This window comes from Gracilimonas sp. B-17, from assembly GCF_056857935.1.
Genome location: NZ_JBSXOA010000012.1, coordinates 115,344 through 230,686 on the forward strand (window position 1 = coordinate 115,344; position 115,343 = coordinate 230,686).

Below are 115,343 nucleotides of genomic sequence, written 5' to 3' on the forward strand. Positions count from 1 at the left end.
TTAGGGCAGCTGCAAAAATACCGGCCACAATAAGTCCGACAATACCAATAGGTACAAAATTGAGTATGAAGTAAGGGAATATGTAATTGGTGTCGTTCACATCAGCCTGACGGATCTCTGCCTGCAGAGCAAGTTCTGCATTTCTGGCATCATTTAATTTGGCATCGTTCTCTACAAAAAGTTGCTTAGTGCTTTCACTTCGATCTTGAACGGCGTCAAATGCGGCCTCTTTTCTTGCAAGGTGAGCGACTTGATAATCCTTGAGTATCTTTTGTTCTGCCAGTTGTTGCTGTTCAGTTTGGGCAACAGGTTCAGTGCTTCTGAATGATGCGGGAGCTGAGTTAAAGATGAAGAATACATAGAGCATCACACCCAACAAAAGAATAAAAAATTGCATGGGAACCTTGGCATAGGCTGTAAGCAACAGTGACTTTCGGGCATTTTTAACCGAGTCGGTGGTGAGGTAGCGCTGAACCTGTGTCTGATCGGTTCCAAAATAGGAGGCCATCAGGAAGAAAGCAGCGATCACACCACTCCAGATATTATACTTTTCAGTGAGGTCAAAATTGAGGTCCAGAGCAGTCAGTTTATCGAGAGAACCGGCGAGGTACAAAGCTCCGTCAAAACCAACTTCCTCTGGCAAGTGATGCCAGATCAGGCCAAAGCAAAAGATCAATCCAAACATCATGACTATCATTTGTTTGACATCGGTATTGATCACTCCGGCGATACCGCCAACAGTTGTATATAAGGTCGCAATGATACCGATGATCAGAATAGTGATATTCAGTGGGAGTCCTAGCAAGAGTGATAAGACGTATGAGGGTGCAGCTATCACAACTCCTAAAGCCAAACCCCGGGATATCAAAAATAAACCGGATGTAGTAAGCCGGGTTTTCAATCCAAAACGTTCTTCCAGAACTTCATATGCTGTAAAATTCTGCATCTTGCTGAAGAATGGAACCAGGAACATACAAATGAAGATCATGGCAAAAGGAATTGCCAGATAGGTTTGTACAAACCTCATGTCTTCAACATAGGCAATACCGGTAGTTCCGATGAACGTAATAGCTGAGGCTTGTGTGGCCATGACAGACAGTCCGGCTGCCCACCAGGGCATGGATCTATTTGCAAGCAAATACCCCTCGATTGTAGAGGCATCTTTACCGCGTCGGGTTCCATCCCATATGGTATAACCCAGAAAGGCAATAAGTACTAACCAATCGATCCAGCTCATTTATGGTAAATTGAAAGTTGAGGTGAACCAAAAGAAAAGGAGTATGTATGTAATACCCAGTATGGCTACAACGGTATAATCCGTTCGCCATTCGGTATAAAAATTTTGGTCAGTATTTTTTTCTTCCATGCCAGATAATACTTATTGTGATCTTTTATTGAAAGTATTCGCTAATATTAACCTAAAAAAAAGACGAACGTCACAATGATGAAACATAAAGGAAAGTTCCTTGGCTTGATCGCCGGACTTGCTGCTTTTTTATTAACATTGTGGTTACCTACACCAGAGGGTCTGAGTGAAGCAGCATGGAAAACAGCTGCCATAACATTGCTGATGGGTTTTTGGTGGATAACCGAAGCCATACCAATATCCGCTACGGCACTGATCCCGATCGCTTTGTTTCCCATTCTTGATATAGTCTCAATTTCTGAAGCTACTACGCCTTACGCAAATCCACTTATATTTTTATTTATGGGTGGGTTTATTATTGCACTGGCCATGGAGCGATGGAATTTACACAACCGGATCGCACTTTCAATAATTAGTGTGGTTGGTATGAAACCCACTTCCATCATCATAGGTTTTATAATTGCCTCTGCGTTTCTGAGCCTTTGGGTGAGTAACACCGCTACCGCTATTATGATGCTCCCCATAGCTCTTTCTATACTGAATCTAAATGCCGGTGAAGGGAATGAAGACCCGACTAACTTTGAGATCGTTCTATTGCTGTGCATTGCCTATGCATGTAATATTGGAGGAATCGGAACCTTGATCGGAACTCCGCCAAATGCATTACTTGCCGGTTTTATGCTTGAGAACTATGGGTATGAGATCAGTTTTTTCAAATGGATGCAGATCGGATTACCGGTAGTATTGGTCAGTTTGCCACTCATGTACCTGGTTCTGACGAAATTAGTTTATCCGATCAATATAGATGTACTGCCGGGCGGGGCCGAACTGATAGCTGAGAAGATCAAGAGACTTGGCGGGATCTCAGAACAAGAAAAAAAAGTGGCCATTATATTTTCCTTAACGGCTTTATTATGGATGTTTCGTCCCTTGGTAAGTGAATTTATTCCGGGTTTGTCAGATGCCGGTATTGCTATAGGGGCTTCTGTGCTGTTATTTATATTTCCTGCTGGTGGGGATGAAAAACGGGGGTTGTTGGTTTGGGAGGATACCAAAAAGTTACCTTGGGGAGTACTGATACTATTTGGAGGAGGGTTGAGTATGGCATCAGCCATCAATGAAACGGGTTTGGCTACATGGATAGGTACCGGCATTGGGAGTTTCAGTACCTGGCCTGTTTGGGTGATCGTGATATTGGTTGTTACCCTAATTGTTTTTCTAACTGAAATGACAAGCAATACTGCATCCACCGCTGCTTTTTTGCCTATTCTTGCATCTGTTGCAATCGGGTTGGGAGAGAACCCACTTTTACTTGCCATACCAACGGCCATAGGTGCAAGCTGTGCATTTATGCTCCCGGTAGCTACCCCACCAAATGCTATTGTTTACGGAAGTAATAAGATAACGATTCCTCAAATGTCCAAAGCCGGACTTTGGTTGAATTTTTTACTTATAGGTCTGATCTCAATTGCAGCCCTCACGATCATAAGCTGGATCTTTGGCATCGAGATAGGGGTGTTACCTGACTGGGCAGGCTAAGGCTTATGAATTAAAGGGAGTCAATGATCCGAAAGCTTTCTTTACCGTAATAAAAAAGAAGATCGAGGATGCTGAGTCCTGCAATAAAATCATCATCACCTTGACTGTAAACCGGGTGCTTTTGAAGTGCCTGAACCTGATGGTCACTTAACCATTGATAATTTTTTGCATCATATTCCTGATAAAGTAAATCTACTTTTAAGTTGCTTGATAACACATCAGGATTGGGGTCAAATTCGGGAGTTTGGCTTGCTAAATGGTAATTAACATCAAATTCCATATATGTTTTAAGCCGGTCAAAAAACCAGGTGTTTAGGTTGATCAGCTTCTCAAATTCATGAAAATTCCGTATATCAGCTTCAAGTTCTTCCGCAAAAAAATCGAACCAGGTAGCATTGGAGTAGTTATGCAAAAGGGCATTCCAGAATGGCTCGATCCATTCTTCGGTGTGATCGATTCGCACCTCGCCGATAGCATTTTTTTTATCTTCGGTTCTGATGGGTATGTTGATCCACTGCAGTCCGTGTTCCCCCTTGATCGCTGCCCGGTGAGTCCGGCCTTTTCTTGACCACCTTTCGAGGTCGTTCCATATCACCTGATCCGCTTTAAGCATGGAGGCCAGATCATAGAGGTTTGGGGCAAATTGTGGTTGGATGAGCGCCAGCTTCAATGGCTTAAATTTAGCGGTTAAAATTTCTTATCTTTATAGGCTGAAAATAGAAGAATTCAACTAAACAAAATAACACATGTCAGTTCGCGTACGATTTGCGCCTTCACCTACCGGATTTCTACACATTGGCGGCCTCCGGACCGCACTTTATAACTACCTGTTTGCCCGTCATAATGATGGTACCTTTGTTCTCCGAATTGAGGATACCGATCAGTCCCGATATGTTGAGGGAGCTGAACAGGATATCATCGATTCCCTGGAATGGGCAGGAATGGAAATTGATGAAGGGCCCGGGAAAGGCGGTGAGCACGGACCATACCGACAAAGTGAGCGCAAGGATATTTATCACAAATACGCAGAACAATTGATAGAACAGGGTCAGGCATATTATGCATTTGACACCGTAGAAGAAATTGATGAGATGCGTGAACGACTGAAGGCGTCAGGGAACCCATCCCCGAAATATGATGCCATCACGCGTCAGTCCATGAAAAACAGCTTGACATTACCTCAGGATGAGGTTGAAAAGAGACTGGAAAATGGAGATGAGTATGTGGTTCGGTTGAAAGTGCCCCGCAAGGAGACGATCCGTTTTGAGGATGAGATCCGAGGGCATGTTTCCTTTGACACTGAAGGACTTGATGATCAGGTACTTCTCAAGTCAGACGGTATGCCAACCTATCACCTTGCAAATGTGGTAGACGACCATACCATGGAGATCACACACGTGATACGGGGTGAAGAGTGGTTGAGTAGTACCCCTAAGCACATTCTCTTGTATGATGCTTTCGGTTGGGAAGCACCTAAGATGGCGCACCTGCCACTGATCATGAGCCCAAGTGGCGGTAAGCTTTCTAAGCGTAAAGCTGAGAGTGAAGGCATTCCTGTCAATACCAAAGATTATATCTCCGGTAATTATGAACCGGATGCCCTGGTTAATTTTTTGGCCTATCTTGGATGGAGTCCGGGCGATGATTCTGAGATCCACACCATGGAAGAATTGTGTGATCTGTTCACACTGGATCGGGTATCGAAGGGAGGAGCTGTATTTAACTTCAAAAAGCTGATGTGGTACAATGAGAATTATATCCGTGAGCATTCTGTAGAAGAACTCAAACCACGGGTCGAAGCTCTGTTTCTTGGAAAAGGTTTTGACATCCCAAGCGATGAGTTTCTGAATACTGTGATCGAGTTATTACACGAGCGTGTATCAAAAGTGGATGAATTTGTAAGTATGGGATCCTTCTTCTTTGAAGCTCCTGAAGCCTACGATGAAAATGCACTGAAAAAGTGGAAAGATGATAGTCCGCAACTGGTACTTGCTTACAAAGCGAAGATCGAGCAACTATCGGATGATGAGTTTGAGGCGGTTACTTTAAAGGAGAAGCTTAAAGAAACCATTGAAGAGCACGATGTTGGTTTTGGAAAGTTGATGATGCCTTTGCGTATTGCTGTTTCCGGTCAGGGTTTCGGACCGGATCTGTTTCCGGCTCTAGAACTGATCGGCAAGGAAGAAGTGCTTGACAGGATAGATACAGCCCTTGAGCGTCTGTAATACGATAACTTGAGAACAAAATATAATTAAAAAGGCGAGCCGTATGGCTCGCCTTTTTTATATCATAAATATTCGAATGATGATGAAGAATCAGGGATTGTCAAAGTCATCTTCGGTAGATTCTTTTCCTTTAGCTTCAGCAAGAGTACGGATCTTGATTCCTGCATAAGCATAAAAGATCGTCATAAATGGACTGATCAGGTTAAAGAAGGCAAAGGGGAAATAAGCAAAGGTGGATACACCCAATACATTAGCGTGATATGCCCCACAAGTGTTCCATGGAACCAGCACTGATGTTACCGTACCTGAATCCTCCAGGGTACGACTCAGGTTTTCAGGAGCAAGTCCCTTTTCTTTATAGGTATCAGTGTACATTCGTCCCGGTACTACAATGGCCAGATACTGGTCAGAGGCCGTGACGTTAAAGAACACACAGGTTCCAACAGTTGAAGTTATCAATGAACCGGTTGAGTTAACCATAGATATCACGGCTTCAGCAATGCGTTTCAGCATCCCACTTGCCTCCATTACTCCACCAAAGATCATGGCGGATATGATCAGCCAAACGGTTCCAAGCATCCCATACATTCCACTTGAACTTAGCAGATCATCTACGATGGCATTACCAGTCACAATACTGATGTCACCGTAAAGAGCCATCATGACTCCGACATAACTTGATTCCCAGGAATGCTGTTCATAACCTGATACGGTATGTACTACATCAGGTTGAAAAATAAGGGCGAATAATCCGCCTAATAGTGCACCTGAAAGAATTGAAGGAATGGCAGGAATTTTTTTGATGATCAAAACAACAACGATGATGGGTACGATAAATAACCATCCATTAATATTGAATGCTCCATCGATGGCCATTAATATCTTGTCGGTATCCATGACCTGAGCATCTCCTCCATACATGAAACCAAGGATCAGGAAAAGGACCAGCGAAATTGAAATAGATGGCACGGTGGTATACGCCATATAGCGAATGTGAGTAAACAGATCAGTACCAACCATGGCAGGGGCTAAGTTTGTGGTGTCAGACAATGGCGACATCTTATCTCCAAAATATGACCCGGAAACAATGGCTCCGGCTACCATTCCGGGATTAAGACCTAGAGCAGTTCCAATACCTACTAATGCAATACCAACAGTAGCAGCGGTTGTCCAGGATGAACCGGTTGCAACAGCTACGATCGCACATACCACACAGGCAGCGAATAAGAAGATAGTAGGATTAAGGATCATAAGTCCATAGTAGATCATGGCCGGTACAATACCACTCAGTAGCCAGGTTCCAGCCAGAGAGCCTATCAGCAGCAGTATAATTATAGATGACATGGCGGAACTGATGCTTTTTACAATACCCGATCGAATTTCCCGCCAGTTAAAGCCTAACCGGAATGCGACTAAACTTGCAACAGCCGCTGAAAGCATTAAAATGATCTGGTTGGAACCATCCAGCGAGGCATCCCCAAAAATGCGCACGTTTATAAAAAGTGCTATGATCAGGAAAATGATAGGAACAAAAGCCTGAAATAGAGTAGGTTTAGAATATTTGTAGGTCATTTAGTTTGATTTGATCGAGTTAACAACATGAAAATTCAGCTGATGTTAGCAGGTCGCCTATTTAATGAATTATTCAGTAAAAGTTAAGCGGAGGCTAAAATTTTTACGAACCTGTCAAAATGAAAAGTGATTTTCAGAATCAATTTCAGTACTTCCGGGCTTAAATGTGTGCTCTGTAAAATCAACATTCCCGTTTTTATCAATAAGAAGAACCGTTGAGCACCGGGTTCCGTAATTTTCAGTTTTGATGAATATGGGGGAGATCGCCTTTTCAAGGTCTCTGGGAATTCCGGTCACAGGCAGGTTCTCATCTTCCGCTTTTGATCGATCCATCAGAAGTTCAAATAGCTCAACTTTATTTATTTCCTCTGAGCTTATCAGGTCTTCCATTTTTTTGTTGGCAGTATTTAGTTTTGGCCAGGAAGTATCAAGTAAAGCATTGCTGATTCCATGCACACCGGGTTCTATGGCAGTCATCCGCTTACTTTGATTTGAGAAATGGTAGAAATGGCCACTGTCCCAAAGCAACAGGTTGAAGCCATTATAATCCTGAGCACTGGAAGAGAGATGTTGCAAATATTCAATTGCTGAGTTGTCAGAAGTCAAATAGTTGATCACTAATTCTCCGCGTGAAGGAGGATCTTCTTTTACGATCGTGGGATCCCTGTAGTTAGTCAAGGCTCCCCATCTGCCATCTTTATGAATTCCAAGCCATGTGCCTCCGGCTTCCAGGTCTTTTCCGGCCAATATATCAGGATGACCTTCATCCGTCCAGAACTGAGCAGGTCGGGCTGGCCGGCCATAGAATTCATCTCTGTTGCCTGCCAGAATGAGCTCATATTTTGGATGCTTTTTGTAGGCAAATGTGATCAGGCACATATATTAGTGAGATTATCTTTCGTAATTTTAGATGAATCTAAGGATATTCTGTAACCTATTTTAATTTTTTCGTAGAGTAGTATATGCAAAAGGGCAAAAAAGACTTTAGGGACTTGTTGATAGTGATCATCGGTATCGCCGGTATGATCTGTTATTTCTACACCATTTCGGGAGTTCACCCCTTTAGAATAACGGAAATGGATCTTTCAAAAGCGGAGATACTATCCAAAGCTGATTCGGTTTTGCAAAGCTGGCAGTATCAGACTCAGTCATTTTATCCCGTTGCCACCTTTCAGTCAGAAGCCGGTTTTCTGGATTCCCTTCAAAAAAAGATCGGTAAAAAGGAACTTGATGAATACTTGCAGAATTCCAACACCATTCAGGACTTGCCGTTTTTTAGCTGGAGGATCAATGAAGTTTACAGTGAAGAGGTGGAAAATGAGGTTACACTTGACCTCAGTATTGATACCAAAGGCAATGTAACGGCTTTTTCAGCCAATCAATATCTGATCATCGAACAGCGGCCATTCAACAGGGTAGCTATACAGCACATCTATGAGAATGAAATAGATAACTATTCCCGCATACTGGAAGATTCGCTCATCACTGGGTTGCTAAATGTACAGCACTTAAATGGAATGTCTCAAAATGGATCGCGTTATCGGGTATTGCCGGAAGAACTTAGGATATTCAGTGACAGTCCCGAATCTGAATTGTATACAGAAAAATTGATCTGGAGACATGCCGATTTCTACTTATCACAGACTATATGGAGTAATTTTGAACTATCACGTGATTCCGTACGATTTGTTGATGAAGCAAATATCAGGTATGCACAAGCCTTTTTGAGTTTAACAGATCCTGTAACTGAAACATCAGCCTCATTGACAATGAAGTTATTGCCGGCAGGATCCTTAATGAGTCTGAACTATAGCCTGTCGCCGAAATTGAAACCTGCAAATGAAGAACTTTCGGACATCCTGGAATCCATGGCATTGTTTGTGATCCTGGTTTTTGTGATCTGGTTATTCTTCATCTTTTATATGCGGATTAAAGCTCGTGCCGTTGATACCCGCCCGGCTATGATAGTAGCAGTGCTTGCCGGTTTTGCAGTTCCGGGTTTCTGGATCCTTCAGTTTTTTAATTCCTTTGACTTTCTATGGCAGGTCATAGATGTAAGTCAAGTTCTTAATGGAATGCTTTTTGTCGGGGTGATGGGGGCCATCAGTGCGGTTGCATTCTTTGTCTTAACAGCGGTTAGTGATTCGATCACCAGACAATATTGGCCTGAGAAATTAAAAAGCTGGGACCTTATAAGAAGCGGTCTGTTCGTAAATAAACCGGTTGGGTGGGCCATAGTGAATGCGATCGGTATTGGTGGTTTACTTGCAGGTATTACCGGTTTATTCCTCAATCAGATACCATCTGCCTATGTTTCAGCGGGAGCAGGACTACTATCTGATCAATTTATTCTTCCCTCAGTAGCTAACCTGCTCGTTACTGTGATCACTGTACTCCTGGTTATCGTTTCGATCTACCTGATCATAGGAAATCAGATCAGAAGCCTGATCAATAAAGATTACGCCATACTTATTCTTAGTGCAGCCTTATTTGGCCTGGTGGATGTCCTGCCTTTCAATATTGAGCCGGACATCCTGAACCGTGGGATGAGAAGTGCAGTCGGTTTACTCTTAGGGTATTTTTATCTGCGTTATGATTTTCTGACTGTAGTGCTGGGTTTCTTTGTATACCTGAATTTTCTTTCCACAGCTAAAGGTTGGGTTATAAGTGATTCTCCAGACGCAAACACTTTTTATCTGTTTCTACTGGTACTTGCGTTTGCTGCAATAATGGGGATCTATTTTGTTGCAAAAGGAAGCGAAAGAAAAGAGTTGCCTGAATATGTACCCACTTATATAGAAGATCAGGCAAAGGAGCAAAGGGTAAAGCAAGAGCTTTCGATAGCCCGTGCCGTACAGCATACTTTTTTACCTTCTAAAATTCAGAGCATGCCCGGAATTGATATGGCAGGAATATGTATTCCGGCACAGGAAACCGGTGGGGACTATTATGACATGATCTCGCTGGGAGAACAAAGGGTTGCTATTGCCATAGGAGATGTAAGTGGTAAAGGGATCCGGGCTGCATTCTATATGACCTTCACTAAAGGGGTTCTACACAGTTTAAGCGCTTTGATCCTTTCTCCGGTTGAGTTATTGAACCAGCTAAATAGGCTATTCAACGAAAATGCCACCCGGGGTACTTTCATTTCTATGATCTACGGAATATTTGAGGCAAAAAAACGAACCTTTACCTTTGCCCGTGCAGGTCATAATCCTATGCTGTTGGTTAAAAATAATGGTTCTGCTGAATGGATAAAGCCCAGAGGATTGGGAATTGGAGTAGCAAAAGGAGATAATTTTATTGAATGTACTGAGGAGGCTGAATTAAAACTCAAAGAAGGGGATGTATTAATTCTTTATACTGATGGTATCACTGAAATGCTTGATGCCGGAGGGCGTTTTTACGGTGAAGACCGCCTCAGGGAACTGGTCAGGAATATTCGGAAGGGATCGTCAGAAGAGATCATGAAACGAATAGTCAGCGATGTAAATGAGTTCAAGGGATTGGCAAAACAACACGATGACATGACCCTCGTTATCATAAAAGCTGATGCATCCGCTAATCAATAGGTGATTTTTCCGTATCATTGGAAATTAAATCATCCAGATCAATTTTCAACAATTATTTAAACCTATGGGACTAAGTCAGTCTGTAGAGGATTACCTCAAAGCAGTTTACATATTACAGACAGAAGGAGACACTGCAACCACCACAAATATTGCTAACGCTCTTGATGTATCTTCGGCCTCGGTAACTAATATGTTGAAGAAGCTGGCTAAGATGAATTTGCTTGAATATCAGTCCTATAAGGGGGCTACATTGACAGAGTCCGGCAAAAAGATCGCGTTGGAGGTTGTCAGACATCATCGGCTTTTGGAGCTTTATTTACGGGATGTGATGGGGTATTCCTGGGATGAGGTGCATGATGAAGCAGAAAACCTGGAGCATCATATCTCAGAGCAATTTGAAGACCGTATTGCGGAACTCTTGAATCACCCTACTCACGACCCTCATGGGGATCCTATTCCAACCAAGGAGGGTGTAGTTCCTGATATGGCCAGACTTTCCATCACTAAAGCTGAGGAAAATACCAGCTACGTTGTAGGAAGGGTAAAAGACCAGGATCCTGAAAAGCTAAGATATCTGGAGAAAATTGGGATAATACCCGGGGTAAAAGTTGAGATCCTGGAAAAAGCACCATTCAATGGGCCTGTAAAGATAAGACTCGAAGGCGAAAATGAGCAGGTCGTTGGTCATTCAGTAGCCAGTGACGTATATCTGCTGGATGTCAGTTGAACTATTGTTCAGTCTAGGTAAGGCCTGACATCAATGCCGTTTTTCAGCATCTCATCTTTGAGATCTTTGATCTCCACTTCCTTGAAATGAAAGATACTTGCTGCCAGAACAGCATCAGCGTTTGCCTGCAGAACAGCATCTATACAATGCTGAATATTTCCGGCGCCACCGCTGGCTATAACAGGTATACGAACAATCTCATTAACTTTCTTCAATAGCTCAATGTCAAAGCCGGCTTTGGTCCCGTCTCTATCCATGCTGGTGAGTAAGATCTCACCGGCACCACGTTGTTCAACTTCCTGCATCCATTCTATGGCATCCAGACCGGTATCTTCAGTCCCACCTTTGATAAATACATTCCAGCTGTTACCGGTTTTTTTGGCATCAACGGCAGCTACTACAGCCTGAGCGCCAAAATTTCTTGAGGCTTCATTGATGAGATCAGGATTCTTAACGATACTGCTGTTCAGTGAAACTTTATCGGCTCCTGATTTCAGAAGTTCTTCAATCTCTTCGATCGTTTTAATGCCTCCGCCAACTGTAAATGGGATGTTGATCTCTGCTGCGATCTTCCTGACAAGTTCTTTGAGGGTTTTACGTTTTTCCAAAGTGGCAGTGATATCCAGAAAGACCAGTTCATCTGCACCTTCCTCACTATATCGCTTGGCGAGCTCAACGGGATCACCTGCATCACGCAGACCTTCAAAATTCACACCTTTTACTGTTCGCCCATTTTTGATATCCAGGCAGGGAATAATTCTTCTTGTAAGCATAGACTTCTTGATATTCTAAATAACCGCACAACATTAACTGAGTTTGTGCAGGATATTTACGAGGTATAATATAGAAAATTATCCCCTGCACTTTTTATTGAATCATGTAATTAAATTGATAAATAATTGAACGTAGCCTCAGGTATCAAAGGTTTATTTACTAAAAAGTAAAATAATGAAGTATAAAAGACTCCAGATAACGAAAGACCCAAAAATACTCGTTGATAAAATCATGGATTCAGAGGATTCATGGCTGATAATCCCGCCTTACTACAGAGATAAAAATCCGGAGATCGGGAAATATGAAGGTGAGGGTAAATTCGTAGGTTTATTTTCCAGTGGAACTACGGGAACGCCTAAATGCATATGGAATGCCTTCGATAACCTGATCAATAATGCATTAAACACTCGATCAGCATTTGAGATCGAACCAAGGCATAGATTGCTGATCCTCGCTTCACCGTGGCATGTGGCCGGACTTAGCTGGGCATTGATGGCTGAACATTATGATAATGAGTATCAATTTATAGCAACCCAAAAAGGGGATGAAAAGAAATGGTATGAGGCTATTCAGCAATTCAAACCCGATGTTCTGTTAACCGTGCCGGCTGTTTTGAATGGCTTATTGGATTTCAAATGGAATGTGCCCAAGATAGTTTTTGGAGGAACACCTTTAAAACCTATGGAACTGGTAGCTATTTCAGAAAGATGTGTGGATCTATTTCAGGGATATGGCCAAACAGAAGCAGGGGGATTGATCACAGTCTATAAATACAAAAACCTGCCGGATGTGATCAATGATGAGCATCGCTGTTGCGGGCGACCGATCAAGGGAGTAGATCTGAGATGTAACGGAACAATAAACAAACCCGAACCGATCTTAGTCCGGTCAAAAACAGCATACACAGACGATTTCTATGAGACCGGTGACCTGGGCTATAAAGATGAGGAAGGGAATCTATATATTCATAGCCGGACCAACAGACCAGTCAAAAGTAAATGATCATTTATTGAAATTAGCCATCTCTTCAAGTGAAATCCTGCCTTCGTAATAAGCCTTTCCAACGACAACGGCCTGAATATTGGCATCATTGAGTTTATTGAGATCATCTAATGAAGAAACACCTCCCGAAGCGATCAATCTAATGTCTGGGAAACTATGGTTAAGATCCTGATATAGATCAAAATTAGGTCCGGTAAGTGTGCCGTCTTTTGAAATATCGGTACAAAGAACTTCCTGAAGGCCATTGTCTATCATGCGGCTTAAAAAAGATTCCACGGATTCCTCAGCAGTTTCAAGCCAGCCGGAGTAAGCAATTTTACCATCTTTCAGGTCCATTCCAAGGATCATATTTTCAGAATATTTATCCAGGGACTTCAGCCAGTCTTTTTCATTTTTGATCGCCATTGAGCTGCAGATCACTTTTGAAAGCCCGGCGTCTAAAAGCATTTCCACATCTTCAAAACTACGGATCCCTCCACCGGTCTGTACTGAAATTCCAAGTTCTGAAATGATCTCTTTTATATATGGAAGGTTTACAAATTTTCCTTCTTTTGCACCATTCAAGTCGACTACATGAATATGGTCAAAACCGGCTTCTTTAAATTTAGTAGCCTGATTTAACGGGGATTTATCGTAAACAGTGACTTCTTCGTAAGAACCTTTGTGGAGGCGAACAGCCTGACCATTCAATAGGTCGATTGCAGGGATGGTTTGCATAATATTGTTTTTTTGATTCGCCCTAAAGTTATGGGTATGTATTTAGAGTTACCCAAAAAACATTGGATAATTGGGTCGGTATAGTGACCCTGATAAAATAACACCGGTTCAATTGTCTTTCTATTTTTGATTCCAGTGTATGGCCATAACCGGTTTAAGCGTCTTGTGATATCTAATTCAGGCGTACAACCAAACCTGGTTCAAGCGTCCCGCTTGGACCAGTGGGTAACTAATCAATCACACCAAATTAACCTCGCACAAGCCTGATGCTTGCGTTAGTGGATGTTTTTAGTTTGGGTTATTCAAAGAAGCAAGATTATTGTAAGTAAGTAATTTTTAAAAGCCCACTTCCACCTGAGTAATCTAAAGCACTACTGTAAAGCCAACTCTGAGGAGTTTTAGTTAGCCCTGCTTTAACAGGGTTGAAATGAATGTAATCTAACTTTTGCCTGGCAACTTTACGTGAAAATAATTCCTTCGGTTGATTGTGTTGCTGCCAAAGTTGCCAGTCCTTATTGTTACTGTTATTGGTTCCTGCCTGAATCATTTGCTGATATATGGATGAGATTTCAGGATCATAGAGTTTAGTAGACATTTCTCTTCTAATCTGACGAGATGTATAACTTTTAAAATCCCTCAGGATATTAGAAAGTGGTTCTTTTTGAGATCCCATTATCATATGAAGATGATTCGGCATGAAGCACCAACCATAGATCAGCAATCCTTTACGGTCTTGGCAATATTGTAAACTGCTCAAAAGTATATTTGTATGGCTGGATTGATTAAATATTTTCAGCCACTTAATTACAGTGCACGTAACAAAATATGGCTGATGGGGATTAAGTATCTTGTATTTTCTACTCATGGTACCTTTTTACATGTAAGAGCATGTTTAGCAATAATCCTTACAAAATTTATTAAACGCAGGATTATTGAATAGGAGGCGGGTTTGAGGAGAAAAAACGTTTCTATTTACAAAACCATTTAAATTGAGATTTCTACACGTTTATAGAGTCACGATGACTAGTGAAATCTCTTTGCGTCTACTTCTAAAGTTATCGTCACTACCTGGTTCTTACCACCTGGTTCAAGCGTCCCGCTTGGACCAGTGGGTAACTAATCAATTACCCTAAATTAACCTCGCACAAGCGGGACGCTTGCGCTAGAGGATTTTGGGTGGCGTGCCACAAACAGTGTTTTAAATCAAGTAATGGAAACATATTAGATTCACTTCATAGTCATTAAGAAAGGAACAATTCGTGGATCGCAGATGTTTGGTCGGAGCAACAAATAAAATAACATCTGGATGAAAACCGAATCACATATATCCCTGACCAAAGTAAATAAGAGTTATCAAGAGGGAGAAAAAGAACGTTTAGTTCTCAATGAGCTTGAATTGACCGTAAATGAAGGCCAAATGCTCGTTCTTTTGGGAAGGTCGGGTTCAGGAAAAAGCACCATGCTCAATCTGATAAGTGGCATTGACCGGCCGGATTCCGGGCAGATCAGTATAGGTGGAACGGATCTTGCCCAATTGAATGAAAAAGAACGTACTCTGTTCAGACGGAAGAATATTGGATTCGTTTTTCAATCATTTAACCTGATCTCTACACTTACCGCAGAGGAAAACGTTTTACTGCCTCTGAAATTAAAAGGTATAGAAGATGAAAGTCGGTTAGAGAAAGCAGGAAATTTTTTGAAAGCTGTGGGGTTGGGAGACAGGGGTAACAGTTATCCTGACCGATTGTCCGGAGGAGAACAGCAAAGGGTGGCAATTGCCAGGGCACTGGCCCATGAGCCGATGCTTATACTGGCCGATGAGCCAACGGGGAACCTGGATTATGAGACAGGGAAGAAGATCCTGGATATATTGAATAAACTTGTTAGAGATAATGGTAGAACGATCATTCTTGCCACCCACGATCGTGACATTTGTTCCATTGCCGATCGGGTGGTTGAACTGCAGGGTGGCAAGCTACATGATGTAACCGAATTTGAAGGTGCCTGATGAGTTTTAAAAACAAGGATCTGCTCTGGCTTTCCAGTTTTCGTTTTTTATTACAACATCCCTGGCATTTTGGTTTATCAATACTCGGTGTTGCGTTGGGAGTAGCAGTGGTAGTATCTATTGATCTTTCCAACAGCAGTGCAGAAAAAGCCTTTGAACTTTCAACAGAAGCCGTAACCGGGAAGGCAACTCATCAGATAAGAGGGGCTGCCGAAGATCTTGATGAATCCGTGTATCGTTCCATCAGGATCGATGTAAAGGTCAGACAGTCGTCACCTGTAGTGGAAGGATATGCCAGTGTTGATGGCTTGAACCGAACAATGCAGGTACTTGGGGTCGACCCAATAGCAGAAGCCCCGTTCAGGGATTTTGCCAGCCAGCAGGCCGGAATTGACCTGTCAGCATTTATAAGCGGTAAAAATACAGGGCTTATATCAGAAGCCACTGCCAATGAAATTGGGGTCCAGGCGGGGGATACATTGGTCGTTAGGGTAGGGGGAAATCCTTTTCAATTGGAGCTAATTGGCTTGATAGAAGTTGAAAACGATAGAAGCAGACAGGCATTGGAAAGTTTACTGTTGGTCGATATCAACACGGCTCAAAGGTTCTTTGGTATGGATGGAAAACTATCCAGGATCGATCTGATCCTGAATGAGGAAGGACAGGAAAGTCTAAAACAAAGAATAGAAACAGTGTTACCGGAAGGAGCTTCGATCATCAGGTCCGATTCCCGAACTGAGACAGTAGCACAAATGACTCGCGCCTTTGAGTTCAACCTGCAGGCACTCAGTATGCTGGCCTTGCTTGTTGGTATGTTTTTGATATACAATACCATGACCTTCTCAGTGGTTCAACGCAGACCACTTATCGGCAGAATGAGAGCTTTGGGTGTTTCAAAGAATGAAATACTATTTACGATACTTAAAGAAGCCTTATTCATAGGTGTTTTGGGAACAGTACTTGGAATTATTGCCGGGATCTTTCTTGCTCAGATATTGGTCCAGTTGGTGACCCAATCCATAAACGATCTGTATTATGTACTCTCGGTTCAGCAATTGTCTATAGGTCTGTTCTCAATATTAAAGGGCTTGGGGCTTGGACTAGGAGCCACCATGATAGCAGCCTACTGGCCGGCAAGAGAGGCTGCTAATGCAGAGGTCACAACTGTATTGAAGCGATCATCGAATGAATCTAAGATCTTGAACAGGATCAAACCGCTGGCTGGTATTGGGTTACTGGTCGGTGTTGCAGGAGTGCTGATGCTGTTCATACCACAAGGTGGTATTGCAGCCGGATACTCCTCTTTGTTGTTTATGATCGTCGGATTTTCACTCATGGTGCCGGGATTGATAGTTGGTATGGCAAAGCTATTTCGCCCACTATTCGGGGCAGTTAACGGTATGATAGGTAAAATGGCAGTCAGGGGAGTTGTAACAGAACTTAGCAGAACCTCGGTGGCAATTGCCGCATTGGTGGTAGCAGTTGCAGCGACCGTTGGAGTTGGGGTAATGGTGGATAGCTTCAGAACCACAGTCGTCTCCTGGCTGGAATCTCAGCTTCAGGCAGATGTTTATATTCAGCCGCCAAGTTCAGTGGCCAGAACCGCTGATTCAGAACTAGAACCTGAACTAATTGAAGTATTAAAAGCAACAGAAGGTGTTGAACGGGCAGGATCTGTAAGAAGTGTAGATGTCAGAACCAACTTTGGAACTGATAATTTGGTTGCTATCGATCACGGAGAGGCAGCTAAAGAAGCCTATCAGCTTAAATCTGGGGAGGACAATTTCTGGCAACGCTATGATTCAGAAGATCTGATCATGGTCTCTGAGGTATATGCGTATCGAAAAGGTGTAGGCTTGAACGATACACTGGTGATCAATACAGATTCAGGAGATGTGCCCTTCATCATAAAAGCCATAAACTTTGATTATGCGTCAGATATAGGTACGATCACAATGAACCGGAATATTTATGATCAATATTTCAATGATGACGCTATCTCAGGGTTGGCTCTTTATGCTAAGAGTGGTGTCGATGTTGATGAACTCGTAACAAAACTCAGAGAGCGAACAGATGGAATGCAGGATGTATTTATCAGATCGAATCGCGGACTGAGGGAGGCATCGATCGAAATATTTGACCGAACGTTTACAGTTACTGTCGTATTAAGATTGCTTGCAATAATCGTTGCATTTATGGGAGTACTCAGCGCATTGATGGCACTGCAGCTGGAAAGGTCAAGGGAACTGGCTGTGCTAAGGGCTAATGGTATGACCCCGGGACAGCTATGGAATTATGTGATCAGTCAAACCGGAGTCATGGGGATCATGGCCGGTATACTTTCTGTACCACTGGGCATTCTGATGGCTTATATCCTGGTTTATGTGATCAATTTGAGGTCCTTTGGCTGGACACTTCAGTTTATGATTTCTCCGGAAGTGCTACTGCAGGCTGTCGGACTCGCATTTATAGCTGCCCTGCTTGCGGGAATTTATCCATCCAGGAAAATGGCAGAAGCAAATCCGGCTGATGCACTCAGAAATGAATAAGGCATTTTAAACCAGTATGATATTATGAATAAAGTAATTTGGAGTTTAGTAGTGGCCCTCCTTATAACCCTGATCGGTTATGGGATCTGGAATGTCCAACAGGATGACAAAGAGATCCGAGCTTCCGTTTCTGTTGCTGAAGCTATGGGCGGAGGAAGCAGTGAAGGATATCTGAGAGCTACCGGTCCAAGAGAATTTATATTTCCTCAGGATCACGGTCCGCATCCGGGCTTCAGAACCGAATGGTGGTACTACACCGGAAATGTATTCACAGAAGAGGGCAGGCAGTTCGGATATCAATTTACCATATTCAGAAGCCAGATGACCCCACCCGATCCAAATGAGATAGATATGGCTTATAACGAGGATTGGAATACCAACCAGTTGTATCTCGGTCATTTTGCTATTGCAGATGTAGAGAATGAAGATCATGTTTTTGAGGAAAGGTATAGTCGTGGAGCAGCAGGATTGGCGGGTTCGCAGGCAGATCCACACAGGATCTGGCTAGAAGACTGGGAGATAAGCAGAATAGACACATATGCCGAGGACGATAGGAATTTTCCGGTTAACATCAGTGCGGAAATGGAAGATGGTTCATCATTGGATCTTAAAATTACCCCGGCGAAACCGTTGGTTCTACAAGGCGAAGATGGCTATGATCCAAAGGGACCTGAGGACGGAAATGCTTCCTATTATCTGGCCTTTACAAGAATGGATACGGAGGGCGTAATTACCAAGGATGGACAAAAATATAATGTTGAAGGGTACAGCTGGATGGACCATGAATGGAGTACTTCAGCCCTGGGAGAAGAGCAGGAAGGGTGGGACTGGTTCTCTATACAGTTATCCAATAATTATGAGATCATGTATTATCAGTTGAGGAACTCTGATGGGTCGGTAAGTCAGTTTACCAATGGTTCCATCATAGATCCTGATGGTAACAAAACTAATTTTAAACCGGGGGATGTTACCCTTGAAGTACTTGATACCTGGAAAAGCCCCCATAGTAATGCTGAGTACCCTTCACAATGGTCCCTGACCATTCCGGGTAATGGCATTGAACTGCAGTTATCAACAGTTTTTTCAGATCAGGAAATGGATGTTTCTGTGAGATATTATGAGGGAGTATTGAAAATAGATGGGATAATGAATGGAGAGGTGATCACCGGTAACGGTTTTATAGAAATGACCGGATATGGTGAAAATGAAGGTGAACAGGTCAGGTAAGACTCATTTGTCAGTATTGGAAAATGTTTTGGTTTGAAATACCATATTAAATTTTTGGAATTACATTGTATAGGTGGTCTAAAAAGGAGAACTTCAAACCCGCTAAAAAAAACTAAACGGTAAAATGGCTGATATAAAAACCATCACAGAGAAAGACTTTGAATTTTTAATTGAGCTGGAAGAACTCATCTATGATCGAAAAAAGGAAATGCCTGATGGCTCCTATACGACGTCCATGTTCAAAAAAGGTATTGACAAGATCGCTCAAAAAGTAGGAGAAGAAGCGGTTGAAACGGTGATCGCATCTAAGAATTCGAAAGACAAAGAGACCATAAATGAATCAGCTGACCTGATCTTTCACCTGATGCTGCTGTTGGCTGAAAAGGAAATACCACTGCATAAAGTCATAAAAAAGCTTCGAAAACGCCACTCTAAAGGGACTCATAAGCATATAGGTGAATAAATAGTGAACAGGCCTTGTGTTAAATTGGTTTAGAGGTTAAACAACATATAACTCATTTGAGAGTTCATAAATAACCATTAACCATATTTTAACAGCTCCTGCCTTCTTTGTATCTTTATGGTTTAAAGTGAGACGCACCCTTATCCTATTCAATTCATGAATAACATTCGAAATTTTTGCATCATTGCCCATATCGATCATGGGAAATCAACTCTGGCAGACCGTCTTCTGCAGAAAACCGGCGCTATAAGCGAACGGGATATGAAAGAGCAAATGCTGGACGATATGGACCTGGAGCGTGAGCGTGGTATTACTATCAAGAGTCATGCGATCCGTATGGATTATAAACGTCCAAATGGTGAAAAATATATTTTCAACCTGATAGATACACCGGGCCATGTTGATTTCGCCTATGAGGTTTCCCGCGCATTGAAAGCCTGTGAAGGAGCTATTTTGGTGGTTGATGCTGCTCAGGGAATTGAAGCGCAGACTATTTCAAACCTGTATCAGGCAATCGAACAAAATTTAGAGATCATTCCGGTTCTTAATAAGATCGATCTGCCGGGAGCTGACCCTGAGGGTATTGGTCAACAGATCGTAGACCTGATTGGGTGTGAATACGAAGACATTCTACATGTTTCCGGGAAAACCGGTGAGGGAGTGGATGAACTTCTTGAAGAGATCGTGGATAAAGTTCCAGGTCCTAAGAGGGAAGAGGATAAACCTTTGAGGGCACTTATCTTTGATTCAATATTTAACACTTATCGTGGATCTATCGCTTATGTAAGGGTTATGGAGGGAGTACTTAGAAAGGGGGACCTCTTTAAGTTCATGTCGAACCATCAAGAATATAATGCTGAAGAGATAGGGTATCTGAAAATGAAGCAAGAGCCTACCAAGGAGCTTCATGCCGGAGAGGTAGGGTATGTGATCGGAAGTGTGAAATCATTGCAGGATGTCCGTGTGGGTGATACCATCACGAAAGTAAATAATCCGGCCACTGAACCAATCCCTGGATATCAGGAAGCAAAGCCAATGGTTTTCAGTGGAATTTTTCCAACCAATGCAGATGACTTTGAGGATCTTCGGGCGGCTCTTGAAAAATTACAGCTGAATGATGCATCACTGACCTACGAACCGGAGACCTCAAAAGCTCTTGGTTTCGGATTCAGGGCAGGTTTTTTGGGCCTATTACACATGGAGATCGTTCAGGAACGACTGGATAGAGAGTTCGATATTGACATCATAACTACCGTACCGAACGTTCAGTACGAAGTGGAGCTGGTGGAAGGAGATCGTATACAGGTGGATAACCCGAGCCAGATGCCGGCCGTAGGTGATATTGAAGATATTTATGAGCCATACATCAAGGCAAGCATTATTACCCCGGCTGATTATATTGGTCCTGTAATGAAATTATGCCAGGATCGGCGGGGTATTTACGTGAATCAGTTATTCATGCAAAATAATCGCGTTGAAATTACGTATGAATTACCAATGGCAGAGGTCGTATTTGATTTCTACGATCGTCTCAAATCCGGAACCAGAGGTTATGCCTCACTGGATTACGAATTTATTGAATACCGAAAAGGTGATCTGGTCCGTTTAGATATCCTGTTGAACGGGGATCAAGTGGATGCCCTTTCGAGTATAACGCACAGAGACAAGGCTTACCACCTTGGGCGTAAAGTTTGTGCAAAATTAAAGGAACTTATTCCTCAGCAACAGTTTGAAGTAGCTGTACAGGCGGCGATCGGAAACAGGATCATTGCACGAGATACTGTCCGGGCAATGCGTAAAGACGTGACCGCTAAATGTTATGGCGGTGATATTTCTCGAAAAAGAAAACTTTTAGAGAAACAAAAGGCCGGTAAAAAACGAATGAAGCAAGTAGGAACTGTGGAAATTCCACAGGAAGCCTTTCTTGCTGTTCTATCTATGGACGAAGACGACAGGTAAAAACTATGCAGAACTTAATGAAACGCGTATTATTCTTTTTCATCATGATGGTCATGATCTCAACTGCTGCCCAGGCACAGTTTGAAGAACCGGTCATCAAGAAGGTAAGCAATGAAGATCGGGCTAAATTTCAGCAACAATTTTCAGACATCAAGTGGACAGGACAGGGATTTAACTTCAATGAACTGGACAGAATGCCTGCAATTGAGATCCGTGCAGTACTTCAAAGTGCTTACGGAGACCCAACCCAAACTGTAGAAGACATCATCGAAAAAGATGGCTACCTGAGGGATGGCAAATCCATTCAATTCGAATATTGGTTCATCATTGATGGATACATCCCCATGATGGTGCTGGACCTTGAAGGCCCCTTTGACAATGGTTTGGTTTATGTTGGAGCGAGCCGTTATGTAGATCTTATGCCACAGGTCAAGCGGACCCTTACAAAAGAACTCAGGGATGCATCTCCCAAAGAATATGTTGACTATTTTTATTCACCGGAAAGAAGCCAATGGTATAAGGTGTCGTATTTGGCAGGTGAATACAAGAAGGAAGAGATCAAGAAACCTTCACACATTAATACAAAATAAAGCAGAATTTGAAAGACGATAAGACTCCTGATAATCAGGATAGCAGCTCATACTGGCAAAAAAAGAAGGCTAAGGTAGAAGAAGAGAATAAGAAGGCGAAATCCTGGCTCAGGGAATGGCTGGATGCGATCCTTTTCGCATTTATTGCTGCAGCAATTCTTAGGGCATTTGTGTTTGGTTCATACAAGATACCTACTCCCTCTATGGAAAATACCCTGATGACCGGCGACTTGCTCATCGTATCAAATATCACTTACGGCCCCAGGACTCCAATGGCCTTGTGTATTCCTTTTATTCAGGGAGCTTGTGTTCCCGGTGTAAAACTTCCGTGGACTCGTTTGCCAGGTTTGAGAGATGTTGAGCGCAATGATATCTTTGTTTTTAATGTGCCCTGGGAAGTTAAACCGGTATCGCAAAAAACAAATTATATCAAGCGGGCCGTTGCAATACCCGGAGATACGATATCTATCAAAGACAAAGTATTATATATAAACGGGGAGCGTGAAAAAGATCATGAGGGAGTACAGAAACACTATGTACTCAGAATGGATGATCGTATTCGCCTGAGCAGTGCTAAAATGGAATCCGTTGGTGGAGAATTGATCGGCTACGACAACAATAACACTTATATAGTGAACATGACCGATCAGGTAGCCGAGCAGGTCAGTGGCTGGGCCGAGGTAGATACCATGTACCTGAATATCACGCCCGAAAATTCAGTTGACAGAAATTATACACAAAGTCAGGGAGAATTCTCCAAAGCTTTTAATAATCCTGATCAAATGAGCGAGATCGTAGTTCCATTTGAGGGACAAGAGATCCAGTTGAATGATCAGAACTGGTTTATTTACAAGGATATCATTGAGCGTTACGAACGAAATGACCTGAGAAGAGAGGGCGATACGATCATCATAAACGGAGAAGAAACGAACACCTATACCATTAAGCAGAATTACTACTTTGGGATGGGAGATAACCGGGATAACAGCATGGATTCTAGATTCTGGGGATTTGTCCCTGAAGATCACCTGATCGGAAAGGCGACCATTGTGTGGTTTTCCATCAGAAATTGGGTTCCCCAATTTGACCGGATATTTACAATGATTGACTAAGAAGGGACTTGGGTACAGGATTCAGTGTCGAGAACTGAATCCTGTATCCTGAGTACTTTTCACTTTCTTTTTTAAGCCTTAGCCATAGTTTTACCTTTTGGAGCCCCTTCCCGGATGGCCAACTGACCACACCCGGCATCTATATCATCCCCGCGACTTCGCCGAACGGTAGCCCTTACATCATTTTTGATGAGTTCCCGCATAAAATTATCGAGGCGTTCTTCACGAGCTCTTTTAAGCTCCACACCGGCAACGTTATTATACATGATGATGTTGACCTTGCTCGGCACCCATTTAACGATCCTGGCCAGATCCCGTGCATCCTGAGGACTATCATTGAAATCATCGAATAGCAGGTATTCGTAAGTGATAGGCTTTTCAGTCGCCCTGTGGTAGTATTTTACCGACTCTTCAAGACTTTCCAGATTCATGGAACTGTTGATAGGCATGATCTCGTCACGCTTAGCATCAGTAGCTGCATGAAGGGATATGGCGAGATTAAATTCTTCCTGATCATCTGCCAGTTTTTTGATCTGTTTGGTAAGACCCACTGTTGACACCGTAATTCGTTTAGGTGAAAGTTCAATACTCAATGGGTCAGAAATGATATGGGCTGAATTGACAATGGCCTTGTAATTATGGAGAGGTTCACCCATTCCCATGTAAACGATATTGGTGATCTTTTTACCATATTTTTCTTCGGCCAGATCATTTATATACTGAACCTGGTCCACGATCTCACCGTGCGTGAGGTTACGGAACAGTCCCATTTTTCCGGTGGCGCAAAAGGCACATCCAAAAACACATCCTACCTGAGAGGAAACACAAACGGTCAATCTTCGTGCGGCGCCATCCGCAAAGAAATCGGGAATGAGAACGGCTTCCACTTTATAGTCTTTTCCTTCATCCGTCAGTTGAAACAGAAACTTTATGGTGCCGTCCTGAGATTCCTGCTGTTGTACCGGTTTGATACGGTTGATCGTGGCGATCTCACGCAGTCTTTCTCTTAGATCCTTGGAAAGATTGGTCATATCCTCAAAATCAGAGACACCTTTTTGGTATAACCATTGGAAGATCTGATCTGAGCGAAAGCTCTGTAAGCCAAGCTCTGAACAAAAGTGATTCAGTTCGTCTTTGGTAAGGGCTTTAAGGTCGGTTTTTTGGGTCGTGTCAGTAATTGTCATAGACTCCAAAGATACGGATAAATCCCTCGAACTTCGAACTGATCAGCTAGAAAGCAAAGGGGTAGAAAATATAAGATCAGTCCCGGTTTTTACGTCTGTTTCGTTCATTTTCTTGCTGCCCGTGACGTTGCATGAATTCTTTGAAGCGTTCAGCCTGTTCATCATTAAGGATCTCCCGGATGTCCTGCATGTGCACATACAGAGACTCTTCGATCTCTGCATAGCCTCGTGTAAGCGATTTAACCAGGGAATCTCGCATTTCAGGGTCATGTTTTTCGTTCATAAGAACGTAATTTAAGTAGGAACGGCGGGTATTATCCAGGTCTCTTTTTATAGACCGGATCTCCCCAAAATGTTCGCGTCTTAGCGCATCCATCTTTTCAGACTGTTCTTCGGTCAGCCCTAACTCATTCTTTATGAAATGCTGCGAACTATTTCTGTCTCGGTCATTTTCACGATTCTTATGCCAATCACGGCCATCATTTTGATCCATCCAAACAGAGACTAAAATGATGGCATTCAGTACCACCATGATCACCAGTCCGGATAATGCCCATGTATATTTTTTCGATAATTCCATGTTATTCTTGCTCAAGGGTTTCGTAATACTCAATGTCCAGCACCTGGTAACTGGCAGTAAATTCCTCTGCCCAGTTTTCGGTAGGTGTGGCTGGCTCAGCAGTATCATTGGCCGGTTGAAATTGAATGAGTGAGATCAGGTTCAGTGATACCATGATCAGTACTGCTGCAACTGCCACTTTAAAGCCAAATTCGGTTTTATCGGAAAGTTGGTAATTATTCTCATTCCTACGGTCAAATTTTGCGGTAAGTCGGCTATAGAAGAACGCATCGGTCTTTGCCGGTTCAATGTTATCCAGCGACCTCAAGGTTTTATCCACTTCCTCATGTATGTTCATTTTCTTTTTCATGATCAATCTATTTCATTTTGATGATAGTAGGAATGAAGTTGTTTCTTCAGGTTTTCCTTGGCCCTATGGATCAAGGATTCAACGGCAGGGAGACTGATCTTCATAACATCAGCTACTTCCTGATAACTCAGTCCCTCAACCTTTTGAAGAGTGAAGGCTACTTTTTGTTTTTCAGTCAACTTATCAATTTCCGCAAACAGGACCCTGGCCCGTTCTTTATTTTCAAGTTCAACCCCGGGGTGCATGGATTCTGTTTCATCCACATTTTCATCCGGCTCGTTGAACATGGCATTCAATGCCTTAAAAAATCCCGATCGTTTTTTTCGTTTTCGGTACCGTATCAACTCCAGTGATTTAGTGACAGCTATTCGATAGATCCAGGTGGAAAGTGAGGAGTCTTCCCGGAAATCACTTATTGAATCAAAGACTTCAATAAAAACTTCTTGTGAAATATCTTCTGCATCGTGAGGGTTTCGTAAAAATCCCATACACGTATTATATACACGATCTTTATGATCATTTACCAATGTCCGAAAAGCTGATTCACTTCCCTGACTGAGTTGTTCTATAAGAGCCGATTCTTCGATTCTTTCGGTGGCTTTATAAGTTGTTTGAATTTTTATCAGTGGCATTATAAGAACCGAAAAGTATTAAAGAAATGCAGGGTATTAAAACCCTGCATTTCAGGAAAACTGTTAGAATGATCGTCCTCTTCTGTTATTTTTATTCATTCGCTGACCTTGTTGTTTAGGACCGCGCATTTGCTGCATGGTATCAAACTTTATGCGTTGTTCCTCAGTCAGTATTTCACGGATCTGCTGCTGATGCCCTGTTCTCATAGCCATCATCGCTGTTCTCAATTCACCTATTTCTTCAATTAGTGCATTCACTGCAGCCTCATCATAATCGGCAGAGGTTCTTAATGTACGCAATTGGGCATTTTTTTCCTGAATGTTATTTCTGAGAGGTATCATTCCTTTTTGCCCATTCAGGTGAATTTCTTCGACCTTGACTCTTTGTTCATCAGTCAGGTTCAGCTGGGTCATCATTCGTTGTTGATTTTGACCTTGTCTGTCAGCGCGATTCATCATTTGTCCCTGACAATCCCCTTTAGCCTGATCTTGCATTCTTCTGTTTTGCTGTTGGGCTGAGACGTCAATAGTCAGGCCGATCAATAAAGCTGATAAAACGGAAAATTTAATAATGTTTTTCATGGTGCTCTCCGCAACTAATTATTTGTTCGTTTAATTAGATGCCGGTTGTGCAATAAACCTTCGGGAAAAATGATCAGCAATCCTGAAGCGGATGATCACCCTTTAATTCTTTTCTCAGTGAGGGCCATTTTGGATAGAACCGGGTCATATAAGCATAAAACCGATCGTTGTGTAATCTTTCCAGAAGGTGTACCATTTCGTGGACCACTACATATTCCAAAAATTCAGGGCGTTTCTTAGCCAGTTCAAGATTCAACCAAATGCGTTGATCCCGAATATTACAAGTTCCCCAACGTGTTTTCATGCGCTTAACCCCAAATTCGTTCACCTTAACCCCCATCACAGGTTCCCATTTTGCGATCAGTTTTGGGATCATTTCTTTCATTTTAACACGGAGCCATTCGTTGAAAACCTGTTCTCTCTTGGATTGCTCAGTACCTGGCCTGATTTGAAGCATCAGTTTCCGTTCCTCTTTCAGGTATATTTTTGGGGCCTCTTCTTTGAATATGAGTTGCAGGGAGTGGGCCTTACCCCAAATATGAACGGTTTCACCGGTTTCAAAATTTGGTCTGGTTATGCTTCGTTGATCAGGAACCCGGTTCAGGTGTTTTCTGATCCATGAAATCCGACTTACGATAAATTTATGAACAGCAGATTCAGGGGCCCTTTTAGGAACCGATACCTTTACTTCCTTTTTAGAAGGATAAACCCTGAGATTCAAGTTCTTCACATTCTTACGGTGAACTTGTATCTCTAAACCGGAGATGGTAATCGTAGATCGGCTGTAGGTTTTATATCGAGGCATGAGCCAAGGTAGCCACTTTAATTCTGTCTATCAAAATCTTGGATTAACCACATTATTATAGATAGACCCAAAGTTGAATTCAAACCCAATAGAACCTCCATAGTTATAGGAGGTAGCCTGTTGTTTAAGGTTCAATAATCGTTCTTCCTCAGTCAATTCACCGGCAGCCAGGCTAATCTGATCATTTATAAGAGAGTATCGGCCTGAAAAGAATACTGATAATCCCTTAACAATTCGCATATTTACCCTGAATCCCATATTCAAACGATTTTTGCTCAGGTCGTGCATATAGGCACCGGCATCAGCCCAGCCATAAACGCCACCCCAGGGTTGGGTGAAGTCGGCCCGAAAGGTCAATTCATTTCTCCAGAGGAATTCTTTATCTACGTTCAGAATGGTTGTTTCTGTGTAGTTATAATGGGAACCAAGTATTCCATATCTCAGAGTGATCTCCCGTTGATTGAATTCTCTGTAAGGGAACAGGCTGTACTCGATAGATGGAGTGGCTCCTATACTTAGATCAATATTGTTTTGAGTGGAGGATCTGACGCGGGTATATCCGCCAACGGTCCAGTGATCTCCAAGACTCTTTGCGATCAATCCTGTGAAATTTTGATTTTCTGTAATAAAGATATCGGTGGTTGTAGTGCCATCCTCTTCTTCATTCTTGAAGGTACGGCGGTCATAATTCTGCCGATATGAAAAATCGATCTTCCAGTCGTTTGTGATACGCCGAGCATCGAAATTACCTCCCAACCAAAAGTTACCTCTTGATTGTTCCCCGCTGAAACGGGTACTAAGCCCCACCTCAAAGGTCCAGCTATTCCAGGGGTCATTGATCTCAAGTTCCTCATCTTCTTCAGAGATGGTTCCGGTAAAATCCACCTTCAGGTCAGAAAATACAGCCCTATCCCTGAGAAAGTGGATCAGACCTAGCTCAACATGATCTACCAGTCGGTTCCTCATCATATCATTTGTGTCAGATTGCGGGCTTATGAATACGATGGTATGATCCTCATCCGGAGAATGACCGGGGGCCATAAAATCGAGTGTGTGTTCCCAACCACCGCTGCCTGTCTGCTGTAGGGTTACCAGTAGGTGAACCTCAGCTACTTCCTGATCCCTCACAAAATTTACATAATTGATCTCAGACCTTATGAAACTACTGCTGCAGCCCCTACAATCAAGATAGACATTGATGGTCTGCCTGGATCTTTGGTTATTTTCTTGAGCTAAAGCTAAAGAAGGAATCAAGAATAGAAATAGAAAAAACAGCTGCCGAAGTAGTTTATATTTATTAGTCAATGATCTGTAGATGGAGAGTTTTAATATTTCTGCAAATATAAAAAAGGTGGCTATTAAGCTTTGCAAAAAAAGCTAAAATCAGGGCTCTATTTTTTCAGAAAGTTGAATGCATGATCGTTGTGGTCTTAACGTGTTGTTTCCCCAAATATTTTTTTCGTAAAAAAATCAAACCAATGCCTTGTTGACGTAAGAGTTCCTTTACTGCCCCAATAAAACCTGGAATGCACTCATCGCAAGTACGGCTATTGTGACCCAAAGCCCAACTTTTTTGGCCTCACATTTCTCAAGTGCTTCAGGGATCAGATCAGCAAAGACCATCCAGATCATGGCACCGGCAGCGAGTCCAAGTCCAAATGGCAGGTATTGTCTGAAAATTTCAACGAAAAGGAAGGCAGGTATAGCCATCAATGGTTGTGGTAAACTGGAAAAAATACTCCACCAAACAGCTTTAAGGGGGGATGTGCCCTTTGGAACCATTACCAGGCTGATCGCAAGACCTTCCGGAATATTGTGAATGGCAATAGCAATGGCTATAAAGATCCCAAACTCCATAGTGCTGGCAAACGAAACACCCACACTAATTCCCTCAGCAAATGAATGAACCGTCATGATCCCAAGAAACATAAGCATTCGCTTGCGTTTTCCGCCAATCAGATCTTCGACATCAACTTCACCGCGGTTTTCCATCCATTTGTGAGCAACCACCACAAGAATGACGCCGGCTGCCATACCACCAATGGTCATCCACTCACTGACCTTGTAACCTTCCATGATCAGGCTGAAACTTGCTGCAAGCATCAGCCCGGAAGCGGCAGCGTTTGACTTACCTAAAAGGGATGGAGAAATATCCTTAATGAAAAAGAAGGGGACAGCTCCGAGACCGGTTGTTATTGCTGTTAGAAGCGCATATAAAAAAACCTGTATAATAGGAGTAGTTAATAAGTCCGGGAACATGTAGATAAGTGTTTTTCAAGTGCGCCACGATGATAAAAATTATGATATTTATACACTAACTAAATAGTGTACACCACCTGACTTAGTATTTACAATAAAGGAATAGGTTTTTCGAGGCATGCAGGGAATATTTATGAATTCTTTAGTAATCTAAGGCCATTCAAAACCACTAAGAGAGTACTTCCCTCATGACCAATTACGCCAAGTGTAATGGGTAAATCGAACAGAAAAACGGAGCTTACCAGCATGGCAATAACTGCTAAACTGAAAACAATGTTTTGCCACACGACTGTTTTCGAACGCCTTGCTAAACGAATCATATATGGGAGTTTGGTAAGGTCATCTGACATCAGGACGACATCGGCTGTTTCTAAAGCAACATCGGTACCGGCCGCGCCCATAGCTATCCCCAAATGACTGGCAGCAAGTGCAGGTGCATCATTGACCCCATCGCCGACCATGGCAACCACTTTTTCTTGAGTTAACTTTTGGATGAGTTCCACCTTTTGGTCTGGTAGCAGCCCGGCATAAAATTTCGAGATATTTAGCTGCTCAGCTACGTTTTGTGCTACATTCTGTGAGTCTCCGGTAAGTATGGTGATATCATCAATACCCATTTCAGCAAGCTGAACTAAGGTAGAATAAGCCTGTTCTCTGATTTCATCTGCCAAAGCAATGGCACCGACCATTACACCATCCGTTGCTACATAGATCACTGTTTTCCCCTGGTCTCTTAAAGTTTCGACACGGCTCTGAAAGTCTTTCGGAAGATCAGGTAAAGTGTCTTCAAATAAATATCGATTTCCTAGCTTTAATAAAGTGCCATTTACTCTAGCTGAAATACCCTTACCTATGATCGCTTGCACACCTTCTGCTCTGGTCAGGCTAATCTCCCTGTTCTTTGCTTCATTGACAATAGCTTCAGCAAGGTGATGTTCAGAATGCTCTTCAGCTGATGCTGCAAGTCTAAGTAATTCATTTTCAGTTCCTGAAATAGGAATGATGTCGGTTACTGCCGGTTTGCCTTTTGTCAGAGTCCCTGTTTTATCAAAGGCAATAGCCTGAATTTTAGCGGCTTGTTCCAGGTATGCTCCCCCCTTGAATAGTATACCTGAACGTGCTGCATTTGCAATGGCAGATAGAATACTTGCCGGAGTAGAAATGATCAGTGCACAAGGTGAGGCAACCACCAGAATGGTCATGGCTCGATAAAAAACGGGATCAAAAGGTTGATCAAACACGTAATGGGGAATGATGATCAATGCAATGGTAAAGAGTATGACACTGATGGCATAATTTGATTCAAACTGGTCAAGAAATCTTTGTGTCTCTGCTTTCTTATTTTGAGCTTGCTCTACCATTTTAATGATCTTGGCCAAGGTGGTATCTCCAGCAAGCCGGGTCACCTGTATTTCAAGAATACCGTTTTCATTGAATGTAGCTGCAAACACCTCAGACCCTTCTTCTTTAAATACGGGGGCACTTTCACCGGTAATTGCAGATTGGTCAACAGTCCCTTTTCCTGATCTAATAGTGCCATCGATAGGAATTCGTTCGCCGGGTTTTACTACAATGATGTCGCCGATCTTTAGGTCTTCGACCAGTACTTTTTGTTCGGTGCCATCTGCACTTCTGACCAATGCTTCTGATGGCCGTAACTTCATTAGGGCCCGGATAGCGTTACGGCTTCGTCCCAGTGCAAAATGCTGTAAGGTATTACTGAGTGAGAACAGAAAGAGAAGCATGGCACCTTCCAGCCAATAATCGATAATAGCTGCACCGATAGCAGCCAATACCATCAGTACATCCACATTGAACTTACCTTTCATCAAAAACTGGATACTTTCAATCAGCCCAAAGTAACCGCCTGACAGGTATGCAGCTATATAAAAATAGCGAGCTGTATCAGCAGAAAACAGACCAAATAAGGATCCAAAAAAACCTATACCAAGTGTGAGGGTACAGATCAGGGTGAGGAATACCTCAGCCCGGTGTTCTCCTGACATTCCCTTGATATTATTAAGTATCGATCGATAAGTCATGCAGAGGAATAAAAGTTTTGAAAAATATATGAGCTCTTAACTTGATCACCTAACATTATTGTTAATTTAGAAGGGAATTAAATAAGAGCTTAAGTTATTTATTCTATTATTTGAGGGTGATAATAGAACTAAGTCAGTAAATGGTAATTAATGGTAAGTTTTGTGATCATCAAAGCATCCTTAAACTGCTATAAAACACCTGTTGAGATACTTGTTTTGAGTGGGATTCTTAATTGTCTTAAGTGAAAAGAAGATCTGTCGATAAGGAGTTTAAATGATCAAGGTAGATTCATAGCATGTTCACATAGATGTTATATTTACTTACGCATTTTTAGTTAAACATTAATTTTAAATAGTATATAAAAGTCATAGTAATGAAGATCATCAGATACGGATTTTTGGGTTTTATGCTGGTAATAACCGGTTTAATATCCACAGAAGTAACAGCTCAAAGCAATTCAGATAATACAGATCGTATTGAAGAGCTTAGAGATAAGCTAAAAGGAGAGACATTTAACCTGAGTACCATGATCCTAGTGCAGGGAGATTTTGCCTTTGATAAGGATGCTGCTGCGGGAACCAGAGGTTTCAATGTGCCACAGGCCCGTTTCAAATTAAATGGTAAACTGGACGGCGGGTTCAGCTATAAACTTTATGTTGACGTGGCTGACCAATTTACTCTTTTGGATGCAGAAATTGGGTACATGTTGAATGAGGATCATCAGGTAATAATAGGTGCTCAGAAACCCGGTTTTAGTAAGGAGTTTTTGACAGGACCTCAAAACATAGATTTCTACAGAAGAACATTTGCTGTAGTTGCACTGACGCAGGAACGGGATTTTGGTATTCGTTTTACAGGAGACCTGAGTGAAAATGTAAATTACAGTTTGGGAATGTTCAATGGAAATGGGCTGGCCAGAAACAATGATAACAATTTTTATTACGTAGGCCGTCTGGGATATATAACAGAGCTTGATGAAAATGGTGTTTTAGATGGTGGCCTGAATTTCTCATATGGCGAGTTGAGCAACAGTTCGATCGCAGGTGGAGTCTTACCTAATATTGATGGAGACCGGGTCACTTATGGTGCAGACCTTAGGTATGAGAGTGAAAGCCTGATATTGGCAACGGAAGTGTTAGGGGCAGACCTCGAATACACCGGGTTCCCTGAATCTGATAATGTTTTTGGGTTCCATCTAACCGGAGGTTACAAGATCGACCACAATTCCACCGTTTTAGCAAGGTATGAAACCCTCCAATCTGACCTGTTGGGAGCCGGGATCGATCAGGATCGTATTCTTATTGGTTATACCGGTGATCCAACCGCACAAACCCGATACAGAATTAACTACCTGCTGCCTGTCAATGATGGAGCCGAATTTAAGGATCATGGTATCGTTATGACGATGAGCTTAGATTTCTAAGATCAGATACCTCTACATATCATTTAAAATAAAAAGCCTCTTGATCCAAGAGGCTTTTTTAATGAAGATAGAATAGTGAAAATTAGTTTTCAGGCTGAGCCGGCTGTTTTTTCCAGTCCACAACTTTGATAAGTATATATATACCTATCAGGATCAGAGGGATACTTAGTAATTGCCCCATATTAAATGCCCAGTCTGCAGCAAAATTAGCTTGCGGGATCTTAGTGTATTCCAGGAAAAACCTGCCTGAGAATAGCAATATCAGGAATGTTCCGAATAATGAACCTTCAGGGGGTGCATTTTTATATTTTTTATAGATCCACCAAAGCACGGCAAAAACAGCAAGGCAAAGAACGGCTTCATACAGCATGGTTGGGTGGCGGGGTACCATTCCCAGAGGTCCCGGAAGGTTTGTAAAGATGACCCCCCAGGGCAGATCGGTCTCATGTCCGTATATCTCAGAATTGAAGAAGTTTCCGGTTCTGATGAAGGCACCGCCAATAGCTGTTGGAATAACAACCCGGTCGGCCAGCCACCAAAAGCTCATTTTCGGTGTTTTTTTGGCCAGATAATACATGGCTAAAACAATACCAATGGCTGCGCCATGGCTGGCCAGCCCGCCATTCCATACGGCAAGAACCTGATCCAGATTGCGGAGGTAATAAGATGGGTCATAAAAGATCACGTGGCCCAGGCGGGCACCTATCACAGTTCCCACAAGGATCCATGTGAGAATACTTTCCATCTCTTCAACTTTGCGTCCGGCATCTTTCCACAACCTTACGCCAAACATATATCCGGAAACGAAGGCACCGGCAAATAACAGACCATACCAGCGCGGAGCAATTGGCCCTAATGAAAAGATCTCGGGGTCAATTCCCCATGTTAGATTATCTATCAGTGCAAGTATCATAGGATATTTTGAATGGAAATTTATGACCTGAAAATAAGAAGCTGCGTATCATAAAAAAATTCATTTCAAAGATAGTCTAATTTGTTAAACTGTTAATCTCCGAAGCTTTCAGCTTCAGGAGTTTAGTAACAGAAGGCTCCGCCTTCACTCAGGACTAGTAGCTTACCTTGGATTACTTACAACACCTGCGACGATTAATTACAGGTATGTGGAGGTACAGCCTCCGGTTGCTTGTGCTTTGAAGCAGGATGCTTCAAAGATCCAATCAATATTGGTTTTGTTTGGGATTAAGGTTGATACAGGTAAAAAGATCCTTGACAGGAATATGTAAAATTCTAAATTAAAACCATGGGAGGGTACAAAATATATAATCAGCATCAAGCTCATTTCATTACTTATTCGGTTGTTGATTGGATCGATGTATTTGTAAGGCCAATCTATAAAGAAGTGGTGATAGACAGCTTAAGGTATTGTCAGAAGAATAAGGGGCTTAAAATCCATGGATGGTGCTTAATGACCAATCACATTCATTTAATAATTAGTGCTGAAGAAGGGGCAAGTTTATCGGGAATTCTAAGGGATATGAAACGACATACAGCAAAAACCATACTGGATGACTTACATAACAACAGGAAAGAAAGCAGAAGGAAATGGATGCTTTGGATGTTCAGGAATGCCGGTAAGTACAACAGGAACAATGAAAACTTTCAGTTCTGGCAGCATAATAATCACCCAATGGAAGTCAGAACTAAAAAGTTCTTTACCCAAAAAATGAACTACATCCACTTTAACCCGGTCAAAGAAGGATTATGTTATCGACCGCAGGATTATCCATACAGCAGTGCAAGGTGGTATATTGATAAGAAAGGCCTTATAGAAATTGATGAGCTATTGATTTAGAATCTCAATCCCTTCACACTCTCTTCACTGCAATCTCCCACAATCTCCGAAGCTTTCAGCTTCAGGAGTAAAGTACCGGAAGGCTTCGCCTTCCATTGGGGGCAACCGAGTGAGCATTAGAATGATATACTGAACTATTTTACTTCCTGCAAGTGGAGGCACAGCCTCCGGTTGCTTGTACTTTGAAGCAGGATGCTTCAAAGATGTTGTTAAGAAGAGAGTAAATGGAGTTAATAAAAAAGGGTGTTTTACCGAAAATTTAGCAGATTTTCGTCCCTCATTTATTTGTTCAAATGCCTATACTTGCCATACAGGTCAACAGTGAATTAACAGGTGTATTTTGCAACAAGATCGAAGATTTGTAAGACCAAGAAAACAGTTGGTTGAGCATTTAAAGAAAAAAGGGATCAAGGATCCCCGGGTATTGGCTGCTATTGGCAAAATACCGCGACATAAGCTTATTGATACAGCTCTCTATCCAAAAGCCTACTACGATACGGCATTACCGATAGGGATGGGGCAAACTATCTCTCAGCCCTTTACAGTAGCCGCTCAAACTGAATTATTGGCCATTGAGCCGGGAGACAAGGTCCTGGAGATCGGAACCGGATCGGGATATCAGTGTATGGTTCTTTGTGAAATGGGGGCTGATGTTTACAGCGTGGAAAGACATAAGGAATTATATCATCGGGCAAAGGAGTCACTTAAGGAATTTGGTTATAATGCCATGCTAAAAGTTGGAGACGGAACCCTTGGTTGGTCAACCTATGCGCCTTATGATGGTATTGTGGTTACAGCCGGCGCCCCTGTAGTACCGGACGACCTGGTTCAGCAACTTAATATCGGAGGACGGCTGGTGATTCCGGTTGGAGATGATGAAAAACAAATGATGCTTCGCATTACCCGGGTGGGGGAAAATGAATTTGAACGGGAAGAACTGGCCGATTTCAAGTTTGTACCGCTGATCGGTGAAAAAGGGTGGGGAGAATAAGCTTGTCTGATCAAAAAATTGACCGCCCCAAAGACTCAACAACTTTTAAAGAAGCACCCTATTTAGCCTTGAAAGGTTTTTTAATGGGATCTGCCGACATCGTTCCGGGGGTAAGCGGCGGAACCATGGCGTTGATCGTTGGCATTTATGAGCGTTTGCTCAATGCCATAAAAAGTGTGAACGGCAGATTCATCAAACTCTTCTTTACCTTTAAATGGAAGAAAGCTTTCAGTGAGATCCATTTATTGTTTCTGGTATTTTTATTTGCAGGGATCTTTGCCGCCCTTGGCTTTTTTACCAAAGTAGTGCCGCTGCAGGTGTATATGTTTACGCATCCTGAGATCGTGTTTGGGCTCTTCTTTGGCCTGATCCTGGGATCCATTTACATACTTATTAAAGCTCTTGAACGATTTACCAAAGCAGAAATTCTAGCACTGATCGCCGGGGTTCTGTTTGGAATCTGGATCGTATCACTGGTCCCTGCCGACACCCCTGAACACCCGGCTTTTGTATTTTTGAGTGGGGCTATAGCTATCTGTGCCATGATATTGCCTGGGATCTCCGGTTCTTATCTCTTATTGATCATGCGGAAATATGATTATCTGCTGTCACAGATCGGAATGCTGGGTGGTGTAGAAACTGTGGATGGCCTGATCGGCCTGCTTCCTTTTATACTCGGAGCTGTAGTAGGATTGGCCCTCTTCTCCCGTTTCCTTTCCTGGTTGCTTTCAAAATATCATCCCCAGACAATAGCGGTACTGATCGGATTTTTGATCGGTTCACTTTATGTGATATGGCCCTATCAACACAGGGAGTACGTGCAAAAAGTGAGTGTGTCTGATGTGGTGTATATGGATGATCCCATGGTTCAGGAGCTGAAGAATGATCCCCCAAACGTAAATCTGCCTGAATATAAAAGACTGGGGGAGGTCAAAAATGAGGAATCTACCTTTGATGAAATGAAGCAGGTTGAGATCGAAACGGTCAAAAACAAAATGATCAGATCTGAACCCTATATACCGGGTTGGATCGGTTCAAAAGAAAACGATCACCCGAATACCTGGGGAGGAGTGATAGGGATATTGGTCGGAATACTGATGGTTGGCGGACTGGAGCGGCTCAGAGATAAATAAACAAAAAACCAGGGTTGTAACATTGTATTGCTCTGATTTATTTTATAATTAGAATGTAGAAATCAATAATGGAGTCATAATGAATATTAAGCGAGTTTTAATACCTACCGACCTTTCAGAAAAATCGAACGCTGCCCTGGCATCAGCTGATCTGTTTATAGATTCCTTTGATTGTGAGGTTGACCTGATGCATGTGATTCCAATGTCAAAGTACCTGGGAGACAGTTTTGACAAGATCGGTGTGCCATTGAACATGAATAAGGATGTATACCCAAAACTGATCGAAAATCAGCGTAAGGAATTAAGTGCCTTTGCTAACAAGCACATCAAGAAAAAGGAGAACCGCGGTGAGTATATTGTCACAATAGACCGAAAGCCATCCGATTCCATTCTGAATCAAATTGAAAAAGGGAACTATGATCTCGTGATCATGAGCGCACGGGGCTCTCACTTTGCTGACTTTTTCCATGGGAGTGCCACTGACAAGGTCATAAGGCGATCAAAAACTCCTGTGTTGACCATGTCTGAGACCATGTTTTTTGATAAGATCAATAACATTGTAGTTCCCTGCGATTTCTCAGAACATTCGTTAGCAGCCATACCGCTTGCTTTTGACATGGCCCGAAAATTTGGCGCCAAGATCGAGCTACTGAATGTCATTGAAATGTATAGTCATGATATTCACGGAATTGAACCTACAACATTCGGTATTGATGAGAAGGCCGTTTATGCAGGTATAAAAAGCAGGCTCAGATCCTATTTCGAGGATATTGAAGATCATAACTTCAGTGTACTCGATGGGGATGAACTATATAAAGATACTCTTGTGTTGGTTGAAAACGGTAAGGAATCTTCTGTAGCGATGGATACTGTGGTACTGAAATCCATTGCCGCACATCATGAGATCGTGGATTACTCCAATGAAAATGCAGACCTTGTTATCATGAGTACCCACGGTCGTTCCGGATTGTCCCGTATGTTATTGGGATCCACGACTGAACAGGTCATACAGCACCTCAATAAGCCGCAGATCACCATCAAGCCGGACCTTAAAAAGTAAAGGGTACTTCTTCACTGAACCTTCACAGATTTTTGTTATGCTTTTATAACACATAATCAACATGGAGGTTGCTATGAAAGCTCGACATATTTTAGTACCAACTGATTTTTCCGAAGCTTCACTTGAAGCGATCAAGATGGCTGCTAAGTTTGTGGAGTGGTATGGCAGCACGATCGATCTGATCCACGTAATACCGCTTATCAGCTATTATGATGAAAGCATGCAGCACCTGGGAGTTCCTTTTGATATGGAAAAGGATATTTATCCCAAAGTGATGAAACAAACCAGTGAACAACTGCATGATCTCGCGGAGGAATACATCCCCAAAGAACATCGTGGACAGTTGATCAACCTGGTAGGCCGTAAGCCGGCACAGGTGATAGCTGAACAAGGCAACAAGAGTCAGTATGACCTCATTATAATGGCTAATACGGGGGGACATAAGACCGATGACGTCAGGAGTGGTTTGACCGAAAAAGTGATCCGTTATGCTGAGAAGCCGGTATTAAGTATTGATAAAGCATTTGATAAAAAATCGATCCATGAGATACTGGTGCCTGTTGATGGTTCTGATGAATCTGCGAAACCGCTGGTCGAGGCTTACGAACTGGCGAAGACATTTGGTGCAAAGATCGTATTGATGCACATCATTGAGCCATATACTTTGGGTATGGAGGTTATGCCAATGACCATTGAGGACGACAAGGCAGTGTATGAAACTCTGATCGAAAACATCAGTTACTACCTGAATGAACATCCTGACCTGAATCTAAGTATTAAAAGAAACGATGTAGATTTTGAGGACTATCTGGTTAAAGGGGATGAAGCCACAAAAGATGGTATCAAAGTGGTAAGCATCGTTAAGAAAGGGTTTTCAGCCCATTCTGAGATCACCGATTATGCTAATGAAGAATCCGATCTTGTGGTAATGAGCACTCATGGCCGAACCGGAATTGCTCGTGTACTGTTAGGTTCAACAACGGCTATAGTGGCTCAACATCTTGAAAAACCATTAATGACCTTAAGACCCGGTTAGCCTCCGGTTGATATAGAAGTAGAGGCCTGTGCATGGTAACATGCATGGGCTTTTTTTTGGCTCTTGATCACAGATCATTAGAATATTCTGTATGAATTTTTGGCGGGATTGTCATATGCTCCACTGAAGATAATGCCAGGTTAGCAAAGGGTATGAACAGGCCATATTTTTCAAAAGTAAAAATATGGTTTAAAGGGCATTGAAAATCAGCATTTAGGTTCGGTTTATGAAGGAGTTAACGACAGAAATTGTAATTCATGCAGATGTCAGTATTGTATGGAACACACTTATTAATTTAGATCAATATTCAGAATGGAATCCATTTATCACTCAGGCTTCCGGAAAGATAAAGGAAGGGGAACAGCTTAATATTCAGATCTCATTACCGGGCGATGAGCAATTCGAATTTGATCCAAAGGTCATCGAAGTAGATTATTTGCATAAGATCAGCTGGAGTGGGCGATTATGGGTGCCCGGACTTTTTAATGGCGAGCATATTTTTGAAATACATGTAAGGGGGAAGGAAACCTGTGTTTTCCGTCAAAGAGAGATATTCAGAGGTCTTTTGGTGCCATTTATCTGGAACCGTATTGGTTCTCCAGCCAGAGAAGGTTTCAATCAAATGAATCAGAAACTGAAAAAAAGAGCTGAAGCGATCGCCATTAAAACGAGAGCAGAAAGTGTAACCCGGTTTTACAATAACGGTGTATCCAGGGTCTCCTGAACAGATAAATTGCAGGACCGGATGAACTTTTTAAATGAATTCGAGTCAGCTCTGGAGTAGTTTGGAAAAGAATTAAACTTCGATTTATTAAAAATTAATGAGGGTCCTATGATTCTTTGGAATCTCAAATAAAACTCACCTTAGGTAAATTTATTCTTTATAGGAACATTATGGGCTTGAAGTTCTACTAATAAAATGAACTAACCATAATTTAACCCAGAGAATATGCTGAAGACAACATTTGGACTAATGTTCGTGGCTACTTTGCTGTTTACAGGATGTAGCAACTCAAACGAACAGCCTCAAACTGAAACAAACGAAGAGATACAGATAGTTACGGAATCGGATTCATTGACCAATGACCTTTCCTCAGCAAGTGATTCTGTTGAGCAAAAGGTGAATGATCTGGAATCCACACTGAATAATCTGAATAACTAACACTTTATAAAACACTTCAATTATGAAACGTTTAGCAAAGATGAGCACTTTGGTTACGGCACTTATTTTTTTAGTAAGCAGCTCCGTATCAGCTCAGAGCAGCAACAATGGAAATAAGGACAAAAAGAATAATAAAGAGAAGGTAGAACAAAAGGCTGATCGCCCCACCGACAGTCTTAATACCGGTAATGGTAAAATGCCCCAGGTTTCTGATAGCGCAAAGAAAGGAAAGGGCAAGGAAGGACAACAACCTGATAGTCTCAAAGATAAAAGAGGAAAACCGGATGGAGTAGGCCAGGGTAATGCCTTCGGAAAGAATAAAGGGGAGTTATCAGGACGTGAGTTCGGTCAGGCAAGAGCCGAAGCGGCCCGAAAACTTGATCTTGAAGTAGAACGGTTAGATCAGAGTCTGCAAAATGCCGAAGAATTATCTAAGCGAGCTAAAACAGATATAGAACTAGCTGAAGAAAGATTAGATGAAGATGGGCTCAGTGAAGAAGAAAAACAGACAAAGCAAGAACAGATCGAAAAAGCTAAGCAGCAATTATCTGAATTGGAACAAATGATCCAAAATCAGAAAGAAAAGATCAGCAATGCTCGTCAAAAGCTTGAAGAACTGAAAAATGGAATACCTTCTGTTGCAAATGATAGTACAGTTGTAGAAAATTCAGAAACAGAAGAAGAACGCGAAGAATGAAATATAAATACGGGTAATAAAAAAGGCCTGCATCTTACCGATGCAGGCCTTTTTAGTTTGAAATGTAAAGCTTAGTTCTGAGTTTCCGGCAGGGTAATGGTTCCAATATCATTGGTTTGACCAATAGTTACTTCCACTCCGGAAGTGTCTGAAGATTGATACATGTCATTGGTTGGATCAACAGAGATAGTGTAAGATCCTTCTTCAAGACCGATCAACTTAAAGGTACCATCAGTGGTATCTGCTTTGGTTGATGAAAGTGTATCTGAGTCTGCAATAGCGTAAATAAATGGTTCTGCGTCTACAGGCTCAACAGTCCCACCAATATTTCCGGTTATCGCCTCATTTGTAGCACTAATGACCGGCTTTAGAAGATACTCAACTCCGGATTGTCCTGTTCCTCGTTCAACAACGGATCGTGCAGCATCAAAATCGAGCAATAAGGTATACGTGATATCCGGTTGAATTTCGGCATTCACGTTTAATTTAATACCTGTTTGCTCACCGCTTGGCACAAACATATCATGTTCGGTACCATCAATAACCACACTATGTCCGGTACTGCTTAAAACGAGGCGGATCTGTTCATAGGTTCCTGCTTCCAGCTCTTCTGTTCCAAGAACTTCCATGGCTCCGTTAGTAAGCTCCAAAAGGTCATAGGATTGCTGTGGGCTGCTGATCTCGATCCAGCCTTCGTCAGTAACTCCATTGTTGACTTCAACTCTCTCGATGAAAACATTGACCTCTTCGTAATTAGCGGGAGCGTCATGAAGGGCAACCTCAAGTGTTCCCGTGCCAAGGTCCGTCACAGAGTTATTGTCACAGCCTACAAAGAATAATGTGAAACTTGTAATTAATGTAAATGACAGTGTTAATAGTTTATTCTTAAACATAATATTTGATTGATTATTCATTAATTTCATTTTCTTAAACATATGTTAGTATTCAATGTTCCATATAATTTAATTTCTAATTTTATAAGGAATTCAGGTGATCGATCGTCATACTTTATTAGTACTACACATGAAAAGGCACTTACCCCTAAAAGTCTTATATAATTAATTAAAGCCGGTTTTTCTTTTGTGTAAATCCATCCCGAATGTTCTAACACAATCATGTGATACCAGTTAGGTGAGAAGAGTCTTTAATTGAACCTGACTTTACACTAAAGAGGAATACATATGTATCAGGAAATTCGAAAGATATTGGCAATAGGTTTGGTTTTTGTGCTTGCTATTACCTTATCAGGGTGCGGGCAGGGCATGCTGCTTATTCAGGGAGAATATGGAAGTGTTGAAGTGCATAAAACGAAGGAGAGGTCACAAAGGGTGCGGAGTGAATCCTTTAAAAAAATACCACCCGGACATATGCCGCCTCCCGGATCATGCAGAATTTGGTTACCCAATACCCCACCGGGGAAACAACCGCCCCCCGGAAATTGTTATGAACTCTCCAGAATAGTTCCGCCCGGTGCATGGTTAATTGAAGGTTAAAGACTAATTTCCAAAAAAGATTAAAAAAATCTGTAAGGAATTGATCTGAGATTACTCTAACATAGCGTTGATCTCTCCCGGAAGTATTGATCTCCAAAAAAGAACATAGAGAGGATGAAGGTTAACAAGCACAATTTAGTTTCAGCTACCCCAAATAACTGTGCAAGTGTATGTCCTCTTTATGATTCTTTTTTTAAACAATTTGCCCCGATTGGGTTATTTATATACCTACTATATTAATTTTAGAAGATACTAATGGGGAGGAGTCAATCTAAAAACCTGACTTTCCAATACTTCAGAGACCTTTTTTATAAAATATGATCTGCCTGCCTTTCTGTAAATCCGATCATTAGAATATTTTGTAGGTAATTGATCTGGGTTCACTCTAACATAGTTCTGTGATCATTTGTAGTAGGTGATCAGATAAAAAGAACATAGAGGGGATAATGCTTAACACATTATTAATCCTGCTAATGAGGTAGGTAGCAGATATGTGTATCCTCTTTATGATTCTTTTTTATTTATATCCTGCCAAATAACCTCATTATAACATTTCCAAATAACAAAGAAATTTGGTTCATTGGTACTGAATCGTGAACGAATTTAGTACTGATATGAAAAAGGTTATTTGGGTTATAGGTTTAATTCTGCTTATTCCTGCTGTGGTTTTTTCTCAGAATACATTAGAAAAGATAGAACCCACTTTTGAGCAGGTACTCTCATTAAAAGGACCGGGTGCGGTTCAGATCTCACCGGATGGGAAACATGTACTCTACTCAGTCTCTTCAACGGAATGGTCAGAGAACCGATATGACTCAGAACTGTGGTTATCAAAAAATGGAGGCAAACCTTTTCCCTTGACTCATAACAGCAACGGTTCAAGCGGGAGTGGGACGTGGTCGGATGACGGTAAATGGATCCTGTTTACCCGTAATGTGGATGGAGACAATACCTTGTTTGTGATCTCACCGGATGGAGGAGAAGCCTTCCCATTATCCTATATTGATAAAAGTGTTCAAAGATTTGATCTTTCGCCTGATGGCAAGACCCTGGCATTTCTGTCACAGCAAGAAAAACCGGAAGACCGGAAGACCATGGAAGAACGCTTTGGGGAGTTTGCCGAGGATGAGACGGGTTACTTGCTCAACCGACTATATACGGTGGATTTCGATCCTGATTTTGGCAAAGATCACCAACAGCCCTGCCGGCAGGATACCACCTATACCATGTGCCCGGAAGCCCCAAAAGTCGTGGAACACCTGGAAGACGCTGAATTCACCATAACCGATATTTCATGGTCGCCGGCAGGAGACAAGATCGCGATCGATCATCAACCGGATCCAATTATCACCAGTTTTTTGGAAGCCGATATTGCTCTGTATGATCCTGATTCCAAGGAATTAGAAAGCGTCATTACGAATGCTTCTTTGGATGGATTTGACCTGTGGTCACCGGAAGGCAGCAAATTTATCTACACCAGTAATGTGGATAATGATAGCAGTAATTTCTATACCAACAGCAGATATTTTATACATGACCTGGCAAGCGGCGAATCCCGCGAAGTGGCTCAAGACTTTGATGAGAACCTGAGCATTTCTGCCTGGGTCGATGAGGGTATTTATGCAACTGCATGGCAAAAAACGAAGAAACCTGTCTACCATCTTGATCCACAAAATGGGAGGGTGCAGAAGTTAACCGACTCAAAGAGATTGGTATATGATCTTTCATTATCCAAAGATGGAACAAAATATGCTATAAGTGCCCGTGATGGGGATGAAGTGAACGAGGTTTACTTATCTGATATGAATGGAACACGCAGTGTGAAGCTGACTAATTTCAATGATCAGATCTCTGAATGGAAAACTACGGTGAGTGAAGTCATAAGCTGGACCAGCCGGGATGGAGCTGAGATCGAAGGGATATTGCATAAGCCCCAGGATTACGATCCCAATAGAAAATACCCGTTATTGGTGGCAATACACGGAGGTCCGACCGGGATTTCTCTGCCGTCCCCGGTTCCTGCCTACGTATATCCTATTGTACAATGGGTGAACAAAGGAGCGTTGGTGCTGCAACCGAATTACAGGGGATCAGCCGGATATGGAGAAGACTTTCGTTCACTCAATGTTAAAAACCTTGGTGTAGGGGACGCCTGGGATGTGCTTTCCGGGGTAGATCACCTGATTGAGCAAGAGGTTGTGGATTCCACTAAATTGGGATCCATGGGTTGGAGTCAGGGAGGCTATATATCTGCATTTCTGACCACCTGGTCGAATCGCTTTCAAGCCGTAAGTGTGGGAGCCGGGATCTCCAACTGGATGACCTACTACGTAAACACAGACATTCATCCGTTTACCCGTCAGTACCTGAAATCCACTCCATGGGAGGATCAGGAGATCTACGAGCGGACCTCACCTATGACCTACATCAATAACGCCACCACGCCAACCCTGATACAACACGGTGAGTTTGATCAGCGGGTTCCTACTCCTAATGCCTATGAACTCTATCAGGGTCTGCAGGATGTGGGAGTTGATTCAAAACTGATCATTTACAAGGGATTCGGTCACGGTATCACCAAACCCAAAGAAAGGCTGGCCGCCACCTGGCACAACTGGATGTGGTTCAATAAATACATCTGGGGTGAAGAGGTGGAGATGCCGTTGGACTGATGTTGCAGAACCGTATTATTGAGTCAAATGTATATTTATAGTAATAGTAACTCGTATTGATTTTAGATACGGATATAACTATATATCTAAAGCTATTCTAAGATATAAGAGGGGTAAAAAGGTACAACAATGTACACATCTGTTGTGAAGAGAGTACATCTATCAAATAAATAAAAGGAGAAAATTATGGGTAAAAAGATTCTGGCACTTGTTATAACTGTGTTCATACTTATTATGTCAGTAAGTGCTGTCAATGCACAGACCTATAACAGGAACGGTACCGTTACATACGATACAGGGTTTTATCTGAGATTTATTCCATGTGTTGGAGAGAATGGGGAAGGCGAGTATGTATATGCTGCAAATGCTACATTTAGGATGATCCAACAGGAAATGTCAACAGTCGGTGGAATGGGTCGGGGGTCATACATTGTCAAACCGGTAGGGGATTGGGATCTGATCGGTCAGTCAACCGGGCTGGAGTACAAGATCATAGGAATGCGACATTCTTCAGGAATGATAAATGATAAAGGATTGAATAAAAGTTTTTCATTTACAAGTACCTACAGAGTATTTTCTCCCGGAACAGGGCTTCGATATGACGCCAAAATAATTACAAGAATAATGGAAACGCCTTCAGGTAATTTTCAAGCTGAAGTATATCACAGTGATGTGACTTGTGGGAGTAATGATGGGTTAACATTTTGATCACCAAGGTTTGTGTGATCTTGATCTATAGCTAATGGTCAGCCCCGACAGGTACCACACAAAGTAAGGGATCCCGTTCTTTACAGAGTTCAACCAGTAATGAATATCGGTTCAAGTGTACGGCTTTGTTGAATTCATTCAGTTCTTTGACCATGCCCAGCAGCTGTAATGAAAGTTCAAAGCGGCCCAGCCAACGAAGGAGGTCTGCCTTATCCATGGCTTTTTGAGGATCACCTTCGTAAAGCCAGTTTGCAGCATTGTTACAATTTTCGATCATTTCAGGCACCCTGGGAACTTCGATTGTTTTGGATGGCCACTCTTCAGGTGGTATACAATAGATGCCATGATCTGATCTTTTTTCATTCTTCCGTTTGAGTTTATTCCGGAAACGATCGTTATACCGGCGCCAGGAGAGCATCCGGATATAGGTCTCCAGGTCAGGATCCCTTTCAGTTCGGTATTTCCACTGTTCGATGCCATCAAGGTATTGTCGCCACCCCGGCTCCTGCATGGGGTAGACTTTTTCCCAATGATCAGGGGGAATTTGATAGGGGTTCAGCTCTTCAATGATCTTCATTTTAGAAACCCTCTGAAAAGTATGGCAGTTGGGACAGTACCAGAAGGGAAGGTCATACTTTCGGGGCATCATAGGACTATCGATACGCCCATCGGTCCATTCCACTGACCCAAAGCTGTTTCCTGAAGAAAGTGTTTGGCGTATGACATGTTTATCACAACTCCGGCATTTAAGTAAGAATTGGCTTCCCTGTTGCATATCATAATCTATGAGAAATGCATTAAGATTGCTATAAGCACAGGAGGAAGTAGATCATAACGAGGATTCAAATTCTTCTAACTGTAATACTATCGAATCAATGGTTCCCTACGATCGGCTTCGATTTCTAAGTTACCCGGTAATGTATTCTCTAAGTCAGTTAGATCTATAAATAATGCTTACAAACGGGTTATACCGCAGTCTCATGAAGGTATAAATTACCTGTGAACAATAAGCTAAAAACGCCATAATAATGGATTAATGCTGGGGCTTTATATATAAGCTCATACACCTTTATATAATGACTTTCATCATGAGAATATTACTGCTTCTGATCATTCTAAGTCCGGTATTACTGGCAACCACCTGTGATGATACTTGCAAAACCGTTGAAGAGAGGTAATTCTTCAAAAGTTATTACAAAATGACAACTGGCAATTATCTTAAAATTTTATCCATCATGTGATTCGCTTGTTAGTATCTATTTTGATTTTGCCAAAACAACCTTGATTTACTTAGTGAAGGTATTAACTTATTTGAGCAATTTAGAAGCATTAACTTGCAATATAAAATTGATGTTATACGACCATCTTATGGGAATAACCACTCGAATATTAGGTCAATTATCACTACCTGTATTAATAAGTGGATCCTTTAGAACTTCCGTTGCTAGTTGAGAACACATGGTAGCGTTACACGGTAATACTTTATGTGCAATTTCGAAAGGTAGTTTAAGTAACTCAAAATAAATCATCTATAATATGCGTGTTGCTGCGATATATGACATACATGGGAACCTTCCGGCTTTAGAGGCTGTACTCGATGAAATCAAAATAGCTAATGTTGATTGCATCGTTGTTGGCGGTGATGTGGTTGCTGGTCCTATGCCCACAGAGACTTTATCTTTATTAATGGAAGTTAGTCTTCCTACACATTTTATTCATGGAAACTCAGAATCTGAACTTTTAAGACACTTAGCTGGTAAAAAACCACGAGGGCTTTCAGAGCGTGCAGATGAAGGGACCTTTTGGGTCTCAAAACAACTGAGTGATGACCATAAGCATTTTATATCGCAATGGAGTGCAACCTATGAACTAACGTTAGATGGGTATGGTAAAATTCTTTTTTGTCATGCTACACCTCACAGTGATATTAAGGTTTTTACTAAACTAACTCCTGACCGGAAATTAGTGGATCTCTTTGAGGGGCAAAACGCATCATTGGTTGTTTGTGGTCATACTCATATGCAATTTGAACGAAATATCAGAGGCCTTCGGGTAGTCAATGCCGGGAGTGTTGGAATGCCGTTTGGTCATACTGGGGCTGATTGGCTTCTAATAGATACTGATATTGAATTCAAACATACAGACTACGACATTTCTAAAGCTGCTGATAAGCTAAGACAATCTGACTATCCATTTGTAGAAGATTTTATAACAAACAATATATTTCACCCTCCATCCGAAGCAAAGGCACTCGAAATTCTCACTCAGTTGGAGTTAAAAACAGCTTCTAAATAAGTTTGTAGCTATATAAACATTACTTTAAATAGGGCTACTTTACAGTGTAGCTCTCAAAGCTTTAATAATTCCACAGACTAACCTGCACAATAGAGTTATAGTGCAATTACAACCTTGTCCAAAATCTTCCTATCACTTGGGTTCAGTAGATAATATTTAAACTTCTCCTTCATTCGACCATCTACTTGTATAATCTATACTTGTATCAGATCCGTAACTTTTCATACTTGGATTCCGTAGTTCAGTTAAAATGTAAATTGTAAGTAAAATCATAGATTTATGATGAAACTATTTTGGGCGGTAACACTCATTTTATTGAAGGCTAATTCATTAGTAGCTCAGACTAATAACACAAGCAAAATCCAAAAAGCACATCCCCAATGTACCTCACAATTTGAAAACAAATTAATTAACATCTACACAGAAAGAGCATTATTTGGCGATTTTATTTTTGCTGTAGTTGATGAAAATGGATTGGTTTATTCATTTGCTTTCAATAGAGAGATTTTAAAGGAAAATAAATCGTCTCTAAATAAAAATTCGCCCATTTATATTGCATCAAGTACAAAGTCATTCACTGGTACATTGCTCAAAATATTAGAACAGAAAAAGGTGCTCAACTTGAACAAATCCCTTCATGATTACCTTCCTCACCTAAATTACAGTGACAGTATAGATACACAAAAAATAACAATTGAAAACCTATTAAATCATACTCATGGCACATTTAGCACAAGTATGACATGGAAAACAGCCTTTCTGGGATATAGTGGTAAAAATGAAGAATTAATTAATGATTTAAACTCTGACTTCCTTTTTGATCCATCAGGTAAATTTCGATATTCAAATGTTGGGCCAATCATTGCCGGTATGGTTGTGGAAAACGTTACTGGAAGATCATGGAAAGATGAAATGAAGGACTATATTTTCACACCATTAAAAATGGAAAACACAAGTGCATATGTTAGCGATTATGAGTTAAAAGATATTCGCCCTTCATTTACTATTTCAAAAGACAAAGGAATCATTGAAAAGGGATTTTATAAAGAGGACGTCACGATGCACGCGTCAGGAGGGATAATTTCAACAGTCAATGATCTTTCAAAATGGTTAAGTGCAAATATTAGAGAAGACAGTATTTTGCTAAATAAAAAATATTGGTCAGAACTTCATTCTTCGACTACACCGCAAGACAAAGAATATTTTACTTATCATCGCACTGGCTACAGTTTAGGATGGGACATTGCTGAATATCAAAATGATAAGATTTTGACACGTTTCGGAGGTTTAGCAGGAATAAGTTTTCATATTTCATTTATGCCAGAGAAAAAAATTGGTGTTATTTCTTTCTCGAATGATAGCAGAGCTTATTTATTACCTCATTTAATGGCAAATTATGCGTACAACTTAATAAACGGATTACCTGCAGACAGTATCTTCAAGATTGAAAATTCAAAGTTTAACGATAGTTTTGAGCGTGAGAATGAAATCTCATACCCTAATGATTCAGATATTCTAACCGTAAGTAAAGACAACGATAAGATATTAGGTATATATCAAAATGGGGAAAATTGGCCGACCATTTACATTGACAAAAAAGAAAATTACTACATTTTTAATTGGGGCGTATTAAATGGCAAAATCTACGAAAAAGAAGGAAAGGGCTATTCCAGTAATTTGGGAGTTCTAACAAGAGATTTTGAAATAAAAAATGACTCTCTTTTGACAGGTTCGTTGATTTACAAAAAAGCGAAGGAATAAAAACTACACACAACATCGCGCATAAGCTATGGCTTGCGACTTACTAACTAACCTAGTTAATGCTGGGAAGAAGAACTTTTCTATAGTTCGGTCATTAGTTTCCAAAACCATAACAGGCACACATTAGGTTATAGCCGGAATCTGTTAAAATGTATTCTGCTTCAACTGAATTCTATAATAACAGTGTTTCTGTTTGGGCGATTCTCACTTGGTCTGTCCGTTTTGTTTACCCCTTTTTTATTCAGCCACTCTGCGGCTATAACCGTGCCTGAAGACCGATCTTGCAATATTTGGTTTATTTTACTCATTGATGGTAAAGTAATACTTTACTTAATTGCTGCAAATTAAGCCATCGTTAATTAATAAACTGAAAAGTTAGTTTACTAAATGATTCCAGTTTGTGTGACTACTTTAAAATTGCAAACGCACACAATGGAAGTATAAACCTACCCAATTTTGCACCAACAAAACCCTCCAATTTTAATCAGAAAAATTTGTTATTTCGGGGTGACAGATTCTGTCAGGGGTAAATGTTATGTTGCTTGTCCATAAGATTAAGGTGAGAGGTTACCATGAGTGCTATAATATATTTGATCGGAAGTACAGTGATGTTTTTTGCAGGGTTTTTTATCGGTTTTCAAAAAGGGGACGAAAACGGCCGTTCAAGTGGCTTTGATGTGGGAGTTAAAGCAACCCTAACCGAAATAGATCGCTATATGAAAGGGGGGCTGAGATCACCGCTTGATTGGGAAACAGCTCAGCAATTAATGAAAGAAAAGATGAGTAAGAATTAAGTTACAATTATCTATGAAAAAAGAGCCCGAAACCATTATAAAAAATACCTGCCGAACCCTAATGAGCCGGGGTATGAAGGGGTGTTATATTTACTGTACTGATAAGGAAACTGAAGAATATTTCCAGAGTATGGCTTGATCAAAGTGAAAGAAATTTCAAATGCCTTCTACACAAACCTGCGCCCGATGCCCATTTTGGTGGACCAGCACCCCCAGTATTTCGTAGTGTAAGACCTTCACCCGCATCTGCCCAATATAGGCCTGGTAGCCATGGCGGTAGGCGGCGTAGACTGCGTCTTCGTAATCATTGATCTCTAACTTAATATGTTGTCCGGGGTCGGGTTCAATGTAAGACTCTTCCATTTTTCTTAGAGTATAAGATGGAAGGGTGACAGGGTGCGTCATGATTTACGATAATAAAAAAGCCGCTTAAAGTGAATTTAAGCGGCTTGATATTATATAAGTGGGCCCGGAGGGACTTGAACCCCCGACCAATCGATTATGAGTCGACTGCTCTAACCAACTGAGCTACGGGCCCTTGTATGTTTAAAGCCAATGTCATTTTACTGATGACGCCAATTTTGGCTTTTTGTACCCAAGGTTGTACCCCAGATAACTTGCCAAAAACGATTGTACCTCTTGTTAAAAATAGGTTATCGGTTTATGTGTTCTTGTTAAAGACACCGGCTATCCTTTTCAGGTCGCTTACAAACTGTAAGCGCGCCAAAGATAAATATCTTAAAACTCAGAGTCGAATGTTTATGAGCCAAATTTTCAAATAAAACCAGATCTTTTGGTTCTAAGAAATGGCTTCCAAATTTTGCTTTTAAGGCTCTTGGTTAAATCTGTTGGAGTAAACCTATCCTACAATCTAAAGTGCAGCTAAACGAACGCAGATGAATAGTCCTAATTATTTCAAGGAAACAGTAACTATATACCACCTAATCCAGGGCGACTATTGATTAAAAAATGACCTCATATAGCAAAAGCCGGAAAAAGTGTATTTGTTATGTTTCAATGTTTCAAATACATAAAAAGTAACTCTACGTATACATATTCCCTGTTTTTCTTGAAACATTTTATGAAACATTCATGAAACAGGATGAAACATTGATACTTTTTGGTGAAACAGAAATGTTTCATTCTTGTTTCAAGGATAATGATCTATAAGTAATTGTTATTTAATGGCTAATCATTTTTAAAGAATCTACTATGAAACATGCATGTTTCAGGAAATGTTTCATAAAAATCGAGCTTTAAATATGAATAAAGATCGATTTTAGACTTTTGAAACATTTTTAAAGAAAAAGTTAAAGAAATCTGATTTTTTAAAAACTCTCAAAAACATTATCAACTTTATCACAAATTCAAAAAAGAACTGGAGGTGTATTTAAAAGTTCGTGGAATGAGACACCAAGCTGTAACTAATTTGGATTGAGAAAGGGTTTCATACGGCTGAAGCAAGCTATATGGCAGGACATTCAAGTCAGAAAGTGACTGAAAAATACAACCATTTGACTGTGAATAGACTTAAGGATAAAATGAAAGCTCTCTACTGGTTTATAAATTTATATGAGATGAAGTAGTCATGATGAAATCTGACAGTCTAGTTAGATTTCATCATGACTACTTCACATCAGAATATTCGAAATTTGTCTAATTATAGATTTTGTTTATCGAATTATGTTCCATCTTTCATGGATAAAATTAATTATATATACTTGAAGTGTGAAAATTACTCAAACATATCGCTTTATTGCATCGGTGCTCAGTCTGAGTATCCTGATTGGGGTTTCGGTTCCAACCGGACTTCATGCTATGTCAAATGAACTATGTGAAGAGTTGCAGGAAATGGGAATCCATATGCAGGCTCAAAGTGAACATGCTGAAGATTGCCCAATGACTGTTGAGTTTGCCGAAGTACCGGAACACCAACATCATACTGAAACCAACGAAGATCAAGATCAAGATCTTGGTATTGTTTGTGCCTGCTCTGTTGAGGAATTATCAGTTAAGACCGAAGCTCCTTTATTTCAAAAAGTGAAAGTCAAGGTTCTGGCTGTAGTCCAGATAATTGCGGAAGATCACACGAACCAATCTGAATCCGACTATCACGCTATTCAAACTTCGGATTCCTATTCACCACCTCCCATCTTTTTAGCCAACGAGTCCTTTCTGATTTAGGGACCGGTATATCATTTCTCCACTAAAGTCATTCCTGTAACGTCAGGAACCTTGATTCTTGTACTATCTATTGTAAAAAAAAGGCTTCAAGGTCTCAGATATCTATCGAGAGATGACCGCTTTTTTAATTGTACCGATTCATAAATAATAAACTCATGCTAAATAAAACCATCCGGTTTTTCCTGGAAAATAAGCTTGTTGCTGTACTATTCTTGCTAGTCTTAGTAGGCTGGGGGCTTGCAGTAGCTCCCTTTAATTGGAATCTTGACTTTCTTCCTCGGGATCGTGTTCCTGTGGATGCTATTCCCAACCTTGGGGAGAACCAACAGATCGTTTACACTGACTGGGAAGGACAATCACCTCAAGATATAGAAGACCAGGTTACCTATCCTTTGACCACTCAGTTACTGACTGTGCCTGGTATCAAAACCGTTCGAAGTAATTCCATGACAGGTCTTTCCATCATTTACATCATTTTCGAAGAAGACGTGGATTACTATTGGAGCCGCTCTCGCATCCTTGAAAAACTAAACTCGCTTCCTGCCGGCACTATCCCTCAAACTGCAAAGCCCGCCCTTGGTCCTGATGCTACCGGACTAGGACAGATATTTTGGTACACGCTGGAAGGCAGGGATCAAAGTGGAGAGCCAGCAGGTGGGTGGGACCCCCAGGAGTTACGGTCTATACAAGACTTTTATGTGAAATACGGACTATCAGGAGCTCAAGGTGTGGCAGAAGTCGCCTCCATTGGAGGGTACGTAAAAGAGTACCAGATCGACATCGACCCAAACAAACTAAAAACGTATGGGGTTACTCTGCCTGAAGTGATTGATGCGGTTCGGAAAACCAATGCCGAGACCGGTGCCCGAACTATTGAGATGAATAACGTGGAATATCTGGTTCGGGGAATTGGATATATAGAGAATCTGGAAGATTTGGAATCGGCAGTGGTTAAAGTAGTGGATAATACGCCCATTCGAATTCAGGACGTTGCCTTCGTAAGTATGGGGCCGGCTCCACGAAGAGGTGTACTGGATAAGGCTGGAGCAGAAGCCGTTGGTGGAGTAGTCGTAGCCCGGCAAGGTGCCAATCCCCAGCAGGTAATTGATAATATAAAAGCACAGATCAAAGAGATTTCTGCCGGTCTGCCTGTAAAAACCCTTGAAGACGGAACCGAATCTCAAGTCACCATTGTACCATTTTATGATCGCTCAACGCTGATCTCTGAAACCTTGGGGACGCTAGAAGAAGCCCTCACGCTTCAAATACTGATTACCATTATCGTGATCGTTATAATGGTACTGAATCTGCGAACTTCGGTGTTAATTTCTGCAATGCTCCCCATCGCTGTACTCATGACCTTCATTGCCATGAAGTATTTTGGTGTGGATGCTAACATTGTGGCCCTTTCCGGAATCGCTATTGCCATTGGTACCATTGTGGATATGGGAGTCATCCTTTCTGAGAATATGCTCCGGCATTTGGAAGAAATGGAGGGAGATGAATCACTTCTGGAAGTTATATACAATGCTACTGTTGAAGTAGCCGGGGCTGTATTGACGGCCATAACCACCACCATTGTGAGTTTTCTCCCGGTCTTTACGATGATCGCTGCCGAAGGCAAACTATTCAAACCATTGGCTTACACTAAAACCTTCGCGCTGATTGCTTCCATTATCATTACAATCACACTGATCCCACCCTTTGCCCATTGGTTCTTTGGGTTAAAGATCAACAATCGGAAATTGAAACTGAGCTGGAACGGTTTACTGGTGATCGGAGGATTCATTGCCATGTTGACTGTTTCAGGTTGGGGTGGTCTGTTGATCATGGGCTTCGGACTAATCAATGGCGTGGGATTCTTTTTAGGCGAAGAATATCACAAACGAATTCCAATTCTCAACAACGTACTTTCTGTAGTGGTAGTAACCTGGCTACTGACAGAATACTGGCTTCCTTTTGGGCCATCGGTCTCTTTTGCAGGTAATTTGTTTTTTATCGTTTTAGTGATCGCCCTTATTCTTGCCACCTTCTGGCTCATCATCAAATATTATCAACCCATTATTAGTTGGTGTCTGGATCATAAAAAGATTTTTCTAACCCTTCCATCCTTTTTCGTGATTTTTGGGGTGGTAATTTGGCTGGGCTTTGCAACTACCTTTGGATTTGTAGCCAAAAGCTTTAATACGGTCGGGGTTGATATAAGCGAAACATCCGTTTGGACTTCAGCGTCCGAAGCTTTTCCAGGACTGGGTGAAGAATTTATGCCCGCCCTGGATGAAGGAGCTTTCCTTTTAATGCCTACTACGATGCCTCACGCCGGTGTAGAAGAGGCAGAAGACGTGATGCGTAAAATAGACCTGTCTGTTAACTCCATACCGGAAGTTGAAATGGTTGTTGGAAAAATGGGCCGGGCTGAATCAGCTTTGGACCCGGCACCTATCTCCATGTTCGAAAATGTGATTCAATATAAATCGGAATACAAAACGGATGAAAATGGCCGACGGATGCGATTCGAGGTCAATGATTCAGGGGAGTTTGTAAGAGATGAAGATGGAGAACTGATTCCGGATGAAAACGGTGAGTATTTTCGCCAGTGGCGCGATCATATTCACTCCCCGGATGATATCTGGGATGAAATTGTAGCCGCCGCACGGATTCCCGGAACTACCTCGGCACCAAAACTTCAACCCATTGAAACACGATTGGTGATGCTGCAATCTGGCATGAGAGCCCCTATGGGTGTCAAAGTAAAGGGAAGTGATCTTCAAGAAATCGAAAATTTTGGTTTACAATTAGAAGATGTCCTGAAGAATGCTGAAGGCGTAAAAGCTTCATCGGTATTTGCGGAACGTATTGTTGGTAAACCCTATTTGGAAGTTCATTGGAACCGGGAACAGTTAGCCCGCTACGGGTTATCCGTTCAAGACGTGCAGCAATTTATGTCGATGGGTGTGGGTGGGATGGCAGTCTCAACCTCCGTTGAAGGGCGCGAGCGATACCCTATTCGTGTTCGTTTTGCCCGCGAGTTAAGAGATAACCCTGAGGCTTTAAATGAACTTTTGGTTCCCACCAAGACGGGTGTTCAAGTACCTCTTTCACAACTGGCTGAGATCAAATACCGCCAAGGACCACAAGCTATCAAAAGCGAAGATACGTTCCTGGTGGGTTATGTAATCTTCGATAAGTTAGATGGCTTTGCTGAAATTGAAGTGGTAGAAAATGCCAGACGTGCTATTGAAGAGAGTGTGAACTCCGGTAACATAGCGGTTCCCGCAGGTATCAATTTTGAATTCGCGGGCAACTATGAGAATCAGGTACGAGCTGAGAAACGGCTAAGCATTATTTTGCCTATTGCGCTGGTCATTATCTTCCTGATCATGTATTTCCAATTTCGGTCTGTGGCTACTACATCCATGATCTTCAGTAGCATTTTTGTGGCCTGGGCGGGGGGATTTCTACTTGTTTGGCTCTACGGTCAGGGATGGTTTCTGAATTTTGATCTATTTGGTCAAAATCTTCGGGATCTGTTTCAAATGGGAACCGTAAACTTAAGTGTGGCTGTGTGGGTGGGTTTCATCGCCTTATTTGGAATAGCGGCTGACGGAGGTGTAGTAATGGCAACCTATCTCGACCAATTGTTTGATCGCAAGAAGCCGAAGACATCGGCTGAATTACGAGAAGTGGTGATAGAGGCAAGTACACGCAGAATTCGTCCGACACTCATGACGACAGCTACCACCATCCTTGCTTTGTTACCCGTCCTAACATCCACTGGCAGAGGCTCGGATATTATGGTGCCTATGGCAATCCCGAGTGTAGGTGGCATGTTCCTGCAAATCATCACATTACTGGTTATACCGGTCCTTTATTACATGTGGAAAGAATTTAAAATGAAAAAAGAATTGTCATGAAAGAAGAAAATCGATTAAGGAACATTGAATATCCAATATTGAGCAGGATGGAAAGAAAGTCTTCAGCACTCTTTGCGAAACATCTGCACGCTCTGCTATTAATTGTATTACTTGGCATAATTGCACTGCCTTTTACCGTGCAAGCTCAAACTATTGCCGAATACCAACAACAAGCAGCTAAGAATAATCCCGAGTTGAAGGCTGAATATCAGCACTATCTATCAGCTCTTGAAGAAAGTCCTATTGTTGGTACTTTGCCCGATCCGGAAGTTGCTTTTGCCTATTTCATCAGTCCGATTGAAACCAGATTGGGACCACAACAAGCAAGGATTTCACTAACCCAAATGTTTCCCTGGTTTGGGAGCCTCTCAGATAAACGATCAATATCGGAATCGCAGGCTAAAGCACAATACGAAGTGTTTCAGGAGACCCGAAATCGACTGTTTTATCAAACCGAGAAAGCACTTATTGAACTTTATGAGTTGGACCAAAGCTTGGAGATTGCCAACGAAAACCTCGACATCCTAAACTCATTAGTGGAGATAAGTTTGAGCCGATATGAAACAGATCAGGCTTCGCAGGTGGATGTGTTACGGGCTCAAATCGAGCAAGAAGACCTGAAGACGCAAATTGCTTTGCTTGAAGACAATCGGAACGTGTTAATTCAAAAAGTGAATGAGCTTTTGAATGCTGAGCAAGAACGGGTGATCACCTTGCCGGATACGTTAATGCCTGAAATGAGTATAGAAAGCGAGCCGGAACTACTGAATAAATTGGTTCAACAAAACCCGGCATTAAATCGCCTTAGATACCAGAAGGACTCCGCCCATGAAATGAAAACGCTGGCAGCAAAAGACGGAAAGCCATCCTTTGGCGTAGGTCTGGATTATATCTTCACCGGAGAACGCTCAGATGTACCAACGCTAGCTGATAATGGTAAAGATGCCATCATGGCCAGAGCCAGTTTCAAAATTCCCCTGTTCCGAAATAAATACAATGCCAAGGTTCAACAAGCAGAGCTGAATATTCAATCAGTACAGTCGCAAATAACAGACAAAGAAAACAAGCTGGAAACAGATTTATCCTCTTCATTGAGGGACTATTATGATTCGCGGCGGCGGTTTGACTTGTATGACCAGAAGCAGATTCAACGGGTTAATCAGGCACTGAGCATTATGACACAGAACTATTCAACCGACAGTTCCAATTTTGAAGAAATTCTACGGATGCAGCGCAAGCTTTTGGGTTATCAACTCAACCGTATTCAGGCTTTGGTGGATATGCAGGTTTCATCGGCTTACATCGATTACCTGACGGGCAAACACAACATTAATCTACAATAAATAGACGTGTGATTTGAGCCATGAATAGTGAGAAAAACTAATCACTACTCTAATTTCACAACTCAATACTTACAACTATGAAAACAAAAAACATACTTATTTACTCTGGACTTATACTGGGTGGACTCTTACTCGGCTACCTCTTTTTCGGAGGGACTTCGGAACCACAAACACTTGAAGAGCATATATCAGAAACCCACACTGATGAGGAAGGCAATGTGGTTTATACGTGCAGTATGCACCCTCAGATAAGAGAAAGCGAGCCAGGAAATTGTCCAATTTGTGGCATGGAGTTAATTCCGGCCAATGATCTTGATGACAATGACTCAGAATCGCTCAACCCGAATGCTGTTACATTCTCGAAAGCCGCACTTGCGCTTGCTGAGGTTGAAACCACTCCGGTTAGAAAAGGAGTCCCAGTGGTTGAAACCCGGTTACCTGGCAAAGTGGCTGTAAATCAGAACTTGGTATCGAATGTGACGGCTCACTTCCCCGGTCGTGTTCGGGAGTTATATGTAGATTATACCGGTGATTACGTTCGTAAAGGGCAAAAACTGGTTTCTATTTATTCTTCGGAGTTAATTACGGCACAGAGTGAACTTTTGGAAACAGCCCGATTCAAAGAACAAAACCCTCGATTATATGAGTCTGCCCGGCGAAAGCTATTGCTTTGGGAATTTCCGGAAGAGACCATAAACCAGATTGAACAATCAGGAGAAGTGATGGAAGAGTTAGATTTTTTCTCACCAGTATCTGGCTATGTATCAGAGATCAATATCTCTCGGGAAGACCATATTCAGGAAGGTTCAATGCTATACCGGATCGCGAAGCTTTCTGAGGTATGGATTGAATTTGAGGCGTATGAATCGTCAGTCAATAATTTAAAAATCGGAGATAAAATTGATTTTACGGTGAGCTCCATTCCTGGGTATACCTATACCGGGGAAGTCAGCTTTATCCAGCCTTTTTTAAATGATAAATCTCGAACAGTAGAAATACGTATTACTGTGGATAATCCGAGAAATGAGATGAAACCCGGCATGTTTGCTGAAGGAGTTATTTCTTCTCAATCAGACCAAGAACAGCAACTTCTTGTCCCCCGAAGTGCCGTGCTATGGACCGGAGAAAGGTCCATTGTGTTTGTGGATGTTTCCACAGCTGAAACTCCTGCTTTTGAAGCAAGGGAAGTTGTATTAGGCAAAAGGGCTGGTAACGAATATGTAATTGAATCTGGACTGGAAGTTGGTGAGCGTGTGGTATCAAACGGCACATTTAAAGTGGACGCAGCCGCACAGCTTAGCGATAAACTCAGTATGATGAATAGAGAACCGGGCTCAGGAGCAAATCGTGGGGCACACGATCACGGTGCTATGGACATGAATAACGGTGATATGAATGAATCCACTATGGATACAACTGAAGATCATTCAAATCATGAAATGGTTAAAAGCCTTGAGGTAGTAGTACCCCAGTACTTGAAACTTCGGGAGGCACTGTCCAAAGATGATTTTGAAACGGCTAAAGAACATGTCCGAGTGTTCTCAACGGATACATTCAGTGATATTGAAGAGCTCAGAGCCGAGTTCAAATCCATTTCAGAAACGCTTATTTCACGAATTGAAGAAGAAGGATATGAAGGAGCACTGTTCAAGCAATATTGCCCTATGTACGGCGGAGGAAGTACCTGGATAAGTGACAAAGAAGATATTGAAAACCCCTTTTATGGATCTCAAATGCACAACTGCGGAGAAACAGTTGAGCAGATGAATTAATGTATAAATCAAAAACAGAGGTATCATGAAATTAGTAAAAGCATACATACGCCCCATGCTACTTGAAGAAGTGTATAAAGCGCTACGTTCTGAAGGCCATTGTTGCATAACGGTTTTCAGAGGAGAAGGAGCAGGTCAATATACCGATCCTGACTATGCCCATGGCTCTTTGCAATTCCCGGCGATGCACTCCAAAGTTGTGAAAATAGAAATAGCAGCGGTAGACGAAGATGTCAATTCTATTATTGAAATCATTCAACAAACTGCTTCAACAGGTTCGCGCGGAGATGGAATTATATTTGTCATGCCTATTGAGAATATGATTAGAATCAGGGATGGTGAGGAAGGACCTAAAGTAATAGAATAATAGGCTTACACTAAATAAACGGTAAGTATTAATCATCATTGTATAAGCTAACCCCTTAGATAAATGATATTTTAAGTAAAGCAAACATTAACAAAACCATAAGATTATGAGAAAGATAAAATCAATCGCTCTGTTACTGGCAATAAGTTTAGGTCTAACCGTAACCGCTGTGGCCCAGCAACAAAATATGGAGCAGAAAAAGCAGCAAATGATGACCATGATGCAGGACTCATCTATGCAATCCGTGATGATGGATCACATGATGAATAATCCTGAAATGCGAGCCAAGATGATGCAGAGAATGATGAAATCACAAAAGATGGATCATTCCAAAATGATGGAAAACATGAACTCCATGATGAACAATCCTGAAATGAAAGAACGCATGGAAAAGCATATGGAAATGATGCAATCTATGATGGATGGAGATATGGATCACGCTAGAATGATGAATATGATGGATAACTCATCCATGATGAATATGCATATGATGTGTATGCAAATGATGCAGGGAGGCATGATGGATTCGGGAATGAAAATGAAATCAGATTCTACCGATAATAAAGGTATGAACCATCATTAGTAAAATTAAATGGGGATGCACTTCAAAGTCATCCCCGAATTCTAAAACTTTAAATGATAGCACTATGCATGATTTTCAATTTTTTGGAGGTGGCTGGATGATGTTCTTCTGGTGGTTTTTACTCATTGCTTTGGTCATTGTTTTACTAAGGCCGTTATTCAAAACAAATCAACAAGAATCTGAAAGCGAAACGCCCCTTGAGATCCTTAAGCGAAGATATGCAAATGGGGAAATTGATCAAGAAGAATTCGAGAAGAGGAAAAAGGATCTGATGTGATCAAGTATTCAATAATACAATCATTATAGTTTCAAATTTATGAAAAGAAAACAATTTTTACACAGAGTAGGTCTTGGAACGGGTGCATTAGCCCTATCACCTTGGTTAACATCCTGCCTAACTTTTTCTGACGATGAGTTGCAGGGTTCTTTTAGAAACAGATTGCCTTTTCCGGGTCAAATAACCGATCCTTCGTTTAATTTATCTGCCTCTTCTGCAGAAATAGAGATACCAGAATCGTTAAGTCTGGCTGCTTTTCAATTTAATAACTCAGTTCCCGGTCCAACAATTCGCCATGTAAAGGGGCAGGAACTTAACATCCAGTTTACTAATAATATAGGTCAGGAAAGCATTATTCACTGGCATGGACTCATTGTTCCCCCCGAAATGGATGGACATCCCAAAGATGCAATATCAGGAGGAGCCTATGATTATGAATTCAGCCTGAATCAAAGAGCCGGCACCTATTGGTATCACCCTCATCCTCACAGAATAACTGGAGAACAGGTTTATCGCGGGTTAGCAGGTTTTTTTATTATTGAAGATGACGAAGAAAAAGCACTCAACTTACCGAGTGGTAACTACGAGATACCGCTCGTTATTCAGGATCGGAGAGTAAGTGACTCTGGGCAGATTATTTATAACCCGTCTATGCCCGAACGGATGATGACTGGGTTTTTGGGAGATACGATCTTAGTTAACGGAGCGCCATCTCCTTACCATGAAGTTGAGCCTGGTGTGTATCGCTTGAGAGTATTAAATGGCTCAAATGCCCGGATTTATAATGTAGCGTTTCAAGATGATCTTTCCTTTATGGTCATTGGCACCGATGGAGGCCTTCTACCGGAAGCTATTGAGACCAATGAATTATTAATGGCCCCAGGGGAAAGAGCAGACATACTGGTAGACTTCTCTGGATTGAAGAAAAATAGTATTCACCTTATCAGTAAACCATTTGATGTGCCTTCCGGCGGCGGTATGATGGGAATGCAAAACATGATGGGGAGCTCCGGCCCCGAACAAGGCACTGGTTTTGATCTTATGGAATTCAGGATTGATGGAGAATCTAAGCAAGAATCAGTGGACCTTCCCGGTCAGCTGTCTGAATCGACCTTTCCTGAAGCTTCATCTGCTGATCGTACCCGCCCCATTCGGTTGGACATGCAAATGATGAACGGCCATACCATTAATGGGCGTCAGTTTGAGATGGAGCGAGTCGATGAACGTGTAGAGCAAGGAAGTACTGAAATTTGGGAGTTTATCAATAACTCAAACGTACCTCACCCCATGCACGTGCATGCCGTTCAGTTTAAAGTTCTTGATAGAAGTGGAAACAGAGGATTAACGCCTACCGAAACAGGTTGGAAGGACACGGTACTTGTCATGCCCGGCGAGACTGTTAGGGTCATCATGAGTTTCAATGCGCCAAAAGGCCTGTACGTTTTTCACTGCCATAACCTGGAGCACGAAGACAACGGCATGATGGCTAACCTGGAGATTATATAACCTTTTGGACACAACAATTAATTTCTGAACTCAATTATTTAAAACTTTGGATAACTAATTATGGAATCTTTACTAACTCCTGAATGGGCTCCCAACATTCACCCACTGATCGTTCATTTTCCTATTGCGCTATTAGTGACGGCTGCATTGGCTAATTTTGTATCTCTTTTTTTTCAAGAAAAATGGTGGGATGAAACAAAGAGTACTATCCTTTATGTAGCAGGAGCACTTTTCGCCGGTGTCACCTATTACAGTGGCACCATTGCTGCAGATACGGTTTTTCTACCGGCTGAAGCACAATCGGTACTAAGTGAGCATTCTGACTGGGCGGAGTATCTTCTATGGTTCTTTGTAATATATGCTCTATTGAGAATCGCCTTTCATTGGTTTGATCTTTTTGAAAAGAAAGCCTTTAGAATCATTGCATTCATTACAGTACTTCCGGGATTATTTATGGTTTTTGAAACCGCGGAGTATGGCGGTAAAATGGTATATGGATATGGAGCCGGAACCGGTCAACTATTACAACAAGAAGAACCAGCTACATCTGAAGGCACCGACAGTACTGCAACGGTTCCATCCTCTTTTATCACTAAAGAAAATGGAGACTGGACCTGGGAGATCAACTCAAATTCAGTAAGTGACCTAATCACTAACTTTCACTGGGTGAACGGTTCTTTACAGGCATTAAAGCCAACTATCACTTCAAGTGGTAATCCGTTATTACAGCTTCAAGCTTCCGGGCAAGCGAATCTATTTGTTACCCATCAATCATACCAAAACATACAAGTTGATTACTACCTCAATCTGGATGATTTAGATGGAGAAATAGAACTCATTCATCACCTGCAGGATGCCGATAACTATGATTTTGTTTCACTGAATTCGGATGGGATTATTCGTCAAGGCAGAATCCAGAACGGGGAAACAACCATTTTCGAAGAAGGCACCTATGAAACCGAGGGTCTGTTATTTCTACGTGTAGTGGCAGATGAAACGCACTTTCGCGGATATATTAACAGAGAGATGAAAGTGCACGGCCACGGAGATGCTCCGAAAAGCGGAAGCGCAGGGCTAAAATTACAAGGCCAGGGATCAGTACTCGTATCTAAAATTGAAATGACGCAACTCTAAAAAACTATACCTATGAAACCATTTATAAAAATATTCGCACTTCTTGTGTTTTTATCAGGAACCGTGATGGCTCAAACAAACCAAAAAGAAACCAAGGTTTTAGAAGCACTTGACAACTTTAAAACCGCCATTGTTGACAACGATTCTGATGCCGCATCAAATGTAATGGCTGATGATGTCTTGATACTGGAAGGCAGCGGAATGGAAACGAAGAAAGAATATCTTTCCCATCACTTTCACTCTGATGGTAAATTTTTGAGTGCCATGGATCGTGAGATACTAACTCAAAAAATCAGCATTGAAGGAAATACAGCATGGGTCAGCACGGTTAGTTCCATGAAAGGAACGTATTCCGAAAGAGAAATAGACCTGACCTCTCTCGAACTTGCTGTATTAAAAAAAGAGGGTTCGGATTGGAAAATTACCGCTATTCACTGGTCATCCCGATAAGCAACAAACGATTTAACTAAACAGAGCAGAATATGAACCACGAACATCACAATCACGAAGACCATAACCACGATAAGGAACACAATCAGGATCACGGTGACCATGAAGGTCATTCTCATCACGAGCATCACAAAATGATGGTTCAGGACTTTAAATTTCGATTTTGGTGGGTGCTTGCACTCACGATTCCGATCATGGCCCTATCACCTATGATCCAGGATTTTCTGGGTGTGGACTGGCGATTCACCGGTGACAGCTGGATTTTAGCTGCGTTATCAACCGTCGTTTACTTCTTTGGCGGATGGCCATTTCTCACCGGTCTGATTGATGAGCTCAAGAAAAAGCAGCCGGGGATGATGACGCTCATCGGCCTTGCTATTTCTATCGCCTATCTCTATAGCACGGCTGTTGTCTTTGGCTTTGAAGGCGACCTGCTCTACTGGGAGCTTTCAACCCTGGTCGGAATCATGCTGCTGGGGCATTGGATAGAAATGCGTTCTGTGATGAGCGCCTCGTCAGCTTTGGAAGAGTTAGCTGCTTTGATACCGGGTGAAGCCCATCGTGTACATGAGGATGGATCAACGGAAGACATCCCTGTGGAAGAATTACAACAGGGTGACAAAGTCCTCATCAAGCCGGGAGAAAAAATTCCGGCAGATGGAATTGTGGTTAAAGGTGAGTCCAGTGTGAATGAAGCCATGCTTACCGGAGAATCCAAGCCGGTTAGTAAACAAAAAGATGATGAGGTAATTGGCGGTTCTGTAAATGAAAAAGGTTCTCTTACTATACAAATTTCTAAAACCGGGGATGATTCATTTTTATCTCAGGTTATTAGCCTGGTAAGAGAAGCACAGGAAAGTAAGTCTCGTACACAGGATTTAGCCAATCGGGCTGCTTTTTGGCTGACCATTGTTGCCATTACAGCCGGCCTGATAACCTTTGGAGCCTGGATCTTTTTTACTGGACAAAGCTTTGACTTTGCGATGAACCGAACCGTAGCGGTCATGGTGATTACCTGTCCACACGCGTTAGGTCTGGCCATTCCATTGGTGGTTTCCCGCTCAACCAGTATTGCTGCGACCAATGGATTTCTTATACGCAATCGGTCTGCTTTTGAGCAGGCAAGAAACTTGGATTCCATTATCTTCGATAAAACCGGTACGCTAACCGAAGGAACCTTTACGGTAACCAATATTCTGAATTTTGGGGATGATCACTCCGATGAAGAGATACTTAAATATGCAGCTTCGCTGGAGAAAAACTCTGAACATCCACTTGCAAAAGGAATCCTCGAAAAAGCCGGCGAAACCTGGGAGCCGGATGAGTTTAATTCCATTACCGGAAAGGGAATTGAAGGCAAGGTAAATGGAAAGTCGGTGAAAGTAGTAAGCCCCGGATATATTCGGGACCAGGAAATGGAATACCCAACAGCTGAAGTTGAAAAGGTATCATCCCAGGGAAAAACGGTGGTTTTTGTGATCATCGAAGATCAATTGACCGGAGCGATTGCTTTGGGGGATCAAATCCGAGAGTCGTCTAAGAATGCGATTGATGCGCTGCACAAAATGGGGATTGAGTGCATCATGCTGACGGGCGACAATCAACAAACGGCCGATTACGTGGCCGGGGAATTAGGCATTGATCAGGTGTTTGCTGAAGTGCTACCGGATGAAAAAGCCGATAAGGTGAAGGAGGTTCAGGGCCAAGGAAAACTTGTGGCCATGACTGGAGACGGCGTCAACGATGCGCCCGCACTTGCACAGGCTGATGTAGGCATTGCTATCGGGGCCGGTTCTGATGTAGCAGTTGAAACCGGTGATATCGTACTGGTAAAAGATAACCCTGAAGATGTCACTGCTCTCATCAAACTTTCCAAATCTACTTATCGCAAAATGGTTCAAAACCTGTGGTGGGCTTCCGGATATAATATCGGAGCCATTCCCCTTGCCGCAGGTGTCCTGTTTGCCTGGGGCATTATATTAAGTCCTGCAGTGGGAGCCATTCTGATGTCGCTAAGTACCGTCATTGTAGCTATCAATGCACGGTTATTGAAGCTCGAAAATTGAAGGATATAAAATGGAAACTAAGTTTTTCAAAAGATGGGTTCAAAACTGCGAATCTAACTTTAATATTTTCAGATCACTGAATAGTACATAAAACCAATAGAATAGAGGAGATACTATGGGAAAACTAAACATCAAGAAATTAGGAATAGCGGTTGGCGCAACAGGCGTGATTCTTTATCTGGGCTGTGCCTTGTTGATGATCGTGCTTGGCCAGCAAGGAACTATTTCCTTTTTTAACGCCCTCTTACACGGTTTTGATACGTCATCAATCATTCGAATGGATATTCCTTTGTGGGAATCACTACTTGGAATTATTCTGACCTTTATTATAGGCTGGATAACAGGGGCAATAGTCGCTGCCACGTATAATTATAGTCTTAACGATTCTGATAATTGAACGTGATTAGTGAGCCTACCAAAAAAGTTATTTTTTGGGCTTTTATCCTTAATACTATTTGGGAATTTGTTCAATGTGGCTTTCTATATGGCATGTGGGACTGGCCTTTTCTCAAGGCTACAGTTTGGATGTGGGGAGCTGTTTTAGGGGATATCATCATTGTATTAGGGCTATGGAGAGCCACCTCAATGCTGACTTCGTCCGTGCATCTGGAACCTCGTCTTGGTCGCAAAGGATATATTGTGCTTTTCGGCTTAAGCTTTGCAGCAAGTATTTTTCTTGAATGGGTTGCTATTTTTCTTAGCCTTTGGGAATATACATCTGCGATGCCAGAGCTAACTATTTTTTCTTATGAGGTTGGCTTATCGCCGATTGTTCAAATTACTGTTCTTCCCGCTCTGAGCATTTACCTTGCTTCAAAGCGAACTAAAATTTCACGTGTATAAAACATAAACAAGCTTCTAAAACTTATGGGCAATAACTACCTAAGGTTCAGTTTTTAAGTTTAACTGCAAAATTTGATATCTTTAAAACATAATTATGTAAGATGTTTTGTAGCTGATAGTCTATTATTAGTATTCACAAAATTTTAGCTTTGCTTAAAAAAATCCACAAAACAAAGATTTATAAAATCTCAGCACGACTTCTGCTGATCATATTTGCTATGCACGTGTTAAGTGTGCACAGTCTGGCAGAGTCATTGGTGTATTGTTTTGAAGATAATGGCGATGTAAATGTTGAATCAAAGGCAGAGCTTGGAATTTTCTTTAATAGTGAAGCCGAAGTCCACGAAAATGATGGTCATAATCACGAACAGGAAACGGTTTTTCACCAAGATAATGACCACCATCGGGATGTTCCTATTTCTTTACTCTGTGCCAAGGAAGACAAGCTAAATCGCTTTGACCAGCAAAAAACAGTCGCTGATCTTAAACGAGCTGTTTTTCAAAAAAGCGAAATCACTCCTGTCTCCCGTTCGGTTCAACAAACCATTTTCTTACCGCCGGTTATAGAAAATTCTATCACCACCAATCTACAGACCGTAGTACTTCTGAATTAGGCCATACAGCCCCTCCTATACCTAATTCACATTGAGAATGCCCTTCATATTCACAGGATCATAGTATCCAGTGCGCATTTCTCATAAATCTACAACAGCTAAAAAGCTGAATACTACATGTCAAAATATATCAAAACGATGCTGCTCATCGGCACGCTCGTGCTTGCTGCCGGTTGCGCCAGCGAACGAACGGTACTTCAAGCACCATCTGAAAGCACGCTTATAGAACATGAATCCGAGGACTATTCTTCTCAGATTCTAAACAGAAATTTAAACTCTTCGGCCAATTCGATTGCCATTGGCGACACGCTGAGCTATCGAACGGCACTGGCTAAAACGCTCCTCGAAAACCCCGGTCTGCAAAGTTATGCCTGGCAAGTTCGGGTTAAGGAAGCCGAGCGCATTCAAGCTGCTTTGTTGCCCAATCCGGAACTGGAAGCCGAAATGGAAAACTTTGGAGGAACCGGTCCTTTTGAAGGCTATGATTCCAGGGAAACCACGATAAGGCTCAGCCAAAAAGTTCTCTTAGGGGCTGATCGGATGAAACGGAAACGACTGGCCGGTTTAACCACTGAGCTCGCCGGGTGGGATTACGAAACCCAGCGTTTAAATACGCTCACCGGACTCACACAAGCTTATACGTCCGCTTTGGAAGCCCAACTGCAATGGGAGCAACAGAAAGAGTTATTAGATGTTGCCCGACAATTTTATGAAAGCGTGTCGGCGCAAGTCGAAGCCGGGAAAGTTTCAAAACTGGAGCAGACCAAAGCACAGGTAGAACTCTCTCGTGCACGCATAGATCTGGAAAACAGGCGCAATGCGATGCAATCCGCTTTTACCACACTGGCCTCATTTTGGGGAAGTGATCAGGTTTCGTTTATGGCACTGTCAGGCGAATTAGAGATGCCGGATTCTATTCCAGACTACCAATACGTGGCCGAATTTATAGAGCGGAACCCGGATGTAGCTCGCTGGACTACCGAGATTCAGCAACGGGAAGCTTCCCTTTCGTATGAGCGATCCAAAGCCATTCCTGATATAAAAATCAGCGGCGGGTATCGCTGGATGGAAGATCTTGGAGCCGAAGCTGCTTTAGTAGGTGTCTCCATACCTCTTCCATTTTTTGACCGGAACCAGGGGAATGTAAAGGCAGCTCGCTATGAGCTCAACCGTGCGGAAACGGTGCGGGAGTCTGCCAGGATTGAGGTGCAAAAAGCCCTTCAAAATAGCTATAACAAGTTACAAGCTGCTTTATATGAGGCCGAACAACTTCAAGCTGAAGTCTTGCCCGGAGCCCAAACGGCTTATAAAGCTGCCCAAGCCGGCTACCGGCAGGGCAAGTTTGATTTTCTGGAAGTACTGGATGCCCAGCGAACTTTATTTACCAGCCGGACCCGCTACGTACAAGCGCTGGCTGAACTGAACCGTGCCATCGCACAAGTTGAGCGACTAATCGGCACGCCTTTGAATGAAATTTCTACCAACTAATTATTTGAACCCCATGAAACAGAGACTAAAAACAATGAAGATCATTAACGTATTACTTCCGGTGTGGATGTTGCTTTTGAGTGGAGTCGTTATAAGCGGCTGTAGTTCTCAAAATGAATCCACTCCTCAAACAGAAAACCATGCCACTGCTGATGAACACGGTAGTGAAGAAACACAACATACAGAGGAAGAAGGTGAACATTCGGAGGAAGAGAGTGAAGGACCCGGTGAAGTTCACCTTTCTGAAGAGCAAATGGCTTCCCTCAATATAAATGTAGATACCCTGAAAGCCGGAAGTGCAAGCTCCGTAATTCAACGGCCTGCCAGTGTGATGTACGATATGGATCGCATTGCAAAAGTGGGTCCGCGTATTGAGGCCAAAGTGGTTAAAGTGCTTAAAGATTTGGGGGATTACGTGGAAGAAGGCGAGCCCATTGCACAAATGAGCAGCGTTGGACTTGGCAAGATCAAAGCCAATTACATTCGTCTCAGAGCGGCCATGAAGAAGGAGGAAGCCCACTTTAAGCGTGAGCAAAATTTGTATGAACAGGATATCTCCAGTCAGGCTGAGCTGTTGCAGGCCGAATTGGAATATGAACAAGCGAAAGCAGAGCTTGATGCCGCCTCTGAAGCGTTGCGTTTATACGGATTATCCCATAATGATATCCAAAATATTAAGGCCGGAAGTGAGATTCCGCTTTCTTATTTCTACCTGAGCAGTCCCTTGAGTGGTACCATTCAGGAGCGAGACCTTTCTCCCGGACAGACTATAAGCCCCAGTGAAACGCCGGTTCATGTAGCCGACTTGTCTAAGGTTTGGGTGATGATAGACGGATATGAGCAAGATATTCGCTATCTGGAAACCGGACAGGGTGTTGAGCTTTCCATACGAAGCACTCCTGGAACCACCTTTGAGGGAACGACCGACTGGATCTCGTACGAGCTGGAAAAAGAAACCCGAACCATGCCCGTACGTGCGCTTTTTGATAATCCTGAGGGACAGCTCCGTGCCGGTATGTTTGGTACCGCTCGCATCTACACCAATTCAAAGGAAACCGCTGCGCTCATTCCGGTGGGTGCTGTTCAGCAAATCGAAGGCACCGACCGTGTTTTTGTGCCTGGTGAAGAGCCCGGAAGTTTTCGTCCGGTAGCCGTAACCCTTGGAAATGAACGAGATGGTTTCGTGGAAGTGCTTTCCGGTTTAACACCTGGACAAGCAGCCGTAGTTTCCGGGGCTTTTGACCTGAAATCAGCTCTTACCGCCGCAACCCGGAGTGCAGATCATGGCCACTAATGCAGATCGGATCAACAAAATTATCACCCTGAATATTTGACTTATGCTTGAACAAATAATTGATAAAGTATTAAAGAACCGGCTAACCATCTTTATTTTGGTAGCCGCGGTAGCGCTCTATGGCTACTTTTCATTTCGGGATGTACCCATAGATTCCTTTCCCGACGTATCACCCACACTCGTGCAGGTGTTTACTTCCAGTCCGGGCCTTTCTCCGGTAGATGTGGAAACCCAGATCAGTTATCCCATTGAGATCTCCATGTATGGTTTACCGAAGCTGGACCGGGTGCAAAGCACCTCCATTTTCGGGCTTTCCAGAGTGAATATTTACTTTGAGGAAGGAACCGATATTTACTTTGCCCGGCGACTAGTCAACGAACGACTGTCGCAGGCCAAAAACGAGATACCGGACGGACTTGGTGAACCCCAACTTGGCCCTATCACCACCGGCCTTGGAACGGTGTTGATGTATGAGGTCAAGAATAAAGAAGGCTACGATCACTCCCTCATGGACATTCGAACTGCTCAGGACTGGATCGTAAAACCGCAGCTGCGAACAGTACCCGGCGTAACCGGCGTACTGTCGATTGGCGGTGATGTTCGTCAATTCCAGGTCAAAGCTGATATGAACGCGCTGGTTTCCCGCGGTCTTACCCTTGAAGATCTCGAAGGCGCACTCAATAAAAATAATCGTACAGTTGGAGCCTCTTTTCTGGAACGCGGAGGAGAAGAATACCTGGTGCGCGGTTATGGCTGGATTCAACCCGATTCTGCCGGGATCAACGACATCAGGAATGTGATTGTATCTAACGAAAACGGCACTCCGGTGTATGTGAAAGATGTAGCTGAAGTGGCATTTGGCTCGGAAATCAAGCGGGGAACACTGGTTGCCAACGGGGAAGAATCGGTGGGCGGTTTTGTGTTGAAACTCATCGGAACCAACACACAGGACTTGCTGGCCGAAATGGATAATAAAGTGGATGCCATTAATAGCGCCCTCCCCGAAGGGATGATCATGGAAACCTTTTATTCTCAAGGTGAACTCGTAGAAAAAGCCGTGGGTACAGTTACCAATGCCCTCTACATCGGAGCCATTCTGGTGCTCATCGTGCTGTACTTTTTTATGGGAGATATCCGATCCACGTTGATCATTATTTCCACGGTTCCCATCGCCTTTTTGATTGCTTTCATAGGGATGAAATGGCTGGGTATATCGGCCAACCTAATGAGTCTTGGTGGACTGGCAATAAGCATCGGGATGATTGGTGACAGCGCCACGGTAATTGTGGAAAACACGTACAGGCTGCTTGAGGAGCGAAAAGAAGGAAATGTGTCCCTAACACGGATTGTGAGTGAAGCCGCGCGTGAAGTCATTCGACCGGTCTTTTTCGCTACCAGCATTATCATCATTGTATTTCTGCCACTCTTCTCGCTTGAAGGTGTGGAAGGAAAGATGTTCAAACCGCTGGCTTATACCATTACCTTTGCGCTGTTCGGAGCCATCTTTTTAGCGCTGACGTACATTCCTATTATCTCCAGCTTCATCCTTCCCGAAAAAGGCATGGACAAGGAACCCTGGTTGGTACGTACGCTCAAAAAATGGAGTGAACCGTTGATCGAGAAGACCTCCAAATATCCTAAAATGGTATTTGGTGCCGCTCTTGTTCTCTTTGCCGGAAGCATGGCCATCTTTCCGTTTTTAGGAACCGAGTTTCAGCCCACTTTACGAGAAGGTACCTACGCCGTTCGTTCGGTATTACCACCGGGGGCCAATCTTCCAACCACTACCGAATACTCCAAGCGGCTTCAGGAATCGATGCTAACCTTTCCTGAAGTAGAGAGTGTGTATTCGCGTGTTGGTCGCGCCGAAGTGGGTGGAGATCCTGAGCCGGTGAACGTGGTCTTCAACGTGGTGAATTTGAAACCGTTGGACGCATGGGAATGGGGACGTGATTACGAAGAACTTCAGACCGCGATGGCAGAAAAACTATCCAAGGATCTACCCGGCGTTTCTTCCAATTTCTCCCAACCTATTCAGCTTCGTACTGATGAGCTGCTAAGCGGCGTTCGGGCCCAAGTGGTTGTGAGTTTATATGGCGATGACCTGGATGTGCTGGCTGAAAAAGCCGGTGAAATCCAGGCCATTGCTGAAGGTGTGGAAGGAGCTGTAGATGTCCGCGCCCAGCAACAAGGCGGCAAGCCGCAAATCCTGGTTCGTCCGGATCGTGAGCAGTTGGCCCGGCTGGGAATTAGCATGGATGACTTCCTTAACACCGTAGAAACCGGGATCGGTGGTTCGGTAGCCGGGCAAGTGTTCGAAGGCATCCGCCGCTTCGATATCTTCGTTCGCCTCCAGGAATCTCAGCGAGCTCACATTGATCAGGTTCGTGATCTGCCTATCCGCACAGCTAAAGGAGCATTGGTTCCGCTGTCACAAATAGCCGATGTGGAAGTCTTTACCGGACCAAAGCAGATCTCCCGAAATAAAGCCAGTCGCCGAACCTATGTGCAGCTTAACGTGCGAGGACGAGACATGGGAAGCGTAGTCAGTGAAATTCAGCAAAAGGTGGCTGAGCAGGTCGAACTACCGGCAGGATATTTCACCGAATACGGCGGACAGTTTGAAAATCAACAGCGGGCGATGGCGCGGTTGTATGTAGTGGTTCCCATTACGCTGGGACTCATTTTTTTCATGCTGTTTTCCACCTTCAGTAGCTGGAAATACGCTGTGCTCATCTTCCTGAATATACCCTTTGCCACTATCGGTGGTATTGTAGCGCTTTGGGTGTCCGGTCTCTACTTGTCCGTGCCGGCAGCCGTGGGTTTTATCGCCATCTTTGGTATCGCGGTACTCAATGGCGTGGTGCTGGTTTCCTACATCAACCAACTTCGGGAGGAAGGACTTGAAACCCACAAGGCAGTTGTTAAAGCCGCCTTGTTACGGCTACGCCCTGTACTCATGACGGCCTTAACCACCGGTCTCGGACTGATTCCGTTGCTACTGGCAAACGATATCGGCTCGAATGTGCAACGTCCTCTGGCAGCCGTGGTAGTTGGTGGTCTGGTAACATCGACTCTGCTTACACTGGTGGTATTACCCACTATCTACAAGTGGTTCGCTGAACCAGTAGAACACGTTGAACTGTAATTATAAATAGATACAAACCTTCAAGGTATTTGAAACCTTGGAGGTTTCATTAAAACCAACTTACTATGAAAGAGATTAAAGCATTTATTCGTACCAACATGATTGATTACGTTATTGATGGACTTGAAGCCTTAACTGAACCACCAGGTGTTACCTTGTCGGATGTACGGGGTTGGGGGCACGTTAAAGCCGAAGATAAAGCACGGCTCACCAACCGCATAAAACTGGAAACCGTTGTTCCCGATGAACGGGTTGCTGAAATTATTGATACGATCATCCAAAAAGGAAAAACGGGCAATTCGGGTGATGGCAAAATCTTTATATCCGAAGTAGATAAAGCTATAAGAATTCGAACTGGGGAAATCGACGATGAAGTGATTCGATAGGCTAAAATTACATCACTTTATACCCCGAGATTGCTGCCATTTGACCGTGGCAGTAGTCTTTAAACGATGAATAGCAAGTTTTAGAATGCACCGTTACAGCTATTTATGAATTGTATTGGGATGATCCCCAATTCAGTTCTTTTTTTAACTTAAACTTAATAACTATGGAAAAACTAACACTTGATATACCTGTAATACTACCTGACATCCCTGATCATAAGGATAAATGTGTAAGTCGGCTTATTGGAACTCTTGAAGGACGGGATGGAGTGGATCGGGTACATATTAAAACAGATGAAAGTAAAGAACCAAAACTCTGTATTCACTTTGATCCCGAAACGATATCACTTAAAAAAATAAAAACCCTTGCTCAACAGACCGGTGCGAAACTTCATGATATATTTGGGCACATGTTAGTGAAAGTGAACGGTATTCGTCATTCCAGACACGCCCGATCAATTACTCGGCAACTCAGAGATGTGGATGGAGTTGTAGATGCTTACGCGAGCGCCACAGGCTGGATCAGGCTGGAATATAAAAAGGGTGATATTAGCAGGGAGAAGCTTACGAAAATAATTAGAGAGACTGGGTTAGATATTGAGAAGTTTTCCGAAGAACTTCAGGACGTAAAAGAAAATAATGAGGAGACAAATGGTAAAGAGAAAAAACCGGAGACAGATCATGAGCACTCACATAAAGAAGAAGATTCGCACGACCACGATCACGGTGGCATCTTTGGCGAAAAAACCGAGCTGATCTTCTCGCTGATATGCGGTAGCTTGCTCGGCATAGGATTCGGCCTCTCCTATGTGAGCACGTTGCCCGGCTGGGTCTCGCTTGCACTATATGTGAGCTCCTACTTCTTTGGTGGATTCTACCTGGTGCAGGAAGCTTACACCGAAGTAAAAGCCGGAAATTTCGAGATTGATTTCCTGATGCTGGTTGCCGCGATTGGAGCTGCAATCCTTGGGGAGTGGGCTGAGGGGGCGCTTCTGCTTTTCTTGTTCAGCCTTGGACATTCCCTGGAACACTATGCTATGGGTCGGGCACGAGATGCCATCAAAGGGCTTTCTGACCTTGCGCCAAAAACCGCTCTGCGAAAAAAAGATGGAACCACCGAAGAGGTATCTGTTGAGGAGTTGCAGGTTGGAGATGTTATTGTGATCAAACCGAACAGTAAAATTTCCGCCGACGGGGTAGTTATCAATGGCGAGAGCAGCGTCAACCAGGCACCCATCACCGGCGAAAGCGTGCCCGTAGACAAGATGGAATATGACGATCCTGAATCCATCGATGAAGATGCAGATTCTATTGACGATAAGCACCGCGTGTTTGCCGGCACCATCAATGGAAATGGAAGTCTGGAGGTAAAGGTGACAAAACTTTCCAAAGATTCCACACTTTCTCGCCTGATCAAGCTGGTTAACGAAGCCGAAGCTCAGAAGTCGCCGACCCAACAGTTCACCGACAAATTTGAAAAATATTTTGTACCGTCCGTGTTAGTATTAGTGGTGATATTGAATTTTGCTTTTCTGGTTATAGATGAATCTTTTTCAGCAAGTTTTTATCGGGCCATGGCGGTTCTTGTGGCAGCAAGTCCCTGTGCACTGGCTATTTCTACGCCCAGCGCAGTGCTTAGCGGTGTAGGACGAGCCGCAAGAGGTGGAGTTCTGATAAAAGGCGGTCGCCCCCTTGAAAACCTTGGAATATTAAAGGCGTTAGCTTTTGATAAAACCGGAACCCTCACAGAAGGCGAGCCCAGACTTACTGATGTGATCACCTTTGGTGATACGGAGGAAAACGAGTTGTTAAAAGTAGCTGTAGCAGTAGAAAGTTTAAGTGATCACCCCCTCGCTGATGCCGTGGTGCGTGATGGAAAAGAGAAGTTAGGGGAAACTGATTTTCCCGAAGCCGAAGATCTTGAATCCATTACAGGGCGGGGAGTAAAAGCAACGATTAAAGATATAACAGTGTATATCGGGAATGCGGAGCTATTTGAAGAGGCCGATGGCATTAAACTCTCTGAAGACCTTAAACGAAGTGTAGAAGAATTGGAAGGAGAAGGGAAAACGACTATGATTGTTCGTCATGGTGATCGATATCTTGGTATGCTTGGGCTGATGGATACCCCACGAGAGGATGCCAAGGAGGTTATTCAAAAACTGCGGGACATGGGCTTGACACACCTGATCATGCTTACGGGCGACAATCAGCGGGTGGCCGATGCTGTTGCTAAAGAGATCGGTATCGACGACCCAAAAGGTAATTTACTGCCTGAAGACAAGGTGGAAGCTGTCAAAAAGCTTCGTGAAGAGGAAGGCGACGTAGCGATGGTAGGCGATGGCGTCAACGATGCTCCGGCCATGGCCAACAGCACAGTGGGCATTGCTATGGGAGCAGCCGGATCAGATGTGGCCCTTGAAACAGCCGATGTAGCTTTAATGGCCGACAAGATTTCCGTTCTTCCGTTTGCTATCGGACTGAGCCGCAAAACCAAATCGATCATCAAGCAGAACCTGTGGATCAGCCTGGGTATGGTGGCTCTGCTTGTGCCAGCTACGATTTTTGGCCTGAGCATGGGTTGGGCAGTCATCGGCCACGAAGGGTCAACAGTAGTTGTGGTATTTAATGCGTTGAGGTTGTTAGCTTACAAATCCTAACCTATTCAAAGATAAATTAGCTCGGCCAATATGTTGCACACTATAACTAAAGCAGTAAGCTTTTTCCTGATACTATTTATTGCAGCAACTTCTTCTGTAGACGCCGGGCAACCTAAACTTTCGCCGGAAGCTCAGGTCAGTCTCCTTACGACTTCTTCCGGTGCTGAATTGTACACTTTGTTTGGCCATACTGCCTTGCGCATTTACGACCCGGAAGCAGGTGTAGATCGCGCATATAATTATGGTACTTTTGATTTCAACGCTCCAGGGTTTTATTGGAAATTTGCCCTCGGCGATCTGCGATATTTTCTTTCGGTGAACAAGTTTGAGAATGCAAAAAAAGCATATTTGAATGACGGCCGCATTATTACTGAACAGCGATTAAATCTAACAGAGAATCAAACCAAACGCTTGTATGATTTTTTGGAGAATAACGCCCGGCCCGAAAATCGATATTATTCCTATGAGTTCTTCTATGATAACTGTACCACCCGGATCTATGAGGCTGTCAAGGCAGTAGCTGGGGATTCAATCCATTTTCAAGAGCCGCAAAATTCGGCAAAGAATAGTTTTCGGCAGTTTATTAATCCCTACGTGAAATCCGTTTCCTGGGTAAAATTTGGGATTAACTTGCTGTTGGGTACTCCCGCCGACCGCAACCCACCCGAGTCGGAAACGCTGTTCTTACCCGACCTGTTAAAAGAGGGATTTTCACACGCTCGGATACAGCAAGCTGATACAAGTCTTGCCTTGGTTTCAGAGCAGAGATTTTATGCTCCTCAGAAACGGTCTGTCATTAGTCCTGCGAGAGTAAGCCCCACTTTAAGCTTTTGGTTTTTGCTGATTACAAGCCTGCTTGCCGGGTTTTTCTATAGAACTAATCACACATTCTGGTTTTGGTTCGACCGTCTGTTATTCGGGATAATTGGGTTGATTGGAGTGTTGATCATTTTTTTGTGGTTTTTTTCTTCGTATCCCTCAACCAAATGGAATTGGAATATAGTGTGGTCTGCCCCGGCTTTGTCGGCCTTTATATTTTCTTTTATGGGCAGAAAACGACTTTCAGAAAATTATAAAGTGTTTTTGGTACTATATGCAGCTATTCTTCTGCTCTTTCTCCTAAGCTGGTCATTTATTCCTCAACAGATCCCCTCTGCAATTTTGCCTCTTCTTTTTTTGTTGGGATTTCGGAGTATTAAAAAGCAATCCGAATCAGTAAATCAGGAAATGGTCAATGTGTTATAGCTTGCCAATCTTTCACTTATTTAGAATTTTGGAAACGAAAGATAACTGCCCCGAACCCATATATTTATGTCAAAATTACCAAATATGAGTTTCAAAGATTTTAGTGGTAGTTTATCATAGAATTGATATGATTTATACCGGCGATTCGCCCTTTGTATAAATATTACTTGTACACATTAATCAACGAATATTATTTCAATAAAGATGACTATTCATGAAAAAAGATTGCAGAGCAGAGATATACAACCGACCGCTATGCGCATGCGGATTCTTCTTTTCATGGCTGAAACTAAGTCGGTAATAAGCCTATCAGATCTTGAAGAAAAGTTTACCCATGCAGATCGGACAACGCTTTATCGTACCTTAAAAACATTCTTAGAACATGGTTTGGTGCATCAAATAAACGATGCAAGTGGGATAACTAAATATGCCCTTTGTTCTGAAAACTGTACCTGTTCGTACCCGGATGATGTGCACGTTCATTTTTATTGTTTCTCCTGTGAACAAACATTTTGTTTTCCACATCTTGGCATTCCTAACTACGATCTGCCCGAAAATTTTACTCCATCCAACGGCAATTTTGTGATAACCGGGAGTTGTCCTTCCTGTTCTTCCTGATCTTTGCAATTGAGTTGCATTACAAATAATCCTTATCATCAGCATTCTACTTAATCACAATATTTCCCCTTAAAGAATTGTATTTTTTCAGAGCATACTTACGTAATCTGAATGTTGCGACAATCGCATCTTTTCTTTTTTCATGGGCAGGGTTTTTCTTTTTTCTACCCTTAAGTGTTTCTGTATTAGCAAGTACTCATGATGTTTCCTCTACCTACAACTTAGATAAAGGCTGTTTTGAAATTGTATTACAACATTCAGAAGAGACTAATTCTGAGTACAAAACAGTTGAAAAAAAGCACCATCAATTTCAAAATCAGTGCTGCTATGATGATGCACTGTTAAGAAATGAGTGCCCGGACTGTAAGTTTATGTTTCCAATCATTCCTTATTTGTTTGGGAACTATGGTGACCCTGTTGTTCAAATTACGTTACCTGTATATCTAAAAGACAATTTATCCCCTCCAATAACTCTTAAGGTTATTAAAGTCACGCAACTTCTGATTTAATACCTGCCTTTCTCTATTTAGCAGAAACAAATTCTGCCCCATCCATTTTTTTCAACGAGCTGTTTAACCTCTGGTCATTCTGTGGTTTCAGCCAAAGTATTTGAAAAAGATCGGCATCAAAGACTAATCTATATTCACACAGCTGTCAACATGATCAACAAAATTATTGCCTTTTCGATTAAGAACAAGTTTATCATCGGCTTGTTTATCCTGTCTCTAATAGGAGTAGGATTATATTCTATGATGACCATTAATCTAGGTTCGGTTCCTGATATTACAAATAATCAGGTACAGGTGATTACGGTATCGGAAAATCTATCTACCGAAGACATTGAACAATTTGTAACGTATCCCGTGGAGCTTGCCATGGGTAACCTGCCAGGAGTAACTGAAATCCGTTCGGTATCCCGATTCGGGTTATCCGTGGTTACCATCGTTTTCGAAGATGATATGGGTACCTATTTACCCCGGCAACTGGTACAGGAAAAACTCAGTGAACTGGGCGAAACGATCCCCGAGAATTTTGGAAGTCCATCCATGGGTCCCATTTCAAGTGGATTAGGCCAAATTTACGAGTACTCCATTCAGGTGGACCCTGCATATGAAGATGAATATACGCCTGATGAATTGCGCACAATACAAGATTGGATTATTAAGCGCCAAATGGTGCTCCTGGAGGGGGTTATAGAGGTCAACTCCTTCGGTGGAGGCATCAAACAATATGAAGTAGCCATAAGTCCTGATAAACTAAATGCAATGGGAGTTAGTATTTCAGAAGTATATGAGGCAATGTCCAGGAATAATGTAAATACCGGCGGGGCCTATATCGAGAAAAACAAGATGGCTAATTTTATTCGTGGCGAAGGATTGATACGCAGCCTTGAAGATATAGAAAACATTGTAGTCAAGAACGAAAACGGACTACCCATCCTAATCAGAGATGTAGCAGAAGAGGTTACCTTTGGAACTCAAATTCGTTATGGAGCTTTTACTCAGGATGGTGAGGAAGCAGTAGGTGGCATTATTATGATGCTGAAAGGCTCAAACCCGAATGCAACCATTCAAAACGTTCAGGATAGAATTGCTGAAATTCAAAAGTCACTGCCTGAAGGTTTAAAGATTGAGCCTTTCCTTGATCGAAGTGCTCTTATTGAACGAACCACCAGTACAGTTACCACAAACCTGGTGGAAGGTGCATTGATTGTAGTTTTCGTTTTGGTAATACTCTTAGGAAGTTTACGCGGAGGGTTAATAACCGCCTCACTTATTCCGCTTTCCCTTCTTTTTGCTTTTATAATGATGAAGGCCACCGGGGTGTGGGCCAATCTAATGAGCCTTGGAGCCATCGACTTCGGTATTATTGTTGATGGAGCCGTAATTATAGTGGAAGGCACGGTTCATGAAATTGAAAAAAGGGTGAAATCCGGAAAACGTGCTTTTAGTAAAACACAGATGAATGAAATTGCCTACAAGGCAAGCAGCACCATGATGAATGCTGCCTTCTTTGGACAGTTGATCATCCTTATTGTATTTGCCCCTATCCTGTTTCTGGAAGGAGTAGAAGGTAAGATGTTCCGTCCTATGGCATTCACCTTTGGGTTTGCTGTATTAGGTGCTATTATTTTATGTCTTACCTATGTACCAATGGTCTCGGCACTGTTTATGAAACCCTCACAAAATAGAAAGGGATGGTTTGCCCGGTTCGAGCGAGGCCTCGATCGGATCAGCAACAAACTTATATCCTTTATTCAGAAGGGCTACGATCCGGTTATCCAATGGTCGTTAAAGCGAAAACCTGTTGTGATTGTAGCTGCCATACTGCTTTTTGGCGGTGCGATGTTCACCTTTTCGAGAATGGGAGGTGAATTTATTCCACAACTGGATGAGGGAGATATTGCCATGCAAGCCCTATTCCGTCCGGGCAGTGGATTATCAGAGGCGATCGATCAATCCAAGAAAATTGAGACGACACTGCTGGAAGAATTTCCAGAGATAGAAACAGTAACAGCTCGAATTGGGGTAGCTGATATTCCCACTGATCCTATGCCCATGGACATTGCCGACATGTACATCATTCTGGACAAGAATAAAGAAAACTGGATCTCTGCCGAATCTAAAGAGGAGCTGATAGAAAAAATAAAGAGTAAACTCGATCAGACCATGATAGGTGTGAATTTCGTTTTTACCCAGCCGGTAGAGCTTAGGTTTAACGAACTTTTGGAAGGTGTACGAGAAGATATCGCCGTAAAGCTATACGGAGACGACATAGATGTATTGGCGGAGAAAGTTCAGGAAATGGCTCAAATTATTCAAACTATTCCAGGGGTGGGTGATGTGAGTCCCGAACGTACGGCTGGACTACCTCAAATGACCGTTAGGTATGACCGGCAAAAAGTGGCTCAATATGGACTGGATATCACGAAGCTCAATCAATACGTAAGTTCAGCTTTTGCCGGAGGTGTTGCTGGAGTTGTATTCGAAGGCGAAAGACGATTTGATCTTGTGATCCGCTTTGATGAAGCTCATCGTACTGGCATTGAGGATATTCGCAATCTGTATGTAGATCTGGAAAACGGTGCACAGGTGCCGGTTAAAGAAGTGGCGGATATCAGTTATCAGCCGGGGCCTATGCAGATCTCGCGAGATAACACCTTTCGCAGGAGCTATGTTGGTGTGAATACACGCGGGCGGGATGTGGAATCGGTGGTTTTGGATATTCAAGAAAAACTGGAGGCCGAATTGAATCTGCCGCCGGGTTATTACATTACTTATGGGGGTGAATTTGAGAATCTGCAACGGGCCAAGAACCGATTGGCTATTGTAGTGCCTATAGCCCTGTTTCTTATCTTTGTGCTACTGTACTTCGCACTAAAATCGTTCTCACAGTCGGTAATGATCTATCTGGCTATTCCCCTGGCTTCTATTGGAGGTGTCTTCTTCCTGGCTTTACGTGGAATGGACTTCAGTATTTCTGCCGGAGTTGGTTTCATTGTATTGTTCGGAGTGGCTGTGCTAAACGGCCTTGTGCTCGTCAGCCGGTTTAATTCATTAAAAATCGAAGGTGTTATGGATTTACAAGAACGAATTTTGACAGGTACCAAAGAGCGACTTCGCCCCATTTTATTGACCGCTACGGCGGCTATTATGGGTTTTCTTCCGATGGCGTTTTCAACAACAGCCGGTGCTGAAGTACAGCGGCCGCTGGCCACTGTTGTAATCGGCGGGTTGATTAGCGCCACGCTGCTTACGTTGGTCGTGCTGCCCATCCTTTATGCGTACATAGAAAAGCGTAAAATGAGAAAACACAAGCCGGGTAGTACTTCTATGGCCTCCGTTGTGTTGCTGATTATTGGTGGAAGCCTGCTGCTTTCTCCCGATTCTGTACAGGCTCAGGAACAGGTGCTGAATGATACCCTCCCGCAAATTGCGCTGGATCAGGCCGTTCAAAAAGCGATAGCAAATTATCCTTCTCTTGAGGCAGCCAGGCTTGGAATTGACAACAGGAAGGCTCTTCAAAAAACAGCCTGGGACTTTGGCGATACGAACCTCTTTACCGGAGGTGAAGAGTTCGGCAACGGTTCGGACGGTGTTACTACAAAATTTGGCATTCAGCAGCAGTTTGATCTGTTCGGTGTTTTACCAAGGCTAAATCATCGGAATGAACAAACAGAACTTGCCAGGCTGAACTATGAATTGTCTGAGTTAGAGCTCAGGCTCCGGGTAAAGCAGGACTGGTCAACGGTTTTCATCGCTAAACAACAATATGAGATCTATAATCGCCTGAACCAGCAATTCAGGGATATTGCTAGGGCTGCGGAAATAAAATTTGAAACGGAGGAAATTTCCCGGCTGGGATATCTTAATATCATGAATCAGGCCAACCAAATTACCATACAAACAGAACAAGCCTTCCGCGATTATGGGGCTGCTGTTCGAGCTTTTAACAAATGGTTTGAGGGGGACTCGTTATACACGGTTCAAAGTGTTTCAGCCGAACAGCTTGTTCAACCTTTACAGGTAGATTCTACATTCGACCATCCGCTGATTGCTTTATATCAACAAAAAATTGACGTGGCGGAAGCATCGATTAAAGAACAAAGAAGTCAGTTTTTACCAAGTTTTCAAGCCAGTTATGGCTGGCAGGAAATAGCTGGGCAAGGTGGCTTTAATTCCTATGAGATCGGGATCAGACTTCCGGTATTCTTCTGGTCTAAGGCCGGGAAAACTCAATCCGCCCGGATTGAACGAAATATTGCCCGTCAAAACCTAGACCAGGCTCAGAGAGAATTCAACAGTACCTATAACAGTATCCGGGAAAATTATCAGAAATGGTTGCGCTCGTGGGAATATTATCGACAGGAAGCACTCCCTCTTGCCAAAGAACAACAGCAAGGTGCCATCACCTCTTATGAAGAAGGAGCCATAGACTATGTGGCTTTCTTTCAAAGCATCAGAGATGCCATTCGCATTGAAATCGACTCATGGAATGCATTTGGCAATTATCTGAATAGCCATTTCCAATTAGAATACTACCTCAACAAAACTCAATAACAGATTTTAAATCAACAAAAAAATGAATAAATCTAATTTATATATAATTTTATTGGCTGTCCTTGCATCTGTTTTTACAGCCTGCGGCGAGATCAATAGCGATGAAAAAGAACAAGAAGCAACAGAACTTGCCGGTGTGGCTGAGGCAGAAGAAAACATGGTTCATCTGTCGGAACTGAAGTTCAACAGCCTTGGAATGAAACTGGATACTTTGTCCCTGCGCTTTCTCTCAGAGAGCGTAGAAGCAAATGGTCAGCTGGAAGTTCCCCCGCAGCATGAGGCAAGCGTAACTGCGGTTTTGGGAGGTAATATTGGTTCCATAGAAGTTATTGAGGGAGATCAGGTGTCAAAAAATCAGACTATTGCCTTCCTTTCCCATCCTAATTTAACCAAAGTCCAAACTGAATACGTACGGTTGTATCAGCGCATGTTGTATTTAGATCATGAATTTAAGCGACAAGCAAGGTTATATGATGAAAAGGTAGGCTCCGGCCAAACTTACCAACAAACTAAAGCCGAATACGAATCAGTTAAGGCGGAGGTCAAAGGTTATGAGGCTCAGCTGAATCAGCTTAACCTGGACGTTGAACAAATACAAGACGGCGATATTTATTCGTCGGTGCCGGTAGTAAGCCCTATTGATGGGTACATCGAAAAGGTTCAGATTCAAATCGGTCAGTACGTTGATCCCCAAACAATCATGTTTGAAATTGTGGATAACGAACATGTTCATGCCGATTTGATGGTCTTTGAAAAAGATGTGCACAAAGTTAAAAGGGGCCAATCCATCTCTTTTACTGTACAGTCAGTACCGGATCAAATACTTACAGCTACCATTTACTCTGTAGGCAAACAATTCGAACAAAATCCTAGGGCAGTGCATGTGCACGGCGAAATTGATCAGAAAGAAAACTTCCTGATTCCCGGGATGTATATCAACGGCACGATTCACACTTCAGAGACTAAAGCCTTTGCTTTGCCTGAGAATGCCATTGTTGAGGACGAGGGTAAAACCTACCTATTCACCGCAGAACAACAAGAGGAAAACGGAAATACCGAATGGTCTTTCACTCCGGTAGAAATTATGACCGGCATTGAGGAAGATGGTTGGGTTGAAGTGAAGTTGTTAGAACCATTGCCGGATGGAGCACGAGTAGCTTGGAACAATGCCTATTACCTGATCTCTGAAATGAAGAAAAGCCAGACTTCCGACGATGATTAACAAAAACTTTCCGGCAAAGCCATATTCATGTTTTTATGGCTTTGCCGGGGTTAATGCATAACACATAATATTATGAAAGAAATAAAAGCCTTTATAAAACCAAACAGAGTAGAAAATGTAGTTGCAGCACTCCAAGAAGCAGGACATGAAAGTGTTACGCTTTCCAAAGGAGAAGGTACCGGAGCATACAAACAGAAAGATGCGTCCCCATCGCTGGATTTTCACTTTACGGACAGTCCAGTCGTAAAATTAGAGCTGGTATGTCAATGCAAAGAATCCGATAACGTTGTTCAACTTATCTGCGCCAATGCCAAAACACCGGAACGCGGTGACGGCATCATTTACGTTACAGATATTCAAAAAGCGTTTAGGATTAAAACCTGTGAGCCTTTTGAGGGGTAAGGAACAGGTGATTCTTTGTCACAGTTAAGTTGAAGATGAAAATAATCCCATATATTCAACCATGAAAAAATCCACATTTAATATTCCACAAATGGACTGCTCAGCCGAAGAGCAAATGATTCGAATGAGGTTGGAAGAGTTTGAAGATATTAAATCTCTAAACTTTGATATCCCGAATCGTACATTAGAAGTGTATCACGAAAATAGGCTTAATGAGATTGAGAAAGCCCTTGACTCCCTGAGTTTGGGTTCTAAATTGAATTCAACAAAAGAGGCTCAAATGTCGCCTTTCGCTTCTGATGAGCAGCAACAAAAGAACATTCTATGGTGGGTTTTAGGGATCAACTTTCTCTTCTTTATCATTGAAATGACAGCCGGATGGATTATCAATTCTATGGGGCTGATTGCAGACTCACTAGATATGCTGGCAGATTCATCCGTATATGCGCTCAGCCTTTTTGCTGTTGGAGCAGCGGTAGCAAGAAAAAAGAAAGTAGCAAAAATTAGCGGCTATCTTCAGATGGGTCTGGCATCACTGGGATTTCTTGAAGTACTGCGGAGGTTTCTTGGAGTGGGTGAAATGCCCGACTTTCATTGGATGATCATTATTGCTTCAACGGCTCTTGTTGCAAATGTTTTTACCTTATGGCTTATCAATAAAGCGAAAAGCAAAGAAGCACACATGCAGGCAAGCACAATTTTTACCTCCAATGATATTATTGTAAATGGTGGTGTAATTTTGGCCGGAATTCTTGTTTATGTATTGAATAGCAGATGGCCGGATCTGCTCATCGGAGCTATTGTGTTTAGTTTTGTCATGAGAGGAGCAGTAAGAATTTTGAAACTCTCGAAATAAAAGATTATGAGACTAAATTAACGACAAAAGACGATGAAAAACCATCTTTTATCTTTTCGATCAATTTCGGCGTTCTCACGACAGGACTTCTGGAAATGAGCGGAGTATATTAGTATGAATTCGATTAACAGATATCAGTCACTTATTATAGCGCTGGCAGTCATTGCAGGTTTGCTGGCTGGGCAGGTGGAAACAGTGGCATCGGTTGCCGGATATGTGATCGTCCCTTTTTTAATGCTCATGCTATTTGGGCTATTTCTTAACATCCCGATCAACGATCTGCTGAAGAGCTTTTCCAATTTAAAATTCTTTTCAGCAAACCTGGCCATCAATTTTCTCTGGACACCCTTTTTTGCCTGGGTACTGGGCTACCTGTTTCTTCAGGATCACCTAAGCCTTTGGATAGGTTTTGTCATGTTGATGATAACCCCCCTGTACGGATTGGTACCTGATTTTTACCGGTATTGCAAAAGGAAATACGACGCTTAGTGCCTCTGTGCTTCCTCTGAACCTGATTTTACAGGTGATTTTATTACCCGTGTTTTTACTACTCTTTTTTGGTGCATCCGGTTCGGTGAACCCGGCATTTCTGTTTGAAAGTATCGGCCTTGTGTTGATCGTACCCTTTGTTGCAGCGCAAGTCACAAAATATCTGCTCCACAGGTTCAAGCAATCCGTATTTCTTGAAACCAAGCTGCTGCCTTTTTTTTAGCTATCTCAGGTACTATTTCTTGGGTTAGCGATCATGGCTATGTTTGCATCTCAGGGTGATTACCTTCTTCAAAACATCAAAACTGTTCTTATTCTGCTGATCCCCCTAATGATATTTTTCGCCATAAATTTCCTGGTGAGTCGCTTTACAAGTTATCTGCTCCATTTTGATTATGAAGATTCGGTCAGCTTAAACCTTACCACACTTGCAAGAAATTCACCCATTGCATTGGCGATAGCTCTTACAGCTTTTCCCGACAGTCCCCTGGTAGCACTGGCTTTAATCGTTGGGCCTTTGATAGAATTACCGGTGCTGGCTTTGATATCTCAATTATTACTGAAAATCAGAGATAGCAGAGTTTCGGAAATCACAAAATCATGAAAAATTCTTATTGACAAAAAATAAACCCCAACCAACATGTCACACGATCATTCACACGAACACGAGCATGGAAACATCAAACTCGCCTTTTTTCTCAATTTTGGATTCACCATTCTTGAATTTTTTGGAGGTATGTATGTAAACAGTGTGGCCATTATCTCCGATGCCCTGCACGATTTGGGAGATAGTCTATCCTTAGGACTCTCCTGGTTTTTGGATCATAAATCTAAAGAAGGAGCAAATTCATCCTTCACCTTTGGTTATACCCGGTTCTCGCTGCTTGGTGCTTTGATTAACAGCTTGGTACTGATCGCTGGATCTGTCTTTGTGATCAATGAAGCGGTTGCCAGAATTTTATCGCCGGAACATACCGATGCTCAGGGAATGCTTCTTTTTGCCATCGTGGGGGTGGCAGTGAATGGGTACGCTGCATGGAAGGTGAGTCATGGCAAAACCCTTAATGAACGAGTTATTTCCTGGCACCTGTTGGAAGATGTATTGGGTTGGGCCGCCGTTCTTGTAGTGTCTATTGTATTACTTTTCAAAGACATTCATTATTTAGATCCTGCACTGTCTCTCTTTATTACTGCCTATGTACTTTGGAATGTGGTAAAACGATTGAAGGAAACCCTACACATTTTCTTACAGGGAACTCCGGATGATATAAGCATTGATGAACTGCGAGAAAAATTCCTCGAGCAAGATATAGTGGCCGATACCAATCACCTGCACTTATGGTCGCTGGATGGAGAAAAGCATGTGTTTACTGCTCACCTCATTCTTAAAAATGTAGAAAGCTATTCAGACATTCTGGAAGCCAAAAAGAAAATTCGTGATATTCTTAAACCTTACAACTTCAGCCACAGCACGATTGAAGTGGAGCTGGATGAGGGAACTTCATCTTTGATTGAGTGAAACGGTTATTGATACTCTTTTAAACCGCACAGCAGCTCAATTTCTTCACGTCTTTGTCGAAAGTGAGAGCCGCAAGTTTAATTCCTTCAGAAAGGGTCAGATAGGGATGAAATTCTGACTTGAGCGACTGAATGGTTACCCCATGCCTCATAGCCAGAGCCAGTTCCATCAATAGTTCCGAGCCCTCCGGTGCCAAAATGCGAGCTCCAATCAAGTGGTCATTATCTTTGTTTCGGATTAACTTGATAAAACCACGTGTATCTCTCGCAGCAATGGATCGGGGTACATTATCCAGCGTAAGTTTAGTTGCTTGATAGTTAAGTCCCGCTTCTTCCGCTTGCTGTTCGTCCATACCCACTCCGGCCACCTGTGGATCAGTGAAAATAACCCATGGTAAGACTGAAAAATCGGCTTTTCCATGACTATCTCTCATCGCATTTTCAGCAGCGATTTTTCCTTCATAAGCAGCCGTATATACAAACTGCCGTTCGCCAAGTACATCGCCGGCGGCAAAGATGTTGGATGTATTGGTTCGCATGGTTTCATCCACTGGAATATAGCCGCGACCTTCGGTGTCAATCCCTGCGGATTCAAGATTCAGGTTCCCTGTATTTCCCTGCCTGCCGGTAGCGACCAATATCTGATCAGCTTCAAGTTTTTTTTCCTCTCCATTTACCGTAAAACGGATGCTTCTATTTTTATCTGTTTTCGTTACTTCCAGAATGTCTGTATTCGTCAAAATGGTTAATCCTTCCTCTTCCAAATATCCCGTTAAGGCTGTTGCAAGCTCTTTGGGTTGATCACTTAATACATGTTCTGATCGCTGTAATACAGTCACCTTGCTTCCAAGCCGACTAAAGAGTTGAGCATTTTCAAGAGCAATATATCCGCCGCCAAGTATGACGAGCTCTTCCGGAAGTTCCTCAAGTTCATAGGCCGACTCATTGGTCAGATATCCCGCTCCTTTCAGTCCTGGTATTTCAGGAATAAACGGGGAAGCTCCTGTGGCAATCAAAATGTTTTCGGCGGTATAGGTTGAATTATTTACCTGAACCTGATTTGTTTGAATTAACTTTCCGTACCCCTCAATAAGGGTGATGCTTGGATCATCCTTTATCACATTCACATATTTTTCCTGGCGAAGATCACGAACCATCTCCCGTTTTTGCTCAATCACTTTTTTGAAATCACTAATGGTTGCCGTGGTTTCAATCCCTTCAAATCTCGGATGGGAAGCATTGTGAAAGGCTTCTGCTGTTCGGATCAGTGTTTTGGAAGGCACGCACCCCACATTTACACAGGTTCCACCGGTTGGCAGACCTTTATTGATAATCAGTGCGGTTCCTCCCAATTCACTGGTTCGGATAGCCGCAGCAAAAGCAGCCGAACCGCCCCCGATAATAATCAACGAGTAACGGTGTTCACCAGACTGCTCTTTTCCGGTTTCGCCAACTACCTGATACTTACCCGTCTCATTTACGGCTTCAATCACTGAAGCTTTATCAAGGGTGGATTCATCAAATGATACCGTAGCCGTTCCGTTGGGGTAGCTTACATCCGCCTTCTGTATTCCGTTTAGTTTGGATAGATTATTTTCAATAGACACGGCGCAATGATCACACGTCATGCCCGCTATGTCCAGTTCCAGTTCTTTCATCCTATTATTCGTTTTCTTGCTCTTGTTGAAGGTTGGCTGTAAATCCGGTCTTATTGATCGCATCCTGAAGTTCTTTTTCCGTGAGCTTCGTTTTCAAATACGAAATAGTAGCCGTTCCGCTGTCGTAGGATACCTCGGACTCAACAATTCCATCCAGTTTACCCAACTCATTTTTTACACTGGCTTCACACCCAGCGCAGGTCATGCCCTCCACATTAAAGGTTACATGTTCTACATCTGCCTCGGAAACATATTGTACTTGAGTGGGTTGAGCGTCAGAGAAAAACCAATGAGAGTAGTTTGGAAAAGCCAACAAAAGTGCCGCCACTACGGTTACGATGCCAAGAAACGATTTAGACTGGGTGAAACGGGCTTCTTCAGGATCACATTCACAGTCGATCTCTTTTGAGGGCTTCAGTTTTTGGTACCATGCAAACCCAAGTAAAAGAACAGTCAACCCAATTAAATAAGGTCGAAATGGGTCCATGAATGAAAACGTAGAGGCGATACCACTTGTGCCTGCCAGAATAGCCAGCACCGGAGTGATGCAGCAAAGGGAGGCGATAAATGCAACTCCGAGTCCCGCACCCAGCCATTTGGTATCAGAATTATTTTTCTGTTGCTTGTTCATGCGGCTAATACCTCCATAATGGTATTGTTTTCAATTTGGTTGAAAAGTGGTTTCAAAAGATCGTCATAAGGTTTTTGCAGGGAATAGAAAATGAGCTTTCCCTCTCTTCTTGAATCTAAAAGTCCGGCGTCTTTCAATTTTCGCAGGTGTTGTGATACCGCCGGTACGGTCATATCTAAAATATCGCTCAAATCGCACGGGCATAAATCTTTCTCCGTGCTCAACAAGAACAGGATTTTCAGGCGTACATCATTTCCGGCCAGTTTCAATATGTCGGATAGTTTTAAGATGGATGATTCTACCGCATGGATAGAATCAATGCAGCGGTTGATCTGGTTCAGATCGGCTACATCTCGAATACAGGATTGTTTGCTCATAGGAATTATTATTTAAGTGATTGCTTAAATATATAGTCAATGAAACGTTTAAGCAAATGATTAAATGAGGAAGTAAGTTAGGTACATACCCGTGTCTAAGGGCGGTTACTTATAAAAAAATTCGGAATTATTGAGTGAGATTATAGTATCCAAAGGCGTGATCATATATTGAATAAAGGAAACGTTGTTTATAGCCATCATTGGCAGGAAGAAATTACATTGTCTTTGAGCACTGATTTTGTTAGCCTAAGCGCCAACCAAATTGTTTATCTATGACCATTCAGGAATACGTTGATCAGTTAAATCTAAGATATAAATCAGGCATTTCGAGGGAACACAGTTATCGGGGCGATTTGCAAACGTTGCTTGGGGAGCTGTTGCCGGATCTGCTTATAACCAATGAACCCTCACGAACAGATGTTGGAGCCCCCGACTATATCCTTACTAAAGGCAAAATTCCCGTTGGATACATTGAAGCCAAAGATATAGGCGATCCGGATCTTGAGGGTATGAAGAGGAATAAGGAGCAGTTTGAACGCTACAAAACCGGTCTTCCTAATCTGATCTTTACTGATTATCTCAATTTCCGTGTATATCGGGATGGAGAATTCCTGACATCCGTTGCTATTGCTGAAATCAAAGACGGTAGCATCGTTGGGTTGACTGAGAACTACAACGAGTTTGAAAACATCATCAAAGATTTTGGGACACATGTGGGGCAAACCATCCGCAGTGCCAATAAGCTGTCGAAGATGATGGCCGGTAAAGCCCGAATCCTCGCTGATGTTATTGAAAAAGCCCTGAATGCCGATGAACAAAAGCAGAAAAACAAAGTAAACGAGACGGCTAATAATACCCTGCGGGAACAACTTGCTGCATTTCAGAATGTGCTAATTCATGATATCAGCGCTAAGGAATTTGCAGATATCTATGCACAGACCATTGCTTACGGTATGTTTGCTGCTCGATTACACGATTCGACTTTAGATACCTTTGATCGACATGAGGCTGCTGCGCTTATTCCGAAAACCAATCCCTTTCTTCGTAAGCTTTTCCAATACATTGCTGGCTATGATCTGGATGATCGTATTGTATGGGTGGTAGATGGGTTAGCTGATATTTTCAGAGCTACTGATGTAGATGGTCTTCTCAAAAACTTTGGCAAGGCTACACAACAGCAAGACCCCATTATTCATTTTTATGAAACTTTCCTGGCTGAATATGATCCCAAGCTTCGAAAAAGCCGTGGAGTCTGGTACACACCGGAGCCGGTGGTAAACTTTATTGTCCGAGCGGTAGATGATATACTAAAAGACGAATTTGGCCTCAGAGACGGCTTGGCTGACACTTCCAAAACAAAAGTGAAGATAAAAGTGCCCACCCACGACAAACGTCACAAGGGTGGCATGGTGGAGGAGGAACGAGAAGTACATAAAGTACAGATTTTAGACCCGGCTGCTGGGACTGGAACATTCCTTGCTGAAGTGGTAAAGCAAATACATTCCAAGTTTGAAGGACAGCAAGGCATCTGGACTACCTACGTGGAAGAGCATCTTATTCCTCGCCTGAATGGATTTGAGATCTTAATGGCTAGTTATGCAATGGCACACCTAAAATTGGATTTACTGCTTCGAGAAACGGGTGTTGAGCCAAGTGGAAGTGAACGTTTCCGGGTTTATCTCACCAATTCTTTGGAAGAACACCATCCAGACACAGGAACCTTATTTGCCGGCTGGCTAAGTGAAGAAGCAAATGAAGCCAATCATATTAAGCGTGATACTCCAGTGATGGTAGTTTTGGGGAATCCGCCGTATTCGGTTAGTAGTACAAATAAAGGAAAGTGGATTGAGAAATTAATGAAGGATTATAAGCGCAACCTTAATGAAATAAATATTCAACCACTTTCAGATGACTATCTAAAATTTATAAGATTTGGACAGCATCTCATTGACAAGAATGGTGAAGGACTACTTGCTTACATATCAAACAATAGTTTTCTGGATGGACTGATACACAGAGAAATGAGGTCTACTTTAACGGACTCATTTGATAAGATTTACATTATTGATTTGCATGGGAATTCAAATCGCAAAGAAAAAGCTCCAGATGGAAGTAAAGACGTAAACGTTTTTGATATTCAGCAAGGCGTTTCAATAAACATTTTTATAAAAACTGGTGCTAAATTTAATGGGTCGATTAAACATTTAGATTTGTATGGGGACAGAAATAGAAAGTATGATTTATTAAGTAATACTCATCTAAAAGATATTGATTGGAATGAAATTGAGGTAAGAAGCCCTGAGAATTTTTTTATTCCAAGAGATTACAATTTACAAGAAGAATTCCACAAGGGATTTTCAATTGAATCATTATTCGTAAATAACTCAACTGGTATTACAACAGAGCGAGATGAAGTCTGCATACAGTTTTCAGATAATGAGATTAAAGAAGTAGTAAATGCATTAAAAAACCTTGACGAAGAATCTTTCAGAAATGAATACACTCCAAAAAAAGATGGAAGAGATTGGAAGGTCTCTTTTGCCAAAGATGACGTTCTTGAGAACAAAGGAGAATTTAAAGGACTACAATATCGCCCATTTGATTTTCGAAAAACCTATTACACAGGTAATAGCAAAGGCTTTATGGCATACCCGAGACATGAAACCAGTTCAAACATTATTAAAGAGAATGTAGCTTTAATATCGTCTCGTCAAACTAAAGAAGATTTTGGAATTCTTGTCACAAATAAATTGATAACACATAAGGTTTTAACTGCTTATGACAGAAGCTATTTATTTTCGTTGTATTCTTATCCTGATAACTCCACCCAACAAACCCTCGATGGTAAACCGGAACGCACGCCCAATTTAGACAAGAAGATCGTTCAGGAAATTTCGGAAAAGCTTGGACTGAATTTCACTCCGGAAAAAGAAGAAACCGAAGGCAGCATTGCTCCAATAGACCTGCTCGATTACATTTATGCGGTATTGTACTCTCCAAGCTACCGGGAGAAGTACAAAGAGTTTCTCAAGATCGACTTTCCAAGAGTACCTTACCCTGAAGATCCCGAGCTTTTCTGTCAACTCGTAGAACTTGGTGGAGAGCTGCGCCAAATTCACTTATTGGAGCATCCAGTTGTAGAAGAATTTATAACCACCTATCCCATTGCAGGAAGCAATGAAATATCCAACCGCCTTACAAAAACCGATCCCGGTTTTATACCGGAAGACGATGATGAAACCACCGGCAAAGTGTGGATCAACGAAGAGCAGTACTTTGGTAACGTGCCTACAAAAGCCTGGGAGTTCTACATTGGCGGCTACCAACCTGCTGAAAAGTGGCTCAAAGACCGTCGGGACCGTAAATTATCTATTGATGAAATTCGTCATTATCAAAAAATCATCGTCGCCCTTATGGAGACAGATAGGTTGATGCAGGAGATTGATGAAGTGTTGGAAGTTTAAAAGCTTTCCTGGAATTCTGCGGAGTTATATGAGTAAACTGGAATAAAACAGCATTTAATGCAGCTCGGTATTTAAAAAAAGACTCCCCAAAGGCGAAAATAGCTCAATTTTTTTAAACGAATCTCAAAAAGGCTCAATTAAACAGTAATTTATAAGTTTCAAATCACGAATTATTTCTAATATCCCTCACATCTTTCAAAGAAATTGACAGTAAGTATTAGTTAACGAAAGTTATTAGCCTAAATGTGGCCTAATTCAAGTGATTTGTTATAAGGAATCATTCAATAATGACTAGATACCGAAACCCGAATGTCTATTTCTTTCAAATAAATAAAGAAAAACCTATGCTAAGCTGCTAAACACTGCTAAGTTTTTTAAAAGATGGTCCGGTTTATATAAAAGAAGGGATATTGGTTTTAGCAAAGATTTAAAGAAAATGCTAAGAACTGCTAAAGTGTGCTAGAGATTTTAGCAGCTTTTAGCACCTGTTAGCAGACCTTAGCAGTTAGTTATTTGTAAATAAACGATGATTTAATGGGTGTTTTGATAGATTTTGGGTCAATCTTAGCAGTTTAGCAGAAAAAGCCCTGGATTTGTTTAAACTTTTTTGAATACTGACTATCCGAATCAATTTTTTCTAAAAACACTGGGGTTAACAGCTGATTATCTACTGTTTATTTCCATAAAAAGTAGGTAATCATAGCTATGAGTTAAGCAGAATAACTCGTTTCACTGAAGAAATAGTTGACTGTATCAATCTGAGTCGCTGGCTTCTTTTGCTCTTCCTTAGCTTCTTCAGCTTTTCGCTTTTCTATCTTATCCATTTTTCTTTTGAGGTTCTTTACCGAAAGGTGCGTGTACTTCTCGGTAACCTGCTGGCTGGAATGTCCGGCCATTAAGGAAGCCTCTGCAGTATGAAAACCATCCTCAATCCAGGTAGTGATGGCCTGATGTCTCATTCCGTGAAGGGTTCTGGTTGTAGGTACTCCGGCTAACTTCGCATAGCGCTTGAATTCGTAATACACCCGATCACCACGTACAGCTTTGCCTTTGGTTGGTCCTCCCTGATAGATAAATATGAAATCATCATTTTTTACAGAACCCCGAATTTTTAAATAATCTTCCAAATACCCACGAAGTTCTTTGCAAATTGGAATAAATCGCTCTTTTCTTCCTTTTGTCGGGCCCAGATAGATAAAGGTGAGTTCATCATCTACATATTCAAGATTTTGCCCTTTTAGTCCCGAGTATTGTAATTCAGGTGTATGACCAACTTCATGTTTACGCAATCCGGCATAGTAATAAAGAGCCAGAATAGGCTTAAACCAGTGCTGAACTTTTCTGGGGTCAAATTCCGGAAGTTTCTTTTTTCGCTCTAGTTCTTTGTCAAATTTTTCAAAAACCGACATGAGTTCTTCTTCAGAAATCATTTTTGGTCGAATACTGGATCGGACTTTGGGTAATTCTTCCCTTATCTGATCGATCAGATCTTTAGTCACAATCTTCCGTTTTTTTAAATAATACCACCAGGTTTTTAGATGTTTGAAATAAAATCCCATAGTGGCTGTTTTAATCTCTTTTCTGAGAATGACCCTTTCAAAATGCTTGAGGTGTATCCTGCGTGGATCAATTTTTTCAAGATCATTTAATTCCACAAAATATTCTAAAACTCTTTTATATGCAGCAATAGTCGCAGGTGATAAATGTTTCTTGGATTCATAAAACATATCTATCGCCTCACGAACCGTTCGGCAGTTGTAGGGATTCTCTACTTCCTTTAAAGCTGCAATTGGGTCAAAGCTGGGATGGAAAGGATCAATTTTGCCGAGACTCTCCAGGCGCTCCAGCTTAGAGATCATCTTGAGTGCTACATCCTTATGCCGGGTTTTAAGCGATTTAGTAATGGTTTGAGAAACGCCTTTTACGGAACTATGATATCGGACATAGTAATAGCGGTTTCGTTTCTTGAGATATGCCATGATAAGTCTCCAAAAATGTACCCCAAAACGAACCAAAATTGTGGGAATGGAAGGGAATAAAAGTGTTCCTTTTCGTTCCTTTTTGTTCGCTTACTAACTGTAAGAAAAGGGGCTTTTTTTTAACTTAAGAGGCACATTTTGGCGTTTTCAGTACTTTAAAAACACACAAGATAAGCTTCGTACTTTCCGCCTTATGAGTCGACTGCTCTAACCAACTGAGCTACGGGCCCTGATCTTTGTATCTCACACTAGTGAGGCGCCAAAGATAAAAATCTTATCCTTCAGATTCGAATATTATTAATCCAAAAGTTTAAGAACGTATTAAATTTTCCATTTGTTTACCTTGAGTGAAAGAAAAACTCAATCTTAAATCACGTCAAGACAATGGAATACAGATTTTTAGGACGATCCGGACTTAAAGTTTCAGCACTCTCTTTTGGGTCATGGGTCACCTTCGGAGAGCAGGTGGATACCGACCTGGCTTATAACCAGATGAAAACGGCGTACGATGCCGGGGTAAACTTTTTTGATAACGCCGAGGCCTATGAAGCCGGTAAGTCAGAAACGATCATGGGAGAGGTGATCCAAAAGGCCGGATGGAAACGATCGGACCTGGTTCTTTCAACCAAGATCTTCTGGGGCGGAGAAGGCCCGAATGATCGGGGACTTTCATTCAAGCACATCAAAGAGGGTACCGAAGCGGCTCTGCAAAGAATGCAAACCGATTATGTGGACCTGATCTTTTGCCACCGTCCGGATATCCATACCCCGATCGAGGAAACGGTGTGGGCCATGAATCAGGTGATCAATGAAGGGAAGGCTCTGTATTGGGGAACCAGTGAGTGGAGTGCTGATCAGATCCGTAAGGCCTATGATTTTGCCAAAGAAAACCATCTGCGACCGCCGCTGATGGAGCAGCCGGAGTACAATATGTTCCGCAGGGACAAGGTAGAAAAAGAATTCAGCGCCCTGTATGAAGATATTGGATTGGGTACGACGATCTGGAGTCCCCTGGCCAGTGGATTGCTCACCGGAAAGTACAATGATGGTATTCCTGAAGGATCCCGACTGGATCTGGAAAAATACAGCTGGTTGCGCAAGCAATTGCTTGAGACCGAAGAAGGAAAAGAGAAATTACGCAAGGTTGAGAAGCTGGCTAAAGTTTCTGATGACCTTGGGGTTCCCATGCCACAGCTCGCTCTGATCTGGTGCCTGAAGAATCCGAATGTAAGCACGGTGATCACCGGAGCTTCCAATGTGAAGCAGGTAGAGCAGAACATGAAGGCCATGGACCTGGTCGATAAGGTAGATGATGCGGCCATGGAAAGGATCGAAGAGATCCTGGATAACAAACCCGGTTCAGAAATGGACTGGCGGAGAGCTTAAGGTTTCATGACTGTACATAATGGGATCCTGCGCGAATGCTTTGAGCTTGCCGGGCAGGCAAAGAGGCGTGGTGATGGTCCGTTCGGCTCTGTCATTTTAGATGGAGAGGGTAAGACCATTGCCCGGGCCGGAAACACCACAGGTTCTGATGGCACGGTGGTTCACCATGCCGAGATCAATGCCATTAAACAGGCAGAGGTCGTTCGGGGTAAGGGAAGTCTTTCCGGGTGTGTCTTATACACCAGTGCGGAGCCGTGCCCGATGTGTGCGGCCGCCATTGCCTGGTCAGGCATTGATACCGTGATCTTCAGCGTTTCCATTGAAGCCCTGACGGAAGCGGGAATGGATCAGATCGATCTGAAATGCTCTGAGGTGTTTGATAAAACGGGCAGGGAGATCGCCTTGCATGGCCCTGTGATGGAAAAGGAAGGATTGCGCGTGTTTTCTTGATCTGCATGGTGCAGATAACTTCTATATTAAAAGTCATTCAGAGCGGAGCGATGAACCTTGCCATTACTTGCTAAATGTCTTTTCTATATCTGTACTACAATTTATTTACATATTGTTTTTTCAAAATCACATACAGATATATCAATATGTAAGGTTCATTCCTTCTCTTCGTTTAATGCCTTAAACCTTCTTTACTTTTGGCTTGACCCAAAAGTAACAAAAGGTCAAGGCGGGCGAAAAAAGAGCTAAAGCTGACTTCATTCCGCTAAAAGAAATCAATGCTCCTTTGCCGGGCTTGCCTTCAATCTAAGTACCTTGCTGTATGATTTCTTTCTTCACGCTTCACTCCGTCACCTTCTTAACGCTCTTTTTTCTAAGGCCGGGTATAGTAATGAACTGGTTCTAAAGTAATCCAAAGTCTTATCAGTCATTCAGAGCGGAGCGAAGGATCTTGCCTATTTAAGGAATGGTGTATGCATTGACAAAGATCGTGGCTACTATTTACATATTAGGAAATGCATAATGAGGGATCATTATAAGCAAGGTTCTTCTCCGCCAGCCGGCGGATCTGAAAGACGAAACTGAAGTAGGGTGTGGAATCCTTTGACATAAAAAAAGCCGTAATGAAGATCATTACGGCTTTTCTAATTCAGCTATGTTTAAGTGATCAATTGATCAATCTAAAGCTTTCATGTTAGCGACATGCTGCTTGAACTTGTTATACAGGTCGGTGTCGGTTCTTCCGTCCGGGTAGCAGATGTTTCCGCCAAACTCCCAGCACTTGGTGCCGTCGGCAACAAGCTGCCATAACAGGTTACCGTCAAGAGCGATAGTTTCTGCATGCTCATAGAAGGCATTGTACATCTGGTCAACGCGTTCGTCGCCCCAGCCCGGATAACCATATTCACCGATGATGAATGGCTTACCTACATTTTCAGCGATCTTCTGGTGATCATTCAACCAGGCTCGTTGTCCGGTGAGGAATGATTCATCTATAGTAGAGCCGAATCCATATTCAGTTGGATACCAGTGAGCATTACCGAAGTCGATCTCAGGGATCTGGGTATTCATGATGTAGCTGGTTCCCTCATTTGCTCTCAGCGTGTAGGTATTGCTGTAGTCTTCTGAAGTATATTCGGAAGGTGTACCATCATCAAAGCCTTCTTCACCGGTTGATATCAGGTGATTTGGGTCAATGGATTTGATGTACTGGGCAATATCCTGATACCAGTCGCGAAGGATGGCAGGATCCTGGCCTCTGTTACGGCCTTCGTTGATGATCTGCCATGCCATGATAGCCGGCTCATTCTTATACGCCACACCGGTTACGGTATTCACACGGTTTAGCAGCATATTGATATAATCCTTGTACCATTTCTGAGTTTGCTCGTTGTTCATGAAAAACTCCATGTTGGTAGATGGATCAGAAGCACCGGCCCAGGTATTGTACTGGCAGATCCCGCCGAGTTCATCCCAGAAGTTCACAAATGGCATGATGAAGCGAACACCATGCTCCTTACCTTTGGCGATCACACGATCGAGGTCCTGAAGGGCTTCTTCGCTATACACGCCGGGAGAGGTCTGAATAACGTTTTCGCTGGCATCGTTTTGACTGTATCCACAATCATACCCGTCGTAAAAGGCCCACATACGAACCACATTCACGCCGGTATTTTGAAATAGATCCATGGCTCGGTCAACCACGCCAGAGTTGATCTTCTCATAGTTTGGAAGATAATAGGCGTTGGTTCCTGCATAACGGAATGGCTGGCCGTCGAGGACGAAATTACCATTCTCAACCTGAACAAAGTCAGTATTATTTACAGGGGGTTCCACAGTCTCAGTCTTAGTATTGAAGCTGAAGGTTGAAGAACTGGCTGAGGTTCCTGCCGAAGAAAGGGCAGTAACTTGCCAGAAATATTCTGTGTTGTAATTCAATCCTGAGGCATCATAGCTTTGGTTCTGAACCGTTGTGTTGATGGCAGGATCTGAAAGATCGGATTGCGTTGAGACCACAAGGGTATACTCTGCAATATCACCACTGCCGGTCCATTCAAATAATGGGTTTATAGAAATGCCTGTTGCGGCATCGGCCGGTGAATTCAGTACAACTGAGATCTCTTCCTGTGGTGTGCCTTCCTCAAGGGTAAAGGTACGGGCTTCTGAGGCACCACCGGTTCCGCTATTTAAAACGGGAATAACTCTCCATCCATAAGCATTGCCGGTTGGCAGTTCTTTAATATTAATGGATGAGGCAGAAACCAGGGAGTCAACTACAAGATCACTGAAACTGGTGTCATCAGAGACCTGAAAATTATAGGTATCTGTTTCTTGCAGATCTTCCCAACTAAAATCGATGTCTGGTTCCTCAAAAACAGCTCCATCTTCAGGAGAGAGGAGGCTGGTAGTTACTACTGATGTTTCAGAATCACCTGTAGTGAAAGACCAGGTCTCTGACCATTCAGAATTTGGACCTCGGTCAACCGGATAAACTCTCCAGAAATATTGTTCATTCGGTGAGAGTTCCGGGGTCATAACGGATGTGCCTTCAACAGTACTGTCGAGGACAACAGATGAGAAGTCAGTGTTGGTGGCTAATTCAATTAAGTATTCTTTAGCACCTTTGATCTTTTTCCACTTGAGTTCGAGTTCTAAAGATTGCTCACTTGCATTATTAAGGGGTGTCATTAATTCAACGACAGCGGGTTCTTCATCAGGAGCTTCAGAATTTACGTTATCACACTGGGTAAATGTGAACATGAGAAGCATGCCAATAAAGATATATTGGATATATTTTATCATATCGGGGTAATTAGGATGATAGTTGTTTTTTTTAGAAGTCGGCCTGCTTGACTAAAATTAGATCAGGCGACATTTTAGAGTGATCATTGTTATAGGATGATCTGTTTGTTTACAATCAAGACGGATCAGCGTCTTTGTTCTGATTGTTGGCTAACAGGTTTTGTTATTACTTAATAGAGTAGGAGATAGGGTAATTTGTTTCGTTAAAAATATTAAAGCGTGAAAAGCGATGGTTTGCTGTATTCATATTAATAGGAAAATCAGCCATTTATCGGACGCTTTTAAAAACATTAGAATTTTTACAGAAATGAGAAAGGCAGAATCGGCTTTTAAAACTATTCAAGCCATGATGCGGAGAAGTTTTATAAGGATCAAACAGTTAAGGATAAACCGTATTTAAAGTAAAAAATGCACGCAGTTCTCCGCTCAGGCACAAAAGTGAAGCATGTGTGAGTATAGCGAACCCAAAAGCGCTTAGTTCTGAGCTTTACAATATCGCTATGAAAGTGGAGAAAAGCCCCTGACGGAGGCTGATGAAGTAATAAGGTCTGTCCTTAGAAAGGGAGGTCGTCGTCCAGGTCCTGATTGCCATCCAGTGTCAATCCCGGTGCGCTTGGAGGAGGATCTGCAATTTCACCGCCACCGGCGCCTTGTTCGATCTTCCAGGCTTTAACATCGGTATACCAATTCCCTTTATATTCTCGGCTTTGTATATCGATAAAAGCGGTGATCTCATCACCCTCATTGACTTTATTCTGATCGATATTGTCGCCCCATTGTGTGATGCAAACCTGCTTAGGGTATTTTCCCTTCGTTTCAAGGATGAAATCACGTTTTCGCCACGGACCGTTTTTTCCCTGACCTGATTGTTGTTCTAATATTTTGGTGACTTTTCCTGAGAGCTGAAGATCCATTGAACTTGATTGGTAATAAATTTTTTCGAGTCTTAAATATAGGCAACATAGCATTGAACTTCGAGCGAACTTACCACCGTATTAATTTTACTTGGAGGTTAAAGGAAGTAAATCCGGGGGTGCTTATCCGGTCAATAAAGATTTGAGATCACTTTTGAATCACAAAAATTGTATTTTTGGATATTCATAAATGTGAATTCAAAAACAGGCTCTAAGCAGTCGTAAGCGCAGATATTTTCCGAATATGAAGAGTTTCTTCACATAATCTTCACATTCGGGGAATACTTTCCTGACTCATGTGCCGGAAAATTTTTAAGAAGTAATTTATGAGGTTTAGTGCAATAGGAATTTCTCACTGGAAAAGTGAGGTCTCTATTCGTGAATTATTTTATTTGGACAATCACCGAAGGGAACTCCTTGACTTTCATACCAAGGATATACCCGGTGGTATCTTCATGCTGGACACCTGTAACCGCACTGAACTCTATGCTTTTTGTGATCCTGAAGTACTGATCTCAGCACTTTGCAAATCAACGAATACCGACCGTGAATTTTTTGAGAAGCATGGGTATATCCATGTTCAGGATGCAGCCTACGATCATCTGTATGAAGTAGGAACGGGACTTGATTCACAGGTTCTTGGGGATGTGCAGATCATTCAGCAGGTGAAGCAGGCGTACAAAAAAGCCAAGAAAAAAGGACTTTCCGGAGAATTTCATCAATTGATACAATCGGTTTTCCGAGCACACAAACGGAGCCGTACTGAAACCGACTTTGGAAGAGGTACGGCCTCCGTTGGCTTCGCGGCCACTCAGCTTGCTTTGGATCATTTCAAAGATCTGAGTCAGATCCGCATCCTGCTTATCGGGGCCGGCAAAATGGGCAAGGTTTCAGCGAAGAATCTTATCTCAAACGGAGCTGAACACATTTCAGTAGTGAACCGAACCATCGACCGTGCCAAGCAGCTGGCTTCATCATTCGATATCAAAGCCCATGCCTTTTCTGATCTCGAAGAAGAGATCTCCAAAGCAGATCTGGTGATCACTGCAACGGGGGCTAAGAATCCCATTCTGCACCCTGAACATTTTGAAGGCATCGGCCACCCCCAGCTGGTGTTGGATCTGAGTGTTCCCCGAAACGTGGATCCGAAGGTCAATGAACTTGAAAATGTGACCCTGATCGATATGGATTCCATTCATGATGCCAATCAGAAGGCTATCGAAAAACGCGAGAAAGCTATTCCGGAGATACGTCAGATCATTGATGAGGAGAAAGGCGATTTCATGACCAGGGTAAAACGCTCACGGTACCTGCTTCCCCGCATCAAAGAGATCGAACACAGGTTAAGCGATATCACTGACTCAGAACTTGACCGCGTGAAGCATAAGATGGATGAGGACTCATATTCCCAGATGGAAGAAGTGACCCGGCGCATCAAGAAAAAGATCATGGCTATACACATCGACCGAATTGATAAGGAATTCGAGAAGGTGCGGGATGAAGCTTAAGATAGGTACCCGAAAAAGTACACTCGCCCTCTGGCAGGCAAAAAAGGTTTCTGAAGAACTTAAGGCTTTGAACTTCGATTCTGAACTGGTGGAAATTGAATCGTTCGGAGATAAGGTTCAGGATATTCCCCTGAATAAACTGGGCGACAAAGGGGTTTTCACTAAAGCTCTTGATGAAGCATTGCTTAAAGGAGAAATTGATGTAGCGGTTCACTCTCTTAAGGATGTTCCAACTATCCTGCCTGAAGGATTGTCACTGGTTGCCGTCCTGGAAAGAGGTAACCCCATGGATGTGCTGGTACGGCCGGTTCAACCCGAAGAAAATGCAGGTAAACAGAGAATACTGGCAACAGGTAGCATCCGGCGAAAAGCGTTCTGGTTGAACCGATTTCCGGAGGACAGGGTGACCGGTTTGAGAGGCAATGTACCCACCCGGTTAAAGAAAGTGGATTCCAATAACTGGTACGGGGCTGTTTTTGCAGCTGCAGGCCTGGAAAGGATCGGATTGGGTGATCGGATCACAGACGTGCTCGATTGGATGATCCCGGCACCCTCACAAGGTATTGTGGGTATTGTATGTAAGGAGGGCAGTGAGACTGAATCGATTCTCAAAATGATCGATCATGAGGAAAGTCATCTATGCGGGGCTATAGAACGGGCTTTTTTAAGAGAACTTGAAGCCGGTTGTTCGAGCCCTGTTGGAGCCCATGCAAGAGTTGAAGACGGTATTATTTCGTTCAGCGGAGCCGTATTGTCATTGGATGGTAGTGAAAGACTGGATATCGAAAGGACGGTCTCTGCTGAGAAAGCTGAAGCAAAACTTGGAAAAGATTGGGCGAAGATCCTTAAAAAGGAAGGTGCAGAGAGACTATTAGAGCAGCCGGGTAAATAATGAGTAAAAAACCGCGTATACTGTTTACTACTCAGCTTTCAGAAGAAAAAAGAACCCTGCTGGAAGATGGTCGGCTGCTTATTGAAAGCGAGCCGTTCATTACGTTTGAGTACCTGATGCCTTCACTTTGGATGGATAAAGTGCCTGAAAATACTGATGCATGGATATTCACGAGTAAGAAAGCCGTAAAGGCTGTTTCGCCGAAGATCGATGAACTGAATAAGCCGGATCATATTTTTGCTGTGGGTTCAAAAACAGCAGAAAAGCTCGAAGAACTGGGTTTGAAGGTAACTTATCCGGAAGATTTTAATGCTTTTGCCCTGGCACGCATGATGCAGGATCTGGACCTCAAAAATGTGGTTCATTTCTGTGGAAATCTGAAAGCCGCTGATCTTGGTAAGTTATTGGGCGATCAGATCGAATTAACATCCGTGGAAGTTTATCATACTATCCTGACACATCATAAAATGAGTGATCTGGAGGATTTTGACGCAGTCGTTTTTATGAGCCCAAGTGCGGTTGAATCCTTTAGTGAACAAAACTCGGTGTCTGACGATCAAAAGGTATTTTGTATTGGCCCCACTACAGAGGAGGCGGTCAAAGATGTTGGGATCCTGGAAAGCATCATCCCCGAGTATTCGACCGTTGAATCGCTGATGGAATCTATTTCCCAATTCTACAACCTTCGCAGGGGTAATTCATGAATTACCCCTGCGAAGGTTGAGGTAAATACCCCTTACTACAAATTTTTTAATTAATATTGATCAATGTCATTTCCTGAATTAAAAAACAGATTACTACTCGATACACTGGAAGGTAAGGATACTGAACGCCCGCCCGTATGGATGATGCGTCAGGCCGGACGTTATCTCCCTGAATACATGGAGATCAAAAAGAAATACAGTTTTTTTGAGAGGGTAAAGACCCCGGAACTGGCCAGTGAGATCACCATTCAGCCTATTGATATCGTTGGAACCGATGCAGCCATTTTATTTTCTGATATCCTGGTTCTGATCGAATGTTTGGACGTGGAAGTTCAGCTCAAACCGGGATTTGGCCCATATTTACCGGATCCTATCCGAACGGTTGAACAAGTTGAAAACCTGAATATCATTCCTGCTGAGGAGCAACTCAGTTATGTGTATGATGCATTGTCACTTACACGTCATGAACTGGATGGGCGAGTGCCTCTGATCGGTTTTGCGGGTGCTCCCTGGACCCTATTTTGTTACCTGGTTGAAGGTCGGGGATCAAAGACATTTTCAACAGCGAAAGCTTTTTTATTCTCTCAGCCTGAGGCCGCTCATAAATTGCTGGAGGTGATGACCGACCAAACCATACAATATCTGCATCATCAGGTAAAAGCCGGAGCACAGGTTCTGCAGGTATTTGAATCCTGGGCAGCAGCGCTTGGTCCTGATGATTTTAAGAAATTTGCATTACCTCACCTTCAGCGTATTGCAAATGAGGATTATGGTGTGCCTTTGATCATGTTCTGTAAGGATGCTGAATGGAGCTATCCACTGTTTGCACACACCAATGTTACAGGCTTCGGTATTGGCTGGGGATGTACTCCGGAACATGCCCGTCAGTTTGCCGGCGATAAAGTGGTACAGGGGAATTTCGATCCTTCCAAGCTTTTGATGAGTCCTGAGAATATTGAATCGGAAGCGACTGAGATGTTAAAGCGGTTTGGCAAAGGAAATTACATTGCCAATTTAGGGCATGGTATCTTACCGGATGTTCCTGTTCAGAATGCAAAAAGGTTCGTGGATACCGTAAAGAATTTTAGATATTGAAACCATTTGGACCGGGAGGTCCGGTTAGGCGTTCCCAACCGGGTGGTTGGGAACGAGCATGAAGCGTGAGTGCTATTGTAGGGGCGAATCGAATTCGGCCGGTTGGACCATAATTCATTCACCGTAGGGGCAATTCATGAATTGCCCCTACGGTGAATAATAAATTTGATATGACAAATAGAAATCTCAGATCCATAAAACCACAATTCACACAATTTGTCTCTGATGTGCAGCAACACATCTGTGATGAACTGGAAGCTGTTGAGGGTACACAAACATTCCTGATCGAGGATTGGGAACGGGAAGGATTTGGAGGAGGCAGTACCCGCATCATAGCAGATGGTGAGGTGATCGAAAAGGGCGGGGTGAATGTCTCTACGGTTGGTGGCCCGCTGCCGGAATCCATGAGAGAGAAATTCGATGTGCCGGAATCCGAATTCTTTGCTACGGGAGTATCCCTGGTCATCCATCCCCGAAATCCTTTTGTGCCCACAGTTCATGCCAATTATAGATATTTTGAGCTTTACGACAAAGATTCCGGAGAATTACGCGATCAGTGGTTTGGCGGCGGGGCTGATATGACGCCCTACTATTTGTATCCGGAGGATGCCAAACATTTTCATCTGGTACACAAACAGGTTTGCGATAGGTTTGACCCGGATTATTACCCGACCTTCAAAGCGGAATGCGATGCCTATTTCTTTAACCATCACCGCGATGAAGCACGTGGGATCGGTGGATTATTCTTTGACTATCAACGGCCAAATGAAGACCGGTGTGCCGGGGATCTGTTTGCGTTCGCAAAGGCCTGTGGGTTTGCATTTACTGATGCCTATATTCCCATTCTTAAGAACCGAAAGGATATTGATTTCGGAGAGTCACACCGAAAGTGGCAGGAGATCCGCCGAGGACGTTACGTTGAATTTAATTTGATACATGACCGCGGTACATTGTTCGGATTGAAGACCAAAGGTCGAATCGAATCGATCCTGATGAGTCTGCCCCCACAAGTGCGATGGGTGTATGATCATCATCCTGAAGAAGGCAGCCCCGAGGCGGAATTGGTAGAACACCTGAAACCGATAGATTGGATCAATTATTAAATAAGTGAAAGGGGAAAAGTGAAAAGGCAAAAATTCATTTAGTACTTTTCACTTTTGCCTTTTCACTTTTCACAAACATGAAACTATGAAATACCCTACAACCCGTTTACGTCGAAATCGCCAGACTTCAGCAATACGTGAGATGGTACAGGAGAACCGATTGCATCCATCTGATTTCATTGCCCCGATATTTATTATGGAGGGTAAGGACCAAAAGGAAGAGATCCCGAGTATGCCGGGCTATTTCAGGTATTCTCTGGATATGCTGGGCGAGGAGCTGGAAGAACTGATCCAGGTTGGGATTCGATCGGTCTTATTGTTCGTAAAGGTGCCGGAATCCAAAAAGGATAATCAAGGTTCAGAAGCGATCAACGATAAAGGATTGATGCAGGAATCGGTTCGGTTCATAAAGGAAAATTACCTGGATCTGTATGTGATGACGGATGTGGCGATGGACCCGTATTCATCTTATGGACATGATGGAATCGTTGAAGACGGTGAGATCGTAAATGATCCATCGGTGGACGTGCTGGCAGAAATGGCTGTGAGTCATGCCAAAGCCGGAGCTGATATGGTGGCTCCATCTGATATGATGGATGGGCGCATTGGTGCCATGAGAAAAGCCATGGATGAAGCCGGCTTTGAAAATACAGGGATCATGGCCTACAGTGCTAAGTATGCGTCATCATTTTATGGCCCTTTCCGTGATGCTTTGGATTCCGCCCCGGGATTTGGTGATAAAAAAACTTACCAAATGGATCCGGCCAATATTGATGAAGCCCTTCGTGAAGTGGAGCTCGACATCAATGAGGGAGCAGATATCGTAATGGTAAAACCCGGTATGCCATATCTGGATGTGGTTCATGCCGTTAAGGAAAATTTCAATATTCCGGTCTCGGTATATAATGTCTCCGGTGAATATGCGATGATCAAAGCCGCCGCCGAAAAAGGCTGGCTAAATGAGGAAGAAGTTATGATGGAGTCTCTGCTGGCTTTCAAGCGTGCCGGCGCAGACCTGATCGCAACCTATTTTGCGAAGGACGCCGCGAAGTTGATAAAGGAGCAATAGTTTCAGTACCGTGGGGGCGAATCGCATTCGCCTATTTTTGGTTCCAACGCAGAGCGTAGGTACCAAAAGAAGATTTTTAAAGCATTTGTAAGATTTTAAGTCCATAAACTATTGGTTCTGACGCGGGCGTAGGAACCAGGTATAAGAAATAAATTTAGTCGATAAGCTATGACTCGAACCGGGAGTTCCGGAATAGTATTTCCAACCGGTTTGGTACGAGCTTAAATCCATCACCGTAGGGGCAATTCATGAATTGCCCCTACGGTGATGGACATCCGAGTTAGAATTCAAGGAATTATAATAATTGAGAAAATAAGAATATGAACAACCAAAACAGCAAAGACCTTTTCGAACGCGCATCAAAAGTCATTCCCGGCGGAGTGAATTCTCCTGTTCGGGCCTTTAACAGTGTAGGCGGAACGCCGATCTTCATCAAGAAGGCTAAGGGAGCCTACCTATGGGATGAGGATGGCAATAAATATATTGATTTCATCAGTTCCTGGGGGCCGATGTTATTAGGTCATGCCGAGCCGGATGTGGTCAAAGCTGTTCAGGAAACGGCAGCCAATTCTACCTCTTTTGGGGCCCCAACCCGTCTTGAAGTGGAAATGGCCGAACTGATCACGAGTTCAGTTCCCGGAGTGGATAAAGTGCGTATGGTGAATTCAGGAACCGAGGCAACCATGAGTGCCATTCGCGTAGCTAGAGGCTACACAGGCAAAAATAAGATCATCAAGTTCAAGGGAAATTATCATGGCCATGGCGATTCATTCCTGATCGAAGCCGGTAGCGGTGCTTTGACGATGGGGGAACCAAGCAGTCCGGGCGTGACGGAAGGAACAGCTAAAGATACGCTCAATGCCAGATACAACGACCTGGATTCTGTGAAAAAATTAGCGGAAGCCAATGCCGGTGATATTGCAGCTATCATACTGGAACCAATCGCCGGAAATATGGGATGTATTCCCCCGGTTGAAGGGTTTTTGCAAGGTTTGCGTGATCTATGTGATGAACATGAGATCGTGTTGATCTTTGATGAGGTCATGACCGGTTTTCGCGTGGACTTTCAGGGCGCACAAAAGGTATTCGGAGTAACTGCCGACTTGGTGACATATGGCAAGATCATCGGGGCAGGTCTGCCGGTAGGAGCATATGGTGGTAAAAAGGAGATCATGGAATATGTGGCGCCGACGGGACCGGTATATCAGGCCGGTACATTATCCGGAAATCCATTGGCGATGGCTGCAGGTTATACGCTTCTTAAAAAGCTGAAAGACAATCCGCAGGTATATGAAGAACTTGAGAAAAAATCATCGGTTCTGGCAAATGGTATCGGACAGATCCTCAGTGCGCATGATATTCCGCATTCGATAAACCGGGTAGGCTCTATGGTAGGGGTGTTTTATTGTGATGGGCCGGTGGAAACTTTCGATGATGCCAACAAAACTGATAAGGACCTTTTTGGCAAGATCTTTCATGGTATGTTGAAACGTGGGGTGCATTTACCTCCATCACCGTTCGAAGCATTCTTTCTAAGTAATGCATTGACCTCGGAGGATATAAGTAACACCTTAACCGCATTTGAAGAGACTATTAAAGAAGTCATTCAGTGACCGGACTTGGTATCTAAAAAAGGGTTGGGCTACAGGATTGTTCGAATGAGGTCATCGAGATAGATATTGGCTTCAAAGACTTTTTCTTTCCAGTCCGGGTCCAGTCTGTCAAGGATCTCGGCCTGAGCCCAGCCACTGTAGTAAAAGACCGTTTCACTGAAATTGAGATCACTTTGAAGCTGTTTGATCTCCCGGTTTCGATTCTTTGATCCGCCTTTATAATGATCGAAATCAGAATCGGCCGACATTTGCGATAGGGGTTCATAAAGTCCGGGATCGGAAGCCAGTACCCAGGACCTGATCTCGACGTATTTGGCAAGTCCTTCCAGCCATTCCCGTTCCTGCTCGTAGTTCGTTAATTTTGGATTTTTAAAAGAAGTCCTTCTTTGGTCTCTGATCTGCAACCATTCTCTGGTCAGTTCTCTGAATTTTTTTTCATCTGTTGTTTTCAGAATGTTGCTCAGCATCAATCTTTCCCTAAGCCAGGCTTCTCTGAAATCCGGATCTTTCCAGGGATAGGATTTCTCAAAGGTATTTGAAGCTTCAGCTGAGCGAACTCTGCCAAATGACTTTTCTGCCTGGAAAGCATGAAATGACTCGTGAATAACTGCCGATATATGCCAGTCGCTGTTGAACTTGCTTCTTATTAATGAGTATGGGAAAATAGGTTTTAAAAATGCCGGCAGGTCTGTTTTAATGAGTTGGGTCAGTTTGATCTCAGTCCATTCCTTGGTTGTCATGCTGGCAGCATAATAACTGCCTACCTGTACAGTAAATGCTTCTGGTATCAGATCAGATGATTGGATCGGTTGCCTGTAGTAGGAAATGGACGGGCCAGATCCAACGTAGGACCAGCGGGTCCCCATCTGCTTGCTAAAAGGGACTTTCTTCCAGCCGTCTTCCGGATCGGTCAATCCACTTAAAAAAACAAAGGCTTCATTATAAAGTATGATCGGGATCTTTTGATCACCGAAACCCGGCCAGATCTCATTACCGATCTCGGTACGCAAATGATCGATCTCCTGAATACGTGACAATTCTATTTGACTGAGAGTATCAATATGGGAGGAACTCACAGGAAATTTAAGATTTGTGATTGCAATACCGGACAAAAGAATGCCAAAGATGAGAAATCCCCAAATGGTTATCGTCTTAAATTTTGTGAGGCAGCCTTTTTTTGTTTTAGTCACTTTACCTCCTGTCCCATTTGTTTGTAAATGGAATAAGAGGATATTTTGTGAATAAATAATGAAAGGCTTAGATAAAACTGGTATGAACTAATTACTCACTCAAGTTGGTCTCACCTTTTATTTTCTCATATTCCTCATCATTAGGTTCCCAAAGCTCGATCTTCACTCCATCAGGATCCATGATCCACCCAAATTTTCCGTATTCAAATTCCTCGATCTCACCAATAACTTTAACACCTTCTTCCTTTAAGACCGCAAGCAACGCCTCAAGGTCATCAACCCTATAGTTGATCATGAATTCTTTGGTGCTGGGATCTGTGTATGATGTTTCAGTATCAAAGATACTCCAGGCAGTGTACCCTTTTTTATCGGGATCCGGAGCATGCCGCCATTCAAAAGTTCCACCATATTTGCCGTTTTCTATTCCCAGATGTTTTCTATACCATTCTCTGGTCTGCTTTGGATTTTTGCTCTTAAAAAAGATACCGCCTAAGCCTGTTACTCTTTTCATGACAATTCGAATTGGTTAATGATCATTTCAGTTTAATATAGTGAAGCTATAGAGATTCCTTAACTAGTTTATAAATCCTTCATTTAGTATAGGTATATAGAGGCACTCACTTACTCAATCAATGAACACATAACCCTCAAGACAATGGGAAATAAAATTTTGGACCTATCCAAACAAAACATCACAGTAGAAAATATAATCAGGAATCCGAATCCTGCAAGGTTTTACGAGGATGCCATTAAATTCGACTCCGGTTCAGCAATAAGTGATTCCGGTGCACTTGTAGTACGTTCAGGGAAAAGGACGGGACGCAGTCCGGCCGACAAAAGGGTCGTGGAATCGCCTGGGATCAAAGATGATATCTGGTGGGGTAAGATCAATATTCCATTAGATGAAAGAACTTTTAAGATCAATTATCAGCGTGCAACTGATTATCTGAATACACTTGACCGGCTTTATGTGATCGATGGATTTGCCGGATGGGATGAAAAGTATCGGCTTAAAGTCAGGATCATTGCAGAGCGCCCATATCATGGTTTATTCATGCATAATATGCTCATTCGTCCTACAAAAGAAGAACTAGAGAATTTCGGTGAGCCGGATTTTGTGATCTTTAATGCCGGTAAATTTCCGGCTAACAAATTTACGGAAGGGATGACTTCTGATGCTTCCGTGGACGTGAATTTTGATACCAATGAAATGGTGATACTCGGTACCGAATATGCCGGTGAAATGAAGAAGGGTATCTTCACCGTGATGCATTATCTGATGCCGAAGAAAAATGTATTATCCATGCACTGTTCGGCCAATGAAGGGGATACAGAAGATGATGTGGCCCTGTTCTTCGGTCTTTCAGGAACCGGTAAAACGACTTTGTCTGCGGATAAAAGCCGTAAACTGATCGGGGATGATGAACATTGCTGGAGTGACGACGGGGTCTTTAATATTGAAGGCGGATGCTATGCCAAAACCATAGACCTTTCTGCCGAGAAAGAACCTGAGATCTATAATGCCATCAAGTACGGAACCGTGCTCGAGAATGTGGGCTACGATCCGGATACGCGTAAGGTGGATTTCAAAGACGTTTCGATCACTCAAAATACACGAGCCTCTTACCCCATTGACTACATTGATAATGCCAAGATCCCATGTATAGCAGGTCATCCAAAGAATATCATCTTTCTGACCTATGATGCCTTTGGTGTACTTCCTCCGGTTAGTAAACTGAGCCCTGAACAAGCCATGTACCACTTTATCAGTGGTTATACTGCTAAAGTGGCCGGGACTGAAGTAGGAGTAACTGAACCTGAAGCCACATTCTCAGCCTGTTTTGGGGCTGCGTTCCTCACATGGCCACCGGCAAAATATGCTGAGATGCTGGCTGAAAAGATGCGTAAGCATAATGCTAAAGCATGGCTGGTCAATACCGGGTTAACCGGTGGACCTTACGGCATTGGTTCACGTATGGATCTGAAGAGCACACGAGCGATAATTCAGGCTATTCATGCGGGTAAACTGGATGAAGTGGAAACCGTCAAGGATGAGGTGTTTGGGTTTGATATACCGACATCTTGCCCGGAAGTATCAGCTGAGATCCTTCAGCCACGTAACACCTGGGATGACGGTAGTAAATATGATGCTCAGGCTAAGAAGCTGGGGCAACTTTTCGATAAGAACTTTGAAGCATATAAGGAAGACAGCAGCGATGAGATAATCAATGCTGGCCCTAAGTTCTGATTCGGTAAAGCAGGGTAATGGTAATAAAAAAAGGCGGATGTATGATCCGCCTTTTTTATGTCTTTAGGTTTTTCTGTAAGCGGTTAAATTAGTTCATTCGTTAGCTTCTACAACTTTTTCGTAGGCTGCTTTGACCTTAACACCGGCTATGGCTTCATTTACATTAAAGAGATGGTCTCCGATTTTTTCGAGGCGGTTCACATAATCCAGAAATACAAAACCAACCTGGTTTGAGTACGTTTTATTCTCCAGTTGTCCATAGTGGTATTCAAGCAATCTGTCGCGACATTTATTGATCCTGTTCTCAATATCCATGGCTTTGGCCAGGTCAGATTCGCCGTTATCCAATTCGAGTTCACTGCGGACATGTCGTATGGCTTCATGGATCAGGTCAAGCAATTCCTTTAGCTTCATCATATTCTCATCCGGAAGGTGAGTACCTTCATTTTCCATACGTTCGTATGTTTTAGACATCTGGTAATAGATGTCACCTACGCGCTCCAGGTCATTGATCATGCTGTGCATACCGCGAATACGCCTTGTGGCGTCTTCTGTCAGGTTATAGCTGGATATTTTGGTGAGGTATTCAGCGATCTCAAGTTCCAGGTTATCCGTTATCTCTTCGCGTTTTTTTAGTTTTTTCAGGAAGTGTTCCCGTCGGTTTTGTTTATTGAATAAAAGGCCTTCCATACTGTATTGCATTTTATCAATGAGTTTAGCGAACATCTCGATCTCTTTGTGAGCCTGAGTCATGGAAAGTTCTGGAGATGACATCATACCCGATGAAATATACTTGAGACGATATTCCTGATCCGTCTTAGTTTTGTCCTTTTGATATTTTTCCACAAAACGAACTATTCGGGGGACAAAGGCTACCATGGCTACTACGTTGATCACATTAAAGGCCGAATGAAACAGTGAAAGTGCCAGCGTAGCATTTCCTCTTCCGGCCTCATTGGTAATATTGAATACAGAACCGACTCCGGGAGAAAAATAGCTCATGATCTGGTCGATCATGCCGAGGAAGGGGTTTAAGAGGATAAGCATCCATATCACCCCAAATACATTGAACACAAAGTGAAACCGTGCAGCCCGTTTGGCATAAACATTTCCAACGATAGCAGCGATATTGGCTGTAACGGTGGTTCCAATATTCTCACCCAGGATCATGGCAGCAGCTATAGGAAAATCGATCCACCCTTGAAACAGCATTACCAGGGTTATCGCCGTTGAAGCTGATGAGGACTGGGTTATCAGGGTCAGAAGGGTACCCGCCAATACGAATAGAAGAATGGATAAGAACCCAAATTCGGTGAATTGATCCAGAAACATGAACATTTCAGGATTCTCCTGAATATTTGGCACTCCATTTTTTATAAAATCCAGGCCAATGAACAGGATACCAAAACCGATCATCGCTTCAGCCATATTTTTGAGTTTTTCGCGCCCAAAGAACATGAAAGGGAAGAAGATACCGATTAGCATGATAGCAATGGGGGTGATCTGCATCTTAAAGCCAAAGATAGATACCATCCAGGCGGTGACGGTGGTTCCGATATTTGCTCCCATGATCACCCCGGTCGATTCTACAAAGGTGATCAAACCGGCATTTACGAAACTAACCACCATAACAGTAGTGGTTGATGAAGATTGAGTAATGGTCGTTGTAGTAAAACCGGTGAGAATTCCCCTGAATCTTGTTGTGGTCATTCCCTTGAGGATCGCACGGAGTTTACTGCCGGCAACTTTCTGGAGGCCATCGCTGAATACCTTCATTCCATATATGAAAATACCAAGGGCTCCGATAAGCTGTAGCAGATCGAAAAAAGAATACGTCATGTACTGATCAATTATTTAAAAATGCACTTTTTTATGCCAAGCCAATATAATGGATTTATATGTACTTATGATAAAGAGGCCTTAGGGGATCAGCTCCAATGAGCGGGC

At 42.6% G+C, this 115,343-nt stretch carries 93 protein-coding genes, 1 tRNA gene and 2 pseudogenes (2 of these 96 cut by a window edge); 65 read left to right on the forward strand and 31 right to left on the reverse strand.

Going from position 1 to position 115,343, the window contains the following annotated elements:
- A protein-coding gene (locus AC13FX_RS09090) for a sodium:solute symporter family protein (protein WP_482880253.1) crosses the window boundary here: on the reverse strand, positions 1–1,237 show its 5' portion. 506 nt of this gene lie to the left of the window's left edge; only the first 1,237 of its 1,743 coding nucleotides appear in the window; the start codon lies at positions 1,235–1,237; its stop codon lies off the left edge, out of view.
- Between the two features lie 204 nt (positions 1,238–1,441).
- Here AC13FX_RS09090 and AC13FX_RS09095 point away from each other — a divergent pair, with 204 nt between their 5' ends.
- Positions 1,442–2,905, forward strand: a complete 1,464-nt coding sequence (locus AC13FX_RS09095; protein ID WP_482880254.1) for an SLC13 family permease — start codon at positions 1,442–1,444, stop codon at positions 2,903–2,905.
- Between the two features lie 10 nt (positions 2,906–2,915).
- On the opposite strand, the gene AC13FX_RS09100 is transcribed toward AC13FX_RS09095, so the two are convergent.
- Positions 2,916–3,575: a WbqC family protein gene (locus AC13FX_RS09100; RefSeq protein WP_482880255.1), complete on the reverse strand. Its 660-nt coding sequence runs from the start codon at positions 3,573–3,575 to the stop codon at positions 2,916–2,918.
- A 76-nt stretch (positions 3,576–3,651) separates the two neighbouring features.
- On the opposite strand from AC13FX_RS09100, the gene gltX reads away from it, so the two are divergent.
- On the forward strand, positions 3,652–5,130 hold the full coding sequence (gltX, locus tag AC13FX_RS09105) for a glutamate--tRNA ligase (protein WP_482880256.1): 1,479 nt from the start codon (positions 3,652–3,654) through the stop codon (positions 5,128–5,130).
- A gap of 90 nt (positions 5,131–5,220) precedes the next feature.
- On the opposite strand, the gene nhaC is transcribed toward gltX, so the two are convergent.
- Together nhaC and AC13FX_RS09115 are read right to left on the reverse strand one after the other, a co-directional pair.
- Entirely contained in the window at positions 5,221–6,702 is a 1,482-nt protein-coding gene (nhaC, locus tag AC13FX_RS09110; protein WP_482880257.1) for a Na+/H+ antiporter NhaC, read from the reverse strand.
- Between the two features lie 114 nt (positions 6,703–6,816).
- Complete coding sequence (locus AC13FX_RS09115; protein WP_482880258.1) at positions 6,817–7,581, reverse strand: NRDE family protein; 765 nt, start codon at positions 7,579–7,581, stop codon at positions 6,817–6,819.
- Positions 7,582–7,664: 83 nt separating this feature from the next.
- Between AC13FX_RS09115 and AC13FX_RS09120 the strand changes: the two genes are divergently transcribed.
- Positions 7,665–10,274 carry a PP2C family protein-serine/threonine phosphatase gene (locus AC13FX_RS09120; RefSeq protein ID WP_482880259.1) on the forward strand — a complete coding sequence of 870 codons (2,610 nt, stop codon included), beginning with the start codon at positions 7,665–7,667 and terminating at the stop codon, positions 10,272–10,274.
- A gap of 64 nt (positions 10,275–10,338) precedes the next feature.
- Positions 10,339–11,001, forward strand: coding sequence for a metal-dependent transcriptional regulator (locus AC13FX_RS09125; RefSeq protein ID WP_482880260.1), 663 nt, complete (start codon positions 10,339–10,341; stop codon positions 10,999–11,001).
- Between the two features lie 8 nt (positions 11,002–11,009).
- On the opposite strand, the gene hisF is transcribed toward AC13FX_RS09125, so the two are convergent.
- The gene (hisF, locus tag AC13FX_RS09130) at positions 11,010–11,774 is read right to left on the reverse strand and encodes an imidazole glycerol phosphate synthase subunit HisF (protein WP_482880261.1); all 765 of its coding nucleotides are present in this window, start codon (positions 11,772–11,774) and stop codon (positions 11,010–11,012) included.
- Between the two features lie 232 nt (positions 11,775–12,006).
- Here hisF and AC13FX_RS09135 point away from each other — a divergent pair, with 232 nt between their 5' ends.
- Positions 12,007–12,777, forward strand: coding sequence for an AMP-binding protein (locus tag AC13FX_RS09135; protein ID WP_482880262.1), 771 nt, complete (start codon positions 12,007–12,009; stop codon positions 12,775–12,777).
- On the opposite strand, the gene hisA is transcribed toward AC13FX_RS09135, so the two are convergent.
- Together hisA and AC13FX_RS09145 are read right to left on the reverse strand one after the other, a co-directional pair.
- Positions 12,778–13,494 (reverse strand): 1-(5-phosphoribosyl)-5-[(5-phosphoribosylamino)methylideneamino]imidazole-4-carboxamide isomerase, encoded by a 717-nt coding sequence (gene hisA, locus AC13FX_RS09140; RefSeq protein WP_482880263.1) that lies wholly within the window; start codon positions 13,492–13,494, stop codon positions 12,778–12,780.
- 316 nt (positions 13,495–13,810) lie between these two features.
- Complete coding sequence (locus AC13FX_RS09145; RefSeq protein ID WP_482880264.1) at positions 13,811–14,359, reverse strand: REP-associated tyrosine transposase; 549 nt, start codon at positions 14,357–14,359, stop codon at positions 13,811–13,813.
- Between the two features lie 441 nt (positions 14,360–14,800).
- Here AC13FX_RS09145 and AC13FX_RS09150 point away from each other — a divergent pair, with 441 nt between their 5' ends.
- The 7 genes from AC13FX_RS09150 (at position 14,801) to lepB (ending at position 23,402) form a co-directional block, all read left to right on the forward strand.
- Positions 14,801–15,502: an ABC transporter ATP-binding protein gene (locus tag AC13FX_RS09150; RefSeq protein WP_482880265.1), complete on the forward strand. Its 702-nt coding sequence runs from the start codon at positions 14,801–14,803 to the stop codon at positions 15,500–15,502.
- The gene (locus AC13FX_RS09155) at positions 15,502–18,051 is read left to right on the forward strand and encodes an FtsX-like permease family protein (protein WP_482880266.1); all 2,550 of its coding nucleotides are present in this window, start codon (positions 15,502–15,504) and stop codon (positions 18,049–18,051) included. The genes AC13FX_RS09150 and AC13FX_RS09155 overlap by 1 nt, the downstream gene beginning before the upstream one ends.
- Positions 18,052–18,075: 24 nt before the next feature.
- Positions 18,076–19,278 (forward strand): lipocalin-like domain-containing protein, encoded by a 1,203-nt coding sequence (locus tag AC13FX_RS09160; protein WP_482880267.1) that lies wholly within the window; start codon positions 18,076–18,078, stop codon positions 19,276–19,278.
- Positions 19,279–19,402: 124 nt separating this feature from the next.
- Complete coding sequence (gene hisE / locus AC13FX_RS09165) at positions 19,403–19,741, forward strand: phosphoribosyl-ATP diphosphatase (RefSeq protein ID WP_411323102.1); 339 nt, start codon at positions 19,403–19,405, stop codon at positions 19,739–19,741.
- Between the two features lie 156 nt (positions 19,742–19,897).
- Positions 19,898–21,700 carry a translation elongation factor 4 gene (gene lepA / locus AC13FX_RS09170; RefSeq protein ID WP_482880268.1) on the forward strand — a complete coding sequence of 601 codons (1,803 nt, stop codon included), beginning with the start codon at positions 19,898–19,900 and terminating at the stop codon, positions 21,698–21,700.
- Between the two features lie 17 nt (positions 21,701–21,717).
- The gene (locus AC13FX_RS09175; RefSeq protein WP_482880269.1) at positions 21,718–22,290 is read left to right on the forward strand and encodes a hypothetical protein; all 573 of its coding nucleotides are present in this window, start codon (positions 21,718–21,720) and stop codon (positions 22,288–22,290) included.
- 8 nt (positions 22,291–22,298) lie between these two features.
- A complete protein-coding gene (gene lepB, locus AC13FX_RS09180) occupies positions 22,299–23,402 on the forward strand; it encodes a signal peptidase I (RefSeq protein ID WP_482880270.1) in 1,104 nt (367 codons plus the stop codon).
- A gap of 71 nt (positions 23,403–23,473) precedes the next feature.
- Here lepB and rlmN read toward each other — a convergent pair whose 3' ends face one another.
- The 9 genes from rlmN to AC13FX_RS09225 all read right to left on the reverse strand — a co-directional run bounded on the left by rlmN (position 23,474) and on the right by AC13FX_RS09225 (position 31,799).
- On the reverse strand, positions 23,474–24,586 hold the full coding sequence (rlmN, locus tag AC13FX_RS09185; protein ID WP_482880271.1) for a dual-specificity RNA methyltransferase RlmN: 1,113 nt from the start codon (positions 24,584–24,586) through the stop codon (positions 23,474–23,476).
- Between the two features lie 76 nt (positions 24,587–24,662).
- Positions 24,663–25,166, reverse strand: coding sequence for a Spy/CpxP family protein refolding chaperone (locus tag AC13FX_RS09190; protein WP_482880272.1), 504 nt, complete (start codon positions 25,164–25,166; stop codon positions 24,663–24,665).
- A 1-nt stretch (position 25,167) separates the two neighbouring features.
- A complete protein-coding gene (locus AC13FX_RS09195) occupies positions 25,168–25,515 on the reverse strand; it encodes a hypothetical protein (protein ID WP_482880273.1) in 348 nt (115 codons plus the stop codon).
- Between the two features lie 2 nt (positions 25,516–25,517).
- A complete protein-coding gene (locus tag AC13FX_RS09200) occupies positions 25,518–26,147 on the reverse strand; it encodes an RNA polymerase sigma factor (RefSeq protein ID WP_482880274.1) in 630 nt (209 codons plus the stop codon).
- Between the two features lie 63 nt (positions 26,148–26,210).
- On the reverse strand, positions 26,211–26,729 hold the full coding sequence (locus AC13FX_RS09205; protein WP_482880275.1) for a Spy/CpxP family protein refolding chaperone: 519 nt from the start codon (positions 26,727–26,729) through the stop codon (positions 26,211–26,213).
- Between the two features lie 73 nt (positions 26,730–26,802).
- Positions 26,803–27,534, reverse strand: a complete 732-nt coding sequence (locus tag AC13FX_RS09210) for a M48 family metallopeptidase (RefSeq protein WP_482880276.1) — start codon at positions 27,532–27,534, stop codon at positions 26,803–26,805.
- A gap of 30 nt (positions 27,535–27,564) precedes the next feature.
- Positions 27,565–28,662, reverse strand: a complete 1,098-nt coding sequence (locus AC13FX_RS09215) for a hypothetical protein (RefSeq protein ID WP_482880277.1) — start codon at positions 28,660–28,662, stop codon at positions 27,565–27,567.
- 375 nt (positions 28,663–29,037) lie between these two features.
- Complete coding sequence (locus AC13FX_RS09220) at positions 29,038–29,793, reverse strand: ZIP family metal transporter (RefSeq protein ID WP_482880278.1); 756 nt, start codon at positions 29,791–29,793, stop codon at positions 29,038–29,040.
- 131 nt (positions 29,794–29,924) lie between these two features.
- A complete protein-coding gene (locus tag AC13FX_RS09225) occupies positions 29,925–31,799 on the reverse strand; it encodes a heavy metal translocating P-type ATPase (protein ID WP_482880279.1) in 1,875 nt (624 codons plus the stop codon).
- A 410-nt stretch (positions 31,800–32,209) separates the two neighbouring features.
- Between AC13FX_RS09225 and AC13FX_RS09230 the strand changes: the two genes are divergently transcribed.
- On the forward strand, positions 32,210–33,259 hold the full coding sequence (locus AC13FX_RS09230; RefSeq protein WP_482880280.1) for a porin: 1,050 nt from the start codon (positions 32,210–32,212) through the stop codon (positions 33,257–33,259).
- 82 nt (positions 33,260–33,341) lie between these two features.
- Here the strand turns inward: AC13FX_RS09230 and lgt are convergent, their stop codons facing one another.
- Complete coding sequence (lgt, locus tag AC13FX_RS09235; protein ID WP_482880281.1) at positions 33,342–34,172, reverse strand: prolipoprotein diacylglyceryl transferase; 831 nt, start codon at positions 34,170–34,172, stop codon at positions 33,342–33,344.
- Positions 34,173–34,520: 348 nt separating this feature from the next.
- Here lgt and AC13FX_RS09240 point away from each other — a divergent pair, with 348 nt between their 5' ends.
- The 8 genes from AC13FX_RS09240 to AC13FX_RS09275 all read left to right on the forward strand — a co-directional run bounded on the left by AC13FX_RS09240 (position 34,521) and on the right by AC13FX_RS09275 (position 41,151).
- Entirely contained in the window at positions 34,521–35,072 is a 552-nt protein-coding gene (locus AC13FX_RS09240) for an REP-associated tyrosine transposase (RefSeq protein WP_482880282.1), read from the forward strand.
- A gap of 340 nt (positions 35,073–35,412) precedes the next feature.
- The gene (locus AC13FX_RS09245) at positions 35,413–36,063 is read left to right on the forward strand and encodes a protein-L-isoaspartate(D-aspartate) O-methyltransferase (RefSeq protein ID WP_482880283.1); all 651 of its coding nucleotides are present in this window, start codon (positions 35,413–35,415) and stop codon (positions 36,061–36,063) included.
- Between the two features lie 2 nt (positions 36,064–36,065).
- Positions 36,066–37,196 (forward strand): DUF368 domain-containing protein, encoded by a 1,131-nt coding sequence (locus AC13FX_RS09250; protein ID WP_482880284.1) that lies wholly within the window; start codon positions 36,066–36,068, stop codon positions 37,194–37,196.
- Between the two features lie 79 nt (positions 37,197–37,275).
- Entirely contained in the window at positions 37,276–38,256 is a 981-nt protein-coding gene (locus AC13FX_RS09255) for a universal stress protein (protein ID WP_482880285.1), read from the forward strand.
- Between the two features lie 73 nt (positions 38,257–38,329).
- Positions 38,330–39,292 (forward strand): universal stress protein, encoded by a 963-nt coding sequence (locus AC13FX_RS09260; protein ID WP_482880286.1) that lies wholly within the window; start codon positions 38,330–38,332, stop codon positions 39,290–39,292.
- Between the two features lie 226 nt (positions 39,293–39,518).
- On the forward strand, positions 39,519–40,016 hold the full coding sequence (locus tag AC13FX_RS09265; RefSeq protein ID WP_482880287.1) for an SRPBCC family protein: 498 nt from the start codon (positions 39,519–39,521) through the stop codon (positions 40,014–40,016).
- Between the two features lie 225 nt (positions 40,017–40,241).
- Positions 40,242–40,454, forward strand: coding sequence for a hypothetical protein (locus AC13FX_RS09270; protein WP_482880288.1), 213 nt, complete (start codon positions 40,242–40,244; stop codon positions 40,452–40,454).
- 22 nt (positions 40,455–40,476) lie between these two features.
- Positions 40,477–41,151: a hypothetical protein gene (locus tag AC13FX_RS09275; protein WP_482880289.1), complete on the forward strand. Its 675-nt coding sequence runs from the start codon at positions 40,477–40,479 to the stop codon at positions 41,149–41,151.
- Positions 41,152–41,222: 71 nt separating this feature from the next.
- On the opposite strand, the gene AC13FX_RS09280 is transcribed toward AC13FX_RS09275, so the two are convergent.
- Positions 41,223–42,044 (reverse strand): DUF4382 domain-containing protein, encoded by an 822-nt coding sequence (locus AC13FX_RS09280; RefSeq protein ID WP_482880290.1) that lies wholly within the window; start codon positions 42,042–42,044, stop codon positions 41,223–41,225.
- A 1,214-nt stretch (positions 42,045–43,258) separates the two neighbouring features.
- Between AC13FX_RS09280 and AC13FX_RS09285 the strand changes: the two genes are divergently transcribed.
- Positions 43,259–45,316: a S9 family peptidase gene (locus tag AC13FX_RS09285; protein WP_482880291.1), complete on the forward strand. Its 2,058-nt coding sequence runs from the start codon at positions 43,259–43,261 to the stop codon at positions 45,314–45,316.
- Between the two features lie 186 nt (positions 45,317–45,502).
- A complete protein-coding gene (locus AC13FX_RS09290; protein ID WP_482880292.1) occupies positions 45,503–46,024 on the forward strand; it encodes a hypothetical protein in 522 nt (173 codons plus the stop codon).
- Positions 46,025–46,055: 31 nt separating this feature from the next.
- Here AC13FX_RS09290 and AC13FX_RS09295 read toward each other — a convergent pair whose 3' ends face one another.
- Positions 46,056–46,799: a hypothetical protein gene (locus tag AC13FX_RS09295; RefSeq protein WP_482880293.1), complete on the reverse strand. Its 744-nt coding sequence runs from the start codon at positions 46,797–46,799 to the stop codon at positions 46,056–46,058.
- Positions 46,800–47,560: 761 nt separating this feature from the next.
- On the opposite strand from AC13FX_RS09295, the gene AC13FX_RS09300 reads away from it, so the two are divergent.
- The 4 genes and pseudogenes from AC13FX_RS09300 to AC13FX_RS09315 form a co-directional block, all read left to right on the forward strand.
- The gene (locus AC13FX_RS09300) at positions 47,561–48,319 is read left to right on the forward strand and encodes a metallophosphoesterase family protein (protein WP_482880294.1); all 759 of its coding nucleotides are present in this window, start codon (positions 47,561–47,563) and stop codon (positions 48,317–48,319) included.
- Positions 48,320–48,598: 279 nt separating this feature from the next.
- Complete coding sequence (locus AC13FX_RS09305; protein WP_482880295.1) at positions 48,599–50,080, forward strand: serine hydrolase domain-containing protein; 1,482 nt, start codon at positions 48,599–48,601, stop codon at positions 50,078–50,080.
- A gap of 572 nt (positions 50,081–50,652) precedes the next feature.
- Positions 50,653–50,874, forward strand: coding sequence for a hypothetical protein (locus tag AC13FX_RS09310; protein ID WP_482880296.1), 222 nt, complete (start codon positions 50,653–50,655; stop codon positions 50,872–50,874).
- A 16-nt stretch (positions 50,875–50,890) separates the two neighbouring features.
- Positions 50,891–51,013: pseudogene (locus tag AC13FX_RS09315) on the forward strand (DNA/RNA helicase domain-containing protein); the annotation flags it as partial.
- A gap of 17 nt (positions 51,014–51,030) precedes the next feature.
- Here the strand turns inward: AC13FX_RS09315 and AC13FX_RS09320 are convergent.
- Both AC13FX_RS09320 and AC13FX_RS09325 read right to left on the reverse strand, forming a co-directional pair.
- Positions 51,031–51,279 (reverse strand): hypothetical protein, encoded by a 249-nt coding sequence (locus tag AC13FX_RS09320; RefSeq protein WP_482880297.1) that lies wholly within the window; start codon positions 51,277–51,279, stop codon positions 51,031–51,033.
- 59 nt (positions 51,280–51,338) lie between these two features.
- Positions 51,339–51,412: transfer RNA gene (locus AC13FX_RS09325), tRNA-Ile, on the reverse strand.
- A gap of 1,190 nt (positions 51,413–52,602) precedes the next feature.
- On the opposite strand from AC13FX_RS09325, the gene AC13FX_RS09330 reads away from it, so the two are divergent.
- From AC13FX_RS09330 to AC13FX_RS09460, 27 genes and pseudogenes are all read left to right on the forward strand, one after another.
- Positions 52,603–53,058 (forward strand): hypothetical protein, encoded by a 456-nt coding sequence (locus AC13FX_RS09330; protein ID WP_482880298.1) that lies wholly within the window; start codon positions 52,603–52,605, stop codon positions 53,056–53,058.
- Between the two features lie 155 nt (positions 53,059–53,213).
- Positions 53,214–56,972 carry an efflux RND transporter permease subunit gene (locus AC13FX_RS09335; RefSeq protein ID WP_482880299.1) on the forward strand — a complete coding sequence of 1,253 codons (3,759 nt, stop codon included), beginning with the start codon at positions 53,214–53,216 and terminating at the stop codon, positions 56,970–56,972.
- Positions 56,969–58,315 carry a TolC family protein gene (locus AC13FX_RS09340; RefSeq protein WP_103665342.1) on the forward strand — a complete coding sequence of 449 codons (1,347 nt, stop codon included), beginning with the start codon at positions 56,969–56,971 and terminating at the stop codon, positions 58,313–58,315. Before AC13FX_RS09335 ends, AC13FX_RS09340 begins: the two co-directional genes overlap by 4 nt.
- A 77-nt stretch (positions 58,316–58,392) precedes the next feature.
- Positions 58,393–60,087 carry an efflux RND transporter periplasmic adaptor subunit gene (locus AC13FX_RS09345; RefSeq protein ID WP_103665343.1) on the forward strand — a complete coding sequence of 565 codons (1,695 nt, stop codon included), beginning with the start codon at positions 58,393–58,395 and terminating at the stop codon, positions 60,085–60,087.
- Positions 60,088–60,112: 25 nt separating this feature from the next.
- Positions 60,113–60,454 (forward strand): P-II family nitrogen regulator, encoded by a 342-nt coding sequence (locus AC13FX_RS09350; protein ID WP_103665344.1) that lies wholly within the window; start codon positions 60,113–60,115, stop codon positions 60,452–60,454.
- A gap of 106 nt (positions 60,455–60,560) precedes the next feature.
- A complete protein-coding gene (locus AC13FX_RS09355; RefSeq protein WP_482880300.1) occupies positions 60,561–61,037 on the forward strand; it encodes a hypothetical protein in 477 nt (158 codons plus the stop codon).
- Between the two features lie 64 nt (positions 61,038–61,101).
- Positions 61,102–61,314 carry an SHOCT domain-containing protein gene (locus tag AC13FX_RS09360; protein WP_482880301.1) on the forward strand — a complete coding sequence of 71 codons (213 nt, stop codon included), beginning with the start codon at positions 61,102–61,104 and terminating at the stop codon, positions 61,312–61,314.
- Between the two features lie 39 nt (positions 61,315–61,353).
- Positions 61,354–62,820, forward strand: a complete 1,467-nt coding sequence (locus AC13FX_RS09365; RefSeq protein ID WP_482880302.1) for a multicopper oxidase family protein — start codon at positions 61,354–61,356, stop codon at positions 62,818–62,820.
- Between the two features lie 60 nt (positions 62,821–62,880).
- Positions 62,881–63,954, forward strand: coding sequence for a DUF2231 domain-containing protein (locus AC13FX_RS09370; RefSeq protein ID WP_482880303.1), 1,074 nt, complete (start codon positions 62,881–62,883; stop codon positions 63,952–63,954).
- A gap of 12 nt (positions 63,955–63,966) precedes the next feature.
- Positions 63,967–64,404: a YybH family protein gene (locus tag AC13FX_RS09375; RefSeq protein ID WP_482880304.1), complete on the forward strand. Its 438-nt coding sequence runs from the start codon at positions 63,967–63,969 to the stop codon at positions 64,402–64,404.
- 32 nt (positions 64,405–64,436) lie between these two features.
- A complete protein-coding gene (locus tag AC13FX_RS09380; protein ID WP_482880305.1) occupies positions 64,437–66,470 on the forward strand; it encodes a copper-translocating P-type ATPase in 2,034 nt (677 codons plus the stop codon).
- A 115-nt stretch (positions 66,471–66,585) separates the two neighbouring features.
- On the forward strand, positions 66,586–66,867 hold the full coding sequence (locus AC13FX_RS09385) for a DUF5676 family membrane protein (protein ID WP_482880306.1): 282 nt from the start codon (positions 66,586–66,588) through the stop codon (positions 66,865–66,867).
- Positions 66,864–67,313, forward strand: coding sequence for a hypothetical protein (locus AC13FX_RS09390; protein ID WP_103664475.1), 450 nt, complete (start codon positions 66,864–66,866; stop codon positions 67,311–67,313). The genes AC13FX_RS09385 and AC13FX_RS09390 overlap by 4 nt, the downstream gene beginning before the upstream one ends.
- 149 nt (positions 67,314–67,462) lie before the next feature.
- Entirely contained in the window at positions 67,463–67,927 is a 465-nt protein-coding gene (locus AC13FX_RS09395; RefSeq protein ID WP_103664474.1) for a hypothetical protein, read from the forward strand.
- Between the two features lie 138 nt (positions 67,928–68,065).
- Complete coding sequence (locus AC13FX_RS09400; RefSeq protein ID WP_482881663.1) at positions 68,066–69,415, forward strand: TolC family protein; 1,350 nt, start codon at positions 68,066–68,068, stop codon at positions 69,413–69,415.
- 34 nt (positions 69,416–69,449) lie between these two features.
- Complete coding sequence (locus tag AC13FX_RS09405; protein ID WP_103664472.1) at positions 69,450–70,709, forward strand: efflux RND transporter periplasmic adaptor subunit; 1,260 nt, start codon at positions 69,450–69,452, stop codon at positions 70,707–70,709.
- Between the two features lie 43 nt (positions 70,710–70,752).
- On the forward strand, positions 70,753–73,857 hold the full coding sequence (locus AC13FX_RS09410; protein WP_103664471.1) for an efflux RND transporter permease subunit: 3,105 nt from the start codon (positions 70,753–70,755) through the stop codon (positions 73,855–73,857).
- A gap of 65 nt (positions 73,858–73,922) precedes the next feature.
- Positions 73,923–74,243, forward strand: coding sequence for a P-II family nitrogen regulator (locus AC13FX_RS09415; RefSeq protein ID WP_103664470.1), 321 nt, complete (start codon positions 73,923–73,925; stop codon positions 74,241–74,243).
- Positions 74,244–74,407: 164 nt separating this feature from the next.
- Positions 74,408–76,903, forward strand: a complete 2,496-nt coding sequence (locus AC13FX_RS09420; protein ID WP_255135940.1) for a heavy metal translocating P-type ATPase — start codon at positions 74,408–74,410, stop codon at positions 76,901–76,903.
- A 30-nt stretch (positions 76,904–76,933) separates the two neighbouring features.
- Positions 76,934–78,148: a lipoprotein N-acyltransferase Lnb domain-containing protein gene (locus AC13FX_RS09425; RefSeq protein ID WP_103664468.1), complete on the forward strand. Its 1,215-nt coding sequence runs from the start codon at positions 76,934–76,936 to the stop codon at positions 78,146–78,148.
- Positions 78,149–78,403: 255 nt separating this feature from the next.
- Positions 78,404–78,766 carry a Fur family transcriptional regulator gene (locus AC13FX_RS09430; protein WP_366871105.1) on the forward strand — a complete coding sequence of 121 codons (363 nt, stop codon included), beginning with the start codon at positions 78,404–78,406 and terminating at the stop codon, positions 78,764–78,766.
- Positions 78,767–79,425: 659 nt separating this feature from the next.
- A complete protein-coding gene (locus tag AC13FX_RS09435; RefSeq protein WP_482880307.1) occupies positions 79,426–83,826 on the forward strand; it encodes a CusA/CzcA family heavy metal efflux RND transporter in 4,401 nt (1,466 codons plus the stop codon).
- A 22-nt stretch (positions 83,827–83,848) separates the two neighbouring features.
- Positions 83,849–85,048, forward strand: coding sequence for an efflux RND transporter periplasmic adaptor subunit (locus AC13FX_RS09440; RefSeq protein ID WP_103664465.1), 1,200 nt, complete (start codon positions 83,849–83,851; stop codon positions 85,046–85,048).
- Positions 85,049–85,120: 72 nt separating this feature from the next.
- Positions 85,121–85,450 carry a P-II family nitrogen regulator gene (locus tag AC13FX_RS09445; RefSeq protein WP_234573542.1) on the forward strand — a complete coding sequence of 110 codons (330 nt, stop codon included), beginning with the start codon at positions 85,121–85,123 and terminating at the stop codon, positions 85,448–85,450.
- 61 nt (positions 85,451–85,511) lie between these two features.
- Entirely contained in the window at positions 85,512–86,306 is a 795-nt protein-coding gene (locus AC13FX_RS09450) for a cation efflux transmembrane domain-containing protein (protein ID WP_482880308.1), read from the forward strand.
- A 114-nt stretch (positions 86,307–86,420) separates the two neighbouring features.
- A pseudogene (locus tag AC13FX_RS09455) lies at positions 86,421–87,399 on the forward strand (arsenic resistance protein).
- Between the two features lie 36 nt (positions 87,400–87,435).
- Positions 87,436–88,314: a cation diffusion facilitator family transporter gene (locus tag AC13FX_RS09460; RefSeq protein WP_020403975.1), complete on the forward strand. Its 879-nt coding sequence runs from the start codon at positions 87,436–87,438 to the stop codon at positions 88,312–88,314.
- A gap of 19 nt (positions 88,315–88,333) precedes the next feature.
- Here the strand turns inward: AC13FX_RS09460 and merA are convergent, their stop codons facing one another.
- The 3 genes from merA to AC13FX_RS09475 are packed head-to-tail and all read right to left on the reverse strand — an operon-like array spanning position 88,334 to position 90,979.
- Positions 88,334–90,034 carry a mercury(II) reductase gene (gene merA / locus AC13FX_RS09465; RefSeq protein WP_482880309.1) on the reverse strand — a complete coding sequence of 567 codons (1,701 nt, stop codon included), beginning with the start codon at positions 90,032–90,034 and terminating at the stop codon, positions 88,334–88,336.
- On the reverse strand, positions 89,976–90,602 hold the full coding sequence (merTP, locus tag AC13FX_RS09470) for a mercuric transport protein MerTP (RefSeq protein WP_198597274.1): 627 nt from the start codon (positions 90,600–90,602) through the stop codon (positions 89,976–89,978). The genes merA and merTP overlap by 59 nt, the downstream gene beginning before the upstream one ends.
- The gene (locus tag AC13FX_RS09475; RefSeq protein ID WP_020403978.1) at positions 90,599–90,979 is read right to left on the reverse strand and encodes an ArsR/SmtB family transcription factor; all 381 of its coding nucleotides are present in this window, start codon (positions 90,977–90,979) and stop codon (positions 90,599–90,601) included. Before AC13FX_RS09475 ends, merTP begins: the two co-directional genes overlap by 4 nt.
- A 272-nt stretch (positions 90,980–91,251) precedes the next feature.
- Here AC13FX_RS09475 and AC13FX_RS09480 point away from each other — a divergent pair, with 272 nt between their 5' ends.
- A complete protein-coding gene (locus AC13FX_RS09480; protein WP_482880310.1) occupies positions 91,252–94,443 on the forward strand; it encodes a type ISP restriction/modification enzyme in 3,192 nt (1,063 codons plus the stop codon).
- Positions 94,444–95,153: 710 nt separating this feature from the next.
- Here AC13FX_RS09480 and AC13FX_RS09485 read toward each other — a convergent pair.
- On the reverse strand, positions 95,154–96,422 hold the full coding sequence (locus AC13FX_RS09485) for a tyrosine-type recombinase/integrase (RefSeq protein WP_482880311.1): 1,269 nt from the start codon (positions 96,420–96,422) through the stop codon (positions 95,154–95,156).
- Positions 96,423–96,806: 384 nt separating this feature from the next.
- Between AC13FX_RS09485 and AC13FX_RS09490 the strand changes: the two genes are divergently transcribed.
- Both AC13FX_RS09490 and AC13FX_RS09495 read left to right on the forward strand, forming a co-directional pair.
- Complete coding sequence (locus AC13FX_RS09490) at positions 96,807–97,808, forward strand: potassium channel beta subunit family protein (RefSeq protein WP_482880312.1); 1,002 nt, start codon at positions 96,807–96,809, stop codon at positions 97,806–97,808.
- 6 nt (positions 97,809–97,814) lie between these two features.
- Positions 97,815–98,258 (forward strand): nucleoside deaminase, encoded by a 444-nt coding sequence (locus AC13FX_RS09495; protein WP_482880313.1) that lies wholly within the window; start codon positions 97,815–97,817, stop codon positions 98,256–98,258.
- 675 nt (positions 98,259–98,933) lie between these two features.
- Here the strand turns inward: AC13FX_RS09495 and AC13FX_RS09500 are convergent.
- Both AC13FX_RS09500 and AC13FX_RS09505 read right to left on the reverse strand, forming a co-directional pair.
- A complete protein-coding gene (locus tag AC13FX_RS09500) occupies positions 98,934–101,060 on the reverse strand; it encodes a cellulase family glycosylhydrolase (RefSeq protein WP_482880314.1) in 2,127 nt (708 codons plus the stop codon).
- Between the two features lie 554 nt (positions 101,061–101,614).
- Complete coding sequence (locus AC13FX_RS09505; protein WP_482880315.1) at positions 101,615–101,974, reverse strand: DUF3127 domain-containing protein; 360 nt, start codon at positions 101,972–101,974, stop codon at positions 101,615–101,617.
- 326 nt (positions 101,975–102,300) lie between these two features.
- Between AC13FX_RS09505 and hemA the strand changes: the two genes are divergently transcribed.
- The 7 genes from hemA (at position 102,301) to hemL (ending at position 109,958) form a co-directional block, all read left to right on the forward strand.
- A complete protein-coding gene (hemA, locus tag AC13FX_RS09510; RefSeq protein WP_482880316.1) occupies positions 102,301–103,482 on the forward strand; it encodes a glutamyl-tRNA reductase in 1,182 nt (393 codons plus the stop codon).
- A complete protein-coding gene (gene hemC / locus AC13FX_RS09515; RefSeq protein WP_482880317.1) occupies positions 103,472–104,374 on the forward strand; it encodes a hydroxymethylbilane synthase in 903 nt (300 codons plus the stop codon). The genes hemA and hemC overlap by 11 nt, the downstream gene beginning before the upstream one ends.
- Positions 104,374–105,078, forward strand: a complete 705-nt coding sequence (locus AC13FX_RS09520; protein ID WP_482880318.1) for a uroporphyrinogen-III synthase — start codon at positions 104,374–104,376, stop codon at positions 105,076–105,078. The genes hemC and AC13FX_RS09520 overlap by 1 nt, the downstream gene beginning before the upstream one ends.
- 63 nt (positions 105,079–105,141) lie before the next feature.
- Positions 105,142–106,173, forward strand: coding sequence for a uroporphyrinogen decarboxylase (hemE, locus tag AC13FX_RS09525; RefSeq protein ID WP_482880319.1), 1,032 nt, complete (start codon positions 105,142–105,144; stop codon positions 106,171–106,173).
- Positions 106,174–106,343: 170 nt separating this feature from the next.
- Entirely contained in the window at positions 106,344–107,276 is a 933-nt protein-coding gene (gene hemF, locus AC13FX_RS09530) for an oxygen-dependent coproporphyrinogen oxidase (RefSeq protein ID WP_482880320.1), read from the forward strand.
- Between the two features lie 85 nt (positions 107,277–107,361).
- Entirely contained in the window at positions 107,362–108,345 is a 984-nt protein-coding gene (gene hemB / locus AC13FX_RS09535) for a porphobilinogen synthase (RefSeq protein WP_482880321.1), read from the forward strand.
- Positions 108,346–108,665: 320 nt separating this feature from the next.
- Entirely contained in the window at positions 108,666–109,958 is a 1,293-nt protein-coding gene (gene hemL / locus AC13FX_RS09540) for a glutamate-1-semialdehyde 2,1-aminomutase (protein WP_482880322.1), read from the forward strand.
- Positions 109,959–109,987: 29 nt separating this feature from the next.
- On the opposite strand, the gene AC13FX_RS09545 is transcribed toward hemL, so the two are convergent.
- On the reverse strand, positions 109,988–111,148 hold the full coding sequence (locus tag AC13FX_RS09545; RefSeq protein WP_482880323.1) for a hypothetical protein: 1,161 nt from the start codon (positions 111,146–111,148) through the stop codon (positions 109,988–109,990).
- Positions 111,149–111,239: 91 nt separating this feature from the next.
- A complete protein-coding gene (locus AC13FX_RS09550) occupies positions 111,240–111,659 on the reverse strand; it encodes a VOC family protein (protein ID WP_482880324.1) in 420 nt (139 codons plus the stop codon).
- Between the two features lie 144 nt (positions 111,660–111,803).
- On the opposite strand from AC13FX_RS09550, the gene pckA reads away from it, so the two are divergent.
- The gene (pckA, locus tag AC13FX_RS09555; protein WP_482880325.1) at positions 111,804–113,396 is read left to right on the forward strand and encodes a phosphoenolpyruvate carboxykinase (ATP); all 1,593 of its coding nucleotides are present in this window, start codon (positions 111,804–111,806) and stop codon (positions 113,394–113,396) included.
- Positions 113,397–113,489: 93 nt separating this feature from the next.
- Here pckA and AC13FX_RS09560 read toward each other — a convergent pair whose 3' ends face one another.
- Together AC13FX_RS09560 and AC13FX_RS09565 are read right to left on the reverse strand one after the other, a co-directional pair.
- On the reverse strand, positions 113,490–115,235 hold the full coding sequence (locus AC13FX_RS09560) for a Na/Pi cotransporter family protein (protein ID WP_482880326.1): 1,746 nt from the start codon (positions 115,233–115,235) through the stop codon (positions 113,490–113,492).
- An 81-nt stretch (positions 115,236–115,316) separates the two neighbouring features.
- Positions 115,317–115,343: the 3' end of a response regulator transcription factor gene (locus AC13FX_RS09565; protein WP_482880327.1), read on the reverse strand. The gene runs 315 nt beyond the window's last position; the window shows 27 of its 342 coding nt (coding positions 316–342); the start codon falls outside the window, past its right edge; it ends in the stop codon at positions 115,317–115,319.

Excerpts from the sequence above, each read along its gene's own strand:
- AC13FX_RS09095 (WP_482880254.1), top strand. The coding sequence starts at position 1,442 with ATGATGAAACATAAAGGAAAGTTCCTTGGCTTGATCGCCGGACTTGCT.
- gltX (WP_482880256.1), top strand. The coding sequence starts at position 3,652 with ATGTCAGTTCGCGTACGATTTGCGCCTTCACCTACCGGATTTCTACAC.
- nhaC (WP_482880257.1), bottom strand. The coding sequence starts at position 6,702 with ATGACCTACAAATATTCTAAACCTACTCTATTTCAGGCTTTTGTTCCT.
- AC13FX_RS09115 (WP_482880258.1), bottom strand. The coding sequence starts at position 7,581 with ATGTGCCTGATCACATTTGCCTACAAAAAGCATCCAAAATATGAGCTC.
- AC13FX_RS09120 (WP_482880259.1), top strand. The coding sequence starts at position 7,665 with ATGCAAAAGGGCAAAAAAGACTTTAGGGACTTGTTGATAGTGATCATC.
- AC13FX_RS09125 (WP_482880260.1), top strand. The coding sequence starts at position 10,339 with ATGGGACTAAGTCAGTCTGTAGAGGATTACCTCAAAGCAGTTTACATA.
- hisF (WP_482880261.1), bottom strand. The coding sequence starts at position 11,774 with ATGCTTACAAGAAGAATTATTCCCTGCCTGGATATCAAAAATGGGCGA.
- AC13FX_RS09135 (WP_482880262.1), top strand. The coding sequence starts at position 12,007 with ATGGATTCAGAGGATTCATGGCTGATAATCCCGCCTTACTACAGAGAT.
- hisA (WP_482880263.1), bottom strand. The coding sequence starts at position 13,494 with ATGCAAACCATCCCTGCAATCGACCTATTGAATGGTCAGGCTGTTCGC.
- AC13FX_RS09145 (WP_482880264.1), bottom strand. The coding sequence starts at position 14,359 with ATGAGTAGAAAATACAAGATACTTAATCCCCATCAGCCATATTTTGTT.
- AC13FX_RS09150 (WP_482880265.1), top strand. The coding sequence starts at position 14,801 with ATGAAAACCGAATCACATATATCCCTGACCAAAGTAAATAAGAGTTAT.
- AC13FX_RS09155 (WP_482880266.1), top strand. The coding sequence starts at position 15,502 with ATGAGTTTTAAAAACAAGGATCTGCTCTGGCTTTCCAGTTTTCGTTTT.
- AC13FX_RS09160 (WP_482880267.1), top strand. The coding sequence starts at position 18,076 with ATGAATAAAGTAATTTGGAGTTTAGTAGTGGCCCTCCTTATAACCCTG.
- hisE (WP_411323102.1), top strand. The coding sequence starts at position 19,403 with ATGGCTGATATAAAAACCATCACAGAGAAAGACTTTGAATTTTTAATT.
- lepA (WP_482880268.1), top strand. The coding sequence starts at position 19,898 with ATGAATAACATTCGAAATTTTTGCATCATTGCCCATATCGATCATGGG.
- AC13FX_RS09175 (WP_482880269.1), top strand. The coding sequence starts at position 21,718 with ATGAAACGCGTATTATTCTTTTTCATCATGATGGTCATGATCTCAACT.
- rlmN (WP_482880271.1), bottom strand. The coding sequence starts at position 24,586 with ATGACAATTACTGACACGACCCAAAAAACCGACCTTAAAGCCCTTACC.
- AC13FX_RS09190 (WP_482880272.1), bottom strand. The coding sequence starts at position 25,166 with ATGGAATTATCGAAAAAATATACATGGGCATTATCCGGACTGGTGATC.
- AC13FX_RS09195 (WP_482880273.1), bottom strand. The coding sequence starts at position 25,515 with ATGAAAAAGAAAATGAACATACATGAGGAAGTGGATAAAACCTTGAGG.
- AC13FX_RS09200 (WP_482880274.1), bottom strand. The coding sequence starts at position 26,147 with ATGCCACTGATAAAAATTCAAACAACTTATAAAGCCACCGAAAGAATC.
- AC13FX_RS09205 (WP_482880275.1), bottom strand. The coding sequence starts at position 26,729 with ATGAAAAACATTATTAAATTTTCCGTTTTATCAGCTTTATTGATCGGC.
- AC13FX_RS09210 (WP_482880276.1), bottom strand. The coding sequence starts at position 27,534 with ATGCCTCGATATAAAACCTACAGCCGATCTACGATTACCATCTCCGGT.
- AC13FX_RS09220 (WP_482880278.1), bottom strand. The coding sequence starts at position 29,793 with ATGTTCCCGGACTTATTAACTACTCCTATTATACAGGTTTTTTTATAT.
- AC13FX_RS09225 (WP_482880279.1), bottom strand. The coding sequence starts at position 31,799 with ATGTCAGGAGAACACCGGGCTGAGGTATTCCTCACCCTGATCTGTACC.
- AC13FX_RS09230 (WP_482880280.1), top strand. The coding sequence starts at position 32,210 with ATGAAGATCATCAGATACGGATTTTTGGGTTTTATGCTGGTAATAACC.
- lgt (WP_482880281.1), bottom strand. The coding sequence starts at position 34,172 with ATGATACTTGCACTGATAGATAATCTAACATGGGGAATTGACCCCGAG.
- AC13FX_RS09240 (WP_482880282.1), top strand. The coding sequence starts at position 34,521 with ATGGGAGGGTACAAAATATATAATCAGCATCAAGCTCATTTCATTACT.
- AC13FX_RS09255 (WP_482880285.1), top strand. The coding sequence starts at position 37,276 with ATGAATATTAAGCGAGTTTTAATACCTACCGACCTTTCAGAAAAATCG.
- AC13FX_RS09260 (WP_482880286.1), top strand. The coding sequence starts at position 38,330 with ATGAAAGCTCGACATATTTTAGTACCAACTGATTTTTCCGAAGCTTCA.
- AC13FX_RS09265 (WP_482880287.1), top strand. The coding sequence starts at position 39,519 with ATGAAGGAGTTAACGACAGAAATTGTAATTCATGCAGATGTCAGTATT.
- AC13FX_RS09270 (WP_482880288.1), top strand. The coding sequence starts at position 40,242 with ATGCTGAAGACAACATTTGGACTAATGTTCGTGGCTACTTTGCTGTTT.
- AC13FX_RS09275 (WP_482880289.1), top strand. The coding sequence starts at position 40,477 with ATGAAACGTTTAGCAAAGATGAGCACTTTGGTTACGGCACTTATTTTT.
- AC13FX_RS09280 (WP_482880290.1), bottom strand. The coding sequence starts at position 42,044 with ATGTTTAAGAATAAACTATTAACACTGTCATTTACATTAATTACAAGT.
- AC13FX_RS09285 (WP_482880291.1), top strand. The coding sequence starts at position 43,259 with ATGAAAAAGGTTATTTGGGTTATAGGTTTAATTCTGCTTATTCCTGCT.
- AC13FX_RS09290 (WP_482880292.1), top strand. The coding sequence starts at position 45,503 with ATGGGTAAAAAGATTCTGGCACTTGTTATAACTGTGTTCATACTTATT.
- AC13FX_RS09295 (WP_482880293.1), bottom strand. The coding sequence starts at position 46,799 with ATGCAACAGGGAAGCCAATTCTTACTTAAATGCCGGAGTTGTGATAAA.
- AC13FX_RS09300 (WP_482880294.1), top strand. The coding sequence starts at position 47,561 with ATGCGTGTTGCTGCGATATATGACATACATGGGAACCTTCCGGCTTTA.
- AC13FX_RS09305 (WP_482880295.1), top strand. The coding sequence starts at position 48,599 with ATGATGAAACTATTTTGGGCGGTAACACTCATTTTATTGAAGGCTAAT.
- AC13FX_RS09310 (WP_482880296.1), top strand. The coding sequence starts at position 50,653 with ATGAGTGCTATAATATATTTGATCGGAAGTACAGTGATGTTTTTTGCA.
- AC13FX_RS09320 (WP_482880297.1), bottom strand. The coding sequence starts at position 51,279 with ATGACGCACCCTGTCACCCTTCCATCTTATACTCTAAGAAAAATGGAA.
- AC13FX_RS09335 (WP_482880299.1), top strand. The coding sequence starts at position 53,214 with ATGCTAAATAAAACCATCCGGTTTTTCCTGGAAAATAAGCTTGTTGCT.
- AC13FX_RS09340 (WP_103665342.1), top strand. The coding sequence starts at position 56,969 with ATGAAAGAAGAAAATCGATTAAGGAACATTGAATATCCAATATTGAGC.
- AC13FX_RS09345 (WP_103665343.1), top strand. The coding sequence starts at position 58,393 with ATGAAAACAAAAAACATACTTATTTACTCTGGACTTATACTGGGTGGA.
- AC13FX_RS09350 (WP_103665344.1), top strand. The coding sequence starts at position 60,113 with ATGAAATTAGTAAAAGCATACATACGCCCCATGCTACTTGAAGAAGTG.
- AC13FX_RS09355 (WP_482880300.1), top strand. The coding sequence starts at position 60,561 with ATGAGAAAGATAAAATCAATCGCTCTGTTACTGGCAATAAGTTTAGGT.
- AC13FX_RS09360 (WP_482880301.1), top strand. The coding sequence starts at position 61,102 with ATGCATGATTTTCAATTTTTTGGAGGTGGCTGGATGATGTTCTTCTGG.
- AC13FX_RS09365 (WP_482880302.1), top strand. The coding sequence starts at position 61,354 with ATGAAAAGAAAACAATTTTTACACAGAGTAGGTCTTGGAACGGGTGCA.
- AC13FX_RS09370 (WP_482880303.1), top strand. The coding sequence starts at position 62,881 with ATGGAATCTTTACTAACTCCTGAATGGGCTCCCAACATTCACCCACTG.
- AC13FX_RS09375 (WP_482880304.1), top strand. The coding sequence starts at position 63,967 with ATGAAACCATTTATAAAAATATTCGCACTTCTTGTGTTTTTATCAGGA.
- AC13FX_RS09380 (WP_482880305.1), top strand. The coding sequence starts at position 64,437 with ATGAACCACGAACATCACAATCACGAAGACCATAACCACGATAAGGAA.
- AC13FX_RS09385 (WP_482880306.1), top strand. The coding sequence starts at position 66,586 with ATGGGAAAACTAAACATCAAGAAATTAGGAATAGCGGTTGGCGCAACA.
- AC13FX_RS09400 (WP_482881663.1), top strand. The coding sequence starts at position 68,066 with ATGCTGCTCATCGGCACGCTCGTGCTTGCTGCCGGTTGCGCCAGCGAA.
- AC13FX_RS09405 (WP_103664472.1), top strand. The coding sequence starts at position 69,450 with ATGAAGATCATTAACGTATTACTTCCGGTGTGGATGTTGCTTTTGAGT.
- AC13FX_RS09410 (WP_103664471.1), top strand. The coding sequence starts at position 70,753 with ATGCTTGAACAAATAATTGATAAAGTATTAAAGAACCGGCTAACCATC.
- AC13FX_RS09415 (WP_103664470.1), top strand. The coding sequence starts at position 73,923 with ATGAAAGAGATTAAAGCATTTATTCGTACCAACATGATTGATTACGTT.
- AC13FX_RS09420 (WP_255135940.1), top strand. The coding sequence starts at position 74,408 with ATGGAAAAACTAACACTTGATATACCTGTAATACTACCTGACATCCCT.
- AC13FX_RS09425 (WP_103664468.1), top strand. The coding sequence starts at position 76,934 with ATGTTGCACACTATAACTAAAGCAGTAAGCTTTTTCCTGATACTATTT.
- AC13FX_RS09430 (WP_366871105.1), top strand. The coding sequence starts at position 78,404 with ATGCGCATGCGGATTCTTCTTTTCATGGCTGAAACTAAGTCGGTAATA.
- AC13FX_RS09435 (WP_482880307.1), top strand. The coding sequence starts at position 79,426 with ATGATCAACAAAATTATTGCCTTTTCGATTAAGAACAAGTTTATCATC.
- AC13FX_RS09440 (WP_103664465.1), top strand. The coding sequence starts at position 83,849 with ATGAATAAATCTAATTTATATATAATTTTATTGGCTGTCCTTGCATCT.
- AC13FX_RS09445 (WP_234573542.1), top strand. The coding sequence starts at position 85,121 with ATGAAAGAAATAAAAGCCTTTATAAAACCAAACAGAGTAGAAAATGTA.
- AC13FX_RS09450 (WP_482880308.1), top strand. The coding sequence starts at position 85,512 with ATGAAAAAATCCACATTTAATATTCCACAAATGGACTGCTCAGCCGAA.
- AC13FX_RS09460 (WP_020403975.1), top strand. The coding sequence starts at position 87,436 with ATGTCACACGATCATTCACACGAACACGAGCATGGAAACATCAAACTC.
- merA (WP_482880309.1), bottom strand. The coding sequence starts at position 90,034 with ATGCGATCAATAAGACCGGATTTACAGCCAACCTTCAACAAGAGCAAG.
- merTP (WP_198597274.1), bottom strand. The coding sequence starts at position 90,602 with ATGAACAAGCAACAGAAAAATAATTCTGATACCAAATGGCTGGGTGCG.
- AC13FX_RS09475 (WP_020403978.1), bottom strand. The coding sequence starts at position 90,979 with ATGAGCAAACAATCCTGTATTCGAGATGTAGCCGATCTGAACCAGATC.
- AC13FX_RS09480 (WP_482880310.1), top strand. The coding sequence starts at position 91,252 with ATGACCATTCAGGAATACGTTGATCAGTTAAATCTAAGATATAAATCA.
- AC13FX_RS09485 (WP_482880311.1), bottom strand. The coding sequence starts at position 96,422 with ATGGCATATCTCAAGAAACGAAACCGCTATTACTATGTCCGATATCAT.
- AC13FX_RS09490 (WP_482880312.1), top strand. The coding sequence starts at position 96,807 with ATGGAATACAGATTTTTAGGACGATCCGGACTTAAAGTTTCAGCACTC.
- AC13FX_RS09495 (WP_482880313.1), top strand. The coding sequence starts at position 97,815 with ATGACTGTACATAATGGGATCCTGCGCGAATGCTTTGAGCTTGCCGGG.
- AC13FX_RS09500 (WP_482880314.1), bottom strand. The coding sequence starts at position 101,060 with ATGATAAAATATATCCAATATATCTTTATTGGCATGCTTCTCATGTTC.
- AC13FX_RS09505 (WP_482880315.1), bottom strand. The coding sequence starts at position 101,974 with ATGGATCTTCAGCTCTCAGGAAAAGTCACCAAAATATTAGAACAACAA.
- hemA (WP_482880316.1), top strand. The coding sequence starts at position 102,301 with ATGAGGTTTAGTGCAATAGGAATTTCTCACTGGAAAAGTGAGGTCTCT.
- hemC (WP_482880317.1), top strand. The coding sequence starts at position 103,472 with ATGAAGCTTAAGATAGGTACCCGAAAAAGTACACTCGCCCTCTGGCAG.
- AC13FX_RS09520 (WP_482880318.1), top strand. The coding sequence starts at position 104,374 with ATGAGTAAAAAACCGCGTATACTGTTTACTACTCAGCTTTCAGAAGAA.
- hemE (WP_482880319.1), top strand. The coding sequence starts at position 105,142 with ATGTCATTTCCTGAATTAAAAAACAGATTACTACTCGATACACTGGAA.
- hemF (WP_482880320.1), top strand. The coding sequence starts at position 106,344 with ATGACAAATAGAAATCTCAGATCCATAAAACCACAATTCACACAATTT.
- hemB (WP_482880321.1), top strand. The coding sequence starts at position 107,362 with ATGAAATACCCTACAACCCGTTTACGTCGAAATCGCCAGACTTCAGCA.
- hemL (WP_482880322.1), top strand. The coding sequence starts at position 108,666 with ATGAACAACCAAAACAGCAAAGACCTTTTCGAACGCGCATCAAAAGTC.
- AC13FX_RS09550 (WP_482880324.1), bottom strand. The coding sequence starts at position 111,659 with ATGAAAAGAGTAACAGGCTTAGGCGGTATCTTTTTTAAGAGCAAAAAT.
- pckA (WP_482880325.1), top strand. The coding sequence starts at position 111,804 with ATGGGAAATAAAATTTTGGACCTATCCAAACAAAACATCACAGTAGAA.
- AC13FX_RS09560 (WP_482880326.1), bottom strand. The coding sequence starts at position 115,235 with ATGACGTATTCTTTTTTCGATCTGCTACAGCTTATCGGAGCCCTTGGT.